92 protein-coding genes (2 of these 92 running past the window's edge) are annotated in these 115,343 nt (G+C 69.6%); 35 read left to right on the top strand and 57 right to left on the bottom strand.

The genetic code is table 11. From position 1 onward, the window contains the following. The 5 genes from ACLJPX_RS38715 to ACLJPX_RS38735 form a co-directional block, all read left to right on the top strand. Positions 1 to 44, top strand: the 3' end of a protein-coding gene (locus tag ACLJPX_RS38715; protein ID WP_410605320.1) for an ABC transporter ATP-binding protein. 685 nt of this gene lie to the left of the window's left edge; only the last 44 of its 729 coding nucleotides appear in the window; its start codon lies off the left edge, out of view; the stop codon is at positions 42 to 44. Next, positions 44 to 2,461, top strand: a complete 2,418-nt coding sequence (locus ACLJPX_RS38720) for an ABC transporter permease (protein ID WP_410605239.1) — start codon at positions 44 to 46, stop codon at positions 2,459 to 2,461. The genes ACLJPX_RS38715 and ACLJPX_RS38720 overlap by 1 nt, the downstream gene beginning before the upstream one ends. Positions 2,462 to 2,496: 35 nt before the next feature. Continuing rightward, the gene (locus tag ACLJPX_RS38725) at positions 2,497 to 3,285 is read left to right on the top strand and encodes a hypothetical protein (RefSeq protein WP_410605240.1); all 789 of its coding nucleotides are present in this window, start codon (positions 2,497 to 2,499) and stop codon (positions 3,283 to 3,285) included. Next, positions 3,282 to 4,016, top strand: coding sequence for a HEAT repeat domain-containing protein (locus ACLJPX_RS38730; protein WP_410605241.1), 735 nt, complete (start codon positions 3,282 to 3,284; stop codon positions 4,014 to 4,016). Before ACLJPX_RS38725 ends, ACLJPX_RS38730 begins: the two co-directional genes overlap by 4 nt. Before the next feature lie 267 nt (positions 4,017 to 4,283). Further along, entirely contained in the window at positions 4,284 to 5,540 is a 1,257-nt protein-coding gene (locus tag ACLJPX_RS38735; protein ID WP_410605242.1) for a DUF222 domain-containing protein, read from the top strand. 51 nt (positions 5,541 to 5,591) lie between these two features. Here ACLJPX_RS38735 and ACLJPX_RS38740 read toward each other — a convergent pair whose 3' ends face one another. From ACLJPX_RS38740 to ACLJPX_RS38750, 3 genes are all read right to left on the bottom strand, one after another. After that, complete coding sequence (locus tag ACLJPX_RS38740) at positions 5,592 to 6,725, bottom strand: protein kinase domain-containing protein (RefSeq protein ID WP_410605243.1); 1,134 nt, start codon at positions 6,723 to 6,725, stop codon at positions 5,592 to 5,594. An 87-nt stretch (positions 6,726 to 6,812) separates the two neighbouring features. Continuing rightward, positions 6,813 to 8,873 (bottom strand): YhgE/Pip family protein, encoded by a 2,061-nt coding sequence (locus tag ACLJPX_RS38745; protein WP_410605244.1) that lies wholly within the window; start codon positions 8,871 to 8,873, stop codon positions 6,813 to 6,815. After that, complete coding sequence (locus ACLJPX_RS38750) at positions 8,873 to 11,566, bottom strand: MMPL family transporter (protein WP_410605245.1); 2,694 nt, start codon at positions 11,564 to 11,566, stop codon at positions 8,873 to 8,875. Before ACLJPX_RS38750 ends, ACLJPX_RS38745 begins: the two co-directional genes overlap by 1 nt. A 116-nt stretch (positions 11,567 to 11,682) precedes the next feature. Between ACLJPX_RS38750 and ACLJPX_RS38755 the strand changes: the two genes are divergently transcribed. Further along, positions 11,683 to 12,336 (top strand): TetR/AcrR family transcriptional regulator, encoded by a 654-nt coding sequence (locus ACLJPX_RS38755; protein ID WP_101608667.1) that lies wholly within the window; start codon positions 11,683 to 11,685, stop codon positions 12,334 to 12,336. Between the two features lie 4 nt (positions 12,337 to 12,340). On the opposite strand, the gene ACLJPX_RS38760 is transcribed toward ACLJPX_RS38755, so the two are convergent. Then, complete coding sequence (locus ACLJPX_RS38760; RefSeq protein WP_410605246.1) at positions 12,341 to 12,832, bottom strand: hypothetical protein; 492 nt, start codon at positions 12,830 to 12,832, stop codon at positions 12,341 to 12,343. Positions 12,833 to 13,073: 241 nt separating this feature from the next. Between ACLJPX_RS38760 and ACLJPX_RS38765 the strand changes: the two genes are divergently transcribed. Both ACLJPX_RS38765 and ACLJPX_RS38770 read left to right on the top strand, forming a co-directional pair. Next, positions 13,074 to 13,811: a carbonic anhydrase family protein gene (locus tag ACLJPX_RS38765; RefSeq protein ID WP_410605247.1), complete on the top strand. Its 738-nt coding sequence runs from the start codon at positions 13,074 to 13,076 to the stop codon at positions 13,809 to 13,811. Positions 13,812 to 13,906: 95 nt separating this feature from the next. Then, positions 13,907 to 14,347 carry a hypothetical protein gene (locus tag ACLJPX_RS38770; protein WP_101608670.1) on the top strand — a complete coding sequence of 147 codons (441 nt, stop codon included), beginning with the start codon at positions 13,907 to 13,909 and terminating at the stop codon, positions 14,345 to 14,347. Here ACLJPX_RS38770 and ACLJPX_RS38775 read toward each other — a convergent pair. The 4 genes from ACLJPX_RS38775 to ACLJPX_RS38790 all read right to left on the bottom strand — a co-directional run bounded on the left by ACLJPX_RS38775 (position 14,319) and on the right by ACLJPX_RS38790 (position 19,545). Beyond that, complete coding sequence (locus ACLJPX_RS38775) at positions 14,319 to 17,225, bottom strand: AfsR/SARP family transcriptional regulator (RefSeq protein WP_410605248.1); 2,907 nt, start codon at positions 17,223 to 17,225, stop codon at positions 14,319 to 14,321. The genes ACLJPX_RS38770 and ACLJPX_RS38775 overlap by 29 nt on opposite strands. Before the next feature lie 2 nt (positions 17,226 to 17,227). After that, positions 17,228 to 17,890: a response regulator transcription factor gene (locus ACLJPX_RS38780; protein WP_410605249.1), complete on the bottom strand. Its 663-nt coding sequence runs from the start codon at positions 17,888 to 17,890 to the stop codon at positions 17,228 to 17,230. Further along, a complete protein-coding gene (locus tag ACLJPX_RS38785; RefSeq protein WP_410605250.1) occupies positions 17,887 to 19,053 on the bottom strand; it encodes a sensor histidine kinase in 1,167 nt (388 codons plus the stop codon). Before ACLJPX_RS38785 ends, ACLJPX_RS38780 begins: the two co-directional genes overlap by 4 nt. Before the next feature lie 120 nt (positions 19,054 to 19,173). After that, positions 19,174 to 19,545, bottom strand: a complete 372-nt coding sequence (locus ACLJPX_RS38790; RefSeq protein WP_410605251.1) for an MmcQ/YjbR family DNA-binding protein — start codon at positions 19,543 to 19,545, stop codon at positions 19,174 to 19,176. 113 nt (positions 19,546 to 19,658) lie between these two features. Between ACLJPX_RS38790 and ACLJPX_RS38795 the strand changes: the two genes are divergently transcribed. Genes ACLJPX_RS38795 through ACLJPX_RS38805 form a run of 3 tightly spaced genes read left to right on the top strand, consistent with a single transcriptional unit; the run spans position 19,659 to position 23,626 of the window. Continuing rightward, on the top strand, positions 19,659 to 20,891 hold the full coding sequence (locus ACLJPX_RS38795) for an SGNH/GDSL hydrolase family protein (RefSeq protein ID WP_410605321.1): 1,233 nt from the start codon (positions 19,659 to 19,661) through the stop codon (positions 20,889 to 20,891). A 59-nt stretch (positions 20,892 to 20,950) separates the two neighbouring features. Beyond that, positions 20,951 to 22,336, top strand: a complete 1,386-nt coding sequence (locus ACLJPX_RS38800) for an FAD-binding oxidoreductase (RefSeq protein ID WP_410605252.1) — start codon at positions 20,951 to 20,953, stop codon at positions 22,334 to 22,336. A 27-nt stretch (positions 22,337 to 22,363) separates the two neighbouring features. Then, the gene (locus tag ACLJPX_RS38805; protein WP_410605253.1) at positions 22,364 to 23,626 is read left to right on the top strand and encodes a class I SAM-dependent methyltransferase; all 1,263 of its coding nucleotides are present in this window, start codon (positions 22,364 to 22,366) and stop codon (positions 23,624 to 23,626) included. 3 nt (positions 23,627 to 23,629) lie between these two features. Here the strand turns inward: ACLJPX_RS38805 and ACLJPX_RS38810 are convergent, their stop codons facing one another. From ACLJPX_RS38810 to ACLJPX_RS38825, 4 genes are all read right to left on the bottom strand, one after another. After that, entirely contained in the window at positions 23,630 to 25,249 is a 1,620-nt protein-coding gene (locus tag ACLJPX_RS38810) for a thiamine pyrophosphate-binding protein (RefSeq protein ID WP_410605254.1), read from the bottom strand. After that, entirely contained in the window at positions 25,246 to 26,022 is a 777-nt protein-coding gene (locus ACLJPX_RS38815) for a cyclase family protein (RefSeq protein ID WP_410605255.1), read from the bottom strand. Before ACLJPX_RS38815 ends, ACLJPX_RS38810 begins: the two co-directional genes overlap by 4 nt. 98 nt (positions 26,023 to 26,120) lie before the next feature. After that, positions 26,121 to 26,993: a sigma-70 family RNA polymerase sigma factor gene (locus ACLJPX_RS38820; RefSeq protein WP_410605256.1), complete on the bottom strand. Its 873-nt coding sequence runs from the start codon at positions 26,991 to 26,993 to the stop codon at positions 26,121 to 26,123. Positions 26,994 to 27,027: 34 nt separating this feature from the next. After that, positions 27,028 to 27,942 (bottom strand): glycoside hydrolase family 16 protein, encoded by a 915-nt coding sequence (locus ACLJPX_RS38825; protein ID WP_410605257.1) that lies wholly within the window; start codon positions 27,940 to 27,942, stop codon positions 27,028 to 27,030. A 121-nt stretch (positions 27,943 to 28,063) separates the two neighbouring features. On the opposite strand from ACLJPX_RS38825, the gene ACLJPX_RS38830 reads away from it, so the two are divergent. From ACLJPX_RS38830 to ACLJPX_RS38840, 3 genes are read left to right on the top strand one after another with little or no spacing between them, the layout of a single operon-like run. Beyond that, positions 28,064 to 28,774 carry a GntR family transcriptional regulator gene (locus ACLJPX_RS38830; protein ID WP_410605258.1) on the top strand — a complete coding sequence of 237 codons (711 nt, stop codon included), beginning with the start codon at positions 28,064 to 28,066 and terminating at the stop codon, positions 28,772 to 28,774. 52 nt (positions 28,775 to 28,826) lie between these two features. Further along, positions 28,827 to 32,225 carry a TM0106 family RecB-like putative nuclease gene (locus ACLJPX_RS38835; protein ID WP_410605322.1) on the top strand — a complete coding sequence of 1,133 codons (3,399 nt, stop codon included), beginning with the start codon at positions 28,827 to 28,829 and terminating at the stop codon, positions 32,223 to 32,225. Then, positions 32,218 to 32,514 (top strand): hypothetical protein, encoded by a 297-nt coding sequence (locus ACLJPX_RS38840; protein WP_101608681.1) that lies wholly within the window; start codon positions 32,218 to 32,220, stop codon positions 32,512 to 32,514. The genes ACLJPX_RS38835 and ACLJPX_RS38840 overlap by 8 nt, the downstream gene beginning before the upstream one ends. Before the next feature lies 1 nt (position 32,515). On the opposite strand, the gene ACLJPX_RS38845 is transcribed toward ACLJPX_RS38840, so the two are convergent. Further along, positions 32,516 to 35,599: a BTAD domain-containing putative transcriptional regulator gene (locus ACLJPX_RS38845; protein ID WP_410605323.1), complete on the bottom strand. Its 3,084-nt coding sequence runs from the start codon at positions 35,597 to 35,599 to the stop codon at positions 32,516 to 32,518. A gap of 119 nt (positions 35,600 to 35,718) precedes the next feature. Here ACLJPX_RS38845 and ACLJPX_RS38850 point away from each other — a divergent pair, with 119 nt between their 5' ends. Then, on the top strand, positions 35,719 to 36,588 hold the full coding sequence (locus tag ACLJPX_RS38850) for an alpha/beta fold hydrolase (RefSeq protein WP_410605259.1): 870 nt from the start codon (positions 35,719 to 35,721) through the stop codon (positions 36,586 to 36,588). Between the two features lie 17 nt (positions 36,589 to 36,605). Here the strand turns inward: ACLJPX_RS38850 and ACLJPX_RS38855 are convergent, their stop codons facing one another. Together ACLJPX_RS38855 and ACLJPX_RS38860 are read right to left on the bottom strand one after the other, a co-directional pair. After that, a complete protein-coding gene (locus ACLJPX_RS38855) occupies positions 36,606 to 37,463 on the bottom strand; it encodes a hypothetical protein (RefSeq protein WP_410605260.1) in 858 nt (285 codons plus the stop codon). Positions 37,464 to 37,696: 233 nt separating this feature from the next. Continuing rightward, a complete protein-coding gene (locus ACLJPX_RS38860; RefSeq protein ID WP_410605261.1) occupies positions 37,697 to 38,728 on the bottom strand; it encodes a hypothetical protein in 1,032 nt (343 codons plus the stop codon). A 199-nt stretch (positions 38,729 to 38,927) separates the two neighbouring features. Between ACLJPX_RS38860 and ACLJPX_RS38865 the strand changes: the two genes are divergently transcribed. The 4 genes from ACLJPX_RS38865 (at position 38,928) to ACLJPX_RS38880 (ending at position 42,448) form a co-directional block, all read left to right on the top strand. Continuing rightward, positions 38,928 to 39,425 (top strand): hypothetical protein, encoded by a 498-nt coding sequence (locus ACLJPX_RS38865; RefSeq protein WP_410605262.1) that lies wholly within the window; start codon positions 38,928 to 38,930, stop codon positions 39,423 to 39,425. A 144-nt stretch (positions 39,426 to 39,569) separates the two neighbouring features. Continuing rightward, positions 39,570 to 40,259 (top strand): sigma-70 family RNA polymerase sigma factor, encoded by a 690-nt coding sequence (locus ACLJPX_RS38870; RefSeq protein ID WP_410605263.1) that lies wholly within the window; start codon positions 39,570 to 39,572, stop codon positions 40,257 to 40,259. A 94-nt stretch (positions 40,260 to 40,353) separates the two neighbouring features. Then, positions 40,354 to 41,124 carry a hypothetical protein gene (locus tag ACLJPX_RS38875; protein WP_410605264.1) on the top strand — a complete coding sequence of 257 codons (771 nt, stop codon included), beginning with the start codon at positions 40,354 to 40,356 and terminating at the stop codon, positions 41,122 to 41,124. 145 nt (positions 41,125 to 41,269) lie between these two features. Then, positions 41,270 to 42,448: a PucR family transcriptional regulator gene (locus ACLJPX_RS38880; RefSeq protein WP_101608689.1), complete on the top strand. Its 1,179-nt coding sequence runs from the start codon at positions 41,270 to 41,272 to the stop codon at positions 42,446 to 42,448. Here the strand turns inward: ACLJPX_RS38880 and ACLJPX_RS38885 are convergent. Next, positions 42,445 to 42,825 carry a hypothetical protein gene (locus tag ACLJPX_RS38885; RefSeq protein ID WP_410605265.1) on the bottom strand — a complete coding sequence of 127 codons (381 nt, stop codon included), beginning with the start codon at positions 42,823 to 42,825 and terminating at the stop codon, positions 42,445 to 42,447. The two genes, ACLJPX_RS38880 and ACLJPX_RS38885, sit on opposite strands and share 4 nt — an antisense overlap. Positions 42,826 to 43,061: 236 nt before the next feature. Between ACLJPX_RS38885 and ACLJPX_RS38890 the strand changes: the two genes are divergently transcribed. Beyond that, positions 43,062 to 44,096 carry a DUF3068 domain-containing protein gene (locus tag ACLJPX_RS38890; RefSeq protein WP_158255821.1) on the top strand — a complete coding sequence of 345 codons (1,035 nt, stop codon included), beginning with the start codon at positions 43,062 to 43,064 and terminating at the stop codon, positions 44,094 to 44,096. A gap of 12 nt (positions 44,097 to 44,108) precedes the next feature. Here the strand turns inward: ACLJPX_RS38890 and ACLJPX_RS38895 are convergent, their stop codons facing one another. Further along, complete coding sequence (locus ACLJPX_RS38895; RefSeq protein WP_410605324.1) at positions 44,109 to 44,804, bottom strand: class I SAM-dependent methyltransferase; 696 nt, start codon at positions 44,802 to 44,804, stop codon at positions 44,109 to 44,111. Between the two features lie 163 nt (positions 44,805 to 44,967). On the opposite strand from ACLJPX_RS38895, the gene ACLJPX_RS38900 reads away from it, so the two are divergent. Continuing rightward, complete coding sequence (locus ACLJPX_RS38900; RefSeq protein WP_101613281.1) at positions 44,968 to 46,200, top strand: glycosyltransferase family 4 protein; 1,233 nt, start codon at positions 44,968 to 44,970, stop codon at positions 46,198 to 46,200. 925 nt (positions 46,201 to 47,125) lie between these two features. Here the strand turns inward: ACLJPX_RS38900 and ACLJPX_RS38905 are convergent. Together ACLJPX_RS38905 and ACLJPX_RS38910 are read right to left on the bottom strand one after the other, a co-directional pair. After that, positions 47,126 to 47,305: a hypothetical protein gene (locus tag ACLJPX_RS38905; protein WP_101608693.1), complete on the bottom strand. Its 180-nt coding sequence runs from the start codon at positions 47,303 to 47,305 to the stop codon at positions 47,126 to 47,128. Positions 47,306 to 47,308: 3 nt separating this feature from the next. After that, positions 47,309 to 49,000 carry a hypothetical protein gene (locus ACLJPX_RS38910; protein WP_410605266.1) on the bottom strand — a complete coding sequence of 564 codons (1,692 nt, stop codon included), beginning with the start codon at positions 48,998 to 49,000 and terminating at the stop codon, positions 47,309 to 47,311. Positions 49,001 to 49,069: 69 nt separating this feature from the next. On the opposite strand from ACLJPX_RS38910, the gene ACLJPX_RS38915 reads away from it, so the two are divergent. Then, on the top strand, positions 49,070 to 50,269 hold the full coding sequence (locus ACLJPX_RS38915; RefSeq protein WP_101608695.1) for a lipopolysaccharide biosynthesis protein: 1,200 nt from the start codon (positions 49,070 to 49,072) through the stop codon (positions 50,267 to 50,269). Position 50,270: 1 nt separating this feature from the next. Here ACLJPX_RS38915 and ACLJPX_RS38920 read toward each other — a convergent pair whose 3' ends face one another. Further along, positions 50,271 to 51,179, bottom strand: a complete 909-nt coding sequence (locus ACLJPX_RS38920) for a hypothetical protein (RefSeq protein WP_410605267.1) — start codon at positions 51,177 to 51,179, stop codon at positions 50,271 to 50,273. Between the two features lie 152 nt (positions 51,180 to 51,331). Further along, positions 51,332 to 55,267 carry an alpha-(1->3)-arabinofuranosyltransferase gene (locus tag ACLJPX_RS38925; protein ID WP_410605268.1) on the bottom strand — a complete coding sequence of 1,312 codons (3,936 nt, stop codon included), beginning with the start codon at positions 55,265 to 55,267 and terminating at the stop codon, positions 51,332 to 51,334. A gap of 39 nt (positions 55,268 to 55,306) precedes the next feature. Here ACLJPX_RS38925 and ACLJPX_RS38930 point away from each other — a divergent pair, with 39 nt between their 5' ends. Beyond that, positions 55,307 to 56,011: a class I SAM-dependent methyltransferase gene (locus ACLJPX_RS38930; RefSeq protein WP_410605269.1), complete on the top strand. Its 705-nt coding sequence runs from the start codon at positions 55,307 to 55,309 to the stop codon at positions 56,009 to 56,011. Here ACLJPX_RS38930 and ACLJPX_RS38935 read toward each other — a convergent pair. The 5 genes from ACLJPX_RS38935 to ACLJPX_RS38955 form a co-directional block, all read right to left on the bottom strand. Further along, positions 56,005 to 57,750 (bottom strand): hypothetical protein, encoded by a 1,746-nt coding sequence (locus ACLJPX_RS38935; protein ID WP_410605270.1) that lies wholly within the window; start codon positions 57,748 to 57,750, stop codon positions 56,005 to 56,007. The genes ACLJPX_RS38930 and ACLJPX_RS38935 overlap by 7 nt on opposite strands. An 8-nt stretch (positions 57,751 to 57,758) precedes the next feature. After that, complete coding sequence (locus ACLJPX_RS38940) at positions 57,759 to 59,348, bottom strand: substrate-binding and VWA domain-containing protein (protein WP_410605271.1); 1,590 nt, start codon at positions 59,346 to 59,348, stop codon at positions 57,759 to 57,761. Between the two features lie 98 nt (positions 59,349 to 59,446). After that, a complete protein-coding gene (locus ACLJPX_RS38945; protein ID WP_410605272.1) occupies positions 59,447 to 61,561 on the bottom strand; it encodes an EAL domain-containing protein in 2,115 nt (704 codons plus the stop codon). Between the two features lie 105 nt (positions 61,562 to 61,666). Further along, positions 61,667 to 62,716, bottom strand: coding sequence for an alpha/beta hydrolase (locus tag ACLJPX_RS38950; protein ID WP_410605273.1), 1,050 nt, complete (start codon positions 62,714 to 62,716; stop codon positions 61,667 to 61,669). 76 nt (positions 62,717 to 62,792) lie between these two features. Continuing rightward, complete coding sequence (locus ACLJPX_RS38955; RefSeq protein ID WP_410605274.1) at positions 62,793 to 64,136, bottom strand: cytochrome P450; 1,344 nt, start codon at positions 64,134 to 64,136, stop codon at positions 62,793 to 62,795. 173 nt (positions 64,137 to 64,309) lie between these two features. Between ACLJPX_RS38955 and ACLJPX_RS38960 the strand changes: the two genes are divergently transcribed. Further along, a complete protein-coding gene (locus tag ACLJPX_RS38960; protein WP_410605275.1) occupies positions 64,310 to 65,122 on the top strand; it encodes an SAM-dependent methyltransferase in 813 nt (270 codons plus the stop codon). 131 nt (positions 65,123 to 65,253) lie between these two features. Here ACLJPX_RS38960 and ACLJPX_RS38965 read toward each other — a convergent pair whose 3' ends face one another. Beyond that, on the bottom strand, positions 65,254 to 65,742 hold the full coding sequence (locus ACLJPX_RS38965; RefSeq protein ID WP_101608705.1) for a hypothetical protein: 489 nt from the start codon (positions 65,740 to 65,742) through the stop codon (positions 65,254 to 65,256). 124 nt (positions 65,743 to 65,866) lie between these two features. Here ACLJPX_RS38965 and ACLJPX_RS38970 point away from each other — a divergent pair, with 124 nt between their 5' ends. After that, entirely contained in the window at positions 65,867 to 68,578 is a 2,712-nt protein-coding gene (locus tag ACLJPX_RS38970; RefSeq protein ID WP_410605276.1) for a BTAD domain-containing putative transcriptional regulator, read from the top strand. On the opposite strand, the gene ACLJPX_RS38975 is transcribed toward ACLJPX_RS38970, so the two are convergent. From ACLJPX_RS38975 to ACLJPX_RS39010, 8 genes are all read right to left on the bottom strand, one after another. Next, positions 68,571 to 69,368: an alpha/beta fold hydrolase gene (locus ACLJPX_RS38975; protein ID WP_410605277.1), complete on the bottom strand. Its 798-nt coding sequence runs from the start codon at positions 69,366 to 69,368 to the stop codon at positions 68,571 to 68,573. The genes ACLJPX_RS38970 and ACLJPX_RS38975 overlap by 8 nt on opposite strands. Positions 69,369 to 69,437: 69 nt before the next feature. After that, on the bottom strand, positions 69,438 to 70,586 hold the full coding sequence (locus ACLJPX_RS38980) for an epoxide hydrolase family protein (protein ID WP_410605278.1): 1,149 nt from the start codon (positions 70,584 to 70,586) through the stop codon (positions 69,438 to 69,440). Between the two features lie 57 nt (positions 70,587 to 70,643). Then, positions 70,644 to 72,995, bottom strand: coding sequence for a polysaccharide lyase 8 family protein (locus ACLJPX_RS38985; protein ID WP_410605279.1), 2,352 nt, complete (start codon positions 72,993 to 72,995; stop codon positions 70,644 to 70,646). A 109-nt stretch (positions 72,996 to 73,104) separates the two neighbouring features. Further along, a complete protein-coding gene (locus ACLJPX_RS38990; protein ID WP_410605280.1) occupies positions 73,105 to 74,562 on the bottom strand; it encodes an aldehyde dehydrogenase (NADP(+)) in 1,458 nt (485 codons plus the stop codon). Between the two features lie 15 nt (positions 74,563 to 74,577). After that, positions 74,578 to 75,723, bottom strand: a complete 1,146-nt coding sequence (locus ACLJPX_RS38995; protein ID WP_410605281.1) for a hypothetical protein — start codon at positions 75,721 to 75,723, stop codon at positions 74,578 to 74,580. A gap of 4 nt (positions 75,724 to 75,727) precedes the next feature. After that, a complete protein-coding gene (locus tag ACLJPX_RS39000) occupies positions 75,728 to 76,984 on the bottom strand; it encodes a glucarate dehydratase family protein (RefSeq protein WP_410605282.1) in 1,257 nt (418 codons plus the stop codon). Between the two features lie 2 nt (positions 76,985 to 76,986). Then, entirely contained in the window at positions 76,987 to 77,931 is a 945-nt protein-coding gene (locus ACLJPX_RS39005) for a 5-dehydro-4-deoxyglucarate dehydratase (protein ID WP_410605283.1), read from the bottom strand. A gap of 46 nt (positions 77,932 to 77,977) precedes the next feature. Continuing rightward, positions 77,978 to 79,489: a sodium:solute symporter family protein gene (locus tag ACLJPX_RS39010; protein ID WP_410605284.1), complete on the bottom strand. Its 1,512-nt coding sequence runs from the start codon at positions 79,487 to 79,489 to the stop codon at positions 77,978 to 77,980. A 166-nt stretch (positions 79,490 to 79,655) separates the two neighbouring features. Here ACLJPX_RS39010 and ACLJPX_RS39015 point away from each other — a divergent pair, with 166 nt between their 5' ends. Together ACLJPX_RS39015 and ACLJPX_RS39020 are read left to right on the top strand one after the other, a co-directional pair. Next, a complete protein-coding gene (locus ACLJPX_RS39015; protein ID WP_410605285.1) occupies positions 79,656 to 80,471 on the top strand; it encodes an IclR family transcriptional regulator in 816 nt (271 codons plus the stop codon). A 36-nt stretch (positions 80,472 to 80,507) separates the two neighbouring features. After that, on the top strand, positions 80,508 to 81,332 hold the full coding sequence (locus ACLJPX_RS39020) for an NAD-dependent epimerase/dehydratase family protein (protein ID WP_410605286.1): 825 nt from the start codon (positions 80,508 to 80,510) through the stop codon (positions 81,330 to 81,332). 4 nt (positions 81,333 to 81,336) lie between these two features. Here ACLJPX_RS39020 and ACLJPX_RS39025 read toward each other — a convergent pair whose 3' ends face one another. The 4 genes from ACLJPX_RS39025 to ACLJPX_RS39040 form a co-directional block, all read right to left on the bottom strand. Continuing rightward, positions 81,337 to 83,409, bottom strand: a complete 2,073-nt coding sequence (locus ACLJPX_RS39025) for a HelD family protein (protein ID WP_410605287.1) — start codon at positions 83,407 to 83,409, stop codon at positions 81,337 to 81,339. 84 nt (positions 83,410 to 83,493) lie between these two features. After that, the gene (locus tag ACLJPX_RS39030; RefSeq protein ID WP_410605288.1) at positions 83,494 to 84,390 is read right to left on the bottom strand and encodes a peptidylprolyl isomerase; all 897 of its coding nucleotides are present in this window, start codon (positions 84,388 to 84,390) and stop codon (positions 83,494 to 83,496) included. Positions 84,391 to 84,521: 131 nt separating this feature from the next. Then, the gene (locus tag ACLJPX_RS39035; RefSeq protein WP_410605289.1) at positions 84,522 to 85,325 is read right to left on the bottom strand and encodes a tyrosine-type recombinase/integrase; all 804 of its coding nucleotides are present in this window, start codon (positions 85,323 to 85,325) and stop codon (positions 84,522 to 84,524) included. A gap of 62 nt (positions 85,326 to 85,387) precedes the next feature. Then, entirely contained in the window at positions 85,388 to 86,329 is a 942-nt protein-coding gene (locus tag ACLJPX_RS39040; RefSeq protein ID WP_410605290.1) for a hypothetical protein, read from the bottom strand. 246 nt (positions 86,330 to 86,575) lie between these two features. Between ACLJPX_RS39040 and ACLJPX_RS39045 the strand changes: the two genes are divergently transcribed. Further along, positions 86,576 to 87,946: an IS1380 family transposase gene (locus tag ACLJPX_RS39045; protein WP_410605291.1), complete on the top strand. Its 1,371-nt coding sequence runs from the start codon at positions 86,576 to 86,578 to the stop codon at positions 87,944 to 87,946. Between the two features lie 164 nt (positions 87,947 to 88,110). On the opposite strand, the gene ACLJPX_RS39050 is transcribed toward ACLJPX_RS39045, so the two are convergent. The 6 genes from ACLJPX_RS39050 to ACLJPX_RS39075 all read right to left on the bottom strand — a co-directional run bounded on the left by ACLJPX_RS39050 (position 88,111) and on the right by ACLJPX_RS39075 (position 97,239). Continuing rightward, positions 88,111 to 89,526 (bottom strand): M1 family metallopeptidase, encoded by a 1,416-nt coding sequence (locus ACLJPX_RS39050; protein ID WP_410605292.1) that lies wholly within the window; start codon positions 89,524 to 89,526, stop codon positions 88,111 to 88,113. Between the two features lie 20 nt (positions 89,527 to 89,546). After that, positions 89,547 to 93,449 carry a Pls/PosA family non-ribosomal peptide synthetase gene (locus tag ACLJPX_RS39055; protein ID WP_410605293.1) on the bottom strand — a complete coding sequence of 1,301 codons (3,903 nt, stop codon included), beginning with the start codon at positions 93,447 to 93,449 and terminating at the stop codon, positions 89,547 to 89,549. Between the two features lie 246 nt (positions 93,450 to 93,695). Continuing rightward, positions 93,696 to 95,189: a ribosome biogenesis GTPase Der gene (gene der / locus ACLJPX_RS39060; protein ID WP_410605294.1), complete on the bottom strand. Its 1,494-nt coding sequence runs from the start codon at positions 95,187 to 95,189 to the stop codon at positions 93,696 to 93,698. A 4-nt stretch (positions 95,190 to 95,193) separates the two neighbouring features. Continuing rightward, positions 95,194 to 95,868 carry a lysophospholipid acyltransferase family protein gene (locus ACLJPX_RS39065; protein WP_410605295.1) on the bottom strand — a complete coding sequence of 225 codons (675 nt, stop codon included), beginning with the start codon at positions 95,866 to 95,868 and terminating at the stop codon, positions 95,194 to 95,196. After that, positions 95,865 to 96,569 (bottom strand): (d)CMP kinase, encoded by a 705-nt coding sequence (cmk, locus tag ACLJPX_RS39070; protein ID WP_410605325.1) that lies wholly within the window; start codon positions 96,567 to 96,569, stop codon positions 95,865 to 95,867. The genes ACLJPX_RS39065 and cmk overlap by 4 nt, the downstream gene beginning before the upstream one ends. Positions 96,570 to 96,660: 91 nt before the next feature. Further along, the gene (locus ACLJPX_RS39075) at positions 96,661 to 97,239 is read right to left on the bottom strand and encodes a TetR/AcrR family transcriptional regulator (RefSeq protein WP_101608724.1); all 579 of its coding nucleotides are present in this window, start codon (positions 97,237 to 97,239) and stop codon (positions 96,661 to 96,663) included. Positions 97,240 to 97,330: 91 nt separating this feature from the next. On the opposite strand from ACLJPX_RS39075, the gene ACLJPX_RS39080 reads away from it, so the two are divergent. From ACLJPX_RS39080 to ACLJPX_RS39090, 3 genes are read left to right on the top strand one after another with little or no spacing between them, the layout of a single operon-like run. After that, positions 97,331 to 97,723, top strand: coding sequence for a DUF4267 domain-containing protein (locus tag ACLJPX_RS39080; protein ID WP_410605296.1), 393 nt, complete (start codon positions 97,331 to 97,333; stop codon positions 97,721 to 97,723). A gap of 15 nt (positions 97,724 to 97,738) precedes the next feature. Continuing rightward, complete coding sequence (locus ACLJPX_RS39085; RefSeq protein ID WP_076167978.1) at positions 97,739 to 98,221, top strand: cation:proton antiporter regulatory subunit; 483 nt, start codon at positions 97,739 to 97,741, stop codon at positions 98,219 to 98,221. A gap of 6 nt (positions 98,222 to 98,227) precedes the next feature. Then, a complete protein-coding gene (locus ACLJPX_RS39090; protein WP_410605297.1) occupies positions 98,228 to 99,424 on the top strand; it encodes a cation:proton antiporter in 1,197 nt (398 codons plus the stop codon). Between the two features lie 73 nt (positions 99,425 to 99,497). Here the strand turns inward: ACLJPX_RS39090 and ACLJPX_RS39095 are convergent, their stop codons facing one another. From ACLJPX_RS39095 to xerD, 7 genes are all read right to left on the bottom strand, one after another. Next, positions 99,498 to 101,366, bottom strand: coding sequence for a Xaa-Pro dipeptidyl-peptidase (locus ACLJPX_RS39095; protein WP_410605326.1), 1,869 nt, complete (start codon positions 101,364 to 101,366; stop codon positions 99,498 to 99,500). A gap of 106 nt (positions 101,367 to 101,472) precedes the next feature. Then, positions 101,473 to 102,225 (bottom strand): pseudouridine synthase, encoded by a 753-nt coding sequence (locus tag ACLJPX_RS39100; RefSeq protein WP_410605298.1) that lies wholly within the window; start codon positions 102,223 to 102,225, stop codon positions 101,473 to 101,475. After that, positions 102,215 to 102,910 carry an SMC-Scp complex subunit ScpB gene (gene scpB, locus ACLJPX_RS39105; protein ID WP_410605299.1) on the bottom strand — a complete coding sequence of 232 codons (696 nt, stop codon included), beginning with the start codon at positions 102,908 to 102,910 and terminating at the stop codon, positions 102,215 to 102,217. Before scpB ends, ACLJPX_RS39100 begins: the two co-directional genes overlap by 11 nt. Continuing rightward, a complete protein-coding gene (locus ACLJPX_RS39110) occupies positions 102,907 to 103,842 on the bottom strand; it encodes a segregation and condensation protein A (RefSeq protein WP_410605300.1) in 936 nt (311 codons plus the stop codon). The genes scpB and ACLJPX_RS39110 overlap by 4 nt, the downstream gene beginning before the upstream one ends. Beyond that, positions 103,842 to 104,279: a cobyrinic acid a,c-diamide synthase gene (locus tag ACLJPX_RS39115; protein WP_101608730.1), complete on the bottom strand. Its 438-nt coding sequence runs from the start codon at positions 104,277 to 104,279 to the stop codon at positions 103,842 to 103,844. The genes ACLJPX_RS39110 and ACLJPX_RS39115 overlap by 1 nt, the downstream gene beginning before the upstream one ends. Then, complete coding sequence (locus tag ACLJPX_RS39120; RefSeq protein ID WP_101608731.1) at positions 104,276 to 105,292, bottom strand: ParA family protein; 1,017 nt, start codon at positions 105,290 to 105,292, stop codon at positions 104,276 to 104,278. The genes ACLJPX_RS39115 and ACLJPX_RS39120 overlap by 4 nt, the downstream gene beginning before the upstream one ends. A gap of 92 nt (positions 105,293 to 105,384) precedes the next feature. Next, on the bottom strand, positions 105,385 to 106,287 hold the full coding sequence (xerD, locus tag ACLJPX_RS39125) for a site-specific tyrosine recombinase XerD (protein ID WP_101608732.1): 903 nt from the start codon (positions 106,285 to 106,287) through the stop codon (positions 105,385 to 105,387). 118 nt (positions 106,288 to 106,405) lie between these two features. On the opposite strand from xerD, the gene ACLJPX_RS39130 reads away from it, so the two are divergent. Further along, the gene (locus ACLJPX_RS39130) at positions 106,406 to 106,885 is read left to right on the top strand and encodes a DUF1707 domain-containing protein (RefSeq protein WP_410605301.1); all 480 of its coding nucleotides are present in this window, start codon (positions 106,406 to 106,408) and stop codon (positions 106,883 to 106,885) included. An 86-nt stretch (positions 106,886 to 106,971) separates the two neighbouring features. Here the strand turns inward: ACLJPX_RS39130 and ACLJPX_RS39135 are convergent, their stop codons facing one another. Both ACLJPX_RS39135 and ACLJPX_RS39140 read right to left on the bottom strand, forming a co-directional pair. After that, positions 106,972 to 107,598, bottom strand: coding sequence for an NUDIX domain-containing protein (locus tag ACLJPX_RS39135; protein ID WP_410605302.1), 627 nt, complete (start codon positions 107,596 to 107,598; stop codon positions 106,972 to 106,974). Beyond that, the gene (locus ACLJPX_RS39140; protein ID WP_101608735.1) at positions 107,595 to 109,298 is read right to left on the bottom strand and encodes a CTP synthase; all 1,704 of its coding nucleotides are present in this window, start codon (positions 109,296 to 109,298) and stop codon (positions 107,595 to 107,597) included. Before ACLJPX_RS39140 ends, ACLJPX_RS39135 begins: the two co-directional genes overlap by 4 nt. 88 nt (positions 109,299 to 109,386) lie before the next feature. On the opposite strand from ACLJPX_RS39140, the gene aroA reads away from it, so the two are divergent. Then, a complete protein-coding gene (gene aroA, locus ACLJPX_RS39145; protein WP_410605303.1) occupies positions 109,387 to 110,673 on the top strand; it encodes a 3-phosphoshikimate 1-carboxyvinyltransferase in 1,287 nt (428 codons plus the stop codon). On the opposite strand, the gene ACLJPX_RS39150 is transcribed toward aroA, so the two are convergent. Next, a complete protein-coding gene (locus tag ACLJPX_RS39150; RefSeq protein WP_410605304.1) occupies positions 110,670 to 111,605 on the bottom strand; it encodes an aminoglycoside phosphotransferase family protein in 936 nt (311 codons plus the stop codon). The genes aroA and ACLJPX_RS39150 overlap by 4 nt on opposite strands. Positions 111,606 to 111,628: 23 nt before the next feature. Continuing rightward, entirely contained in the window at positions 111,629 to 112,306 is a 678-nt protein-coding gene (locus ACLJPX_RS39155) for a GntR family transcriptional regulator (RefSeq protein ID WP_410605305.1), read from the bottom strand. A 155-nt stretch (positions 112,307 to 112,461) separates the two neighbouring features. Here ACLJPX_RS39155 and ACLJPX_RS39160 point away from each other — a divergent pair, with 155 nt between their 5' ends. After that, positions 112,462 to 113,904: an NCS1 family nucleobase:cation symporter-1 gene (locus tag ACLJPX_RS39160; protein ID WP_410605306.1), complete on the top strand. Its 1,443-nt coding sequence runs from the start codon at positions 112,462 to 112,464 to the stop codon at positions 113,902 to 113,904. After that, on the top strand, positions 113,904 to 114,614 hold the full coding sequence (locus ACLJPX_RS39165) for an aspartate/glutamate racemase family protein (protein WP_410605307.1): 711 nt from the start codon (positions 113,904 to 113,906) through the stop codon (positions 114,612 to 114,614). Before ACLJPX_RS39160 ends, ACLJPX_RS39165 begins: the two co-directional genes overlap by 1 nt. A 62-nt stretch (positions 114,615 to 114,676) precedes the next feature. Here the strand turns inward: ACLJPX_RS39165 and ACLJPX_RS39170 are convergent, their stop codons facing one another. Continuing rightward, a protein-coding gene (locus tag ACLJPX_RS39170) for a copper transporter (RefSeq protein ID WP_101608739.1) crosses the window boundary here: on the bottom strand, positions 114,677 to 115,343 show its 3' portion. 281 nt of this gene lie beyond the right edge of the window; 667 of the gene's 948 nt are visible here — the last part of the coding sequence; its start codon lies beyond the right edge, outside the window — the gene reads right to left on this strand; it ends in the stop codon at positions 114,677 to 114,679.

Here is a 115,343-nt window from a genome sequence, read left to right on the forward strand (position 1 = left end):
CCGCCGACGCCGTACACGGCGCCTTCACCGGTCTGGGGGCGTGATGCTGCGAACCGTGCTCGCCGGACTCAAGGCGCGGCCGCTGCGGCTGCTGCTGTCCGCCGTCGCCGTCACCCTCGGCGTGACCTTCGTGGCCGGGTCCTTCGTGCTCACCGACGCCGTCGGCGCGGGACTGCGGGAAGCGGTCGCCTTCGAAACGCGCGGCGTGGACGCGTCCATCGACGCCACCCGCCGTGTCCCGCTCGACGATTCCGTGCTCACGAAGGTCCGTCAGGTGCCCGGGGTCGCCGCCGCGGACGGCCGCGCCACCGTCAGCGCACCGATCCTCGGCCCCGACGGACGTCCGCGAGACGCCGCCGCGACCGCGTTGGGCACCGAAGGCCTGCGCCCGTACGACCTCGCGGAAGGCCGTTTTCCGCAGAGCGCGGGAGAGATCGCGATCGAACGGCACAGCGCCGAGGGCTTCTCGCTGGGACAGCCCGTAACCGTGCTGGACGAGACCGGCGGCCGGATCGTGCTGACCCTGGTCGGCACCTTCAGCCGCCCGACCGACGCGGGTCTGGGCGGCGCGACCCTGGTGGTACCGGGGGAAACGCTGCGGCGGCTGAGCCCGTCCGCGACCTTCGGCGACATCGTCGTCCACGCGTCCCCGGGCGTCGGCCAGGCACAGCTCGCCGCGGATCTGAAGAAAGCCTTGGGCATCCCAGTGGCCACCGGGAAAGAGGCCGCTGCCCAGCTGCTTCGGGAGACCGCGCCGAACACGGCGGGCCTGGCGAAGTTCTTCACCGCCTTCGCGGTCCTCGCCATGGTGGTGGCCGCGATGGTGATCACCAACTCCTTCACCATCCTCGTCGCGCAACGATCGCGCGAACTGGCGTTGCTGCGCTGCGTCGGCGCCGGAAAACGGCAGGTCTTCGGCAGTGTGCTCGCCGAGGCGGCCGTCGTCGGCGCGGTCGCGTCCGCGGCCGGACTGTTCGGCGGACTGGGCGTCGCCGCCACGTTGCAGGCGATCGCGGGTCAGGAAACCGTGTACGTCCCGCTGACCGCCCGGACCGTGGCCGCCGCACTGACGATCGGAATCCTGGTGACCGCGCTCGCGGCGGCGATCCCAGCGTGGTCCGCGACCAGGGTCGCACCTGTCGAGGCGCTCCGGACCCCCGTCGAGTCCGCGCGCACCGGGCGCCCGCGCGCGATCGTCGCGGTGATCCTGCTCGCCGCCGGTATCGGCGCGGGCGTACTGGCCCTTCGGTCCACAGTGGAGGATGGAGCCGCCCTCGCCGTGGTGGCGATGGTCGCGCTGCTCGGCGCGACCCTGGCCGCCGAACCGCTGGTGGCGGGACCGGTCGTCCGGGCGCTCGGCACGCTCGTGCCGGGGCAGCCCGCGAAACTGGCCGCGCTCAACGCCGGCCGCAACCCCAAACGCACCGCCGCCAGTGCCGCCGCGCTCACCATCGGTCTCGCCGTCGTCGCACTCGCGACCACCGTGGCGGCAGGCGTCGAAGCGGGCCGGAGCCACGGCATCGGCGAACAACTCGCGGCCGACTTCACCGTCACTTCGGTGCTCCCGGCCCGGCCGCTACCCGCCACCCTCGCCGGCACTCTGGCGACCGTGCCCGGCGTGACCGCCACCGCCACCCGCCACTCTTTCTCGGGCGACCTCGGCGAGTACGGCACGTATCAGCTCACCGCCGTCAGCGGCGATCTCTTGCGACCGGCAGTGCTCTCCGGGCGTCTCGACCGGCTCGGTCCCGGCGAGATCGCCATCAGCAAGGACCTCGCCGAACAGTCCGGGCTAGCCGTCGGCGACACCGTGCGATCCCTGCGCGTGGTGGCGGTCTACGACAGCGTCGACGCGCCCGGCGTCGATCTGGGGTTCGCGCTGGTCGACCTCTCTGAGCAGCGGAAGATCGCCCTGAACGAGCAAACCTACGACGGGAGCGTGCTGGTCAAGGTCTCCGATCCCGATCAGGCCCGGCCGTCACTGGAGCGGGAGTTGTCCGGCATCGCTCTCGCGAAGCTGAGCAGCGTCGAGGAAATCAAGGAAGAGGCGGCCGCGCCGCTGCGGGAGACCCTGAACCTCATGTGGGCCCTGACCGCACTGGCCGTGCTGATCGCTTTCGCCGGGATCGCGAACACACTTTCGCTGTCCGTCCTGGAACGGACGCGCGAGTCGGCGCTGCTGCGCGCGCTCGGTCTCACGCGCGGCGGACTCGGTGCCGCGCTGACCGCGGAGTCGGTGTTCGTCGCGGTCCTCGGAGCGGCGTTCGGCCTGCTGGTCGGGATCGGGTCGGCCTGGCTGATCACGAAGGTGGCGTCGGACGGCGGCGAGGCGATCGTGTTCGCCCCGCCGTGGGGCCGATTGGGGGTGCTGGTGGGCGCGGCTCTCGTCGCAGCTCCTTTGGCGGCTTTGGTTCCGGCTCGGCGGGCGGGACGGGTTTCGTTGACCGGTTCCCGGGAGTGAGGCAACTCCGGCCGGGCCACGAGCGTACGTCGGGTATGGGGAGTCAACCGACCGCGATCGAGGTAGTCGACGCCAGTGCGTGGCTGAGCAAACGCGGCATCCAGGTCGGAACACCGTCCAGACCGCTCACGGTCAGGATCGCCGCGCGGCAGACGAGCGGGTCCACGACCAGGATCCTCTGGATGATGAGCGCCGGGGTTCTCGCCTTCGCGCTCATCATCACCTACAGCTACCTGCAGAACCTTCCCGGAGTGCGGGGCGTGGAAATGCCCGAAAGCCGGTACTTCTCTTTCATCGCCGCCACACTCACGCTCGGGCAATGGGCGTCGATCCTCCACCGGGAACGGCAACTGGGCGGCCTTCCGGCGCCGACCCGGCGCCCGTCCGCCGCGGGGGTCCTCGGAGGCTGGTACCTGGCCTCGTTCCTGATCACCTTCGTCGGTGGCGCGGCGCTGGCCGTGGCCATGTACCTCACCACCTCGTCGCGCACCTTCGCCTGGACGTGGCTGGTCGCCCTCGGCTGGGCGGCGCTCTGCTGCACGACGATCCTCGTCTGGGCCGTGACACGCCGGGGCCGCGGCGAAGACGCCGCGTCGATCGCCGTCGACGCGGAGCTGCGGTACCAGGACAGGCGACTCTCGGCGCCCGCGGCCTTCGCGGTCGTGAGCCTGATCGACCCGTTGTTCAGCCACCGGTCGCCGCCGGCCTTCACCTGGTGGATGGTGGGCTACGCCGCGCTCGCGGTCGCCACAGCAGCCCTCGCGTACCGACGGGACAGGCGGCGGCCCGCCCTGCCGCCCGGCGATTACGGAACCGGGGCATGACCAGCAGCGAGATCGAGCTGCTGATTCGTCAGCTCGACGCGGACAGCACCGGCGATGCAGAAGACGCGCAGGCAGCGCTGACCCACCACGGACGTGAGACCGACGTGATCACGCCGCTCCTGCGGGCCCTGCCGACACTGGACAGTTTCGGCCAGCTGTGCGCCATCGAGATCCTTCAAGAACTCGGCGACGCCCGCGCCGGGCAGCCCTTGACCGACCTGTTGACCAGCGAGCACGACACCGTCCGCGAGTGGTCCGCCCGCGCCTTGGGCCAGCTGCGCGTCGTCGACGCCATACCTGCGCTCTGGCGCGCCTATCAAGCGTGCAAGGAACGCGGCGACCGACCCGACTGGCTGGAGCCGAACAGTATTCGATCCGCCTTGACCGAGCTGGGCGCCCGCCACCCCGTCGTCCCGTCGCTGACCGCGAGCCTCCGGATCACCACGTTCTATGGGCACGAGGCATGGCCGTCGACACGACTGACCCACGTCCTCGACGACCTCGCCGCCCACGACCAGGCCACGCTCTCCTTCCAGCTCTGGCGAGTCGAACGCGACGGCCGGATGTACTGGACGCAAGCCCCGCACGACGACACCGAACTCGACTATTCCCAGCCTTGGGCCACGCTCGCTCGACAGGCCCACAGCCGAGCCAGGACTGCCGCGGTCCGAGCCGCGCTCGGCGCGGACGTCGTCGCCACGATCGAGTGGATCGGTCGGAGCGACCTCTGAAAGACGCACCGAGAGAGACGCAACTTCCGCCGGGATGGGACGACAGCGCTTCAAAGGTTTCTGGCTCAACAGGAGACATCGAGGCTGCGGTCGCCGTGGTTCTCTGGGCTGTTCCATCTCACTGTTGTCATGAAGCTTATGGGCGCCAACAAGCGCCGAGACATACCGAATATCCCTCCCATCACAGCTCGCTGACCATTTGAAATCGAGCCGTGTCACATGAATATGTGATAGCACAGGTGTTCGACTGCGGGTATCGTTGATGCCGTGGCCAGCGAAGATGCATCCCAGACGACACCCGCCGAGTGGTGGCGTGTCGATACTGCGACGCTGCATGCCCGCAAGCAGGAACTCGAAGTTCTGAAGCGGCAATTGGATGCTGAGCAGAACGCGATTCTCGCGGAAATCAATACTCGCGGGGTTCGTGGGTGCAGTGGTCATGCAGCGTTGTCGGCGATGATTTTCGAGGACTTCCACGTCACTGCCAAGGAAGCCGATGCTCGCGCTGACCGGGTGCTGGCGTTGCATGCTGGTGTGGCGGTGGGTGGTGATCGGGTGCCACCCCTCGCGCCCCTGACCGCTGATGCCGCTGCGGAGGGTGCGATCGGCGGTTCGCAGATCGACGCGATCATCCGCGCCCTGGCGCGTATCCCGTCTTTCGTCCCGGAAGAGGAGGTGCGGGGTGGGGAGAAGATCCTTGTGGATCTGGCCCGGCATGCCGGGCCTCGCACGATTGCCCAAGCCGGTCGGAGACTTCTGGACAAGCTCGATCCGGATGGAAAAGAGCCTCGCGACGAGAACCCCAAGGACACTCGACCGGAGCTGCGGTTCGTCAAACACCGCAACGGCACTCTCGGTTTGAAGGGCACGCTGGATCTGGAGACCTACGCACGGTTGAAGTCCGACCTCGACCCGATGGCCAAACCGCACAAGGCCATCGACGGGGTCCGCGACTCCCGTACCCAAGACGAACGCTACGGGGACGCCTTCACCGACTATGTGCGACTGAAGACCACCAGCCGGAACCTACCCGGCCAAGCAGGCGAGGCTACGCACATCCTCGTCACTATGTCTTACGAGGACCTGATCCGGGACATCGGTGAGGCTCACCTCGATCTGGTCGGGCCGATCAGCGCCACCGACGCAAGGATCCTCGCCTGTGACGCCCGCGTCCGGCCCGGAGTCCTCGGTACCGCAGGGGAACCCCTAGATATCGGCCGGTCGAAACGCACCGTGTCACTCGCCCAGAAGTACGCGCTCACCATCCGCGATGGTGGCTGCGCCTTCCCGGGCTGTGACATGCCCGTGCCCCGTTGCACGGCTCACCATATTGTTTTCTGGCGGCATCACGGCGAAACCAAAATCGACAACCTCGTTCTGCTGTGCACCAAGCACCACCGGTTGATCCACCACAGCGAATGGAAAGTCCAGATCGCCCAAGACGGGCTACCCGAATTCACCGCCCCGACCTACCTCGACCCCACAGGAGAACCGAGGCGCAACACCATGCATCTGCGGACATAGGCCGTTGCGCCTGACTCAGGGCACCGGGGACGAACCTCAAAATACCGCCACCTAGCGACCGGGTGGAGGTTCCTCCGTCACGACGACCAAGCCGACCTTGCCGCGTTTGATTTCGGCGATCTCGACGTGGAGCTCGTCGCCCACCTTGACCTCGTCCTCGACGTAGCGAACGCGCTTGCCATTGCCCAGCTTCGAGATGTGCACCAGGCCTTGCCTGCCCGGGGTCAGTGAGACGAACGCGCCGAAAGCGGCGGTTTTCGTCACCGTACCGCGGAAACGGTCGCCGACTTTGAAGGGCTGGGCGGCGGTCGCGAGTTTGCTCACCAAGGGCGTGACGTCCGGCTGTTCTCCGCCCCGAGGGACCTTTGCCGGTGTGGCGTCGAGCAACGCGAGTGCTTCGGAAGTCAGCGGACGTTTGGCGGGGTCTTTCTCCAGTAACCGCATGATGAGCAGGGCGAGTCCGGTTTCGCACTGCGGCAGCAGGGGCTGGTGGTACAGGACCGCGGCGGCGGAATCCTCAGGAGTGTCGCGGTGGAACGGAGAAATGCCCTCCACGGCGTGATACAGCGTCGCGCCCAGCGAAAACAGGTCACTGGGTGCCCCGCCCCGGTCACCGCGGACCCGTTCCGGGGCCAGATAGCCCGGCGAGCCGATGATCAGCCCGTTCAAGGTCCGGGTGTCATCCTGATGGACCGCGATCCCGAAATCGATCAGCAGCACCTCGCCGGACGCAGTCACCATCACGTTGGACGGCTTGACGTCGCGGTGCACGATCCCCGCGGCGTGCACCGCGCTCAAGGCGCCGAGCAGGCTTTTCGCGATATGGACCACCTCGGTCGCAATCAGTGGGCCGTCCGCGCGAAGGTCTTGCAGCGCCTTCCCGGTCACCAAGCGCATCACGGTCCAGGGAATCCCGTCCTCGATGACGGCGTCATAGACGGTGACGATGTTGGGATGATCGCGCAACTGGGCGGCGTTGCGCGCTTCTCGCTGAGCACGGGTGAGCAGGTCGGCCCACTCGTGATCCGACACCGGCCTGGACCGCCACGTTTCCTTGAGCGCCACATCGACGCGCAGGGTCTCGTCGCGAGCCTGCCAGATACGCCCGAAGCCTCCGGCCGTGATCACTTCGACGAGCCGATACCGGTCCCCGATGAGCCGACCTGGACTTGCTTCAGGTGCCACAGTTCCCCCACGGGTATCCGTACGGCTCCGAACAGTGACAGCGTACGGGCAACCGGCTTCGGCGCGCGGGGCATCAGCCCTCGCAGCTCAAGCCAGCCGCAGTTCCCGCCCAGGCAGCGACCGCCGCCGATCCGTCACCAGGATCATCGCCAGCGTCCCGATGCCCAGCCACACCACCGACTGCACGATCCCCGACGTCAGCCCGTCCGTCCCGGTCAGCAGTGAGCGCAGCGCGACCAGTGCGCCGTTGGTCGGCAGGATTCCCAGCACGGTCCCGAAGAAGCCGGGCACGGTCGAGACCAGCGAAGCGCCGACGGTCAGTACCAGGATCGCCAGCGCGGCGAAACGGCCAGGGCGTTTGAAGATCGCCACCAGTGCTTGGTTGACCACGGTGAACGTTCCGGCCGCGAGGACCAGCACCACGAGCAGCGTCACCGCCTTGCCGAAACTCAGGCCGAGGAACGCCCAGAACACCCCGGTCAGGATCAGGGCGGTCAGCACCGCCAGCGTCGCGCCCGGGACGGCCGCGGCGAGGATGATCCGCCAGCTCGGTTCGCGGGTGGTGAGCACGCTCGGCGGGACGGCCTGGATCACCTGGTACGTCGCCAGCGCGCAGCCCCACAGCGCCAGCACGAGGATCAGTGCCACCGCGCCTTCGCCGAAGGAGCCCGAGCCCGCGGAATCGGCGATGGCGGGGGTGGCGGCGACCTGTTTGAGGTGGTCGCGTTCGGTCTGGGTGTAGTCGGGGACCTTGCCTCGGCCGTCGTTGAGGCCCTTGGCCAGTTCCGAAGCGCCGGATTCGGCGCGCTGGGCGCCGTCGGCGGCGGTGCGGGCGCCGGTGGCGAGGTCGCCCGCGCCGGTGGACAGCGTGGTCGCGCCGCCTGCCAGTTGCCCGGCGCCACCGGCGAGTTGCCGTGCCCCGGAGTCGGCGGCCTTGACCCCGGCGTCGAGTTTCCGCGCGCCGTCGGCCGCCGAGCCGATGCCGCCCGCCAGTTCCTTGGACTTGTCCGCGAGTTGCTTGTTCCCGTCGGCGACCTTCTGGGAGCCCGCCGAGAGGTCCTGCACCGCTTTCTTCGCCCGTACGGCGGCGTCGCGGATCTCGGCGCGTTTGCCGTCGAGGATCCCGGCGTCGGCCGTGAGCTTTTCCGAAGCGGCCTTCAAATCCGCGCAGAACTTGGTGTCACCACTGCACTTCTGTGCCAGTTCGGCGAACTTCCGCGCCGAATCGCCCGCCGTGGGCAGGGCGTCGATGATCTGGACGACCTTGTCCGCCAAGGGCGAGATCTTGTCGGCCAGCTGCTTGTTGCCGTTCGCGACCTGCTGCGCCCCGTCGGCCAGTTCTCTGGTCAGCCGGGGCAGCTGGGCGGTGTCCTTCTCGGCCTGGGTCAGTCCTGACGAGAGTTTCCCGGAACCGGCGGCGAGCTGGCCGGTGCCGCTCGCGAGTTTGCTCGCGCCGTCCGACAACTGCCCTGCCGCGCCGCTGAGCTTGCCTGCCCCACCGGCGAGTTCCCCCGCGCCGGAGGCCAGTTTCCCCGTCCCGTCGGCCAGTCCGCGCAGCCCGACGACGAGCTGGTCGCTGCCGTCGGCCGCGGTCACCAGCTGCTGGTGGATCGAGGAGAACCCGACGTACAGATTGTCCACATAGGTCTCGACGATCTGCCGGTTGAGCGCGGTGAGCGTCGCGTTCGCGACCTCCCGGCTCGCCACCGGATCGACGAGACCGGTGCGCTGCGACGTCTCGACGCGCATGATCGCCTGCCGCGCGTCGAGCGGCTTGCCCGACGTCGACGTGGCCTGCGCGGAGAAGTTCGGCGGGATGGTCACGACCGCCGAGTACGTCCCGTCGGAGATGCCCTCCTTCGCGTCCTCGGCGTCGGTGAGCACCCAGGTGTACGCGGAATCCTCGCCGTGCACGAGGTTTCCGGCCAGCTCACGGCCGAGCGGGATCAGCTGACCGTTCACCGTCACCGGCTCGTCGGTGTTGACGACGGCGGCCTTGGCCGCGCCGTGGTTGTCGCCGGGCGACCAGAACGCCCACGCCAGCCCGAGCGCGACGATCACCGGGACGAGCACGATCCCGAGCCAGGTCTTCCAGGTCAGCGGGCCGATGGCGGTCGCACGGACGGAGCCGGTGAAGAAGCGGGACATCAGCGGACCTCGGCGGGGACGAGCGCGGGCGTCATGGCGAGGCCCGCGACGGCGGTGGTGGGCAGCAGATCCCGCACGATGGCGAGACTCTGGCAGGACACGGCGAACGTCGCGGACCTGCTCGCGAACGCCCCTCTCAGCCCGGCACGCTGGGCGGTGGCGACGACCGTGTCCAGATCGTCGAGGAAGACGAGACCGACGCCTTCCCCGAGCGCGCGGCGGACCTCGCCTGCGGGATCGTCGGTTTCCTTGCAGGCGATGAACGCGACGTTCCGGCGGACCGCGTGCGCGTGCTGCGGCAACACCCGGCCGAGGACCTTGAGATCACCGCGGACGTTGGGGACCCGGCCGGCGAGCGTGTAGAGCAGAGCGCTCTTGCCCGCCGGGCCGGAACCGTGCACGGCGAGGATCTCCCCCGGTCCGAGATGCAGTTCGATGTCGCGAAAGAGGGTGCGGCCGCGGTCGTCGTCGACGCGGAGACCGGCGGCGCTGAGCACTTCGGACGAGCCGGGCGCGGGCCAGTCGGCGAGCCGGAGTTCGTGGACGAGGCCGTCGCCCTCGGCGTCGAACACCGGGAGTTTGCGGTCCAGCCACGGCGGCAGGCCCCAGGCGCGCGGCCCCAGCAGCGCGAGGATCGCCGGGACGAGGGTCATCCGCACGAGGAAGGCGTCCACGAACACGCCGACCGCCAGGCTGAACGCGATCGGTTTGATCGTGGCACTGCCGTCGGGCACGAACGCGGCGAACACGCCCAGCATGATCACCGCCGCCGCGGTCACGACCCTCGACGCGGACACGAAACCCGTCTCGATCGCCTTGTGCGCGTCGCCGTGATGGACGTAGTCCTCCCGGATCCGGGAGACGAGGAACACCTCGTAGTCCATGGCGAGTCCGAAAAGGACACCCATCAGGATGATCGGCAGGAAGCTGATCACGCTGCCGGTGCGGGTCACGCCCAGCGCCTCGGCCAGATGCCCCTGCCCGAACACGAACGACGTGGCACCGAACGCGGCGCCGATCGAGAGCAGGTAACCGAAGGTGGCCTTGAGCGGCACCAGCACCGAACGGAACACCATCGCCAGCAGTACCAGCGAAAGCCCGACGACCAGGATGCCGAACGGCAGCAGCGCGCTGCCCAGCTGCGTGGACACGTCGATGCCGACGGCGGTGAACCCGGTGACCGCGGTCTGGACGCCGTACCGGTCCTTGAACTGCCCTTCCATCGACCGCAGCCGCTCGACGAGTTCGCCGGTCGCCTCGTCGGAGGCGCCGGTCGTGGGCACGACCTGGATGATCGCGGTGTCGCCCTTGGGGTTCGGCGTGGCGAGCGGGACGACGGCGACGCCGGGCACCCGGCGGATGTCGTCGGCGATGCCGTTCGTGATCCCGACCGGGTCGGTGGTCGACAGGATGTCCGCGGTGACGATCAGCGGTCCGTTGAACCCAGGTCCGAAGTGCTCGGCGACGACGTCGTAGGCGACGCGGGCCGGAGTGCCGTCCTCGTCGGTTCCGTTGTCCGGCAAGGCGAGCCGGAGATCCAGCGCGGGCGCCGACGCCACCGCGAGCACCCCGACGATCAGCGCGATCGTCACCCATGGCGACTTCGTGGCGAGCCGGACCCATCGCAGGCTGAACCGGGCCTTCTTCTTGCGTTTGCTCTTCTTCGGCTTCTTGGGCCGTAGCCGCTCACCGGCGAAACCCAGCAGCGCGGGGATGAGGGTGATGGCCACGATCACCGCGACGGCGACCCCGCCCGCCGCGGCGATGCCCATCGTGGTCAGGAACGGGATCCCGGCGACGAACAGGCCCAGCAGGGCGATCACCACGGTGAGGCCGGCGAAGATGACGGCGGATCCCGCGGTCGCGGTCGCCCTGGCGATGGACTCCTCGACTTCGAGTCCCTCGGCGAGCTGATCGCGGTGCCGGGAAAGCAGGAAGAGCGCGTAGTCGATGCCGACGGCCAGCCCGAGCATGACCGCGAGCATCGGTGCCGTGGACGACACGGTCGCCACCGACGTCGCCGCGTAGACCAGTGCCACCGACACCCCGACGCCGAGGATCGCCGTCAGCAACGGCATTCCCGCCGCGACGAACGAACCGAACACCATCAGCAGCACCACGAGCGCGATGACGAGGCCGATCCCCTCGGTGGGGCTGAGCTTCGGCACCTTGTCCGAGAACGCGTCGCCACCGGTGAGCACCTCGGCGCCCTGGCCGATCCGGTTCTCCAGATCTTGCGCGACCCCGGCGAGCGCGGTCCGCGTCGACGGCTGGATGTCGGCCAGCCCGACGTCGAGTTGCACGGTGACCAAGGCGGCGCGGCCGTCCTTCGACACCGCGTCGTGCACTGCCGCGTCGAAGGGATTCACCACCGTCGAGACCTGCGGCGCCTTGGTCAGCTCGGGTACCAGGGCGCCGACCGCGTCGCGAACGGCGGCGGCGTCGGCCCGCTGTCCTTCGGGGACGAGCACCACCAGTTGCGCCGAAGTCCCGCTCACCTGCGGGAAAACCCGGCCGAGATGGTCGAGCGCCTCCTGGGATTCGGAGCCGGGGATCGCGAACGTGTCGTCGGTGCCCTGGCCGAACAGCAGCGCCGCCCCGCCCGCGACACACAGCACCACCAGCCACAACGCGGTGACCAGCACGCGTCCGCGGGCGGCCAGCCTGCCGAGGCGGTAGAGGAATGACGACACGATCGGCTCCCGGCACTCGTTGGATACAGGGCGTATCGTAATACACTGTGTATCCGATTCACGATGTATCCTGTCCCACAGCCGGGTGAACCGGGCGCATACGGGAGAATGGCGAGATGACCGAGGAGCGGGGCGCCACCATGACCAGGCGCCGGGCGGACACCCGCCGACGGCTGATCGACGCGGCGTACGAGGCCTTCTCCGAACGCGGCATCCGGGACACCCCGGTCGAACTGATCTGCGAGCGCGCCGGCTTCACCCGCGGCGCCTTCTACTCGAACTTCAGCTCGAAGGAAGATCTCTTCCTGACCCTGTTCCAGGAAGAGACCGCGGTCCGGCTCGAGCGTTTCCACGACGCCACGGAAAGCGTGCTCGGCGAGACCGTCGTCCACGCGCACGACGACCTCTCCCCCGCGCTCGGGCGGATCGCCGAACTGTTCATGGTCGCGCTCAGCGCGGACAAGAACTGGTACCTGTTGTGCGCGGAATTCCGCACCCAGGGCCTGCGGCAGCCGGAGATCCGCGATCGGATCGGCGCCGCGTTCCGGTACTTCCACACCGAACTGGCCAAGGTGCTGGTCGGCGCGCTCGACCGGATCGAGCGGAAACTGACGATCTCCCCGGACGACGCGGTCCTCGTCCTGGTCGCGCTTTACGAGCAAGGGCTGCAGAACTACCTGCTGGAAGGCACCGAACTGCCCGGTGACGGGCGGTTCGTGAGCGAACTGATCCCGAAGGTGATGGCCTCCCTCATCGTCCCGGCGACCTGAGTCGTCAGCACGGCGGCGGGAGCCAGCCGGGCGCGGTGACGACCTGCTCGGGCGCCACGGTCATCTGCGAAGTCTTCGACCCGAAGCTGAACCCCACGAGCCCGCCCGCGCAGACCCGGACAGTGCCGGGCCCGCCCTGCGTCCGGGATTCCCGCCAGGCGACGGGATCCAGCCCGACCCGCCATACCTTCCAGAACGGCGCGCCGTCCCGATGACCGGTACAGGGATCGTTGGCGGGTAAGCCTTCAACGCGGCAGACGTAACGGGAGTCCCCGTACGGCCCGGTTCCGCTCCCCAGCCGCACCGCGAGCCCGGAGCGCTCGAGCGCGGTCCGCGCGTCACCGGGTGAGCCGGGCACGCAGCGCACGAGCACCCCGGCCCCCATGTCCACCGCGACGGTCACCCCCTCCGTTCCGGCACAGGCACCGGTTCGCGGAACCGGGTCCATGACGGGAAAGAGGGCCACCAGACTGAGGAGCACGGACAAGATCGACACGCCCGGATACTACGGGTGCCCTCCCGGCTGCGCACAGTGAATCTTTCGCGGAGGTCCGGCACGAATCACGCTCCCTTTCGCACGAAAGGAGGGAATATGTCGGAAATCGCCCTACTCAAGGGACTTGCGCATTATTCGGCACAGGAAAAAGATATGTGCTTCTCGCGCGCACCACTCATGAGGTGCGGCCGGCTTTTGTCCGGATGATCACAGTTCATCCGGTCCACGAAAGGTTCAAAGCGTGACACGCAGGCGCCTTGTCGCATTCGTCGTTCCCCTCGCCCTCGCCGGATTCCTGCTCACCGCGGGCGGCACCGCCCAGTCGCGGCAGCCTTCACAGAGCCCGGTCGACATCTCACCCGGCGCGATCCGGTTCGACCCCGCCTCGCCGAGACTGGACGTCTTCTACGGCCATTCGGATCTGGACCTGGAATACGTCCGAAAGGACGCATCGGATACCAACGGGTGCAGTACGAGAAATCACGAAGAAACCGAGGAGGCCTTGGTCAGACCCGGCACCGGGCACGTCACGCTCGCCGGGGTCCGGTACGAGCTCGAACAGTTCCATTTCCACACCCCGTCCGAACACCGCTTCCAGGGCAGGACGGATCCGCTGGAAATGCATTTCGTGCACCGCAGCGCCGCCGGAAAGCTGCTGGTGATCGGCGTGCCCCTGCGCGCGGGCGCCGCGTCACCGGTGGACCGTGTCCTGGCAAACCTCGCGCCGGAGTGCGGCGAAACGGTGGCACTCGCGGACTTCGACCTCGACACGCTCCTCCCCCGCAATCGCGGCACCCTCCGCTACACGGGCTCCCTCACCACGGCACCGTTCACCGAAGGCGTGCAGTGGTTCCTGATGTCCGAACGGACCGTCTCACCGGCGACGATCGCGCGATTCCAGGGCCTGTTCGGTGACGGCAACGCCCGCGCGCCCCAGCCGCTCAACGGGCGGCACCTGACCGCGGTACCGCACCTTTAAGCCCTCCAAGCGTTTCATCCGGATTTCATGGCGCCGCCTTACGGTTCCGGGCACGGATCCGCACCGGCGGACCGGAGGTCCCCGAGGAGACGTGCATGAGCCCGGCGAGCCGGACCCCGTACAACATGGTGATGCCCCGGGACGACCGGCCGAGTCCCGGGGAACGGGAAGGGGTCTTCGGACCGGGCTGGAGCTGGGCGGCGTTCTTCACGCCGTGGGCCGACGGCCGCCCGTCGCCCCGGTACCGGTGGACGCTGTTCGAGACAGCGGCCCAGGCCGTCGATGACCTGGGCCGCTGTCTCGACGACGGCAACGTCGGAAGGCGCGGCGCCCTGTGCTCGTCCGTGCTCCGGAAGCGCGGGGCGCCGCGGGAACTGGTGCTGTGCGACGCCGCGGACTGGGCTTGCGTCGTCCACGAGGTCCGTGCCGGGATCCACGTGACCGACGCCGCCGACGCCTACTTCACCCGATGGCGGACGAGTATGGCGGGACACCGCTTCACGATCATCAACGCCGGTGTACCGACTGTCTGGTGAGGTCCAGACCTTCCAGGGCGAGCGCCCGTTGCTCGGAATCACCGTCGGGTCCGATGGTGGTCAGCACCCATTCGAAATGCTCGCGGGCGGCCGCCGGGTCGCCCGCGGCGAGATGGGTGCGGCCGAGCCGGTTGCGGATCTCGGACTCCATCCCGACGATGGTCTCCTCGGTGACCGCCGCCAGCGCCTGCCGCTGCAGTTCGAACGCCTCGCCGAGATTCCCGAGTTCCAGTTCCGCCGCGCCGAGGCGCGCCAGGCTGGTCGCGATCAGCAGGCCGTCCGTCGTCTCTTCGGCCAGCTCGACCGAGCGCCTGAGATCCAGCACGGCTTCGGCGAACCTGCCGGTTTCGAGCCGGACGGTACCGCTGTGGCACAGCACCCTCGCCAGCATCCCGGGGCTGCCGATCTCCTCGCTCAGCTCACGGGCACGGCCGAGGTGGACGAGCGCTTCTTCGTGCTCCCCTCGCAGGTAGGCGAGATAGCCGAGCGCGGACAACGCCCGTTCGGCGAGCCAGCCGTCCCCCACTTCCTCGGCCATGATCATCACCCGCCGCATGCCGGGGATCGCGAGATCGTGCCGCCCCGCGATCAGATCCGCCATGGTGAGCCCGCCCAGCGCCCGGGCCTCCACCCCGCGGTCGCCGGAGGCGCGGCCCGCCCGCAGCGCGTCGTCGAACCAGCCGCGCGCCCGGTCGAGCTGTCCCTGCATGGCGTACGCGTAGCCGAGGCAGAACCGCAGCGACGAGACCAGGCGCTCGTCCTCGGCGCGTTCGGCCAGCGGCAGCGCGATCTGCAGCGCCGTCCGGGATTCGTGGTACCGCTGCTGGCGCGCGAGGTAGTCGACCAGCCCCTCGGCGATCGAGCACGCGAGGCCGTCCAGCCCGGCTTCCGCCGCTTGGGTGACCACTTCCGGCAGGTCGCCGACGGCGTCCAGCCAGGCGGAAGCGTCGCGTTGCCCGGTGAACGGCCCGCCGCCGGATTCCACCGGGAACCGCGCGACTCCCCATTCGCTCGCCCGGCGGGCGGCGCCGAGGTACAGGCCGTACACCCGTTTCCGGGCTTCTTCGACGACGTCGCCGGGAAGTTCCCCGGCGAGCCGCCGTGCATAGACGGCCACCAGGTCGTGCAGCCGGTAACGGCCGCTCGCCGGTTCCTGCAGGAGGCTCGCGTCGACGAGGCTTTCCAGCCGGCGCTCGGCTTCCGCCGGTGAGCAGTCCAGCAGGGCGGCGACCGAAAGCCGGTCGAATTCGGGGGTCGGGGTCAGGCCGAGCACGCCGAACGCGCGTTGCTCGGCGGGCCGCAGCTGGTCGTACGACAGGCGCAGCGCCACCTCGACGCTGCGGTCTTCCGCGGTCAGCTCGCCGAGCCGCCGCTCGTCGTCCGACATCCGGTCCACCAGATCCTTGAACGTCCACATCGGACGGTTCTGCAACCGGGCACCGGCGATCCGCAACGCGAGCGGCAGCCGCCCGCACAGTCCGGCGAGCGCCCGCACGGCGAACCGCTCGCCCTCGGCCCTCGGCGCCCCCACGATGCGGCCGAGCAGCCGTTCCGCGGCTTCGAGGCCCAGCGCGCCGAGGGAGACGCGGCGGTCCGCGTCCAAACCGGACAGACGACGGCGGCTGGTCACCAGCACGCGGCTGCCCGGACCGGACGGCAGCAAGGGCCGCACCTGCCCGGCGGATTCGGCGTTGTCGAGGACCAGCAGCAACCGCAGCTGCGCGGTCGCCGCCCGCCACGACGCGGCCAGTTCGTCGAGATCGTCCGGCATGACGCGGTCTTCGACACCTACGGCGCGCAGCAGCCGCCGCAGGGCGCGCTCCGGCGTCACCGGCTCGCGGCCTTCGGTGTACCCGTGCAGATCCACGAACAACGCACCGTCCGGATAGGACTCGCGGAGCCGGTGTGCCGCGCATACGGCGAGCGTGGTCTTCCCCGCGCCGGGAACGCCGTCGACGGCGTCGACCGAGACGGCCTCCGGGTCGCCGTCTTCGACGAGCAGCGCGAGTTCCCGGTCCCTGCCGACGAGTTCCCCGTTGGTGGCGGGCAGCTCGTTGCGGATCCGGCGCGGCGCCTCCCGGCGCTGGGAGATCCCGAGCAGCGCGTCGTCCCCGCGCAGCACCGCCTCCTGCACCTGCCGCAGTTCCTCGCCCGGCTCGACGCCGAGTTGCTCCACCAGCCGCTCGCGGACGTCGGTGAACACCTCCAGCGCCTCGGCCTGGCGCCCGCCGCCGTAGAGCGCGCGCATCAGCAGCGCGGCCAGCGGCTCGCTCGGCGGGTCGGCGGACACCAGCGCCGACAGTTCGCCGATCACCTCGTCGAACCGGCCGAGTTTCAGCTGTGCCCGCAGTTTCCGGCGCAGCAAAAGGAGTCTGCGTTCCTCCAGCCGTCGCCGCTCGCCCTGGACGAACGCGCCGGGCAGGCCTGTCAACGGCTCGCCGTGGAACAACCGGAGCGCGTCGGCGAAGGTGTCCACCGCGGTGATGAAGTCGCCCGTCTCCTCGGCGGCGGCCGCGACGACCGCGATCTCCTCCAGCCTCGTCACGTCCAGCCGCACCCCGCCGCTGGCGAACCGGTAGCCGCCGCGGTCGGACACGATCACCGAGTCCCGCGGCTTCTGCCCGGAGGTGTCCAGGCATTGCCTCAGCCGCCGGACGTACACCGGCAGCACGTTCGACTCCGGCGGCCGTTCCCAGAGCCCGTCGGTGAGTTCGTAATGGCTGACGGTCACGTCCGGGCGCAGCAGCAGCGCGGCCAGCACGGCCTGCTGCCGGACCGGACCGAGGTCCAGCCGTGTCTCCCCCTGCCAGGCCCGCAACGGGCCGAGCACCTCGAACCGAAGCCGCGAGTCCGGCATGTTCCCCCCTTCGTTTCGCATGGCTAGCCCGGCACCACGATCCCGTGGTCGAACGCGTAGACGATCGCCGCCGCCCGGTCCCGCAGCTGGAGCTTGGTGAAGATCCGGCCGATGTGGCTTTTCACGGTCACCTCCGAAATCACGAGTGTCGCGGCGATCTCCGCGTTGGTCAGCCCGCGGCCGATCGCCCGGAGCACGTCTTGTTCCCTCGGTGTCAGCAGTTCGGGCGAACGTCCGCCGCTGCCGTTCCCGGCGGCCTGCCGGTAGGCGGCGAGCACGCGGCCGGTGACCCCGGGGTCGAGCCACGCGTCGCCCGCGGCGACCGCGCGCACGGCCCGGATCAGGTCTTCGGCGGGGGAATCCTTGAGGACGTACCCCGCGGCACCGGCCCGCAGCGCGTCCGCCAGGAGGTTGTCGTCGTCGAAGGTGGTCAGCGCGAGCACCGGCGGATGACCACCGGAGCGCCGCAGCCTGCTGGTCGCCTCGACCCCGCCGACGTTCTTCATCCGCAGGTCCATCACGATGACGTCGACCTCGTTCGCGGCCAGCGCCGCGGGCACTTCCGAGCCGTCGCCGCATTCCCCCGCGATGACGAACCCGTCGCGGCGCCGCAGGATGCGCCGCAGCCCGGAGCGGACCAGCTCCTGGTCGTCGACCAGCAGCACCCGGATCTCGGCGGCGGTCACGGCTTGGCTCCCGGCACGGTGACCTCCACGATCCACTGCCTGCCACTGGGCCCGGCACTGAGCTGGGCGCCGAGCTGGGCCGCGCGGACGGCCATCCCCGCCAGTCCCGAACCGTCCTCGGACGTGCGCCGGACGGCGGCGGGGAGAGGGTTGCTGACGACGAGCTTCGCGCCTGACCGGCCGGCGTTCAGCCGGACCTCCGCGGTCGCGCCGGGGGCGTGCTTGACAACGTTGACGAGTGATTCCTGCACGATCCGGTAGAGGCCCAATCCTTCCGAGGCGCCTACCCGGCCGAGGTCGCCTTCCTGTGTATAGCGCACCGCCAGTCCGGCGACCCGGGTGCGTTCCACCAGCGTCGCGATGTCCTCCACCCCGGGCAGCGGGGTGGAACCCGACGGGGTGTCGGCGAGCAGCCCGACCGTGCGGCGGATGTCGGCCATCGCGGCCCGTCCCACCTGCTCGGCTTCGGTGAGCGCCTCGATCGCCTCGTCGACGTCGCGGTCCTGCTGCAGCGCGCGCCGGGCCCCGGTCAGGTGCAGCAGCGTGATGCTGAGCGAATGGCCGACGACGTCGTGCACCTCGCGTGCGATCCGCTGCCGTTCGGCCAGCAAGGCCTTGTCACGGGAAGCGTCACGTTTGACGCGTTCGGCGTCCAGCACCCTGGTGTACCAGCGGACCATGAGCCCGCCGCTGAGGCCGAGCAGGATCGAGACCATGTACACCGGCACACCGACCAGCCCGCCCCAGATCCCCGCGACGACCAGCACCGCCTCGCCCGCGCCGGTGACGAGGACGATCCCCCAGGTCGTGCGCAGGACACTGCCCGCTTCGGTGGCCGCGACCAGCAGCAGCAACGGCGCGAAATCCGGGAGGACCGGCTGGAGGAGCAGGATCGAGGCCGCGAGAATCAGCGCGGTCATCCGCACCCACGGCATGATCCAGTCGGTGATCGTCCAGATCAGCGACGGCGCGATCACGACCAGTCCGGCCAGCGCGATCGGCTGCGGCGGCAGGAGAGCGTCCCGTTGCACCAGCGCGACCGTGGTGAACACGAAGCTCACCGCGCTCGCGCACAACGCCCCCCACCAGGGCAGGCTCAGTCCGGCACGGGTGAGACTGACCTGCACCCGTGCCCGGAACCGATCCACCAAGATCTCCAGCACGGGCATCAGCCTAGGAAGTACCGGGAGGCGCGTCATCGTGCGGCGGGCGGCACCCGTCTCCGCCCACGGTAGGAGGCCGGGGTGGCACGGGCCGATGAAATCCGGATGAAACCCGGGCGCTCACTCCTGGCTGAGCGCGACCCACTTCAGCTTCTCCTGTTCCCGCTTCGGCAGGCCCGCGACCACGAGGTCGTAGGAGTCCTCGACCATCTCCCGGACGAAGTCGTCGGTCAGCGAACCGTCCAGCTCGACGGTGTTCCAGTGCTGTTTGTTCAGGTGGTAGCCGGGGATGATCGCCGGATGTTCGGCGCGCAACCGGACGGCCACGTCGGGCTCGCATTTGAGGCTGACGCGCAGTGGCTTCGCCTTGAGCGCGCTGAGCGCGAACATCTTGCCCGCGACCTTGAACACGCTCGAATGCTCGTCGAACGGGAACTCCGCGCGGGCACCGGGGAAGCCGAGACAGAGCTTCTCGAGAGCGGCAGGCGTCATACGGGAACCCTAGCCCGGCCCACCGACAGAAACCTGTCCTCTCCGGCGCATTGACCGGCTGTCGGTGATTCCCTGACGATGAAGGGAGTCGACTGGGTGGAGGCGTGACCGACATGCGACTGGACCGCGGAAGAAACCTGCTGGTGGCGGCGATCCTGCTGCTGGGCGTCGTACCGGGAGCCGCCGCGGCGGCTCCCGCCGTCCCGGTGGAAACCGGGGAAAGCACCGCCACGAACGGCTGGGTGGGCACCTGGGCGGCCGCACCGGCGGCCGGGGTGGCGGGCACCGACAACGGCTATCCGAACTTCTCGATCCGCAACATCGTGCACACCAGCGCCGGCGGGCGCGAGGTGCGCGTGCGGCTGTCCAACGCCTTCGGCCGGACGCCGGTGCTGTTCGGCCGGGTGACCGTCGCGGTCGCCGCGGGCCCGGACACGCCGCAGGCGGTCCCCGGCACGATGCGCACGCTGACCTTCGGCGGCGACGGCGAGGTCACCGTGCCGCCGGGCGCGGACATCGTCAGCGACGGCGCGGCGCTGACCGTGCCGAGGGACGGCGACCTCCTGGTGACCACGTACACCCCGACGCCGTCCGGTCCGGTCACCTACCACCCGCTGGCCATGCAGAACTCCTACTTCACCCGGAACGGCGACAAGGCCGCCGACGAGTCGGCCGCGGCGTTCCCGGAGAAGACCGCGGTCTGGCACTACGTGTCCGGAGTGGACGTCCGGGGTCCCGGTCTGCGGGGCAGCGTCGTGGCGATCGGCGACTCGATCACCGACGGCGCGAACTCGACGTGGGGCGCGAACCTGCGCTGGCCCGATCAGCTCGCCGACAAGATCAGCCGGGACACCGGCGTGCTCAACGCCGGGATCAGCGGGAACCGGCTGCTGCTCGACGGCGGCAACTACGGCGTCAACGCACTGGCCCGGCTGGACCGGGACGTGCTGGCCCAGTCCGGGGCGCGGACGGCGATCGTGTTCGAGGGCATCAACGACATCCAGCAGACGCCGCACCAGGCCGACCCGGACAAGATCATCTCGGCGCTGAAGCAGATCGCGACGAGGGCGCACGACCGCGGTCTGCGGGTGCTCGGCGCGACGATCACGCCGTGGAAGGGCTGGGGCTCGTACACGCCGCAGCTGGAGGAGACCCGGCAGGCGGTCAACCGGTTCATCCGGACCAGCAGGCTCTTCGACGGCCACATCGACTTCGACGCGGTGATCCGCGATCCGGCCGACCCGCAGCGGATGAAACCCGAGTACGACTCCGGCGATCACCTCCACCCCGGGGACAAGGGCTTCACCGCCATGGCGAACGCGGTCCCGCTGTCGCGGCTGAGGTAGCGAAATAAGAGCTGCGCCGCGCGGTTCCGTGGGGCACGATGAGCTGATGGCGATCAGGAATGGCTAGCGGCGACGGCGGAACCCGAGCGACGGCCCGCCTGGTCCGGTTCGCCGAACACGAAGCGCGCGCGGACGCGCTCCGCGCCCAGCTCGCGGGACTGCACGGCACGATCCGGCTGGCGAAGCGGACATCGAACCTGTTCCGGGCGCGGACGGCGACCAGCACCCCGGGACTGGACGTCTCCGGGTTCACGCACGTACTCGACGTCGATCCCTTGGCACGCACGGCCGACGTCGAAGGAATGGTCACCTACGAGCAACTGGTGGACGCGACCCTGCCCCACGGGCTGATGCCGCTGGTCGTGCCGCAGCTCAAGACGATCACGCTCGGCGGCGCGGTCACTGGCCTCGGCATCGAGTCCTCCTCGTTCCGCAACGGCCTGGTGCACGAGTCGGTGCTGGAGATGGAGTTGCTCACCGGCGACGGCCGGATCGTCGTCGCGCGGGCCGACAACGAGCACAGTGAACTGTTCCACGGCTTCCCGAACTCGTACGGCACGCTCGGTTACGCGCTGCGGCTGAAGATCGAGCTGGAGCCGGTCAAACCGTACGTGCGGCTCGACCACGTCCGGTACGAAGACACCGAAGAGTACTTCGCGGCGCTCGGCGAAGCCTGCCGCGGCGGGTCCGCCGACTTCGTGGACGGGACGGTCTTCGGCCCGGGCGAGCAGTACCTGACGCTGGGCACGTTCACCACCTCGGCGCCCGCGACCAGCGACTACACCTGGCTCGACATCTACTACAAGTCGATCCGCGAACGCGAGACCGACCACCTGAGCGTCCGGGACTACCTGTGGCGCTGGGACACGGACTGGTTCTGGTGTTCCCGCGCGTTCGGTGTCCAGAGCAGGCTCCCCCGGCTGCTGCTGGGCAGGAAACTGCTGCGATCGTCGGTCTACTGGAAGCTGGTGGCGCTCGACCGCCGGTTCGGGATCGCCGCGAAACTCCTCAAGCTGCGACGGCTTCCCCCGGAGGAGACCGTCGTCCAGGACATCGAGGTGCCGCTGTCGCGGGCCGCGGAGTTCCTCGACTTCTTCCGGCGTGAGATCCCGATCAGCCCGGTGTGGATCTGCCCGCTGAAGCAGCGGCCGGGCGGCGTGAACTCGCCGCTGTACGAAATGGACCCCGAAACGCTGTACGTCAACTTCGGCTTCTGGTCCGCGGTCCCGCTGGACCCCGGCGAGGAACCGGATACGCACAATCGGCTGATCGAGGCCGAAGTGACGCGACTCGGCGGGCGGAAATCGCTGTACTCCGACAGTTTCTATACCGAAGACGAGTTTTGGCGGCTGTACAACGGCGACGCCTACCGGAAACTGAAGACGGCCTACGACCCGGACGGCCGCCTCCTCGACCTGTACGCGAAATGCGTGCGGCGGCGGTGACCCGGGACGGGAAGAAGAGAGACGAACATGGCTGAGACGACGACCGTCGGGAAGATCTTCGAGCGGTTGCTCGGCCCGAGCGCCGCGGTGTCCATCACCGGCTACGACGGCAGCACGAGCGGCCCGGCGGACGCGCCGGTGTCGATCCACGTGCGGTCACCGCTGGCGCTGACGTATCTGATGTCCTCCCCGGGAGACCTCGGACTCGCGCGCGCCTACGTCGCGGGCGCGCTCGATGTGGACGGTGACCTCTACACGGCGCTGCGCGCCCTCGTGGCCCAGGTCGACCAGCTCAGCCCCGCCGACCGGGTGTGGCTGCTGCGCAAACTCGGCCCCACGCATCTGCGCCGCGTCGCCCCGCCCGCCGAGGAACTGCCGAGCAGGCTCAAGCGCGGCCTCGACGGGTTGCGGCACTCCAAGACGCGCGACAGCAACGCGATCTCGAACCACTACGACGTCTCGAACCGGTTCTACGAACTGGTGCTGGGCCCGTCGATGGCCTACACCTGCGCCGCGTATCCGTCCGCCGAATCCTCGCTGGAAGAGGCGCAGGCGCACAAATTCGACCTGGTGTGCCGGAAACTCGGCCTCCGGCCGGGGATGCGGCTGCTGGACGTCGGCTGCGGCTGGGGCGGAATGGTCGAACACGCCGTCGAGCACTACGGCGTAGAGGCGCTCGGCGTAACCCTTTCGCGCGAGCAGGCGCAGTGGGCGCAGAAGGACATCGTGACCAAGGGGCTCGCGGACCGGGCCGAGGTCCGGCACCTCGACTACCGCGACGTCACCGAAACAGGCTTCGACGCGGTGTCGTCGATCGGGCTCACCGAACACATCGGCGCGCGGAACCTCCCGTCGTACTTCCGTTTCCTCGCCGGGAAACTGAAGCCGCAGGGCCGCCTGCTGAACCACTGCATCACCAACCCGGACACCTCCGTCGCGCACAGTTCGCGCGGCTTCATCGACCGGTACGTCTTCCCCGACGGCGAACTGGAGTCCGTCGGGGAGATCGCCACCGCGATGCACGACAGCGGCCTCGAGGTGCGGCACTCGGAGAACCTGCGCGAGCACTACGCCACCACCCTCGGCGCGTGGTGCGCCAACCTCGACGCGAACTGGGACGAGGCCGTCGCCGAAGCGGGCGCCGGGCGGAGCCGGGTCTGGGCGCTGTACATGGCCGCGTGCCGCCTCGCGTTCGAGCGGCGGGAGATCGAACTGCACCAGGTTCTCGGCGTGAAGGTCGGTCCGGACGGGGACTCGGGGATGCCGTTGCGGCCGGACTGGGGCGTTTAGCCGTCAGTGGCGGAAGGCTTCGGCCAGCCACCACGAGCCGCCGTCGTCGGCGATCTTGGCGTCGATGACGAGCGGCGCGTCCCGTGGCCCGCCGAGCCAGTCCGTGACGGCGGCCAGGTCCCCGGCCGACCGCACGGTGACGCCGTCGCAGCCGAAGCCCCGGCCGATCGCCGCGATGTCGGTGTCGGGGAACCGGACCGTGGTCATGTCCGCGGCACCGAAGTGGTGGATCTCGGCGCCGTACGCGGCGTCGTTGTAGACGACGACCACGAGCGGGATCCGCAGCCGTACCGCGGTTTCCAGCTCCGAGATGGCCATGTGGAACCCGCCGTCGCCGACACCGAGCACCGGAAGCCTGTCCGGCCTCGCCAGTGCCGCGCCGATCGCCGTCCCCAGGCCGAGCCCGACGCACTGGAACGCTTGGGTGAAACAGAAACCGTTCTCGTCGGGGACGGACAGGTACGCGCTCGGGTAACCCATGAAGTTGCCGGAGTCGATCGAGACCACGCGTTCTTCCGGGAGGATCTCGTCGAGCCGGCGGCTGAGGGTGCGCGGATCGATCCTCCCGTTGCCGGATAGGTCGTCATACGGCACGTCGTTCCAGCTCGTCGCGGGGATTCGCGGTCTCTCGGCGCCGTGGCCACGCGTGCCGAGTTCCGCGTGGACGTCGGCGGCGGTGCTGGTGACGTCGCCGACCACGCCGAGGGCGATCGGCCGGTGCGCGCCGAGCGCGGCCTGGTCGACGTCGACCTGGACCAGCCGGGCGTCCGGGCCGAGGAGCGTGCCGTGCCGCGTGGTCCACCTGTTCAGCGCGCACCCCCAGCCGATCACGAGGTCCGCGCTTCCGATGAGGTCCGCCGCCGCGGGCGACGAAAAGCCGCCCGAGATCCCGAGGGAGAAGGGGTCACCTTGGAAGAGGCCGTGTGCCACGGCCGAAGTCGCCAGCAGCGCGCCGGAGACCTCCGCGAGTTCGCGGAGTGGCGCCGAACTCTCCCGTGCGCCGCGACCGGCGATGAACACCGGCCGCCGCGCCCCGGCGAGGAGGTCGGCCAGTTTCGCGACCGCCTGACGGTCCGGCCGGATCGGTGCCGGACCGGGGATTTCCGGAACCGGGATCGCTTCGGGCGCTTCGTGCGCTTCGTGCGCTTGGACGTCGAGCGGGAGGTTGAGCAGGACGGTCCGGCGTTGCTGCCAGGCCGCCCGGTACGCGCGGACGGTGTCGGCGATCGCGGTCGCCGGGCCGTGGACGCGTTCCGGCACCGCGCCGACGGCGGTCGCGAGCGCGTCCTGGTCGATCCGGAAGTTCGACAGCACCGCCGACGCCGCGGTGTCGGCGGACAGGACGATCATCGGGGTCCGGCTCTTGGCCGCCTCGGTGATCCCGGTGAGCGCGTTGGTCAGCCCGACACCCTGATGGAGACTCAGCACCGACACGCGGCCGCTCATCCGCGCGTACGCGTCGGCCATGCTCGCCGCGCCACCCTCGTGCCGCGCGGCGACGAACCGCACCCCGCCCGCCCGCAATCCGTTGGTGGCCTCGAAGTTGCCGCTGCCGACGACCCCGAACGCGGTCCCCACCCCGAGTTCCGCGAGGGTGCGGCCGACCAGCTCCGCGACCTTCATGCCCGCTCGACCAGCGCGTAGACCCGGGCGGGGCTGCCGGAGCCGCCGACGATCGGGAGCGGGCTGACGACCAGCAGGGCTCCGGTGGGCGGCAGGCTCGCCAGGTTCCGCAACTGGGTCAGGCCGTGCTTTCCCGCGCCCAGAAGGAGTTCGTGGCAGGGGAAGGCCGGTTCGAGGGCCATCGCCTGTCCCGCGTCGGTGCCGACGGTCTCCACACCGAACCCGGTGATCGGCGCCTCCTCCGCGAGCCAGCGAGCACACTCCCCCGAGATTCCCGGCGTATGCGGGCCGTTCTCGTCGTTGTTGAGGAAGGTCTCCTGGTCGTGCGACCGGGCGTCCCACCCCGTGCGGTAAAGCAGCCAGCCGCCGTCGGGCAAGGGCCCGTTCTCGCGCTCCCACTCGCGGATGTCGTCGATGGAGAGCAGGAAGTCCGGATCCTCCGCCGCGCGGGCGGAGGCGTCGAGCACCACCGCCGGGGCGACCAGCGAACGCAACGGCACCTCGGAAACGTCGTGCCCGTCTTTGCCCGACACCCAATGCACCGGGACGTCGAGATGGGTCCCGGTGTGCTCGCCGGTGTGGATGTTGTTCCAGTACCAGCGCGGCCCGCGTTCGTCGTACCGGCTGATCTCCTCCAGTCCGAACGGGATCGTGTTCGCGAACGGCGGCGGCAACTGGAGGATCGGCGTGCTCGCGCTCAACGGGGCGGTGAGGTCGACGACCTCGATCGCGCCCTTGGCGAGGGCGGTGGTCAACTGGGCCAACAACGACATGCGTGCCTCCCGGACGTGACTGCGGCGTCCGGATCACCTTAGGCCGGGAGCGAGGGTGGGGGGTCCCGCATTTGGCCGACTGAATGCGGGACTCGGGATCAGTCCACTATCGCCAGGTCCAGGCCCTGCAGCCGTTCCCGGTCCGCAATGACGTCGATCTCGGCGATCTTCCCGTCCTTGAACGTGAACGCGAGCACCACCGAAGGACGTCCTTCGTCGGCCATCACGAGACCGATGCCGCCGTTCACCAGCGCGAGCTGAGTGACGGCCGCCCGCACCGAAGCGGCCGCGGCACCACGTGCCACCACGCCGGCGCCTTGCAGGAAGATCGGCGCGCGTGAGGGGCCCGCCGCCTTGTCGGCACGGAGGACGACGTCGGGGTGGAGGAGTTCGAGGAGCGCTTCGAAGTCCCCGCCGCGGGCGGCGGCGAGGTAGGCGTCGACGACTTGGCGCCGTCGCGCGAGGTCCGGTTCCGCGGCGGCGGGACGGGCCTGGACGCGGCGCCGGGCGCGGCTCGCGAGTTGCCTCGCGGCGGCCGGGGTGCGGTCGATCAGCGGGGCGATCTCGTCGAAGGGCACCGCGAACATGTCGTGCAGGACGAACGCGAGCCGCTCGGCGGGCGCCAGCGTGTCCAGGACCACCAGCATCGCCAGCCCGATCGAGTCGGTGAGCACCGCGTCGGCGGCGGGATCGGCGGCGGAGTCGGCGGGCTCGGAGTACGCGGCGTCCAGCGGATCTTCGCGCCGGTGGTCGCGTGAGCGCAGCACGTTCAGGCACACCCGCGCCACCACCGTGGTCAGCCAGCCGCCGAGGTTCTCGATCTCCCCGGCATCGGTCCGGTCGAGCCGCAGCCACGTGTCCTGGACGGCGTCTTCGGCCTCACTGACGGAGCCCAGCATCCGGTACGCCACGGCCCGCAACCTGGTCCGATGCTCCTCGAACCGTTCCGTCAGCCGATCACGCTCGTCCACCGCACTCCTCGTTCCCGCAGAACCCCGCTCACATTTAACAACCCCCGAGATCGTCGGCGAACCGCACACCCGAAGACCGGTACGAAGCGGCGCGTTCGGCGGCCACGGCCGGCGTTAGGACCTCGTTCTTCGCGTAGTAGACCCAATCCACCTGTTCGAGGTAGGTACTCGCGCCGCCGGTGTGCTGGGTGAGGTCGATGAACCACTGGTTGAAGTTCAGCGACATGTTCTGCCTCGGGTACACGTCGAACGGCCCGCCGCGATCGTGGTCGGCCACCAGGGCGCCGTCGATGTAGTACCGCACATGGCCGCCGGACACGGTCGCGGCCACGGAGTGCCAGCCGTCGATACTGCGGCGCTGGCTGGCGCTCTTGTTCTCGGCGTACCAGGGATCCGGCGTGTAGGTGTGCCAGCTGGTCTGGAAATTGACCGGCCCCGCCTCGCCCCAGCCGCCGTTCGGCAGGTACTCCGAGAAGTCCAGTTCGCTGTAGATCGGGTCGTTGGCGTAGCGCAGCGGGCTGATCGTGAAGAACGTCTGGTTGATCCGGTCGCCGTCCGGGCCGGACGACGGCGCGTCGGAGAAGCGGATCCGTGCCGCGTAGGTCCCTTCGAAGAACCGCCGGTCGGGCTGCATGATCTCGGTCTGCGTCGTCCCCGCGGACGTGCCGTCGGTGGCGGAGGCGAGTTGCAGCACCTTGTCGCCGCCCGACGTCGGGAACGTGATGCCTTCCGGTGCCCACCGCGCGCCGGGGACACCGGGGCCACCGCCGCCGGAGCGCACTTGCCAGCCGTGCCGCGAGAGCAGACCGTCGGTGTGCGAGGCGTAGTGGAAGTCGTCGAACAGCGCCCCGCACGCGGCCGCGCCGCTCGCCGTCCCCGGCGCCAGCCCGAGCGTGGCGACCGACAACGCGGCCAAAGCGGCGAAACGGAACTTCTTCGAGTTCGACATCGCTCTCTCCTTTACCACTGGTCAGCTTCTTTCAAGGTCTCCCCGTGAAGTGGTAAAGTCAATAGGTCTAGACAACTTGTCCACCAGTCAATTCCCGGTGACCACTGGGTAGGCTGAGGTCATGCGGCGGACAGAGGTCAAGGAACGGCTTCGCAAGCTCATCGAGCGACGGCTGCCGGGCGAGGTCCTGCCGTCGGAACGCGCGCTGAGCACCGAAATCGGCGTTTCGCGCCCCACCTTGCGAGCCGCGATCGACGAACTGGCGCGAGACGGCCTCGTCGTCCGCGAACACGGCAGGGGCACGTTCACCGCGCCGCGCAAGATCTCCCAGGACCTCGTGCCCGCCACCGGCGGCGAGCAGTTCGCCCCGCCCGCCGAAGGACACTGGACCAGCCGGGTGATCGACTTCGCCGTCACCCCGGCTGGTGCCCGGCTCGGCAAACGGCTCGAGGTCTCCCCCAGCCGTCCACTGGTGGCCGTCACCCGCGTCCGGGTCGTCGAGGAGGCGCCGATGGCGATCGAACGGATCCTGGTCCCCCGGGACGTCGTGCCGGACATCACGGCCGCCGACTTCGAGTCCGGCTCGTTCTACGAACTGCTCCGCGGGCGGTACGAGGTCGTCCCGGCGACGGCCGTGCAGGTCATCGAGCCCACCGTCACCGACGCCGACGAGTCCGGCCTGCTCGGGGTCCCGCAGCACTCCCCCGCGCTGCTGTTCGAGCGCACCACCCGCGACGCCGGTCGCCGCGTGATCGAGTACACCCGCTCGATCTACCGCGGCGACCGCTACCGGATCACCTCGCACCTGAAGTTCGACCACACCTCCGGCTGACTCCGGCGTGCCGGGGCGGCCGGCCGGAGAGTCCATGTCAGACTCCCGGGCGATGTACACCCCGTCCGATCTCGCCGACCTGCTCGAATGCGAGCACCGCAGCGTCCTGAACCAGGCGCTGTCCGCCGGGCTCCCGGGAGCGCCGCGGCCGGGCTCCGGGCCGGATCAGCTGGCCGTCACGCACGGGCGCGCGCACGAGGCCGCGACGCTGGACAAACTGCGCGGCGAACGGAACGCCGTCGTCGAGATCGACGAGCGGGACCCGGTCGTCGCCGCGAAGGCCACCGAAGAGGCGCTGCGCGCGGGCGCCCCGGTGATCTACCAGGCGGTCTTCCACGACGGCGAGTTCTCCGGCCGCGCCGACTTCCTGATGCGGGACGACGAGGGCCGCTACGAGGTGTACGACACGAAGCTGGCCCGGCACGCGAAGCCCGCCGCCGTGGTCCAGCTGACCGCGTACGCCGACGCCCTGCGCCGGGCGGGCTGGCCCGCCGGACCGCGGATGCACCTGCTGCTCGGCGACCACAGCACCCGTTCGTTCCGCGTCGACGACTTCCTTCCGCTGGTGGACAGGCTCCGCGCCCGGCTGCGGAACCGGCCGCCCACCCTGCCCGTCCCGCTGTGGGCCGACGAACGGCCTGCCTGCGGCGGCTGCTCCTACGCCGCCCACTGCGCGAGCGCCCGCGAAGCCGATCGCGATCTTTCGCTGGTGGCGGGGATGCGTGGTGACCAGCGGCGCAAACTCGTCGCGGCGGGACTCGGCACCATCGACGCGCTCGCGGAGGCCGCTCCGGAAGACCGGCCGCGCGACATCTCGACGACGTCGTTCACCACCTTGCGCGCCCAGGCCGCGATCCAGGTCCGGCAGGACGCCACCGGGCAGATCGCCTACGAGATCATCGATCCGGACGCGCTGGCCACCCTGCCGCCGCCCGCGCCCGGCGACGTCTTCTTCGACATGGAAGGCGATCCCTACGCCCTGGCGGGTGAGGGGCTCGAGTACCTCTTCGGCGCGGTGACGGACGAGGACGGCACACCGTTCACGCCGTTCTGGGCGCACAACCGGTCGCAGGAGAAGCGGGCCTTCGAGGAGTTCGTCGACTTCGCCACCGCGAGGCTCGCGGAACATCCCGGTTCGCACGTCTACCACTACGCCCCGTACGAGGTCACCGCGATCAAGCGGCTCGCCGCCGTGCACGGGACCCGGGAGGACGCCGTCGACCACCTGCTGCGCAGCGGTGGACTCGTCGATCTGTACTCCGTGGTGCGCAAGGCACTCCGGGTCTCGCAGCGGTCGTATTCCATCAAGTACCTCGAACCGCTGTACATGCCGGAGGCTCGCGACGGCGACGTGAAGACGGCGGTTTCGAGCATCGAGGCCTACGAGGAATACCTGACGCTGACAGCCTCCGGTGAGACAGCGCACGCGGACGAAGTCTTGCGCGGTATCAGCGACTACAACGAATACGACTGCGTCTCCACGCTCCGGCTGTTCGAGTTCCTCCACAAGATCCGTGTGGAGGAAGGGATCGCGCTCGCCGAGCCGCCCGAAGAGTCCGATGTGGACGCTCTGCTCCGCCAGACCGAAGAGGACGTCGCCGCTCAGAAACGCGCCGAACGCGCCGCGCAGCTCGCCGCGCTGGTCGATCCGCTGCTGGACGGGCTGCCCGACGATCCGGCCGAGTTCACCGGTGAGGACCGTGCCCGCGCCTTGCTGGCCGCGTCCGTCGGCTACCACCGCCGCGAGACGAATCCGGCGTGGTGGGAGTACTTCCGTCAGCTGGCCGCCCCGCTCGGCGATCTGGAGACCGACAACGCCTGCGCCGTGCCGGTGACCATGGAGGCCGGGGAATGGGTGCCGCCTTCGGGCCGCGTCCGCAAGGCGAAGCGGTCACTGACGCTTCGTTGCGACCCGGACCGGCCGCATCCCTTCGCCCCCGGCGACGACGTCCGCCTGCGCTACGGAGCCGCCGCGCGGGACGCCAAGGTCGTTTCGGCCACCGCCGTCGAACTGACCCTCGAGGAAAGCTGCCAGCCCGACGAGACCAGCGCCGACCGGCCCGTCGCGGTGCTGCCCGGGAGCCCGGTGCGGCCCTCCCCCAAGGACGACGCGGTCGCGGACCTCGCCCGGCTGGTCGTCGACGCGCTCCCGACGCTGCCCGCTCACCCCGGTGTCGACCTGCTCCGGCGCACGACGCCCCGGCTGCGTGACGACGCGACCCTGCCGGAACCGGGTCCCGACCTGGTCAACACGGTGATCGACGCGGTCGAGAAGCTGGACGGCTCCGCGCTCGCGGTCCAGGGCCCGCCCGGCGCGGGCAAGACCTATCTCGCGGGCAGGCTGATCGCGAAGCTCGTCCGCGCGGGCAAGACGATCGCCGTCACCTCGACCAGCCACAAGGCCGTGGAGAACGTGCTGTCCGCCGCGCTGAAGAACGCGCCGGATCTGCCGTGCGCCAAACGCGCCAAGCGGACCCCGGATCCGGCCGCGCCGTGGGAGCAGCCGAAGACCAATCCCGCGCTGGTGAAATGGCGCGAGGAACATGACACCGGACATCTGGTCGGCGGCACCGCGTGGACGTTCGCGAACGCCGCGATCCGGGAAGAGCCGTTCGACCTGCTGATCATCGACGAGGCGGGCCAGTTCGCCCTCGCCGACGCGCTCGCGGTGTCGATGTGCGCCAAGAACCTCCTGCTGCTGGGCGATCCGCAGCAGTTGCCGCAGGTCGTGCAGGGCACGCATCCAGCGGGCGCCGAAGCCTCCGCGCTGGGGCATCTGATCGGCGAGGCCGACATCATCCCGGCCGAACTCGGCTATTTCCTCGACGAGACCCGCCGGATGCACCCGGCCGTCTGTTCACCGGTGTCCCGGCTGTCCTACGCGGGCCGCCTGCACTCGCATCCCTCCGCGGCCGAGCGGGCGATCGACGGCGTCGACGCGGGGCTGTACCTCGCCGAGGTCGACCACCACGGCAACACGACGCGATCGGTCGAGGAGGCCGAGGCTGTTACCGCTCTCGTCGCCGAACTCCACGGCCGCACCTGGACCGACCACGGCGAGCCCCGGCCGCTCGGCGACGAGGACATCCTGGTCGTGGCCCCATACAACCTGCAGGCCCGCGTCGTGGCCCGCGCGCTGGAGCAGGCCGGGCACCCCGGCGTGCGGGTCGGCACCGTGGACCGGTTCCAAGGGCAGGAGGCGCCGGTGGTGATCACCACCATGACCTCGTCGTCGGCGGTCGACCTGCCGCGCGGCCTGGATTTCCTGCTCTCCCGCAACCGGCTCAACGTGGCGCTCTCGCGGGCGCAGGCGCTCGCCGTCGTGGTCTGCTCGCCGCGGCTGGTCGAGGCCGACATCCGCACGGTCGAGCAGATGCGCCTGGTCTCGGGCATGCTCGGTTTGATGACGGAAGCCGTACCCTGGCGGCAAGGACGGAGCGACCATGAGTGAGAACAGTCCGGAGAAGAAGCCGGAAATCCTCGACGCCGAAATCGTCGAAGAGTCCCCGGCCCCGCCGGTCGAGGTTCCGGACCCGGACTACAGCGAGTCGGGGGTGCCCTCGTTCGACCACGTGCGTGACCGGATCGAGCAGCGGTACACGACCTCGCTGGGCTCGACCGAACTCGCGGGCTTGGGCGGCAAGGAAGACGTGGCGTCGCTGGACAAGAAGATCGCCGACCGGGACAAGGCGGCCAAGGACAAACTGGCCGAGATCCGCCGCGCCATGCGGGAGCAGTGAGCTAACCCCAGTGCGGTGAACCGGCTTTGACCGCGATTGCCCGCGCCTGCCGGTGGTGCGCGGCGGCCGCGGCGTGGCGGCCCAGGGCGGTGGCGAGGTCACCGAGGTAGCCGGCGACCGGGCGGAGGGTGAGCATCCCGCTCCCGGCTCCGGCGATCTCGTCGGCGGCGGGCAGGAGTTCGGCGTACAGGCGGTCCATCAGCGTCCGGTCGCCGGTTTCGATCGCGACGGCGGCGTGCAGGCAGGTGCGGGCCTCGTACAACAGGTCCCGGGGCGAATCCGGGATCGGGTGCACCGGGCGGCACCAGCTTTCGTAAGCGCCGTAGCTCTCTTCGGCCGCTTCTCGCGGCAAGCCTCGCTGAATCCGGTCACAGAACAGGGCGAGGGCGAGGATCCCGTTGTCCACTCCGGGCATGGCCGTTCCGGCGAGCCCGGCGGCCGCGGCGCGATAGGCGGCTTCCCCGCCGGGACCGGTCGTCGCGGTCCGCATCGCGCGATACCACCGGGTGAACACGGCGACGAGCGGGACGCCGTACTTCTCCCCGAGTTCGTCCGCTGCCGCGGCATGCCGGTCGGCCGCCGCGAAATCCGCGAGCGCGCTCTTCGCCTGGAGCAGCACGAGGTGTCCGAGCACCTCGAACGTCACCAGCCGGTGCCGTGAGGCGAGGTCGACCAGTTCCGCGCCGATCCCGGCCCGCCGGGACGCGAGCCCGGCGCGCTCGAAGGACTGCAGGAACCGGGCGTTGAGCGCGAACGCCAGCAGCGCCGGGTCGTCGAGACGCCGTGCGAGCGCCTCGGCTTCTCGCGCGGCCTCGCGAGCTCGTCGCCCGCCCGCGTTCCGCAGTTCGACGGCGAGCGTGGCCAGCAGGCGGCAACGCTCCGCCGTCCGTTCCGTAGGCAACGCGGCAAGGGTCCGTTCGACGGCGGCCGCGATCCGGGAAGCCAGTGCGGGATCGTCGCTTTCGGTCCAGATGGCGGGGATGTCGAAGGCGCCGATCACGCGCGCGGTCAGGAGCGGATCGTCGAGCTTTTCCGCCAGTTCCAGCGCTTCGGCCCGATGCCGCCGGGACTGGCCGAGGCCACCGGACACGGCCGACGCGCGGGCCTTGCCCATGATCAGCTCCAGTCGCTCCGCCGCGTCGGCGGCACCGGAGCGGTCGTACGCGGTGAGCGCGGCGTCCCAGAGTCTCGCCGCTTCCGCCTGCGCGAAACGGCTTTCGGCCCTTTCCGCGGCAGCTTTCGCGTAGTGCGCGGCGCGTCCCGCGTGTTCCTCGGACAGCACGTAATGGTGTGCCAAGGCATCGACGTCGTCCGGGCGAAGGCGCTCCAGCGCTTCGGCGATCCTGCCGTGCTCGCGGGCACAGCGGGACCGGGAAAGATCGTGGTAGAGCGTGTCCCGGACGAGAGCGTGCGAGAACCGGAACCGATGCGGCCCCGTTTCGGTCAGGAGTCCGTGCTGGACCGCGATTTCCGCCGCGTCGAGCGCGGTTTCCCCCGACAGGGCTTCGAGCAGGCGGAGATCGACGTCCGTGCCGATCACCGCGGCCCGGCGCACCACCTCACGCGCGGTGTCCGGCAACGCCTCCACCCGGTGCCGGACGACGTCGCGGACTCCCGGTGGGACAGCGTCCAGGGCGGCTGGACCTTCGGAGGACAGCAGGCGGGCGAGTTCGCGGACGAAGAAGGCGTTCCCGCCGCTGCGCCGGTGGATCACCGCGGCGGTTTCCGGATCGATTTCTTCCCCGGTCGTGACGCGGACCAGGCCGGCGACGTCGGTCTCGGGCAGGCCACCGAGGTAGATCCGCGTCGGCTCCACACGCGCTGCCCTGCCGAGGAATTCCGTCAAGGGGGCGGACGGATCGGTCCCGCGATAGGTCGCGACGATCAGCACCGGCTCGGCGAGTACCGACGTCAGCAGCGCCAGTGTCTCCTCACCCGCCCAATGCAGGTCGTCGAGGACGAGCAGGAGAGGCGCGGCGCCGGCCAGAGAGGACGCGACCGCGCGATGCCATCGCCGTCGCGCGGTCATGGGATCCCCGGTCACCGGACCCGCCGTCGGCGCGGCGCCGTACCCGGCGTCGGCGAGCGCGGTCAGGATCCGGCTCCACGCGTAGGCGGGTGGCAGGCCCTCGTCGTCGGGATTGCTCCCCCAGGCCGTGGCCCAGCCCTGCGCGGCCAGGCGAGCGGAGAACGCTTCGGCGAGCGCGGTCTTCCCGACGCCTGCGTCCCCGGAGATGAGCACCAGCCTCGACCGTGTCGCGGCTTCGTCGAGCCTCGCCAGCTCCGCGGCGCGGCCGATCAGCGGCCGTTCGGCGATCTTGGGCACGGGCGGCGCCAGCCGGGGCGCCTGCGCCAGGATGCCGGCTTCCAGGTCACGCAGGCCCGCGCCCGGGTCGAGGCCGAGTTCGTCGGCGAGCAGCGCGCGCGTGGTGCGCAGCACGGCCAGCGCGTCACTCTGCCGCCCGGATCGGTAGAGCGCCAGCGCGAGCAACCGGGAACCGTTTTCCCGCAACGGGTTTTCGCGAACCCGTGACTCCAGATCGGGGATCGCCTCGGCGGCCCTCCCGAGCGCGAGGAGGGCCTCGGCGCGGAGTTCCTCCGCCAGCAGCCGGAGTTCGGTCAGCCGGGAGACCTCGCCGCGCGCCCAGCCTTCGTCGGCGAACCCGGCATACGCGGGCCCGCGCCAAAGCGAGAGCGCGGTGTCCACTTGCGACAGTGCGTCGTCCACGCGATGGGCATCGACCAGTTCACGGACCGTGGTGACGGCGGTCTCGAAATCCCAAGCGTCGACGGAATCCGCGCGGAGAGCGTAGCCGCGGCCGACCGTGACGAGCAGCCGCGCCGGCTCGCGGGGCGCACGATCCGGTTCCAGCGCGCGGCGCAGGGCACCAACGAACGTCTGGACAGCGCCGACGGCGCCTTCGGGCGGACGCTCCCACAGGTCGTCGACCAGGCGTTCCACCGGCACGACCCGGCCGCGGGCGATCAGCAGCCTCGCCAGCACCGCCCGGTGCCGCGGGCCGTTGAGCCCGACGTCGCCCCGCTCGTCCTCGGCCACGAGCGGGCCGAGCACCCCGAACCGCATCGCCACCTCCTCGTTCACCGACGGTGATCATCGTGCCCCGGCCGCTCGGCCGTCGCTGACCGGGTGCTGATTCGGGCCCGGGACGCTCGTGGTCGACGGAAACGACCAGGAAGGCACCCATGCGCATCACCGGATTCGACTACCAGCGCGTCCCCGTGGCCGACGACGTGACACTCGACGTCGCCGTCGCCGGGACAGGCAGCCCGATCGTGCTGCTGCACGGTTTCCCCCAGACCCACCTCATGTGGCGGCACGTGGCGGCGGATCTGGCGGCGGACCACACTGTCATCTGCCCTGACCTGCGGGGATACGGCGAAAGCGACAAGCCCGCCGACACCGGCGAGACCTACTCGAAGCGCTCGATGGCGGCCGACGTCGTCGCCGTCGCGAAGGCCTTCGGCCACGACCGGTTCGCCCTCGCCGGGCACGACCGGGGCGCGCTGGTGGCCCTGCGGGCCGGGCTCGACCACCCGGACGAGGTGAGCCACCTCGCGATCCTCGACGTGCTGCCGACCCTGGACATGTGGGACGTGCTGCACGGCACCCGCGCCGCGGTCGGCTTCCACCTCTACCTGATGGCCCAGCCGCCCGGCCTGCCGGAACAGCTGATCAGCGCCGCGCCCGACGCGTTCTTCGGCCACTTCCTCGACGCGTGGACGCGGCCGGGCGACGCGATCCCGGCCGACGTCCGGGCCGCGTATCTGGAGGCGTCACGGAACGCGGTGACCTCGATCGTCGCCGACTATCGCGCGTCGGCGACGATCGACGTCGAGCACGACACCGCGGATCGCGAAGCGGGCAACCGCCTCGCCATGCCGCTCACCGTTCTCCAGCAGGACTGGGGCGCCGCGCTCGGCTACGACGCCGTCGCGCTCTGGGAGGCGTGGGCGACGGACCTGGACCACCGGACGGTCAACACGGGCCACTTCATGGCCGAGGAATCACCGTCGGAGGTGGTGAAGGCACTGCGAGAACTGCTGACGCGCTAGAACTTGGGGCGGGCGAATCAAAGCGGCCGTCGCAGGCGCCAGCCGGCATAGTCACGTGCGATCTGTGCCAGCCTGATGGTGGTAGCGGCCTTGTAGCTCCAGAGCCCTGCGACGTACACGGCGAACGCGGTGATCTCCTCCTCGGTGGCCTCGCTCCAGCGCGTGCTCGTCTTCGCCCAGGTCTCGGCGTCCATCGCCTGATGGCCGTCACCGATGAGGCGGATCACCATGAAGGCCGGATCGACCCAGGCCGCACCTTGAGCGGGCCAGCCCCAGTCGATGACACGGATGTCTCCGGTCGCCGGGACGAGGAACTGGTCGGCATGAAGGTCTGTATGCAGCAAGGAGTGTCCGGCCGTGAGCTCCGGAGCCTTCTGCTCCCATGCCGTCAGCTCGTCGATGTCCCAGTCGCCGACGATCTCTGGCCGCTCCTGGGCGAGCTTGGGCCACCAAGCGGACTTCCAGCGCTGTTCCAGGGGCTTGAGTCCGGGCGCTTTGATATCGCCGATGCGGTTGACCGTCTCGGCGACTCGCGTGAGATCCGACGAGCCCGGTTGGAGCCGGGCTCGTCGGCCGTCGACGTATTCGAAGCCGACGAGCAGCCAGTCCTCGATGTCGGCGGCGAAGTGCACGGCCGGGGCGATGCCGGATACCAGCGTGCCGAGTTCGGCCTCGTTCCGGAGCCAGCGCATCGCGGGCGACACACCCTCGACACCCTTGACGAACAAGGGGGCCGCTCCGTCGCGATGGAACACGGCGGCGAAGTTGCTGCTCTGGCCGACCTCGATCTCACCGACCCTGTCGATGTCGCCGACACGATTCCGGAGGGCTTCCCGAACGGGTTCCGGTAACTCGTCCCAGCCGTACTTCTTCACCTGTTGTCCTGTCCTTGGTACTACTTGCCGTTGGTGTCGGTGTTCTCGTTGCCGTCTTTGCCCGATGCCCGGCAACCATCGAGCGTTGCGTGTCTGGCGAGGCGTCGCTTCGGGCGGCGGGGGTGTGTGGAAATAGGGACGTTGAGTGTCCCTATTTCCACACACCCCCGCCGGATACGACCGCTCAGCCGTCACGACCCGACCGGCTACCCGGTCAGCATCACGAGGCCCGGCTAGAACTTGGGTTTCGGCATGGACTTGCTCGGTGCGACGGTCGCGATGCGCCCTTGCGTTTCCCTGGGCGCGCGGGCGTTCGGGTAACCGGCGGAATACCCCGGCACCACCCGCCCCAGCACCAGCAACTCGAAGGGAACGAACTCGACGTCGGCCGACTTGAGCAGTTCCAGCGTCGGGCTTTCGACCCGTTCCGCGGCGAGCGCCACGGCGAGGTTCTGCTCGGCCGCCGCCCACGACGACGAGCCGAGATAGAGCAGCGTCACGGGCACGATCAGGGCGGGCAGGCACCAGGGGCTCACTCGCAGGGCCAGGACGGCGACGAGGAATGCGAGCGGCAGGAAAAGACCGATGCGCAACGACCCTTCGGCGTTCTGCCGATCGTATTCGCCGTAGAGCTGGTCCTCTTTTCCGAGCAGCCTCGGCCCGACGTAGTCCAGATCCTCTTTGGCCGATTCGACGTAGGCGTCGAGCCGGACGACGGTGCCGAGGAGGTGCCAGCGGTGGAGGTAGTCGTCCATGGCCCGTCGCCGGTGGTCACCGCCGCGCACCCCGGCGACGATCTCCGGAAGTTCCTGCCCGGCCCGCCGTGCGAAATCCTGAAGTCCACTGACGTGGGACAGCACCTTGTCGCGGAAGGCCTCGTCGGCGAGGAACCGGTCCGACAGCTTGTTGACCACGGCGTCCCGCAACGCGCGCAGGATCAGCCGCCTGCCCCGGTATTTCGGCTCCAGCCAGGCGATTCCCTGGAGTTTCGACCGGCGGAACAACGGGGTCACGATCGTGTCGAGCCAGTGGGTGACGGCGAGGGACATCGTCCCGAGGAGGTACGCGGCGAAGGTGGCGGCCGCGAAGACCGCGGCCTTGCCCGACCAGGAACCCAGATCCAGCAGGTCCCGGTAGACGCCGGAAGCCTGACCGGGCGGGGGCAGGCCGGGCCGGAAGGCGAGCCAGAGCCCGAGAAGCCAGACGTAGCCCGCGGCGAGCGGCGCCCGGAGTTCCCGCAGTCCCGGGAGAAGACTCGACAGCATGCCCCTCCGCCCGTCCGACGACCGGTCCTACCAGGCGTCGTCCCCCGGTCGCTCGCCGTTACAGAACCGTCCGATCTCCCCCGGGCTGGGCCGAACGGCGCAATCCGCGCCCCCGGCCGCCCCAATCCGACATACCTTCATGTTTAGCCTCCTTCCCGCGGGGTATCGGTTGTCGGCAGGACAAACGAGGGGCCCCGACATGAAACCCAGTCCCAGACGCGCGCACACCGTCGCCCGCGATCTCCTTTCCCTCACCAGATCCGGCGAGGCAGACCGGCTCGCCGCCGCCCTGGTGTCCACCGCCTCGCCCACCCGGGAAGGACCGGCGCTCGGCGACGTCGTCGGGCGGCTTGTCGACACCTTCTCCCTGGCCGCCAAGGATCGCCGTCGTTCGCTGCGGATCCGTGAACCGTTCACCTTGCGCCTGCGGGATCCCGCGGGCCTGACGGTCCGGCCCGACAAACTGGATCCCGGCGTGGCCGCGATGGTCCGCGCCATCGCCGCCAGCGTCCGCGACGACCGGGACACCTGCGCCGCCCAGATCGGGGCGGCCTGCGAAAACGCCGACCTCGACCACCGGATCCGCGTGCTCGCGCATTGCCTGGTCTGGACATCGGACTTTCTCAGCACCGACACCACGGCCTATCCCCCGGTGCTTTCCTGCCTCAAGGGATCGCAGCCCCAACGTCCACAGTAGACATTGCGCGGTTCGGATGACTTCCCGCCGAACGTGTGGACATCCCCAGCGCGGCGCGGCAGGCTGAACAACCGCGCACGAAGTCCCAGTCCCCGATGACGGGCGCACCTTGGTGACCAGTTCCCCTGAACCAGGAGTGCAGACTTGGACGAGGTAGCGCCCTCGACGATACCCGCGGACTCCCGAGCGGCCGCCACGGCGGGGCTGCTGCCCAACCCGGAGAGCAGGCTGGTCCGGGCGGCCGTCGCGGGTGATCCGGACGCGGTCCGGGAGTTGGCCCGTTTCCTTTCCCCGCACGTGTTCCGCTACTGCGCCCGGAGGCTCGGGAGCACCGGAACGGGTGCCTGCGACGCACAGGACTGCGCGCAGGAGGTGCTGCAGGCCGTCTTGATCGCTTTGCCCCGCTACCGGTACCGCCCGGACGGGTTCCTCGCCTTCGCTTTCGGGATCGCCGGGCACAAGGTGGCCGATTTCCACCGGCGCCGCGCTCGCGAACCGGTCGCCACCGTCGCGGAGATCGGCGACGGCCTGACCCGGTGGATCCGCCGTGACCCGGACGAGATCGAACGGCTGGAGCACCGGATGCAGGCCGGCGTCCTGCTGGCCAGGTTGCCGATGCCGCACCGGCAGGTCCTCGCCCTCCGGTTCGTGTTCGGCCTTTCGGCCGAGGAGACGGCCGAACGCCTCGGCCTGCCGAGCGCCGGAGCGGTCCGCGCGGCCCAGTACCGGGCGCTGACCAGATTGCGCGCCCTGCTCACCGAGCGGAATGCCCGTTACGCGCCCGATGTCCCGGAACTCGGGGAGGTGGCCGTCCCGGAGCTCGTCCCGGTATAGAACCGTCCACTTCGGACCGTCGTTTCTTGTACGCCACTTGTACGGGGATCTTGCATCCTGTCCACCTATCTGGGGAAACCACTGGAGGACAGCAATGAAGATCCGATCGAGGATCGTCGGCGGCGCCCTGAGCGCGATCGCGATGGCCGGGGCGATCATGCTCGGCGGAGCGGGCGAGGCGCTGGCGGCGACGGGCACGGTGAACACCGACTCCGGCGTCGCCGTGACCGTCCGGTCGACCCCGAGCACGGGCGGGAGCGCGGTCGGCACGGTCGCGAGCGGCACCGCCGTCACCATCGACTGCCAGACGAACGGCTCGACGGTGACCGGGAAGTACGGCACCACCGACATCTGGGACTACGTGCCGTCCAAGGGCGGTTACATCAGCGACGCCTACGTCTACACCGGCTCGGACGGCCGGGTCGCCCCGAACTGCGCGGGCAGCACCCTCTCCTGCTCGACCGCGGGCACCGGCAACCCGAGGACCTGCGCACAAGCCGTCGCGTGGGCCAAGGCACACGTGCACACCAACAACGACCCGGACTACTACCGCTGGTGCGACCGGATCAACTCGTGGGCCTACGGCTGGACCGCGAGCGGCTCGGAGACGGCCTACGTCCACTGGACCCAGCTCCCGGGTTCGTACAAGCACCCGGGTGACACCCAGGTCCCCGCGGGCGGGCTCGCCTTCTTCAGCAACGGCGGCACCGGGCACACGATGATCTCCATCGGCGACGGCAAGTTCCTGTCGAACGACATCAACGGCCCCGGCAGCTTCACCGAGACCACGATCGCGCAGATCAAGAGCAAGTGGAACTACACCTATCTCGGCTGGTCGCAGCCCTGGTTCAAGATCAACCACTGATCACCCGGGCCACCTGGGGGCGCCGCCGGACGAAGAGGTCTTCGTCCGGCGGCGTTCCTTCTTGTCAGGCGCGCCCAGCACCGGAAACAGCCCTTTCGTCGCATCGTGATAAAAATCGGCCACTCCGTCGGGTTAGAGTTGACGGATGGGCACCGAGGCTCTCGCTACTCCCGCACCCCGGGAGCAGCGTGTGCTCATGCAGGCGATGCTCACCCGGCTGCCCGAGTTCAGCGACCGCCTCGCCCGGCTGCTCAGCGACGAGGACGAGTTCTACCACCAAGTGGACAGCACCGCGCCGGACGAGCTGCGCAAGGTCTGCCGCGCGAATCTCGAGCGGGCGCTGACGGCGCTCGTGGAGGGCCGGGGGCTCCCGCTCGACGCGGCCCGCAAGACCGGTCTGGCGCAGGCCCGGCAGGGTATCCCGCTGCCGTCCGTGCTCCGCGCGTTCCGCATCGGCGGGATCTTCGTCTACGAGCGCCTGCTGGAACTGGCCGGCCCCGGCTTCATCAACCCCGCCCGCACGGTGGAGATCAATTCCAACGTGTGGAAGACCATCGACCTCTACTCCGACGCGCTGACCACCGCGTACAGCGAGGTCGCCGCCGAACTCTCCCACGAGAAGCTCGCCCTGCTCGACGGCCTGCTGCAGGGCCGGTTCGCCACCCAGGCCGAGCTCGAGAACGCCGCGAAGGAACTCGATCTCCCGGCCGCGGGCACGTTCGTCGCCGTCGTGACCGAAGCCGTCGAACCGAAGGAGCGCCCCGGCGTCGAGGCGCTGCTGCGGGCGCGGCGCTGGAAGTCGGCGTGGCGGCCGGGTGCCGAAACCGGGCTGGTCGTGATCGACCGCGTCGAGGACGTCCGGCGGCTGCGCGACGTACTGGGCGCCCTGCCGCTGGCGGTGGGGATGAGCAGGCCGTTCAACGGCTTCCTCGAAGTGCCGGACGCGGTGCACCGGGCCCGGATCGCCCGCCGGTCACTGTCCACCGGCACCACCGGCGTCGCCGTCTTCGGCGACTCGCCGGTCACCACGCTGGTCGCGAGCGCGCCCGCGATGTCGCGGGACGTCGTGCGCTCGGTACTCACCGGGATCCTGGTGCTCCCCCAGGCCGAACGGCACGTCCTGCTCGACACGCTGGTCGCGTGGTTCGCCGGGCACGGCTCGGCGAAGGAGGCCGCGGACAGGCTGATCGTCCACCCGAACACGGTCCGTTACCGGCTGCGCCGGGTGCAGGAACTGACCAGGCGTGACCTGTCCGATCCGGTCGACGTCGGTGAGCTCTACGTCGCGCTGGAGGCGGTCCGGCTGGCGGACGACGCGCGCTAGCGCCCGTCCGGCGCCATGTCGGCGTCGATGATCCTCGCGAGGTCCAGCAGCGTGTGCCCGAGACCGGGCCGCGCGGTGAGCCGTACCGCGAGCGTGCGGCCGCGCGAGGTAGTGGCGACCGGCAGGGTCACCTCGGGATTCGCGGACCTCGTCCACTGTGGACGGCGCCCGGCCGCGGACAGCACGATGTCCGGATGCGGGGACCGCCGTCCGGGACGCCACCGTGATCTCCTGGCGTCGAGGTCGCGGATCACGTTGCCGTGCAACGAAAGCAACGCGGCGACGTCCGCGACAGCGTCGCGGAGTTCGACGTCGGTGATGGAGTCCGAGTACGCGCCGATGTCCAGCGCGCGGGGATCGTTCGGGTCTTGCGGCACAGAGTTCCTTTCCACGCACCGGAAGTCGTCCGATGGTGGTCCCGCTCACGTTGTTCCCGGGAACAAACATGTTTGGCTGCCTGCGCCGAATGGCGGCACCCGTACCGCCTTCCGGCCCTGCGGCGTACCTATGACCGTCGGTCACACCTTTGACGCTGACCGGTCCACCAGCCACTATCTGGCGACCGATTACCGATGGGTAATGTGGATTTTCCGTGGTCTCACCAGGAGGACCGTTGCGACGTGCGTTGAGCCTGATCTTCTTGGCACTAGGGGTGTTCGCCATCGCCGGCGCGGTGTTGCTGCCGACCTACGTGAAACCCGAACTCGCCAAAGTGCCACTGAACCAGGAATCGACGTCGGTCCTCGAAGGCACCGCGTCCAAGGTGCTCGCGGTGAAGACCGAGGACGGCAAGACCGTCACCGAGATCCGTGACGACGCCAAGCTGAAGGCGACCGCCCGGGTGATCGCGAACTTCGCGCCGCCGGAGATGCGGGAGGGCACGGACGTCGCGGTGTGGCTGCTGGCCGTCTCGGTCGTCGACACCAGCGACCAGACCGTGGTCAGCGCGAGCAAACGGCAGGTCTGCTTCGACCGCCGCACCGCGGAGGGCTACGTGCCACCGGGCGGCGACCAGGAGTCGAAGTGCTCCCGCAACTCCAGCTTCGTCACGAAGCTCAAGGAGAAGGCCGCGAAGGAGAACGAGAAGCCCGAGGAGATCCAGGAGTACAAGCCGCAGCCCGGCCTGAACTTCAAGTTCCCCTTCGACACCGAGCAGAAGGACTACCAGGTCTACGACGACAACACCGGCCGCGCCGTCCAGGCCCGGTTCAAGGGCGTCGAAGACATCAAGGGCGTCGAGGTCTACAAGTTCGTCCAGGAGATCCCCGACACGAAGATCTCCACGAAGAAGGTGCCCGGCTCGCTCATCGGCGCCACCGGGGACTCCGTCGAGGCGGGGCAGTTCTACCAGGGCACCGTCACCAGCTGGATCGAGCCGGTGACCGGGATCCAGGTGAAGCAGGAACAGCGGTCGCACCAGGAACTCCGGTCGGCCGCGAATCCCACGCCCACGGTGGTCTTCGACGGCAAGCTGACCTTCACCGAGGCGACCGTCGAGGCGATGGTCAAGCAGGTCGGCGAGAACAAGGGCAAGTTGGACTTCATCGGGAGCACCGGGCCGATCGTGCTCGGGATCGGCGGGGCGGCCTTCCTCGCGCTCGGGGTCTTCCTTCTGGTGAAGCGCCGCCCCGCCCCTTCGCGCCACTAGCACTGGCAACAACTAGCGCTTGCGCAGCACCATCACCAAGTTCCACGACGCGACTTCCCGGACGCCGGGAACCCGCACGATCCACTGGGCCCAGGAGGGGTGGTAACGCGGATAGACCTCCTGGAGATCGGCGAGCGGCGTGGCCTTCCCCCACCGGATGGCCGCGCCGGCCGAAAAGGCGAAAAGGCTCTCCCCGAATTTGTTCTTCGGCTCCTTCCCGTTCTTTTCGAGATAACGCCGCCGGGCGTAGAAGCCACCCAGGAAATGCCACGGCGCCGTCTCGTGACCGCCCCACGGTGAATACCACGGCGTGAACGAGGCGAAAACCGTCCCGCCGGGTTTGGTCACCCGGCACATCTCGGCGAGCATGACCTCGGGTTCGGAAACGTGTTCGAGCACGTTCGAGGAATAGCAGATGTCCACGGATCCGGTGCGCACCGGCAGTTCCGTCCCGCTGCCCCGGACCATGTTCTCACCGGCCTCTCCCCGCGCCGTCAGCTCGCCGACGTCGGGATCTATCCCGAGATACGTGGCGCCGGCGGCACGGAAGGCGTCCGAGAAATAGCCTGGTCCGCCGCCGACGTCGGCGATGGTGCGGCCGTTCAACGGAGTGTGCTGGGCCAATTGCCTGACGGAGTCCTCGGCGAGCACCGAGTAGAAACCGTCCGGATCGGTCTGCTCGGTGAGAAAAGTACGGAACAAGGTCACGGATCTGCGCAAAGTGGCGCGATGCGGCATCACCGAGAGTGTCACTGACCGATTACCGACCATCGAACCATCGCTTTCCGAGAATGATTCATCTACCGTGTACGCACCGGTAACCTAGCATTGTCGCTAACAGGTTGGGAGAACCACGATGGAACGGCCACGTGTGCTGCTCGTCAACTGGCGCGACACCGGCCATCCGGAAGGCGGCGGCTCCGAAAGGTACGTCGAGCGGATGGCCGAGGGACTCGCCAAGGCCGGATACCGGGTGGAGATCCAGTGCGCGGCCTATCCGGGCGCGAACGCCGGGGAGTGGCGCGACGGCGTCCGCTATCGCCGCCGTGGCAACAAGTTCGGCGTCTACCTCCACGCGCTGCGGGCGATCCGGAAGGCGCACGCGGACCTCGTGGTCGACGTCCAGAACGGGATGCCGTTCTTCGCCAGGCTGGTGGCGGGCTGCCCGGTCCTCGTGCTCGTGCACCACGTCCACAAGGAACAGTGGATCAGCGCGCTCGGCGAGACAGTGGGCCGGATCGGCTGGTGGATCGAGTCCCGGCTCGCGCCGTGGCTGTTCCGGCACTGCCGCTACGTCACGGTTTCCGAGATCACCAAGGGCGAACTCGCGGGCCTCGGCATCGAAGGATCCCGGGTCACCGTGGTGCCCAACGGTTTGGACGCTCCCCCGCGCGGCAAGGCCGTCCGGGAGAAGGAACCGACGCTGGTCGCGGTCAGCAGGCTGGTGCCGCACAAGCGGATCGAGCACGCGATCGACGTCGTCGCGGAACTGGCGCGGCGCTGGCCGACGCTGCGGCTCGAAGTCGTCGGACAGGGGCCGTGGGAAGAGGTCCTGCGCGAGCACGCCCGTGACCGCGGTGTCGAGGATCGCGTGCGGCTGCACGGCTGGGTGGACGAGGCCGCGAAACACGAGATCCTGGAACGGTCCTGGCTGCACCTGTGCCCGTCGGTCAAGGAGGGCTGGGGCATCGTCATCATGGAGGCCGCCGCGCACGGCGTGCCGTCGGTGGCCTACCGGGCGGCGGGCGGGGTGGCCGAATCCATCGTGGAGGGCAAGACCGGGCTGCTGGCCGACGACTTCGGCGACTTCACCGCGAAGGTGGACGGACTGCTCGCCGACCGGGCACGCCGGAACGAGATGGGCAAGGCGGGCGTCACCTGGGCCGGCCTGTTCGACTGGGAACACAGCGTGAACCGCTTCGAATCACTCGTGCGCGACGTGGCCGGGGTGGCCATCCCCCATCCCAGGGTCCTGACGCCGCAAGGCTTCGACGATCCCGTCGGCCAGCCCGGCCGTGGCGGCGTCGTCGAAGTCCTTGCGGCGTGCGCGCACGGTGACGGTGCTCGTGTCCCCGACGGTCGCCGCGCCGAACGCCACGCCTGAGCGGCCGCTGGCCGCCGGGTAGAACGCGATCGAGGTGACCGCGTCGGCCGCCGAAACGATGCCGAGGTTGGAAACCAGGTAGGTCGAGCCGAGCCTGCTCGCCAGCAGCCGGGTGCCCAGCCGGGCGATCCTGCTGCTGCGGGCGGGAAAATCGGGTTCCGGCGACTGCGCGCCCAGCAGCGCGCCCACTTCGGCCGCGACCGGCTTCTTGCCGAGCCGCAAGCGGAAGAAGGCACTGTCGTGCTCGGGTTCCGGCGCGGCGCCGCCTCGCCATGACGCTCCGACCGCGGCCACCACCCTGGCGGTTTTCTCGCCGTGCCGGGCGTTCCACGTCTCGGTCAGGTCGGCGGCCGCCGCCGCGAAAGCCGAGGACCCGAGCCGTGCGCGAGGGAGGATCCTGGCCCTGAACACGTCCCCTGGGCCACTTTCGGCCCTTTCCGGGGTAATCCTCGCCGGAGGCGCGAAAACCGCTTCAGCGACCCTCTGGACGGCCGAGGTGAGGAATGACCGATCCGCCGTCCGCGCGCCGATTCCCTTGGCGGCGGACGAGATCGGGACGTCGAGGGCGAGTCCGAGGACGGCGAGCAGGCCGAGGCCGTCGAGCGCGCCGTGATGCGCGGCGATCAGCACGACGGGTTCGTCGGTGCCGACAGCGACGCGGAGCAGCGGCGCACCGCGCTCGTACGGTGCCTCGGCGAAACGATCCCGGATCACCGGGAGTTCTTCGCCGGGAACGGCGTCGATGTCGGGAGCGGCCCCGAGCCAGGGCCGCTCCTCGACCGCGACCGCCAGCCGCATCCGCGCTTTTTCCGGCGTCAGTACCGAAGACAGCTTCGCTTCCAGGAGGATGCTCCAGGAAACGGTGGGGTCGCCGTAGAGCCCGACGACGCGCTGCGCGTGGTCGGAGGCGAGCTGGGACACCGGCTCAGCGGTTGCCGTAAATGACGTTCTCAGGGCCCGTGTTCGGGTTGAACTGCTCCTTGATCTTCGCCTGCACCTGGGGTGCGGCGTCCGGATCGGCGGAGTTCGTCAGCGCGTAACTCCCGCCCGCGGCCGTTGCGAGCCCGATGATGACGGCGGCGGCCGCGCCGATGAGGGTGCCCAAGACCTACTCCTTCCGCAGCAGGGAATTCCTGCGTCGGCTCAATGTACGCACCGGTAACTTAAGGCACAACAGTGCGGCGGCGATCGAAAGCAGCGCTACTCCGTTTGCCAGCACCACGGGGATCGGTGTTCTCGTCTCGGTCACGACGGGCACACCGGGAGTGCGGTAAAGCGTGAGCCAGTCACCGGACCACACCGGTTCCGCGCCGGTGAGCAACCGCGGGTCGACGCGCCCCGGCGTCCCGTGTTCGACCAGGATCCAGCCGATTCCCGCCGCCGCCAGGTCTTCGGGCGACTTCGCGGCGCGGACACGGTCCATTCTGGAATCCTCGCCGGAGATCTCCTCGCCGCCGACCCGCAAGGTGTCGTCGGCGAGGACGGTTTCGGGCAATGCCCTCGGCGCCGGGTCCAGCTGTGTCCGATGGTCGTTCCAAGCGAACCTGCGGAACGTGGACAGCGGCAGCGCAAAGACGTCGCCGGGCCTGTCGTCTTCCGCGAGCACCCGGTGAACCGCGTTCCAGTCCTCCGGGTACCGCACCGCTTCGAGTTTCCCCCAGCCGCCCCAAGCGAGATCAGGCATGGTGAGCAGGGGGAAGAGCGCGGCGGCCACGACGAGCGCCACGCGCGCCGCGCCGGTCCGCAGCCGGGAAGCGGCGGCCTCCACCGCGAGCGCGAATCCGAGCGCGACGGGAAGTGCCCACCAGGCCACCCATTTCTGCGCGTCCCGCAGCAGTCCCGCGCCGGGAACGTGCCCCATCGCCCAGGACAGCACGGGTTCGCCGAACGGCAGTGTCGCCAGCGCGGCGAGCACGACACCGAGAACTCCCAGCACCAGCAACGCTCTTGCCGGCGGTGTCCCCCACCTTCGCGCCAGAGGACGCAGTCCCGCCAGTGCCACGGCGACCGTGACGAGGATCAGCACCGGGGCCATCGGCGCACCCCGGCTCCCGGGGACGACGTCGCCGTTCCAGATGCCGCCGAGCCCGAGCACGCTCAGGATCGCCGGGCCCCAGCTTTCCGCGCGGGCGCTGAACGCGGCCACCCCGGCGGGGTCGGACAGCGAACCGCCTTCATGCAGGAGCGTGGGCACGAGCCACGGAAGATTGAGCACGACGGCGAGACCGATGGTGTGGCCGAGTTTTCGCGGTCCGGCCACGACGATCGCGGTGAGCGCGGCCAAGATCCCGCCCGGCGGGGTGAGCACCGCGGGGGCGCAAGCCAGCACCAGCCGCGCGAGTGCCCTCGGCTCGCTGTCGCGCAGGGAAAGCGCGGCGCGCACGATCCACGGGAGGCAGGCGTAGGTGAGCAGGAGCGGCCAGTGCCCGATGAACAACCGCTCCGCGAAATAGGCCGTCCACGCGTAGCCGGTGGCGGCGACGATCCGCGTACCGAGCCGCTCCGTCGGCACCAGCCGCGCTGCGCCGTATGCCGCTCCGAAGAGTGCGAGGAACAGCACGATCTTCTGGACGATGTCGCCGGGAACCACCGCGGTCACGAGCGCGATCACGGCGTCGGCGGGCACCGAACGCGGCAGCGCGGAACCGAGCCCGAGCGCGTCCGGGACGAGCGACTGACGCTGGGCGAACACCATGTCGTAGCTCAGGACGAAGCCGCGTCCGAGCACCGGCAGGAACACCAGCAACGCCAGCCCCGCCGACACCGCGGCCAGGACCGAACGTTCGCCACGTGCGCCCAACGGCCTTTCCTTTCCGCCTCGATCGCGGTTATGGTCCCTTGATTACTCGCCGGTAATAGGAGAACGCCTTTGAGCGTAGACGTCGAGGTCGATCAGGCCAGGACCGACAAGCGTGTCGCGGCGATCCTCGTCTCCCTCGCGCTGGCGGCCAACAACGCCGGCGCCTACGCGCTGAGCATCGTCGCCGCCCGGCTGCTCGCTCCGAGCGCTTTCGGTGAGCTGAGTTCGCTGCTGGCGGTGCTGGTGATCGGCGTCGTCCCCGCGATGGGCCTGCAGACCGTCGTCGCGCTGCGCGTCGCGCGCAAGCCTCAGGACACGGGAACACTCCTGGCACTCGGCCTCACGACGAGCGCGATCGTCGCGGCGATCGGCCTGATCCTGGCGCCGGTACTGGTCTTCGTGCTGCACCTGGATTCCGTGGTGCCCGCGCTGCTGCTCGCCGTCACCCTCGGCCCGCTGACCCTGCTCGGCCTCTTCCATGGTCTGTTGCAAGGCAGCGGCCGGTTCGCACGGCTGGCCGGGCTCATGGCGCTCGAAGGCGCGGGCAAGGTCGGCGGATCGCTGATCGGCCTCGTGATCGGCGGCGACGCCACCGGCGCGCTGGCCGGGACCGCGATCGGCTCGTACCTGGTGATCTTCTGCGGCTGGCTCCTCTGTGGACGGCAGCGACCGCGGAAAGCGGGCTGGCACGCGGGCGACGTCCTGCACGCGGCTCAGGCGATGCTGGCGCTGGTCCTGCTGGTGAACCTCGACCTGGTCCTGGCGCGCCACACCCTCCCCGCGAGCGAGGCGGGCGAATACGCGCTCGGCGCGATCGTCACGAAAATCGCCTACTGGCTCCCCCAAGCCGTCGGTGTCCTCGTGCTCCCCCGGTTCGCGAACGGCGACGACCGGCGCCGCATCCTGCCCGCCGCCCTGGCCGTCTGCGCCGCCCTCGACGCCCTCGTCCTCCTTGTCTCTCTCGTCGCCGGCCCGCGCCTGCTGTCCTTCATCGGCGGCCCCGGCTACGCCGCCAGCACCATGCCGGTCTGGCCGTTCGCCCTCGCCGGCTCGATGCTCGCGCTGGTGCAGATCCTCCTGTTCTCCCGCCTCGCCGCCGGTGACCGCCGGGTGACCGTGCTGATGTGGGCGACCGTGCTGGTGGAGACGGTGCTGGTGACGACCTGGCTGCACTCGTCGGCCACTCAGGTGGTGACCGTCGCTGCTTGCTGTGCGGGGGCTTTGGCGCTTTCCGGCGCTGTGCTGGAGTGGCGGTCGCGCCGCGCTTGACTCACCGGACGCGCACATCGGGACGTGGACGTCTTTGGGCACTCCTGAACGCCGCGTGGAGCTCGGCCAAAACCGCGTCCGGTTCGGACCGGAGCCGGGACGGCAACGTCTGAAGGACGACGATCCCGGCTGCGGCATAGCGAGCGTTCCGCGCGAGAGTGGCACGGAAGTGGTCGCCCTCGGAGTGATAGCCGCGGGAATCGACCTCCCAGGCGAACCCGACCCTGTCGCACCAGCCGTCCGGCTTCGCCACGAACCGGCCCGCCGCATCGAAGACCTTCACATTCCACTGGAACTCGGGCAGCCCTGAACGCGCCCACAGACTCCACGCGTCGGCCTCGGCGACAGAATGCGCGCCGCGCAGAATCGGCTCCAACCCCGACAACAAGGCCCGTGTTTCGGCGCGGTGCTGCTGGTCGAGTTCCTCGGCCAGCGCCAACGGTAGACAGAACCGTCGCTGCACGGCTTCGGCGGCCATCGCCACGACCACGTCCTGATCCACCGTCCGGCGCGCCGCGTCGATCACCGCGCGGGAGACCGGAGCGGTAGGGACACCGGACCTGATCAGCGGTGAGGGTAGTCGTCGCGTCCGTTCGATGTGGACGAACCCGGTACTGGCGATCGCGCGTTCGGCCGGGACGAGAACCTGGACCTCGCCGGTGAGCGGAAGGTTGCGCAGGCCATAGCGCCTGAGCGCGTGGACACCGGTGAGTACCGAACCATCACGACCATGAAGCAGGGCAGCCTCGATGCCCTGGTCACCGGACGGCTCGCCGGTTCCGAGTAGCACCACACCAGGCAGCAGCATCCGCCAGACACCGCCGCTCTCACATCGGCGCCAGATCGTCCTTCTGGGCACGCCCAGTTCTTCGAGCCGCTTGACGCCGACAACGGCCGGGCCATTCGTCAACAGTGGGTGCTGAGCCCACTTCCCTCTTCGCACCCGTCCAGCTTGAGCCGGGGCACCGACAAGAACCGGGGGCTACGAGTCGTGACAGGTCCGCTGAAGCCCGGCTGTGTGGAAATAGGGACACTCAACGTCTCTATTTCCACACGGCCCCCCTACCCATCGCGCTCCGCCTCGCGCCCCTCGAACCAAGGCAAACACATCGCCACCATCGCCGCCGCGGCCAGTAGCAGCGAAGCCTGCGTCACCGGACCGTAGGCCCACTCCTGACCGTGCCCCAGCAGCCGCCCCACCACCGCGACGAGCGTTCCCACGGCCATCCCGCCGAAAGCGAGATAGCGCGGCGCGCGGTCGGTGAACTGGCGTGCCAGCAGGACGGCGATCAGCAGGACGATCGGCAGCATCCCGCCGAGCACGGCCAGCAGGCCGATGAGCACCACCGGGACCACCCGCCCGGATCCGGCCACTGTGGACACGGGGCGCCGCCGGACCGGCCACAGGACGCCGATCAACACCGCCAGGATCGCGACGGCGCCGATCAGCAGACCGGAGCGGTATTTCCAGTCCGGGGTGAACTCGAGTTGGACGACACCGCCGGATCCGGCAGGCAGGATCCACGCCTGTTGCCAGCCGTCGACGCGCGTCTTCACCAGCGGAGTCCCGTTCAGGGAAGCAATCCAGCCCGCGTTGGCGTTCTCCGGAACGGCCAAAATGGACTCGTCGCCGCCCGCGACGGTCACCGTCCTGGACGTCGCGTCCCACGAGTCCACGGACACGGCACGGTGGACAACGGGCGGGACCGCCTGCCCGGCGGGTTTGAGCCACAGGTCCTGGACCACGAAGGACTCGGACCGGTCGGTCCGGAGTTCGTGTCCGCCCGCCGCCAGGTCGACGCCGCCCTGGGAGTCGGGGCAGGCGGAAAGCGTCAGTGGCCGGTGCGCGGCGAAATCGGCGAGTGTGCCGCGCACGGACGTGTCGTAGTCGAAGCCGTTCAGGCGGACGTTCGGGCCCGATCCGCACGGCACGGTGAATTCCGCGGCCGGAGCGGGAAGTTCGGCGCCGGTCAGGGACAGGCTCCCGATTCCCAGCGAGTTCCGGGTCCGCTGGTCGTCGTCGAGACCGGCGAAAGCGATCTTCAGCTGCGAGGTCTCCAGGGGCGGGAACGTCGCCGCGCCGGAAGCGTCGAGTTCGACGGAACGGCTCGTCGTCGGCGTCGTCAGCTCCAGCCGTGCGGGCGCTCTCGCGGTCCCGCCCGGATCGACGGCGACGCGGATTCCGGAGATCGTCTGTGCCTTGGCCCAGTCCAGGGTCAACGTCGGCCGCAGGTCGGTGACGTCGGGCAGCCACGCGGTCGCGGGGTTCCCGTCCGCGGCGGCGAAAGCGCCCGCCGACGGATCCCCGCCCAGTTGCGAGGTCGCCGACACCCGCACGCCCGGCAGGTCCACCGGGAACCGGCCGCCACCGGCGGGCAGCACGGTGCCGCCGAACTCGTACGCGCTCTGGGACGACGTCGAGAACAGCCGCCGGATCCCGTCCGGTTCTTCACCGTCGCGGCCCGCGTTGGCATCACAACGAACGTGCCCGTTGTCCGCCACGCACGCGTACCTCGGCTGCTGGCCCCGGGTGAAAGCGAAGCCCGGCGCCGTGCCCTCGGGAAGGTCGGCGGGGACCTCGAGCGCGCGTTGCGGTTCCGCGCCGGGGATCTTGAGCTCCGAGATGCCGACGTTGCCGTCCTGCCTGCCGACCACGAGCGACAGCAGCGTGATCCGCACCTTGCGCGTCACGCCCGCCGGCGCCCCGTAGGTGTGCGCCCCTTCGCCCCGGATGACCTGGTGATCGACGGAACCGTTGTCCGTGGTGACCCGGATCCTGGTCGGCGGCCAGCCGACGCGGATGTCGTCGACCATCGCGAGATCGACCGTGTTCACCAGCCTCGGCGTGTCCAGTTCGACTTCGAGCCACTGCCCGATCGGACCGGTGAAGGTCGAGGAATGCCAAGCGGTCCGCGGATCCCCGTCCAGCGCGGCGAACGGCTGGTGACTCGGATCCGAACCGCCGAAAGCGTCCGCGAACGACGCCGCGGTCGACGCGCTGACCGACCGGATCCCCCGGTACGCGGCCACGGTCTGATGCTGCTCCCCCGGGAACGGCAGGACGTCCAGCGCGGCCCGTTGCTGTCTCGGCGATTCCCCGGCGGTCAGCGTCTGGCTCAGGTTGTCCCGCACCCCGCCGACGTTGCGTTCGGCCCGGCGCAGCCCGTCGGTGACCAGCCGCCGCCCGGACGGCGAACCGCCGTCCCCGGTCAGCACCGTCGGCGTGCCGGGATCGAGCTGCCCGGAGTTCATCAGCGGCAGCAGGTTCTCCGGGCCGCCGCTCACCGTTGGAACATCTTTCACGGACGTCGCGGTGACGAGCGGCACCGGCCGTTTCACCTCGTAGATCTCCAGTGGCCCGAACTCGGCCGCTTTCCCGATCCCCGGCGATCCCGCCAGTCCGGAGCGCAACGTCGCGAAGTCGGGGGCGCCCACCTTGGCGCGGTCGATGTCCCCTCGCAACAGCAAGAACCGGTAGCCCGACCGCGCGAGCAGGGCGGCGAGCCCGGGATCCCCTCTGCCGCCGGCCAAAGCCGCGTCGATCGAGTCCATCAGCCGGGTGTTGCCCTCCGACCCGAGCGGGACCTGGTTGCGCACGGCCCACGGACTGTCCGCGATGGCCTGCGCCGGTTCGTCCACGGTGCGGCCCCAGTCGTACTCGCCGAATCCGGTCGCGGGCAGCAGCAGCGTCCGCGCGTTCGGATCGGCCTTGGCGACGTAGCCCATCGCGTCGTACCAATGGCCCGGCACCTCGTCCCAGCCCGGCCCCGGCCGCAGCGTCAGCAGCCAGACCGGCGCGGCCATCACCACGACCAGTAACGCACCGAGCGCCGGCCGCAGATTCCGCCGCAGCGATGGCGCGGCACTCGTGATGCCGTATACGAACGCCAGCATCAGCGGCAGCCGCAGCACCGGTTCGAACTTGTGCACGTTGCGCAGCGGCGCGAGCGGGCCGTCGAGCAGATGCCGCACGGGTTCGGCCAGCGGGCTGTCGAGCGTCCCGACATAGCCGACGGTCAGCAGCGTCAGGCCGGTCAGGACGCCGAGTACCAGGAACCGCCGTTCGGGCAGGCCACGCCGCGCGAGCCCGAACAGGCCGACCGCCGCCACCAGCCCGGTGGCAGCCATCAGCACGGGATTGTCGATCAGCGCCCAGCCCGACGGCCACCACGGCGTGCCCTGCACGACGTAGGCGACCCATTGGTTCGTCCCGCGCAGCACCTCGTACAGCGACATCGGCGCCGTCGTGTTCGTCGCGGATTCGATGTAGTCCAGGAACGGCAGGCTGTACTGGCCGAGCAGCACCAGCGGCAGGATCCACCACAGCGCCACGCCCGCGACGAAGACGAACCACCAGATGACGAGTTCGACGTGCGTGCTCCGCCATTTCCGGGTCAGCAGCCACAGTCCCGGCAGCACGAGCGCCATCACGACCATCGCGCCGTTGATCCCGCCCATGCACAGCACGGCGAGCGCGGACAGCCCGGCGGCACGGCGTGGCGAACCGATGCGATCGGCGAGGATCAGCGGCAGCAGCACCCACGGCAGCAGGACGGCGGGCAGCATTTCCGACGACAGCGAGCCGATTTCGGTGACCATCCGCGGCGCGAGGGCGTACCCGACTGCTCCGATCAGCCGAGTCCGTTCGTTCCCGATCTTGAGCGCGCGGGCCACCAGGAGGGCGCCCCCGAACGCGACCGAGAGCAGGAGCGCGCACCACAACCGCTGCGCGATCCACACCGGCATCCCGACGGCCTGGCACACCGCGAAGAACGGCCCCATGGGGAACAGGTAGCCGTACGCCTGGTTCTGCAGTTCCCCCGCCGTCGCCTGGGGATTCCACAGGTGCAGCGCCCGGCCGAGGAAGGCCAGCGGATCCACGGCGAGGTCGAGTTTGGTGTCGAACGTCGTCCTGCCCGGACGCTGCACAAAGGACAGCACGGTCAGCGCCAGCACGATCCACGTGCTCGGCTTCTTCACGATCGCGCCGGTTACCATCCGGTAGATACTAGGCGGAAACGTGGCTACTATGCGCCTATGACAGACGGTTTCGAAGAAGCGTGGTCGCTCGCCGAACCCGTCAAAGGCTGGATGACGCGGGATCAGGGCCTTGCCTTGTGGAACGCGGCATGCCGCCTGGACAAGGGCGACCTCATCGTCGAAATCGGCAGCCACCAAGGCCGTTCGACGATCGTCCTCGCCATGGCGGCCCGTACGGTCGGCGCCACGGTGGTCGCTGTCGACCCCTTCGTCGACGGACGGCTCTTCGGCGGATCGCCGACACGCCAACGGTTCGAGGCGAACCTGAGGACGGCGGGCGTCGAGGACGTCGTCGAACTCGTGGCCGAGTACAGCACGAAACTCCGGCCGCGCTGGGACCGCCCGATCCAGTTGCTCTACATCGACGGCAAACACGACTACTGGACCTACACCGACGACCTTCGCTGGTCGACGAACTTGATCGACGGTGGGGAAATCCTGGTCCACGACTGCTTTTCCTCGATCGGCGTCACCCTGGGCACGATCGCGAAAGTCCTCTTCGGACGGCGGTACACCTACCTCGACCGCGCGACGTCGCTGGCCCGGTTCCGGCTCACCCCGCCGTCGGCCAAGGACAGGCTGCGCGTACTCGCCCAGTTGCCGTGGTTCGCGCGCAACGTCGGGATCAAGATCCTGCTGCGGCTGCGCTTGAATCCCGTGGCGAAGATCTTCGGCCACGACAGCCCGTACGACCCTTACTGAGTGAGCGGTCTGCCGATGTCGACCTTCGCGAGGCAGACGGGTGCGCCCTTGGCCGACAACTGGAAACCGACCTTGTCGAACAGGCCCTCGATCGGCAGGTACATCGTGTGCAGGCCGGGCTGGAACCACACCGGCACGCGCGCCCCGTCACGATCGACGACACCTTCACCGCCATCCGAGGTGAAGTAGTCGATCCGCAGCAGGTAGCGGCCGAGAACGGGCGTGTCCAGCGGAACCCGGACCAGGCTTTCGCCCACGGTGTACCCGCAGCCCGCCACCGGACCGGGAAGACCGCGGGAAATCGATTCCACGCCGGTGATCGTCCTCGCGGTCCCCGAGTCGTCCAAAAGGGACATCCGGCTGGTCGGCTGATCGAACCGGACGCCCGGGATCAGGCCCGCCACCCGGGACGTGCGGGCGTTCTCGCCGAACCAGCCGTGCAGGACGTCGTTCGGCACCGCCGTGTCGTACAGAACGAGATCGGGGTTCCGTTCGATCGAAGCCCGCGCGTTGGCGAGGAAGTCCCGGGAGTGCTCGAAGCGCAATCCCGGTGCCAGCCGGGAGAAACCCACGGCGGAACTCGCGATCAAGGCGAGACTCAACACCAGGGCGAGCGGGCGTTTCGCCCGCGATGGCACGGGATCGGAAAGCCGGTCGAACGGTTTCGGCTCCAGGAAGGCGAAAGCGAGGCACAGCACGGCCACGAGCGCGAGATCCGCGACATAACGGGGGTCGCTGCCCAGTTCGGGGCCGACCTCGGTGAGCCGGGTGGCCGCCGAAAGCCCGATGTCCGCCACGAACACCAGGCCCAGCAGCAGCCACGCCTTCCGCGCCCGGAGCCCGCCCGTGCGGATCCCGGCGACCAGTACGGCGACCGCGACGAGCAGCAGCAGAATCCGCACCACGACAGGGGAAGCGGCGAACGTCGCACCGGGTCCGGGTCCTGACCACGGCCCGCCCGCCAGCCCCGGCACCAGGGTGTCGCCGAGCATCCGGCCCGTCATGTCCGCGACCGTGCCGACGGTGACCGGACCGCCGCCCTGCCCGACCTGGCTCGTGGTCAGCGTCAAGAAAACGGCCGCGTAGCCGGCGAGCACGGCGGCGAGAACGCCCCAGAGCACGACGTGACGGCGCAGGGAAACCCCGAGCAGCACGGTGATCCCGGCGACCAGCAGCGGGATGAACACCGCCTTTTCGTAGAAGGCGAGCCCGAAGACCGTCCAGGCCACGGTGGCGATCGCCCAGCGTCCGCCGTCGGCGAGATACCGCACGTGCGCGTGCAGGGCGGCCGTGGCGGCCAGCAGCACGGGCGCGATCTGGATGGCGTACGCCCACCACAACGTCGGGACGAGCAGCAGGGTCGACGTCGTGAACATCGTGAACGGGACGAGAATCCCCCAGCGGCGCCCGAAACAGCGCACCAGGACCGTCCACAACAGCACCGAAGCCGCCGCCTGCATCGCCAGGACCGGCGCCATCAGCACGGCGAAGTTCAGCGGCGCCCAGGCGGTCAGCAGATCGGCGAGCAGGAACCCGCCCGGCGCGAGATGGCCGTGGTAGTCCTGGAAGAAGTAGCCGAAGTCGAAGGGGCCTGCCTGCGCGGCGTGATAGGTGATGACGAAGTCGTCTTGCGCGAGACTGCCGCGCAGCGCGGCCCACGCGTGCAGAACGAACGGGATCACGCCGGCGACGATCGCGGCGATCGTGACCGGCGAAGGTCTCTTCCCCCGGACAACCACGTCTTTCCTCAATTCTTGCAGGTCGGCGGCTGGCACATGATCTTGCTCAGCGCCTGGTAGAAGACGTCCGAGATCTTCCGGGGATCGGGGGTGGTGAACGAATCCCCGCCGGTGGCGGTGGACACCTGCCGCAGTTCGGACGCGTCGATGTCGGGTCCGATGCCGATCCCGATGACGGGCAACGGTTTCCGCGGGTCCTGGAGCTTCCCCAGCTCTTCCAGCAACCGCGGCAGCCCGATCGTCTCGCTGTCTTCGTTACGCCCGTCGGTGAGGACGACGACCAGGTTGATCCGGCCGGGTTTCCAGTTCTGCCTGGCGTTCTGGTACGCGGCCAGGATCGAATCGTAGAGGCCGGTCGCCCCGCCGGCTTTCGGCCGCACCGCCTGAAGCTGCCCGACACCGCCCGAAGTCGTCTGTTCCGCGATCGTCCTCATCGGCAACAGGACGCGGTAGTCCTTGTCACCGTCCAATTTGGTCGAGAACAGCCACAACCCCAGTTCCGTGGTGGGTTTGAACAGCCCGAGTCCCTGCGTTGCGGCCTGCAGGGTGAGTTCCATCCGGCTCTTCCCCGCGCCCGGCACGGCGGCGGCCATCGAACCGGAGACGTCGAGCAGCACCTGGACCCGGGCGCTCAGGTTCGTCCCCGCCCAGGCCTGCAGTGCGGCGTACATCTCCGTCACGGGCGGAGCACCGGGCGGCTGGGGCGCCGGATCGGTCCGGCTGTCCTGCGCCCGCGGGACGGTGAACTGGCCGCCGGGCGCGCGGAATCCCTCGTTGGCGAAGGTCGCGCCCGCCATCGGATCGAGCAGCAGCCGCAGAAAGCGTTCCGCCGCTCCCCTCGACGCCTCCGACGCCTTGGGCAGGACGACGTACGGGTAATCGAACCCCTGCACCGGGACACCGGGGTAGGCCGCCACCAGATTCCGGGTGAGGACGGCCTGTTCGGTCACCGGGAAGGCGGCCGGGAACTGGCCGGGAGCCGGGTTCAGCTTCCGCATGACGGCGGTGAAGGCCGCGGCGGGATCGGGTGCCTTCTCGGTCAGCTTCCGCAGGCCGAGCAGGGTGGCGATGCCCAGCGGATCGCGGGCCGGGTCCGGCATCCCGACCGGGGAACCGTCGAGGATCTCCTGCCAGGCGGGGGTTCTCCCCGGCCAGCCGAACCGCCGCGCGGTTTCGTCGGGAAGTCCCAGTACCACCGGGGAATTCGCCACCGACTGACCGGATTCCGGCAGGTTCCACGCGCCGGCGTCCCTGGCCTGCGACAACATCGTGCTCGACTCGGGGATCCAGACGTCGGGGCCGCCGGAGGTGGTGGTCCCGAGCAGGTCGGCCGTCGTGGCCGACTCGCTCGCCGTCACGGTGACACTGAAGCATTCTTCCTGCGGCACGGTCGCCGCGAGCCGTGTGAGCACCGGCGCGACATCGGGCGCGGCGGTGATCGCGACCGGCGTCAGCGCGTCACAACCGTTGCCCGCCAAGCGGGCCCGCAGATAGTCCACTCCCCACCAGGCACCGAGCGCGATCACCAGCAACAGGCTCAAGACGACGACGGGCGCGGTGACACGCCGCCCACGCCTCGGGCCTACCTGCATGCGCATGCCTCCGAGGTGCGGGGTGAGGACCTGGGATGTTGCCCAATCCGCCCGCGTACGTCAACTCTCGGGTAACTTAGCGCCGCGCCACTGCGGCAGATGGCCTAACCGAAGTACCGGCCCGCCCCGATGTGGGCGCCGACGGACTGCCACCAGCCCGCGTCGCCGGTCGAGTCGATCCCGTCCGCGATCACCGTCGCGCCCGCCATGTTCGCGGTCTCGATGAGGTTCCGCAGCGAACGTCCGGCCAGCGGTTCCGTCCGCCGCTCCGCGAGCCGGGGAGCGATCCGGACCGTCCGCACGGGCACGTCCACGAGACAGACGACGTCACCGGCCGCGCCGAAGTCCTGCAGTTCGGGGTCCACCCCGATCTCGGCGAGGAGATGCAGGTTGTCCACGGTCTCCCCGAGTTCGGCGAGCACAGCACCGGCGGGGAAGCCCAGCCGCAGCCGTGACGGCCCGAGTCCGGTCGCGGCGAGCACGCTCCGCACCGATCCGACGAGATCCGGATCCGCGGCCTGGTGCGGGGTCAGTCCCACGACCATCGGGAGCCTGTCGTCCGACTCCTCGCACGCGGTGCGGATGAGCCATTCGCCGAGCGGCACGATGAGGCCGGTCTCGTCGGCGAAGCGGACGCACGTGTCGTGACCGATCCGGCCGTGGCGGGGATGGTTCCACGCGAGTCTCGCCTCGATACCCGCGGGCCTGTTGTCCGCCAGCCAGGTCAGCGGCCGGAAACCGACCTCGAGCTCGCCGGTCTCCCAGGCACCCGCCATGGAGACGGCCAGGCTGAACTCGTGCCGCTCCCGGGTGTCGAGGGCGGAGTCGGACAGCGCCCACTGCCGGTAGCCGTTGGACTGCGCCCGGCGCAGTGTCATGTCGGAGACGCGCAGCAGTTCGGTCGGCGCGATGTCCCTCGGCGGCCGGTGCACGACCCCGACGCACGCCGAGACCGCGACCCCGCTCCCGCCTTCGAGGTAGACCGGTTCGGAGAGTTCCTGGTTGATCATGCCGATGACGGTGGCGACGTCCGGGCTGGCGGCGGTGTTCTGGATGAGGATGCCGAACTCGTCACCGCCGAGCCTGGCGACGAGCGCGTTCTCGCCGCCCACGACGGTCCGCAGCTTCGCGGCGACGTTCTTCAGCAGGTCGTCGCTCTGTTTCTGGCCGAGCCCGCCCGCGATCAGGGAGAACCCGTCGAGGTCGAGGTGGTAGACCGTGACGCCGAAGGCCGGATCGGCGTGCCGCAGCGCCTTCTCCAGCCGGGTGCCGAAGAACTGCCGGTTCGGCAGGCCGGTCAGCGGATCGTGCAGGGCTTGACGGCTCAGCTGACGCTGGAGCAGGGAGACGTCGGTGTCGCCGTCGACCAGCGTGATCAACTGCTGGGCCTCGCCCGCCGGGTCGCGGATGACAGCGCCGGTGAAGCCGGCCCAGGTCGGCTCTTCGTCTTCGGTCACGAGTCTTCGTGACAGTTCGAGCCGCTGGCTCTCGCCTTCGAGCAGCTTCCGGTAACCCTCTCGCAGGCCGCCGGCGTCTTCCGGGTGGACCAGGTCGTAGAGGTTGAGCCCGATCAGATCCGCGACGGGCCGGTTCAGCATCTCGGCGAACTTCGGGTTCACCCGCTGGACGCGGCCGTCCACCCTGGTGACGGCCACGCCGGTCGCCGAACCGGTGAACAACTGCTCGAAGCGCGCCTGCGCGAGCGCCAGTTCACGCCGGGTCTCGCGTTCGAGCGTGACCAGCGTGCGGCTCAGATCCTCTTGCTGGGTCTGGATGCTCTCGCGCAAAGCCTCGCCGTAGCCGGACGCGAGCGCGCCGAGCACCTGCAACACCCGTTCGGGGAGCGACTTCACGCTCCGCAACTCCGGTTCGTGCAAGAGCCCCTTGCCGAGTACCTCCATCGTGCGACGCAGGCTGTCCGGCCCGACGCATCTGAGCGCGACGAGCCGCGCGCCGGCTTCGGTGGCCTGCGCGGGCTCGGCGTCGTCACTCAGCACCGCCGCGTACACGTCGTCCAGCAGCGCGGTGAAATGCTCTTCGATCTGGGCGTGGGTATACGGAAGATACGCCGTGCTCGTGACCAGGTACGCCCACTTGCGCACAAGGGTCGCCCGGGTCGGCGCGGCGTTCTTCCGCTTCGGCGAAGCGGAAGACGAGCTTCTTTTCGAGGCGTCCGGCGATACGGAGAACTCGTCGCCGTCCGGAAGTGGGGCAGTCACGTCCGCCGGTCCTGGGGTCGTTTTCGTATTCCGCGGTGGAGAAACATCCTCCACGATTCTCTGGCCATACTCACGGTTTACCGGTCACCCAATCGGGTGGTAACCCTACGGTACTGCAACACCGACCTTGTCCCTAAGCCATCCGCGCGTGGCGTCCCGGTACTCGGACGCGTTGCGATGCAACGCCAACGAATGTCCGGCACCGGGCAGAACATACGTGGAAAGTTCGGCCTCGGGCCGGTAATACGGCGCTTCCGCCGGTCGCAGCGTCGCGCCGCTCGAACAGTTCCGGAGCGCGAACAGGCCACAGAACAGGATGTCCTTCTGCCCGACCGCCTGCAGAACCGGTACGCGGATCGCCTTTGTCGCGGGCAGCACGATGCCGAACACGGCGACGGTTCCCATTCCCGGGACCGAAACCTGGTCCTTGGTCGCTTCATCGGCCGCGATGACACCCGGGTCGGTATTTTCCGTCGCGTAGAACAGCCCGGCGCGCGCTCCCGGTTTCGTCGTGAAATAGAGCGGATCGCTGCCGAGCGAACCGAGCCGGTCGTCCGCGAACGCGGGCTGCAGCCCGAAAAGCACGCCGAGCGTCAACGCGGGCACCGACGGCAGATGTGTCATCCCGGTGAGGATCACGCCGTCCACGTCCTGATACGTCGACGCCTCGGCCGCGACGATGCCCGAACCGACCGAATGCCCGACGATCACGACCTTCTCGAACGGCGTGCCGCCGACCCGGCCCGCGCGCAGGTGGCCGATCACCTCGTGCATCGATCGCGCCAGCACCGGCAGCAGGAGCGGAAGGCTGAGCGGTTTGCTGCTCCCGCCCGAACCGAGCTGATCCGCGGCGAAGGTCGCGTAACCGTGCTTGGCCATGTCGCGCTGGTACGAGTAGCGATCCGGGTCGTAGGGCAGGTCCCAGTAGGCGCTGTTGTAGGTGCCGCCGTGCACCAGGAGCTGGACCGCGTCGGGCACCGGGCCGTCGGGCAGGCAGAACCGGCCGTGCACCGTGGCGGGCTCGCCGAGCGGGCCGGTGACCGGCAGGTCCAGGTCGGAACAACGGATCTCGACGGCCGCGGCCGGGGCGGCGACCAGGAAACCACCGAGGAGCACGCAGCAGGCAGCCACCGCCGTGGCCAGTTTGAGCGGCATTCTCACAGAATCCTCTCCGGAATCGGAACGCTCGGAAGGAGCACGAACCCTACACCTGGTAGTCGGACGCTCACCGTCAGCCCGAGGTTCGCGGCAGCACGGTCATCGGTAATCGGTTCGGCTGCATCGTCGCTTTGATCTTGGGGAAGACCTTCACCCCTGGTACCGGCACCAGCCGCCACCGCGCGCCGATCGTCGCCGCGACCAACGCGATCTCGGTGGGAGCGAACTGGTGGCCGGGACACAGCCGGGGCCCGGCGCCGAACGGGATGAACGCGCCCTTCGGCAGCGAGGCCGCTCGATCCGGCTCCCAGCGGTCCGGGTCGAAACTGCCGGGCTCGGGGAACCAGCGCGGATCGCGGTGCAGCGTGTGCTGGCTGACCGCGACTTCGGTACCGGCCGGAAGGCGCACGCCACCGAGTTCGACGTCTTCCCGCGCGCGCCGCATCAGGATCACCGGCGGGGTCCGGCGCACGACCTCGTTGATGATCCGCTGCGTGTAGACCAGGCGCGGCAGGTGGTCGAACCGCGCGGGTCCGCCCGCGAGCACCTCGTCCACCTCGGCGTGGAAGCGGCGCTCGACGTCCGGCCGCGCGCCGATCTCGTGGAAGAACCACGCCAGCGCGACGGCGGTGGTCTCGGCGCCGGTGGTGAGGATCGTGATGACCTCGTCCTCCACCTGACGGTCGGTCATCTTCTCGCCGGTCTCGTCGTCCTTGGCCAGCAACAACATCGAGAGCAGGTCACCCTGATCCCCGCCCTGCTCGCGGGCTTTGAGGACGGCGTCGCCGATGACCCGTCTCAGGCGCGCGGCCGCGGCGTCGAACTCGCGGTTCGCCGGGATCGGCAGCCGCTCCACGAACTTCGGCGAAAAGGCCCTGACCATGACGTACTTCAACATGATCGGGATCGACCGCTGGATTTCGGCGAGCGCGTCGTCGCCGAGTTCGGTGGAGAACAGCGTGCGCCCGGAGATGGTCAGCGCGAGATCCTGCATCCGCTGGTCGAATTCCACCACCTCGCCCGGTTTCCACGAGTCGGCAAGCTCTACAGCGATTTTCGTCATCGTCGTCTCGGCGTAGAGCGCGATGCGGCTTCGCTGGAAGGCGGGCAGCATCATCCGCCGTTGCCGCTGGTTGAAGGCACCGTTGGAAGTCGCGAGCCCGTCACCGAAAAGCGGCCGCATTTTGTCGAACACGATGCCTTTGTCGAACTTCGCCGCGTCGACGGCGAGCAGCCGCCAGGCCAGTTCCGGTGTGGTGACCAGGTAGACCGGCATCGGGCCGAAGTCGAGGCGGACGACGTCGCCGTGCGATCGCAGTGACGACAGCAGTTTCAGCGGGTCGCGGAGCATCGGCACGGTGTGCCCCAGCAGCGGCCACCGGCCTGGTGCGACAGCGACGTCCGGAGGTGGTGCCATCGTGCTCGTCTCCCCGGTGCTCGGACGCTGAACCCGGCAACCCTAGGACCGCCGGGTCACGAACGGGGTTCCGCGGCCGCACATCCACACGATCGGACGATGGCAGCCCGGCCCCGGCGGCCCGCTAGACTCCTGTGCCCCAACGGATTCCCAACGGAACGGCGGCGACGACGGTGACTTCCAACCTGAGCTGGGTCCCTCCCGAGGTCGACACGACCGTGCCGAATCCCGCCCGGGTCTACGACTACTGGCTCAACGGCGACCACAACTTCCAGGCCGACCGGGTGCTGGGCGAACAGATCCTGCAGATCATGCCGGGGATCCGCGACGCGGCCCGGCTCAACCGCGCCTTCCTGCGCCGCGCCGCGCTGCACATGGTGGACGCGGGCGTGCGGCAGTTCCTCGACATCGGCTCCGGGATCCCGACCGTCGGGAACCTCCACGAGATCGTCCAGCAGATCGACCCGTCCTGCCGGGTGGTCTACGTCGACCGGGAATCGGTCGCCGTGGCGCACGCCAAACTGCTGCTGCGCGGCAACGACCGGTGCGCGGCGATCCAGGCCGACCTGCGCGACGCCAACGACATCCTCGACGCGCCCGAAACGCGGGAACTGCTGGACCTCGACCAGCCGATCGGCCTGTTCATGTTGCTGCTCCTGCATTTCGTGCCGGACTCCTGGGACCCGAACGCGATCCTGGCCCGCTACCGGGACCGCCTCGCCCCCGGCAGCTTCCTCGCCATCTCGCACGTCGCCGCCGACGCGGACTCGAGCGGCCTCGACGAGGCCATCGAGGCGTACAAGAGCACCCAGAACGACCCCATTCCCCGGACCCACGACCAGGTGGAGGCGTTCTTCGCCGGTTTCGACCTCATCGAGCCCGGCGTCGTCGGCTGCGCGATGTGGAACCCCCAAGGCGCCGGCGACATGTCCGACGACCCGGAGATCAACTCGCTCCCGTACGCCGGCGTGGGCCGGAAACCCTGACTCTCTCCCCTCACCCGCTCCCGCTCCCGCTCCGCTCCCTACTCGCGCGCGCTATGAAAGGCCCGCTACTTGCAAATTTTGCAAGTAACGGGCCTTTCATAGCACTCCCCCCACGCCCCCCGCTCCCCCGATCAGGGCAGTACGTCGGTCACGGTGTCCTTGATGACCTGCCACTTGCCGTGCTCGCGGACCAGCGTCAGGCTGATCGTGTAGTGCCGGTCGATGTTCTGCGACGGCACCTTGTAGTACGCGTCGAGGATCGCGAAGCCCATCGTGCAGTTCTCGACGACGGTGTGGGTCACCGTCCACGGCATGCTGTACTCGTACGGCAGCTTGAACTGCACGTCGACCACGGGCTGCACGTTGGCGTCGTAGCCGATGAACAGCTGCCCCTTGCGCCCGACGGTGACCATGTTCTGGTGGATGATCGCCCGGTAACGGGCCTCGTCGCGTTTGTTGTAGCTGTCCATGTCCTCCCAGACGGCGCGGTCGAACGAGCGCTGGCAGGACCGCCGCTCGCTCTCCGCCTGCTGCTCGCCCGCGGTCGCCGCGGCGGGCACGCCGATTCCCGCCGCCGCCACGACCAGCCCGGCCAACGCCGCGTAATACCGCTTGCGCATAGGGTTCTCCTCATCACGTCCGGTACTTCGTCCACCGGAAGGTTCGCCGGGTGGCGCATCACAGCTGCATCACTTCCGCACCGGCGCGGGCACGGGGCCGGTTAACCTCGCGGGAGGGGGTGCGATGGAGTTCCGGATCCTGGGGCCGGTGCAGTGCCGGATCGGCGCACGGCCGCTGAAACTGGCGGGTTCGCGGCAGGAGCGGATCCTGGCCGCGCTGCTGCTCGGTGCCGATCGCGTCGTCTCGGTTTCACGGCTGGTGGACGTCGTCTGGGACGAGGATCCTCCCGCGACGGCCGTCCGCCAGATCCGCAACCTCACCACCGCGCTGAAGCGTGCTCTCGTCGCCGAGGGTGCCACCGAAGACATCCTGACCGCCGAAGGGCCCGGCTTCGTCCTGCGCCCGCGTACCTTCGACCTGCGCTCGTTCGAGGAGCACGTCTCACGCGGCGAGTTCCGGGAGGCGCTCGGATGCTGGCACGGTCCCGCTCTGTCCGGTGTGGACAGTACGGCACTACGCGGTGAAGCCGACGAACTCGACGAACGGCGTCTGTCCGTTGTGGAGCGTTGCCTCGACGAGGACATCTCCGCCGGGGAAGACTCCGTCGCGGAATTGACGGCGCTGGTCGCCGAGCACCCTCTCCGGGAGCCGTTCGCCGGGCTGCTCATGCGCGCGCTGCACCAGCAGGGCAGGCAGGCCGACGCGCTGAACGTCTACCGGCAGACGCAGTCACGGCTGGTGGACGAACTCGGGATCGATCCCGGCCCGAAGTTGCGCGAACTCTACGAGCGGATCCTCCGCGACGAGCCGGAGTACGGCAAGGTCCGCTGCTTCCTTCCTTACGACGTCCCGGATTTCACCGGCCGGGAGGAAGAGATCCGTCGTCTCCTCGACGCCGTCCGGCTCGGCCGCCCGGTCGCCGTCGACGGGATGGCCGGGGCCGGGAAGACCTCGTTCGCCGTCCACGCCGCGCATCGGCTCGCCGCCGATTTCCCCGACGGGCAACTGTTCGTGGACCTGCACGGCCACTCCCCCACCCGCGAACCACTCGCACCCGAGGCCGCGCTCGAAGCCCTCCTCGGACAGCTGGACGTCCCGGCGAGCCGTCTCCCCGGCGGCGTGGACCGGCGCGCCGAACTGTGGCGGACCAGGACGGCGGGCCGGTCGCTGCTCGTGGTGCTCGACAACGCCGCGACCGCCGAGCAGGTGCGGCCGCTCCTTCCCGGTTCGGCGACGGTCGCCCTCGTGGTCACCGGCAGGCGGCGGCTGGCCGCCGTCGACGGTGCCGCGTCGATCAGTCTCGAAGTCCTGCCGGACGAACAGGCGGGCGCCCTGTTCGCGGCGGCGTCGGGGAGACCGGACTCGGGCGTCGCCGCGTTGTGCGGCAACCTGCCGCTGGCGATCAGGATCGCGGCCGCCCGGTTGCAGAACCGTCCACAGTGGACCGTGGAAACCCTCGCCGAACGGCTGGGCTCCGAACACGACAGGCTGGCCGAACTGAAGGTCGCCGGACGCGACGTGGCCGCGGCGTTCGCACTGTCCTATCAGGAACTCGACGACGCGCAACAGCGGATGTTCCGGCTGCTGGGGCGGAATCCCGGCGCCGACATCGGTGTGCCCGCCGCGGCCGCGCTGGCCGGTACCGGCGAGCGCGAAGCCGAACGCCTGCTGGAAGAGCTGCTCGACGCCCACCTGCTCAGGCAACCGTCGCTGGGCCGGTACTCGTTCCACGACCTGATCGCCGAACACGCCCGCAACGCCGCGCGCGACGAGGAATCCGTTCCGGCGCTGGGCAGGCTGCTCGATCACTACCGCGAAGGCGGCGGACCCGCCTGGTACGCGACGGAACGGGCCAACCTGGTCGCGGTGACCGCCCACGCCCTCGGCACCGGTCACGACGACCACGCCTGGCGGATCGCCGAGAGCACCGCGGTACAGCTCCGGGAGAGCGGGCACCTCGACGAACTGCTCGCCGTGGCGCGAACCGGTATCGCCGCCGCCCGCCGGATCGGCGACCCTCGGGCGATCCAGCTGAGCCTGGCGAGCCTCACCCTGGCCTTGTGGGAGAACGGCCTGCTCACCGAGGGGATGGCCTGCGCCCTGGAGCGGCTGGATGTCGTCCGCGCGTCCGGCGACCGTGAGACCGAGGCGATCGCCCTGTCCAAAGCGGGCGCCCTGCACAGCATGCTCGGCAACTACCCCGAGGCGATGCGGTTCTATCGCGACGGCCTCGCCGTCGTGGACGAAACCGTCGACCTCGAAGCCGCCGCCACGCTCTGGACCAACCTCAGCAACGCGCAGGAGATCCTCGGCCACCTGGACGACGCGCTGGCCTCCTCCCGGCGATCGGTGGCGTTGCGCGAGGATCCCCGCGGCATGATCCTGAGTTCGGCCCAGCTGGGCCTGGTCCTCGCCCGGCTCGGCCGGTTCGAGGAGGCTTTCGAGGTCACCGGGCGTTCGATCACCGCCTCGCAGGACCTCGGCTACCTGTTCGGCGAGGCGTGGAGCCGGATCGACCACGCCGACGCCCTGCTGCTCGCCCACCGGCCCCGTGAAGCGCGCGAGCAGGCCGGACGCGCGTGCGCCATCCTCGCCCGGCTCAACCATCCGCTGCTGCTGACCATGGCGGCCAACAGCCTGGGCACCGCCTGCCTCGCGCTCGGAGAGGTGACGGTGGCCCTCGGGCGGCACCGCCTCGCACTCGAAACCGCGAGACGGATCGGCTATCGCCTCCAAGAGGCCCGCGCGCTGACCGGACTCGGGCAAACCCGTGCCGCACGGGAGCTTTACGCCGCGATGGGCCTGTCCCCCGAGCCGGTGAAGGCCGTCACCTGAGGAAGTCGGTGAGCAGCCCGCGCAGAGCGTCCGGCTGGTGGAGGACGCCGTGGTCCTGACCCTCGACGGTGGCGTGCCTCGCTCCGGGGACCGCGTCCGCGACGGCGCGGGCGCCGGCCCGCATCCAGGCGTCGCTCTCCCCGCCGCCCATCACCAGCGTCGGCACGGAGATCTTGGCCAGCCTGTCGGCGGGAAGGACGTTGCCGGGGCCGCACAGCGCCAGGTCGTAAGGCAGCGTGTGGGCGAGGCCGGTGAACCAGGCCCAGAACGGGTCGTCCCGCATCCCCTTGACCACCTCGGCCGGGGTGCCCGTCCCCTCGACCAGGAAGAGTTCGGCAGCGCCGTCGCGGTCGCCGTCGGCGATCAGGGCCCGGACGCGGTCGAAGAGGTCGGCCGCGGGCCTCGGACGGCTGTCGTCGACGACGTACGGCGGCTCGTAGGCGGCGAGGCCGGTCATGGCGACGCCTCGGGCGGCGGCCTCCAGCCCCAGCACGGCTCCCGACGAGTGCCCGAAAACCGCCGCCGAGCCGCCCACCCGGTCGATCACCGCGGCGAGATCCTCGACCTCGCGCTCTACCGAGTAGACGGCGCCCGCTCCGCTGTCGCCCCGCCCTCGCCGGTCGTAGGCGATCACGGTGAAGTCCGGGGCCAGCGTCGCGGCCAGGCCGGCGACCGTCGTCCGGTCGTTGAACGCGCCGCCGGCCAGGACGACCGGCGTGCCCTCACCGGTGCGCTCGAAGGCGATCAGGGTGCCGTCGGCCGAGGTCACGGTCTCGAACGAGGTGGTCATCAGGTCCTCCACGGGGTCGCTTGACTGTAGCTTCGTCCCGGGGTCGGAGCCGATGACCACCGCTCGACATCACTTCCGGAGACTTCCGAAGAACCCCCGGAGCTCGGCCACCACGTCGTCCGGGACGGCCATCGCGACCATGTGGCTGGGACTCTCGTGATCCGCCCAGCGCACGAGGTCGTTCTTGCGGGAGGCGATCTTGCGCAGTGCGGACGGCCCGCCGTGCGACACGCCGGTCGGTACCACGGTCTGGTCGATCGGCATCGCGGCTGCGCCCTCGTAGTACGGCCACAGCGAAGTGCCGCCGGTCGCGGTCAGCCAGTACAGCGTCGCGTTGGTGAGCAGCAGATCGCGGTCGATCGGCTCGGCGGGCGCCGCGCCTTCGGGCCAGCCGTCGAACTCCTTGAACCGTTCGACCAGGTAGGCCAGTTGGGCGACCGGCGAGTCGAGGAACCCGAAGCTCAAGGTCTGCGGCCTGTTCGTCAGGTACGGCGCATAACCGCTGCCGCCCGCGAAACGCTCCATCAGCCCCGCCAGCTCGGCCTGGTCCTGTTCCGTGAGCCCTTCGAAATCGGCCGGATCGCCCATCGGCACACCTAGTCCGGACGTGATGTGCGAGCCGATGACGTGCTCGGGCGCGTGCACCGCCAGGCAGGGCGTCACCAGCGCGCCGGCGTCGTTCCCGTGTGCGCCATAGCGTTCGTAGCCGAGACGGCTCATCAGCTCCGCCCAGGTCCGCGCCACCCGCGCGATGTCCCACGGCCTCTCGTCCGCCGGTTCCGGGAACGGCGAGAAACCGAAGCCGGGCAGGGACGGCGCGACGACGTGGAACGCCCGCGAGGGGTCGAGGCCGTGAGCTCGCGGGTCGGTCAGCGGGCCGACGACCTCCAGGAACTCGGCGATCGAATTCGGCCAGCTGTGCGTCATGATCAGCGGGATCGCGTCCGGTTCCGGGGAGCGGACGTGGAGGAAGTGCACCCGCTGGCCGTCGATCTCGATGACGTACTGCGGGAAGTCGTTGAGCCGCTTCTCCCACGCGCGCCAGTCGTAGCCGTCTCGCCAGTACTCGGCCAGCTCCTTGAGGTAGGAGACCGGCACTCCCCGGCTCCACTCGGCACCGGGCAGCGCCGACGGCCAGCGGGTGCGGGCCAGCCGGTCGGTCAGGTCGTCCAGCTCGGACTGCGGGATGTCGATGCGGAACTGCTCGATGTCGGTCATGAAGTGACCGTAGGAGCCATTTAGGCCAGTTATTGACCTAAATGGCCCTCGCGCCTACTAGATACGGACGACCTGAGTGGCACCGAAAGTGCCCTTCACCGGCACCTCGACGGTCTTGCGCCGCACCGTCACCTTGATGACGTCCTGCCGCTGCGTCGGATCCGCAACGGCCAACTGCCAGCCCTTGTTCCCCCGTCCCAGCGCCACCGCCGCCGGACCGGACACCGACACCTCGTCGACCGAACCCGCCGCGAAGAAGTTCGCCAGCAGCGTCGCGTCCCACAGCCGGACGGCCTGCACAGTCTCGGTGTTGGACCGCACACGCCACGCCCAGGCCGTCGCGATCGTCTCCAGCACCGACGCGGTGGGCAGGACGGCGTAGGCGTAGCTCGCGCCCGAAGGCTTGGCGCCGTGCTCGATCACGAGCTTCTGATAACGCCGGGTGTAGGGCACGGTGGTGCCCTTGGTGTTGGCGCCCTTGTCGACGTCGCGCCAGGTCCCCGTCCGGTCCTCACGCAGCGCCGTGACCTCCGCGTCGTCGAGCAGGATGTACCCGCCGACCTTCTCCAGGTGAAGCCATCGCTTGCGCCGCAACGATTCCGAGCCGCCGACCAACCGGCCGTCGGCCAGCAGGACACCCGAGCCGTTCTCGCCGAGGTTGCGGTTCTCGATCGTGGTGCGGACCCGCTCACCGGAAGTGTCGGTGATCCCGGCGCCGAGGCAGACCACTCCCGAAGGTGTGAAGAACCAGGATTTCTTCGCGGTCAGCGTGCCGTCCTGCGAGACGAAGTCAAGCGCGTGCGCGCCGTGCCGCGCGTCCCAGCGGACGCCGCCGCTGTAGTCCTTGCTCGTCAGCGGCACCTGTTCCAGCGTCGGCGGCAGGCCGGTCTTGGTCGTCGTGCCGGGCAGCAGCAGCGGGTCGACGGTCGGCCAGTAGGCGTCGGTGAAGTGTCCCTTGGCCTTGGGCAGGAAGAGATACAGCGAACCGTCGCCGGTGTACCAGCCGTGCAGGTTCATCGAGTTGACCGACTCGTACCGCGAGATCCGCGTCGAAGCGACGCCGAGCGAGGCCGACCAGCCTTCGGTGACGTGCACCATCCGGTCCTGCTGGCCGAACACGCGGTGCGTCGCGACCGTCCGCGTCGGCCGGATCTCGGTCGCCAGCAACTCCTGCGCGAATTCGATGCCGGGGATGCCGACGAGATCCGGACCGGGCGCGAACCGCTCGGGGTCGGGGATCTTCAGGTACGGCGCGAAAGTGTCCTCGGTGATCCATTTCGCGGCGAGCCCGCCGAGTTCTTCCTTGCGCTTCCCGCTCGCCGACCGCGCCAGCAGCACGACCGCGCCGGTGAGCTGATGTCCGATGTCGTGCGCGGATTCCCCTTGCCGGGACAGGAACCGGCCGCGGACCGACTCCATCAGCGCGCCCGCGTAGACGAACGGCGCGAACGTGTCGGAGACCAGCGCGTACGCCGCCTCGCGCACGTCGGCGGCCAGTGCGAACTCCGTGCCCTTGGTGACGTGGATGGCGGACGCGACGGCGGTGAGCAGCACGATCCCGTAGTGCCCGGGATACGGCACCGAATCGTGCTGGATGAAGGAGCCGTCGGTGTGGAAGCCGTCGCCTGCCGCGCGGCTGAGTTTGGCGATGACGCTCGCCACTCCCCCGCCTTCGGCGTCGGTGAACGCCCCGACACCGCGCTTGATCCGTTCGGTGTCGCCCAGCATCGCGCCGGAGACGATGGAGATCGTCGACTTGTCCGCGCGGTTGGCGCCGGTCTCGACGACGCCCGGGTTGTTCGTGCGGAGGTTCGGGTTGCCGGAGAACTTCAGCACCGGCTTCAGGTACTTGGCGAGCTCGTCCTGGGTCAGCTCGTCGGCGACCGTCGCGAGGATGTGCAGCAGGTAGAGCGGGATGCCGATCTCGTAGGTGTACCAGTTGCCGATCTCGGCGGTCTTCTCGCTGTACTGATCGCTGGTGTACAACAGTTCCAGCGCCGCCTTGAGCCTGCCGAGCACGGCCGGGTCGCCCGCCAGCGCGCCGCCGGGAGTGCCCCAGTTGACCGCGATCGCGCGAAGCCGCGCGTACATCGACGTCGTGAACTCGCTGCCAGGGCCGAGCGGTAGGTCCTTCCACAGTGGACCCCCGCCGGGTGTCATACTGTCGTAGTAGGACTTCGCGACCCTGTCCAGGTTCGCCAGCGCGGCGGCGCGTTCCGCCGACGGCCGGTTGATCCCGGTCTGCAGTTCGCGGTAGCCGGTCACGATGGACGACGTGCCCACCTGAACCGAAGACGCGGCCTGGGCCGACGAAGGGCTTGCGAGAGCGGTCGTGAGCGCGACCGAGGCGGCCGCTGCCGCACCTGAACGCAGGGCGGTTCTCCTGTCGACGTAACCGAATCCGGGCATGACGAGGCCTCCCAAGGGGTCGAAAGACAGCAACTAGGGGCGGCGGCGGATGCTGGGCCTCGTGAGTGGTAAGGGCGGTTCTAACCGTCCTTACCACTCACGAGGATCTCTAGCGTTTCCCGTCGGTCCTGCGGGGCAGGTCCCACGGGTTGTTCTCCTGCAACGGTTCCGGCAGCAGCGCGTCGGGGAAGCCCTGCCAGGCGATCGGCCGCAGGAACCGCTCGATCGCGGCGGTGCCGACCGAGGTGCTGGTCGGCGCGGTGGTCGCCGGGTAGGGACCACCGTGTTCCTGTGCCCAGGTGACCGTGACGCCGGTCGGCCAGTCGTTCCACAGCAGGCGTCCTGCGACACGGGTCAGCGACGGGAGCACCGGGCGAATCCAGTCCACATCGGACTCTTCGCCCTGGATGGTCGCGGTGAGCCCGGGTTCCATCACACCGAGCAGGCTGATCAGCTCGTCCTGATCGGCGTAGGTGACGATCAGCGACGCGGGCCCGAAGCATTCCTCGCGGACCGTTTCGGCGTCGGCCAGGAAGTCCTTGGCCGTGGTGGCGAGCAGGGTCGCGCCGTGCGAGATCCCTTCCGCGCCACCGGACTCGGACAGCACCTCGACCCCCGCGACCTCGGTCAGCTTCGCGAGTCCGTCGGCGAAGCCGGCCGCGATGCGCTCGTTGAGCATCGGCTGCGCGGGGATCGTCGCGACGGCCTCGCGCAGCGTGTCTTCGAGCCCGTGCCCCTCCGGGAGGAACAGCAGTCCCGGCTTGGTGCAGAACTGCCCGGCACCGAGGGTGAACGACCCCGCGTACGCCTTGGCGATCGCCTCGCCGCGCGTGTCGATCGCGGTCTGGGTCACGACGACGGGGTTGACGCTGCCGAGTTCGCCGTAGAACGGGATCGGCGACGGCCTCGAGGTCGCGATGTCGAACAGCGCGCGCCCGCCCGGCACCGAACCGGTGAAGGACGCCGCCTGGATCCGCGGGTCCTTCAGCGCCGCCACGCCGTTCTGCTGGCCGTAGACGACCGCGAAGATCCCTTCCGGCGCACCGGCCTCGACCAGTGCCTCCCGCAGGACCTCGCCGGTGCGGGCCGACAGCTCCGGATGCCCGGAGTGCGCCTTGAGCACGACCGGGCACCCGGCGGCCAGCGCCGACGCGGTGTCACCGCCCGCGACGCTGAACGCGAACGGGAAGTTGCTGGCGGCGAACACCAGCACCGGGCCGATCGGGGTGAGCAGCCGCCGGATGTCCGGCCTCGGCCCCATCGGCCACGCGGCGTCCGCGTGGTCGACCGTGGCGCCGAGGAACGAGCCGTCGGCCAGCACCTCACCGAACAGGCGCAGCTGGAACGTCGTGCGCTTCAGCTCGCCCTGCAGTCGCGGGGAGGCCGGGAGGTGTGTCTCCTGGTTCGCCAGCGCGATCAGCTCGTCGGCGGACGCGTCGAGGGCGTCCGCCGCCGCGTTCAGCCAGCCTGCCCGCTGGGCCGGGGTCGCGGCCGCCGCCGTGCCTGCCGCATCGGCGGCGGCCGCGAGGATCTGTTCGAGCGTGGCGGAATCCGTTGCCTGGCTCATGATTTCTTGCTTCTCCTAGAGTTCTTGCGCGGCGCTGACGGCGGCGATGAGATCCGCCCAGCGCCCCGGGCCGGCGAGGCCGAGGTGGTACAGGTGCAGTTCGGTGGCGCCTGCCTTGCCGAGTTCGGTGGTGTAGGCCTCGATGTCGGGCACCGGGCTCGCCGCCACCGCGGTGATGTAGCTGCCGACGGCGACCTTGCGCGGCAGTTTCGCCCGCGCCGTCGCGACGGACTCCCGGCTGGCGTGCCCGGGTACCCAGTTCTGCAGGACCACCGCGTCGACGTCTTCGGGGACCGACGGTGTCAGCCCCGGCAGCGCTCCGGTGACCCACGGGTCCATCGCGCCGTGCAGCACGATCCTGGGGCCGGACGGGATCTTCGCGAGCACTTCACGCCGGAGGGCGTCCGTCGCCTTCTGCCGTGTGTCGAGCAGGACCTGCCGCAGGGTGGGCAGGATCTTGTCCTCGGTGGCACGGAGGTCACCGGAGTCGATCAGCCGCCGGACCTCGGCACGCAGCTTGCCCAGCGCCTTCGCCGGATCCTTGCCCGCCTCGGCCCAGGATTCGAGACACGCGTCGCAGCAGCAGACCGACAGCAACCGCGCCACGGCCGGCGACCAGACCCCGTCGGTCTTCTCGTGCTGATGCTGGTGGATGGCGCCGAGCGGACCGCACGCCTCCAGGATGACCGAGGCGAAGTCGAGCCCCGCGAGGCTCTCGGCGACCACGTTCGCCGCGTACTCGCGGACCTCCTGCTGCCCGGGGCATAGCGCCCACGGATACCGCTCGCCGAAGCAGTTGCGCACGGTGAAATCGGGGAATTCCGTGCCCAGCTGCGAGTTGTGCGTCAGCACGAGCCACGCCGCGGCCGGGATCCCCGCCTCGTTCAGCAGCCGGACGGCGTCGCCCGCGCTGTCGCGGCTCTCCACCCAGTCCGGTTCGGCGGGCTTCAGCTCACCCCAGGCCTCGTCGCGCACCGGCCGGTACAGCGCCGCGTGGCGCGCGACGACCGAGGTGCGCTCCGGCGACCAGGGCGTCGCCGCGCGGGCGCTGTGGTACGACACCGCGACGGCGACCTCGTCGACGCCGAGTTCCCGTACGCGCTCGACGAACCCGGGATCGTCGACGACGTCCCAGGGGTAGGCGTATCCGGTGACCTTCACCCCGTCACCACCGCGCCGTGTTCGGTTCGAAGTCTCCGACGAACTTCCGCATATAGGTCACGTCATCCCGTTTGGTCTGTCCACTTCGGACATAGTCTTCATGGGCCCGCGCCAGCGCGTCGGGGTCGAGTTCGACCCCGAGCCCCGGCTTGTCGGGCACCGCGACCGCACCGTCGGCGAACTCCAGCGCACCCGGGGCGATGACGTCGGCCGTCTTCCACGGCCAGTGGGTGTCGCAGGCGTAGGTCAGGTGCGGCGTCGCCGCGGCCACGTGCACCATAGCGGCCAGACTGATCCCGAGATGACTGTTCGAATGCATGGAAAGCCCCACGCCGAAGCATTCCGCCGTGATCGAGAGGGCCTGCGTGTCCCGCAGGCCGCCCCAGTAGTGATGATCCGAAAGTATTACGCCGACCGCTCGCTGCCGGAAGGCGGGCTCGATGTCCGCGAAGCGCACGACGCACATGTTCGTGGCCAGCGGCATGCTCGCCCGCTCGGCGACCCGCGCCATGCCCTCGATGCCCGGTGTCGGGTCTTCGAGGTACTCCAGGACACCGTCGAGTTCTTCGGCGACCCGGATCCCGGTCTCAGGAGTCCAAGCCGCGTTCGGGTCGATGCGGAGCGGGTGGTCCGGGAACGCCTCGTCGAGCGCGCGGATGCCGTCCATCTCCTGGTCCGGGTCGAAGGCGCCGCCCTTGAGCTTGATGGAGCGGAAGCCGTACTCCTCGACCATGCGGCGCGCCTCGCCGACGAGCGCCTCCGGCGTGGTCACCTCGCCCCACGAATCCTCGTCGGCACCGATGTGGGCACCGAACTTGTAGAACAGGTAGGCGGAGAAGTCGACCTTGTCGCGCGCCTTGCCGCCGAGCAGGTCCACCACCGGCCTGCCGAGGTAGTGGCCCTGCGCGTCGAGCGCGGCGACCTCGAACAGCGAGTACACGCTGGCGACCGTCTTGCTGACGGAGAATCCGCCGGTGAGCCCGTGAGCGTCGGCGAAGACGACCTCGCCGAGGGTGGTGGCGACCTTCCGGCGGAGGCCGGGCAGGTCGAACACGTCCTGTCCCTTGAGTTCCGGCAGCACCTTCCGGACCTGTTCGAGGAACGCGAGGTCACCGTAGGACTCGCCGAGGCCGACCACGCCGTCTTCGCAGATCAGCTGGACGACACCGCGCAGCGCGAAGGGCTCGTGCACGCCCATCGCGTTGAGCAGCGGCGGGTCGGCGAAGGCGACCGGGGTCAGGACGACGTCGAGAACCTTCATCTTCAGGCACCGGTCCCGACGGACTCGAGGACGGCGAAGCCGTCGTCGACGATCTTCTCCAGCCGCGCGATCTGGTCCGCGGTGGGCTCGACCAGCGGCGGCCGGACCGAGCCGACCTTGTCACCGCGCGACCGCGCGGCGGCCTTGACCAGCGACACGGCGAAGCCCTGTCCCTCGTCCCGCAGCGCGACCAGCGGGAGGTAGAACCCGGCGAGCAACGCCTCCATGACGGCGTCGTCGTTCTCCGCGAGCGCGCGGTGGAAGCGGGCCGCGATCTCGGGGGCGAAGCAGTGCACGGCCGAGGAGTACCGCGCCACGCCGATCGCCGCATAGGCGCGCGCGGAGACCTCGGCGGTGGGAAGACCGTTGAAGAACAGGAACTCCCGGGCGCGGTCGGTATCGACCGAGCGGATCGTGGTGATGATCCGGCTCATCAGCTCGACATCGCCGAAGCCGTCCTTGAGGCCGACCACCGACGGGATGTCGAGCAGTTCCACGGCGGAACCCGGGGTGAACACACCGGTGGAACGGTGGTAGACGATCACCGGGATCGAGGAATCGCCGACGGCGTACCGCACGTGGTCGACCAGCCCGGAAGGCGGACCGGTCACCAGGTACGGCGGCAGGAGGAGGACGCCGTCCGCGCCGCCCGCCTCCGCCGCCGCGATCCCGGCACGGGCCGACGCCGCACCGCCGCCCGCCCCGACCCACACGGGTATGCGCCCGGAAACGACCTCACGAGCCTTACGCAGGATCGCTGCGTGCTCGTCCGGGGACAGCGAGCTGAATTCGCCCGTACCGCAGGCGACGAACAGCGCGCCGGCTCCGGCGGCCACATGGCTCTCGACGTTTTCCGCGAACGCGTCGAGGTTGAGTTCCAGGCCCTCGGTGAAGGGGGTCAGGGGGAACGCCAGTAGGCCGTCGAGCTCGATCTTGGTCTGTGCCATGGATTTCTCTTTCGTTCTTATCGGTTGATCCCGGGTTCGGGCCCGGTCAGGCGGGCACGGTGGTGCCGTCCTGCGACTTGCTGGGTGTGAGGTCGTCGTCACGGTCGATCGCGTCGATGATCTCGTCGGTGGTGGCCTTGCGCTCGGGCATGAGGTAGCCGAGCCCGATGAACAGCGCCAGCGAGACCAGGATCGGGGTGGACACGGTGACCGCGAGGGTGGCGTTGTAGCCGTAGTAAGCGATCGCGTAGGCGATGAGACCGCCCGCCCACGAGATCAGGGCCGCGCGGGAGCCGGAGCGGCGGAACGCGGGGAGCATGCCCAGCAGCAGCGGTACCGAGATCGGGCCCATCAGCGCCGCGACCCAGAGCACCACGATACCCAGCACACCACCGAGTTTCTCGGCCTGTGTGGCCACCGCCATGGTGAGCACGACGAAGACCACCGTCGAAATCCGCGCCGCGAGCAGCCCCTGGGAGTCGGTGAAACCGCGGGCCTTCTTCCACAGCACCGGCATCATGTCGCGGGTGATGACCGCGGAGATCGCGTTGGCGTCGGAGGAGACCATCGCCATGGTGTGCGAGAAGATCCCGGCCAGCACCAGCCCGACCAGACCCGGCGGGAGGAACGTCGTGGTCATGATCGCGTAGGCGTTGTTGGGGTTCGAGATGTTCGGGATCAGCAACGGGGCGGCGAACATCGGGAACATCATCACCAGCGGCCACACCAGGTACAGGATCGAGGAGAGCCGCGCGCCGCGACGGGCTTCGTAGGTGTTCGGCGCGGCCATGTAGCGCTGCGCCAGGTTCCACATACCGCCGTTGTACTCCAGCGTCTTCACCAGCACGTAGACGAGCAACACCACGGTGGTGAACTTCGACGTGGTCGGGTTCAGGTGGGCGGGCGGGAGGTCGCCCCACACGGTCCACAGCCCGGAGACGCCGCCGAGCTTGTCCAGCACGACCCACAGCATCACGATCGCCGCGATTGCCTGGATGACGAACTGGCCGAAGTCGGTGAGCGCGTCGGCCCAGAGCCCGCCGACGGTGCAGTAGATCAGCGTGATCGAGCCCGTGATGATGATGCCCCAGGTGTAGGGCACGCCCGCGAAGACGTTGAGGATCGTCGCGACCGCGAACCACTTGGCCGCGATGTCGAAGATCTTCAGGAGGCTGCCGCTCCAGGCCAGGGCCTGCTGGGTGGGCACGTTGAAGCGCTTCGCCAGGTACTCGAGCGGCGAGGCGACCCCGAGCTTCGAGCGCAGGCGGTTCCACCGCGAGGCGAACAGCCAGCTGCCGATGCCGACGCCGATACCGATACTGGCCATGCCCCAGAAGTAGACGGTGATGCCGTCCGTGTAGGCGACGCCCGCGTACGCGACGAAGAGAACCGCGCTGTAGCCGGACATGTGGTGGGAGATACCGGCCAGCCACCACGGCATCTTCCCGCCGGCGGTGAAGAAGTCACTGACCGTGTTGACCCGGCTGTGCGACCACAGGCCGATCACCACCATCAGCACGAAATACGCGGACACCATGATCCAGTCCAGCAAATGCACCGCTGACTCCTTTCCGCGTCCATGTCGTGCACTCCAGCCGTCGGCGGTCGACTGTTCACATTCATGAACGGAGTCTGTTATAGTGATTATGTTCATCCATAAGAACGCTGTTCGGGACGCTAATATGGCCGGAGTCACAAGTCAACGGCCGGATGGAGGAGCGCGGATGCCACAGCAGGAAGCCGCTGTCACGGTGTCGAACGGCGCGGCCGCCGCGCCGGAACCCGCCGGGGTCAAATCCGCGCGCCGGGCGATCGACCTGATCGAGACCTTCGCCGCGAACGACGTCTGGCTTTCCCTGTCGGATCTCCACGCGCGCACCGGTTTTCCCAGGTCCAGCCTCCACGGACTGCTCCGCACCCTGCTCGAAGCCGGCTGGCTGGAAGTGGACACCAACACCGCCCGCTACCGCCTCGGCGTCCGCGCGCTGATCTGCGGCACGGCCTACCTCGACCGCGACCCGGTCGTCCCGTACGCGACCGAGGCACTGGAGCGGATCCGGGAGAAGACCGGGTTCACCGCGCATTTCGCGCGCCGCGAGGGCACCGACGTCGTCTACCTGGAGACGCGCGAGTCACGGCACTCGACGCACCTCGTGTCGCGCGTCGGCCGCACCCTGCCCACCCACGCCACCGCGCTGGGGAAGGCCCTGCTCGCCGAACTGACGCACGACGAGATCAGCGAACTCCTGACCGGGGAGCTTTCCGCGCTGACGCCGAACACGATCACCTCGGCCGAAGCCCTGCACGCCGAATGCGCGAAGACCCGCGAACGCGGCTATGCGGCGGAAATCGAGGAAGGCAGCCTCGGCGTCCGGTGCGTCGCGGCCGTGATCCCGTACCGCATCCCCGGTACGGACGCGATCAGCTGCTCCATGCCGGTCACCGAAGTCACCGACGCCGACGCCCAGCGCGTCGGCGAGCTCCTCGCCGAAATCACCGCGGAACTCGGCCAGCAACTGCGCCGCGCCGGCATCCGCTGATCTTTCCCGTCCTTCCTTTACTGACAAGGGGTTCCCATGGCAGACCAGCGCGTCCTGATCACCGGCTCGGCGGGCATCGTCGGCACCCTGATGCGGCCGCGGCTGCGCCGCTCCGGCCGGGTGCTGCGGCTGCTCGACCTCGCCGCGCAGCCCGAAGCCGCAGGCGGCGAGGACGTCGAGCTGATCACCGCGTCGGTGACCGACCCGGAGGCGATGGCGAAGGCGTGCGCCGGCGTCGACGCGGTGATCCACCTGGGCGGGCACAGCCGCGAGAACTCGTGGGAAGCCACGCTCGACGTCAACATCAACGGCACCCACACCGTCCTCGAAGCCGCGCGGGCGGCCGGCGTACCGCGCGTGATCCTGGCCTCCAGCAACCACTCCGTCGGCTTCCGCCGCAACGACGAAACGGGCGAAAACGGTCTCCCCGCCGACTCCACCCCCCGGCCGGACACCTACTACGGCGTCAGCAAGGCGGCCATCGAATCGCTCGGCAGCCTGTACCACTCACGGTTCGGCATGGACGTCATCGTCATCCGCATCGGCTCGTGCTTCGAAGACCCGCTCGTCCTCGGCCCGCGCGGCCTGACGACCTGGCTCTCCCCCGACGACGGCGCCCGCCTGTTCGAGGCCTGCCTGAGCTATCCCTCCCCCGGCTACCGGCTGATCTGGGGCGTCTCCGACAACACGCGCCGGATCTACTCGCTGGCCGAAGCCGAGGAGTTGGGTTACAAGTCGCTCGACAACGCCGAGACCTACGCCGACCAGCTGGCGGACAGGCCGGCGCCGACCGGCGCGGCGGCGGAGTACGTCGGCGGGCCGTTCTGCACCGCTCCGCTGGGCGCCTACAACCCGCTCTGAGCGATCACGACCAGCCGGAGCGCTGTTCCCGCAGCGCGGACAGTTCGGCCGGTGGCGGACCGGGGTGCACCACGCCCAGCCGGCGGGTGGCCCTGGTCATCGCGACGTAGAGGTCGTTGTGGCCGTGCGGCGCGGCGCCGAGGATTCCGGCCGGGTCGGCGATCAGGACCGAGTCGAACTCCAAGCCCTTGGCCTGGTCGGGGGTGAGCAGGACGACCTTGCCGGTCAAGTCGGGTGAGGTGGGGAGGGACAACGCGGCGGCCAGGGGCGCGGTGAGGGCGCCCGGGGCGATGATCCCGAGCTGGCCCTCGGTGTGCGCCGTGGCGAAGTCGGCGACGGTCGCGACCAGGCCGTCGCGGGAAGTGCCTGCCCGCCATGGTGTTTCACCGGCCGAGCGGACCGACCGGGGCGGTGGCGTACCGGGATGGTGCGTGGCGAGCAGCTCCGCGGTGGCGGCCATGATCTCCGCCGGGGTGCGGTAGTTGACCGTGAGCCTGGCGAGCCGCCACCGATCCCGCACGTGTGGCCGCAGCACGCGATCCCACGACGAGGTGCCCGCCGGGCTCCCGGTCTGGGCGAGGTCCCCGACGATGGTCATCGATCCGGTGGGGCACCGGCGCATCAGCATCCGCCAGTCCATTTCGGACAGTTCCTGCGCCTCGTCGACGACCACGTGCCCGAACGTCGCGGGGGCGGCGCGGTGGCCGATCAAGGCGGCGGCTTCGTCCAGCAACGGGACATCCGCGGCGCTCCAGCCCCCGGCCCGGTCGCCGAGGAGGTCCGACACCACGCGCTCCGGGGTCAGCGACGGCCACAGCTCGTCGAGTACGGCCCGGACGCCGGTGTCGGCGAGCATCGAGTCACGCAGACCGGTCCGGTCGGTCTCGTCCAGCAGGGTCCGCGGCCCGTCGTCGTGGTCGATCACGACCCCCGCGGCGGCGAGCGCACGCAGGTCCGCCTCGCCGAGCCGGCCGTCCGGGCTGCCACCGTCGATCGCCTCACCCGTTTCGGTGAGCACGACGGCCTCCATTCCTTCGATCAGGCGCCGCGTGAGCACCTCCACGATCTCCCGTTCGAAGACCAGCCTGGCCTGGTTGTGCGGAAGCCCGGCCCGCGCGGCTCTCCGCACGGCGCGCCGGCAGTCGTGCGGATCGAGCCGCAGCACCTGCTGCTCGAACTCGACGTCGACCGGGTGCTCCGGGGTCCGGACCCGCGACCGCACCGCCGCCGCCAGCCGTCCGGCCATGGCCGCCTCGCCCTTGAACGCGACGATCCCGGGCGGATCCACCCGGCTGACCTCGACGTCCGGCCTCAGGTCGGCGATGGTCGCGGTCACCACGCTGTTCTCGCCGAGACCCGGCAGCACCTGGCCGATGTAGTCGAGGAAGATCCGGCTGGGCCCCACCACCAGGACACCGCGGGTGCGCAGCTGCGGGCGGGTGTAGAGCAGGTACGCGACCCGATGCAACGCGACGGCCGTCTTCCCCGTGCCGGGACCGCCCTGGACCACCAGCACCCCACCGGACTCGTGCCGGATGATCCGATCCTGTTCGGCTTGCAGGGTGGTGACGATGTCGTGCATCCGCCCGGTCCGCTCCACGGTCACGGCCGCCAGCAACGCCGCCTCACCGACCAGGCCGTCGTCGCCGGCACCATCCGGGTCCAGCAACTCGTCGTCCAGCGCGACGACGGTCCGGCCTCGCGTGGTGATGCGCCGCCGTCGCCGCACCCCGCCGGGAGCGGTCGCCGTCGCGGTGTAGAACGCCCGGGCCACCGGGACCCGCCAGTCCACCAGCAGCGGTTCCTCGTCCCCGTCCCGGAACAGGCCCAGCCTGCCGATGTAGACGCGCCGGCCGTCGTGCGTGTCCAGCCGCCCGAAGCAAAACCCTTGTTCCACCGCGTCCAGCCGGGCCGCCTCCGCCTGCCAGACACTCACCGCTTCCTGGTTTCCCCCAGGCCGCCGTGCCGCCGCCAGCCTCCCTGCCGCCTCCTCGCGCAGGACGTCCAGGCGGGCGTACAGGGCCGCCACGTAGTCCTGTTCCCTGTCGATCTCACGGTCGGCGCCACTGCCTGCCACGCGTCCCCTCCCAGTCCGGCGATCAGTGCCATCGAGCGTGCACGGCGACGACCGGGAGAAACAGTCTTGTTCTTTTCCGCCGCCTCAGCCGACCGCGACCGACTGGAACGTCACCGGGATCTTCGGCGGTCCCGTCCCGTCACCGGGACCCTTCGCCTCGTCGACGCCACCGCGCGCGACCTTGTCCAGCACCTGCAGTCCCGCGTCCGAGATGCTCCCGAACACCGTGTACTCCGGCGGCAGCTCGGCTTCACCGAACACCATGAAGAACTGACTGCCGCCCGAGTTCGGTTCCTGTGTCTTCGCCATGGCGAGGATCCCGCGGCCGTACTTGAGTGCGGGGAAGACCTCGTCCGGGATCGTGTATCCCGGCCCGCCCATGCCGTTGCCCGCCGGGTCTCCGCACTGGAGCATCTGAAGCCCCGAAGTGCCGAGCCGGTGGCACGAGGTGCCGTCGTAGTAGCTCTGCTGCGCCAGCGAAAGGAAGTTCGCCACGGTGCACGGCGCGAGCCCGCGGTCCAGCGTCAGCCCGATGTCGCCCGCGGTCGTCTTGACCGTGACCGCGGTCGTGCCGGACGCCGGTGTCGGGCCCGCCGCGGGCGGAGTGGCCTTCTTCGGCACTTCACCGCTGGAGCTCGCCGGATACGCGCAGTCCGTCGGATCCGCCAGCGGCGCCGTACGTTTCGGCAGGTCGATCCGGCCTGCCGGGATCTGCACCGGGCTCTGCGCCGTCGTGTCCTGGGCGCTCGACGTCGGCGCCGAGGACGACGACGCGACCGCGCTCTTGCCCTTCGAGTCCGACAGGAAGAACCCCGGCGCCACGAAACCGGTGATCGCGACGAGGGCGACCACCACGACCAGTCCCAGCACACCGAGCCCGATCCAGAGCGCCGTCTTGTTCGACGGAGGCGGCTGGGGTGGCTGTTGCGGTGCGCCGTACCAGCCCGGCTGCTGGTACGGCTGCTGCGGCGGCTGGGACATCAGTGCTCCTGTCATCCGGCGGGGGAAGTGCAGGAACACTCTCACGGATCAGCGCCGGGGCGTCACGGCATTCCCCGCGGCGCGCCGTCCCACTTTGACCAGAGCGCTCACCCGTGAATACATCCGACTTATCAGGCGTCGAGGTAGGCGTGAGTGGCGTCAGGCGACACGTGCCCGAGCATCGCGGCGGCGTCGTCGAGATCGACCCCGGCCCGGCGAAGGTTGACGGCGAAGGTCTTGCGCAGCGTTCGCGCCGACAATCCCGGCAAGCCGATCAGAACCCCGAAGACGACCACGAGGCGATTGACGGTGGCAGGCGGCACAGGACGACCGCACTTGCTGAGAAAGAACGTCGTCCCCTCGTCTTCACGCTCTCGAAGGTAGGCGTCGAGCAATGGACGGAGCTCGGGCGGAATCGGGACCGTGCGCTGCCGGGGCCCACGGACGATGACGGCGTCGGCCGACACGTCCCGCAAACCCAGCGCGGAAAGCTCGATGGCGCGAAGACCCGTGTAGTACAGAAGATGCAGGATCGCCGCGTCCCTGAGCGGCAGCAGGTGCACCGCCGCCGACAGCAGCTCGCGCAGTTCGTCGTCGCTCAACGGCGACAAGGTTTCCGCCTCGAAGGCCCTTCGCTCGTCCGTCATGGCGAGCTTCCCCCGGACGAGCACGCCGAGCGTGGCCCCGGCCGACTTCTGCCACCGCTGCGGCCGGGTGTTGAGCAACCTCGCCTCGGCGATCGCGGCACTCTCGATGTCCGCCGAGCCCCGCGCGCCGTTGAGCACCTGCTGCTCACGATGCCGGTTCGCCCGGTTCACCCGCCGCTTGTGACGCGGGATGTTCTTACGTGAGGACTTGTCGTTCTCGCCGTAGCGGTTGCGGCGATCCTTGGCGTAGCTCAGCCGCTTCTTCTCCTGCGGACTCTTCCTTCCCATCGCCCCTCCCTCGGCGTCGACAAGGGGACGGTAGCGAGGCGTCCTGGTCGCGGACCACCGATTTACCGGCGGATCAGCCTGATTTCGGCAGCGCTGTGCGCGGCCACGAGTTCAGCGGCGACCGTCTCGGGCTCGGTTCGCAACCTGCCCGGAAGGGTCTGCAGCACCATGATTCCTTCGGCGGTGTACCGGCTGTTCCTCTCGAGCGTGCCGGCGTACTGCGCTCGCGCGAAGTGGAAGTCGTACGAATCGATCTCCCAGGCGAGGCGGACTTTCCCGAAATAGCCGTCGGGAGTCCCGATGTAGCGGCCATCGGCATCCCTCAGTTCCTGATTCCACAACGGTTCCGGAAGACCGGTGCGACGCCAGACGGCCATCGCGTCGATCTCCGCGACCGACCTCGCACCCCTCAGGACGTCACGCAGTACTTCGCGGGGCAACGCGCTACCGCGATCGCTGCCGTCCTCGAGTTCCCTGATGAGGACCTCGGGATCCAGCCTGCCGCGCTGCACTGCTTCGGTCAGCAACGCCCGGATGGGATCCCGCGTGGTGAAACGACGACATTCGTCGAGGGCCGCCCGGACGAGCGGAGCCATGGCGACTCCGCCGATGATCGTGGGCCGGGGCATTCTCGTGGTCCGCTCCACGAGCACGTACCCGGCACTGCTGACTTTGCAGGAGGCGGGTATCAGCAGATGAATCCGGTCGGCCGTGGTCTTCGGCCCCCGCAACCCCTGACGGCGGCAGGCTTCAAGTCCGGTGACAATCGCCTCCGGCCCGCCGTAGAGCAGGGCGCCTTCGACTACTTGGCCGCGAGTCGGCCGTCCTGAGCAGAGCAGAATCACTCCCGGCAGCAACCGCTGCCAGGGCTGCCCCGGCCGGCAGCGCCGATAACAGGTCCTCTTCGAGACACCGAACTCCACCAGCCGCGCGACAGTGATCACTCCATCGCGGCTCAGCTTGTACAGGGCCTCATGATCGCGAGCCCACGCTCCAGTTCGCACCCCAAGATCATCGGCGGCGGCACTACCTCCCACCAGCGCCGATTTGCTTACTGTGGACAACTCGCCACATCAGCCCCACTGTGGACAACTCAGACCTGCCCCCAATGTGGCATTGGGGACGTTGAGCCTGGATCCACCGGTGTTGATGGGTGTTTGGGGTGTGTCCGGGGACGCAAATGCCCTCTGGCTTGGGATGATTGTTCTTGCGACGGAACAAAAACCACCTAGCGAGAGGGCATCTGCTGGATGCGATCTTCTCATACTCCCTCGGCGGTGTCGGTGAGGTTCGATGATGTGGGTCTCGTGTCGTGCGCGGGGCTGGTGCCGGTGCTGCGGCTGGCGGAGGACATCGGCCTCGGTGGCCTGATCGATCAGTGGGTTGACCTGGGGATTCCGGTTGGTGCGCACTCGGGTGCGAAAGCACTCTCGGTCGTGGCTGGGATGGTGGCCGGGGCGGATTCGATCGAGGACCTGGACGTGGTCCGGCATGGCGGGATGCGCCGGTTGTTCACCGGTCTGCGGGCGCCCTCGACCTGCGGGTCGTGGCTGCGGGGTTTCACCCACGGCCATGTCCGTCAGCTCGCGTCGGTGGCCTCGGAGGCGGTGGTCCGGCTGGCGGGGCGGGTTCCGTCGCTGCTGGCCGGTGTCGAGGGGCTCGCGTTCATCGATATCGACGCGAAGATCAAGGAAACCTACGGCCACGGCAAACAAGGCAGCGGCATCGCCTACAACGGGGTCCGCGGCCTGAATCACCTGGTCGCCACGTTGTCGTCCCCGGTCTGCGCGCCGGCGATCCTGACCGCTCGGCTGCGGGGCGGGAACTGTGATTCCCGGCGCGGGGCGGCATCGATGATCACCGAGGCGATCGGTCTGGCGCGCCGGGCCGGAGCGAGGGGAATGATCGTGGTCCGCGCGGATTCGGCGTTCTTCACCGGCCCGATCATCGCCGCGATCCGCCGGACAGGAGCGTATTTTTCGGTCACCGCCCAGAAAAACGCGGCAGTGAAGAACGTGATCAACGCCATCGACGATGACGCCTGGACCGAGATCGCTTACCGGCATCCGATTCCCGATCCGGAGACCGGTGAGGTGATCACACACGCCGAGATCGCCGAGACCACCCTGACCGCGTTCGTCCACGCCGCCGAGAATCCCGGCCGTCAGGTCACCGCACGGCTGCTGGTCCGCCGCACCCCGAGGTTCACGCGGAACGACCAGGGCGAGTTGTTCCGCGTCTTCCACTATCACGCGGTGTTCACCGACACCCGGTTCGACCTGCCCGTCGCCGACAAACATCACCGCGAGCACGCGATCATCGAGCAGGTCTTCGCCGACCTCAACGACGCCGCCCTCGCGCATTTCCCCTCCGGCCGGTTCCCCGCCAACCATGCCTGGCTCGTCCTCGCGGTCCTCACCCACAACCTGCTGCGCGCCACAGGCTGCCTGACCAGCGCCTTTCACGCCAAAGCCCGCACCGGAACGCTGCGCAAACAGCTGATCACCATCCCCGCCCGCATCACCCGCACCGCCCGCCGCATCACCCTGCGACTACCAGCGAACTGGCCCTGGCAAACCGCCTACCAGGCACTCTTCACCGCAACACACCGAACAACCTGACCCCCACCCCGACAACCAGACCACAGTGGACACACCGGATGCGACGACCGGTGATCCACCACGACCACCAACCGAACACATGATCAACAACCACCATCAAGATCATCCGACAAGCACGCCGGTGGATCCAGGTTGAGTGTCCCCAATGCCACATTGGGGGCACCTCAAGGCAGCGGGGGCAGCGGGGGCAGCGAGGGGTCGGTGAGCCAGGCGTCGAAGAAAGCGGCGAGCGACCGACCAGCAAAGCGTTCAACCAGCGCGACGAAGGCATCGCTGGTCACCAGACCGTGCCGGTTCTCCACCGCCCAGGCCCTCACCAGCGGGAAGAACACCGCGTCGCCGACCGTACAACGCAAGGCGTGCAACAGAAGGCCGCCGCGTTTGTAGACCCGCTCGTCGAACATCCGCGACACCCCGGGATCGGCCAGCCGCAGATCCGCAGGCTTCGCCTTCATCCGTGCGTGCCACGTCTTCGCCCAGGTGTGCGCGCTCTGCCCGCCGGATTCCTCGGACCAGAGCCATTCCGCGTACGTCGCGAAGCCTTCGTTCAGCCAGATGTGCCGCCAGTCGGCGACGGTCAGGCTGTTGCCGAACCACTGGTGCGCCAGTTCGTGCACGACGAGCCGTTCGTGGGTGCGCCGCCCGTCGACGTGGTTGGCGCCGAAGATCGACATGCCCTGCGCTTCGATCGGGTCGTCGAGGTCGTCGTCGGTGACCACGATGACGTACTCACCGAACGGATAGGGACCGAACAACCGCTGCAGCGAGTCCATGATCTTGCCCTGCCGCCCGAAATCGCGCTCGAAAGGCCGGCGCAGGCGTGGCGGGACGGCGGCCCGTTGCGGGACCGAGGCGAGCACGGAGTCACCGTCGAAGCTGATCCGGTACGCCGACACCGAAGGCAGCGAAAGCCACCCGGCCTGGGGACCGGAGACCAGTTCGACGTCGTCGTACCGTCCTATTTGGACGCTCATCAGGTACGTCGGCGTCGGCTCCGGCCGCTCGAAGACCCACTTCGTGGTGCTCGCGCGCTCGTGTCGCGACACCAGGTTCCCGGTGACGGCCACGAGGTACGGCGACGACGTCGTCAGCGCGACGCGGTAGGTCGCCTTGTCCGCGGGATGGTCGTTGCAGGGGAACCACGACGGCGCCCCGACCGGCTGGCTCGCCACCAGCGAACCGTCGGTCAGTTCGTCCCAGCCGATGTCGCCCCACAGCCCGGGCAGCGGCCGCGGATTGCCGACGTAGAAGACCTCCGCCAGGAACTCGGAACCGGCGGCCAGCGACTTCGCGGGCTTCACGTGCAGCTTGTGCCCGCGCCGCGTGTACTTGGCCGGTTTCCCGTTGACCAGCACCCGGTTGATGCGGAACTCGCCGAAGTCGAGTGTGAAGCGCGAAAGCGCCTGCGTCGCCTCCGCGGTGATGGCCGCGGAGGCCGACAGCCGGTTGGGACCGATCTTGTAGTCGAGCTCCAGATCGTAGTGCCGTACCCGGTAACCGCCGTTACCGTGATGGGGCAGATAGGAGTCGCCGGAGGTGTCCGCGCCGGGCGAGGGCTGCGCGGAGGCCTTCGAAATCACCCGCGAAAGACCCCGCTTCCCTACTTCGTCCAGGTCGAGATGGGATTCCCGAGCCAGCGCGAGTCGGCGGGAACCGCGTCGCCCCGGGTCACCAGTGACCCCGGTCCGACGGTCGTCCGCGCGCCGATGCTCGCGCCAGGCAGCACGATACCGTGCGGCCCGAGCGTCGCTCCCTCGTCCAGGGTCACCGGCGACATCGTCATGATCCGGTCGTGGAAAAGGTGCGTCTGGACGACGCAGCCGCGGTTGATCGTCGCGCCGTCACCCAGGCTCACCAGGTCCGACTCGGGCAGCCAGTACGTCTCCAGCCACACGCCCTTGCCGATCTTGACGCCCATGGTGCGCAGCCAGGCCGGCAGCAGCGGCGTGCCGCCGAGCGACCCGATCAGCCACGGCACGGCGAGCGCCTCGACGAAGGTGTCGGCGAGTTCGTTGCGCCAGACGAACGAGCTCCACAACGGATGGTCGATCGCGCGGAACCGGCCGACCAGCAGCCACTTCATCGCGGTGGCGGTCAGCGCGGCGACGGCACCGGCGGCGAGCAACAGCGGCCCGCCGAGCAGCACCGCGACCAGGAACCCGAAGGACGACGCGAGCGCGAAGATCCCGGCGGCGACCAGCACGGTCAGCGCGACGCCGCACATCACCGGCACGATGCGGCACAGTTCGACGAGCGCACGGGCCGCCTTGAGCCGCAGCGGCGGCGTGTAGGTGCGGCTCGTGTCGGACTCGCCGACCGACCGGCGGACCGGCAGCGGCGGCATCCCGAGGTACGAGGAGCCCTTCTTCGCCTTCAGCGGGGCCGAAGACAGCACGCCGACCAGGCCGCGCTTGGGCACCGAACGGCCGGGCGCGGCCATCCCCGAGTTGCCGAGGAACGCCTGCTTGCCGATCCGGGCGGGCGCGACGTGCAGCCACCCGTGGCCGAGTTCGTAGGTGGCGACCATCGTGTCGTCCGCGAGGAAGGCACCGCTGTCGACCTGGGTCATCTTCGGCAGCGCGAGAACGGTGGACGCCTCGACGTTGCGGCCGACCTTCGCCCCGAGCATCCGGAGCCACACCGGGGTGAACAGGCTGGCGTACAAGGGGAACAGCCCTTCACGCGCCATGCCCATCAGCCGTTCGGTCGCCCAGACCTGCCACGCGACGCGGCCGTGGACCGGGTGGTAGCCCTCGACCATGCCGATGCTCAGCGACCGGACGCCGACGAGCACGAGCAGGGCGTAGCTCACGAAGTACGCGATGGTGGCGAGCGGCGTGAGCAGCAACGCCTGGCCGAGCGCGGCGCCCAGCGAGGGCGCCCCGGCGATCGCGTAGCCCAGCACCGCGACGGCGGGCAAGGCGGCGACGGCGGGCAGCAGTCCCAGCGCGACCGAGGTCACGCCGTAGACCGTGGCCCAGAACCGCGAACGCGGCGGGCGGCTCTCCGGCCATTTCAGCGCGTCCTTGGCGGCGGGGGCGGCGGGGGCACCGGCCCAGCGCTGCCCGGCGGGCACGTTCCCGCGGACGGTCGACCCGGCCGCGATCTCCGCGCCCTTGCCGATCCGCGCACCCGGGAACAGCGTGCTGCGCGCGCCGATCCGCGCGTCGGCGCCGATCCGGATCTTGCCGATGTGCACGAGATCGCCGTCCACCCAGTGCCCGGTCAGGTCGACCTCGGGCTCGATGGCGGCGCCGCGGCCGAGTTTCAGCATGCCGGTGACCGGCGGCGGCGAGTGCAGGTCGACGTCCTTGGCGATCCGCGCGCCGAGAGCCTTGGCGTACGTCGTCATCCAGGAAGCGCCCGCGACACTGTCCGCACCACTGAACTCGGCGAGCTTCTCCGCCGCCCACAGTCGCAAGTGGACATTCCCGCCACGCGGGTAGCTGCCGGGACGGACGCCGCGCAGCAGCAGCCGCGCACCGGTCGCCGAGATCGCGATCCGGCCCGCCGGGCTGAACAGCGCGACCCACGCGACGGCGATCCACGCCCAGCTCAGCGTCGGCGCCCAGGCGAAACCGGCCAGCGACAGCACGTTCGACAGCGTCGCCGCGATCGTCGTCCAGCGCAGGCCGACCAGGCCCATCAGCGGGACCATCAGCAACGACTGGATGATCCCGGCCTTGCGCGGGGTCGGCGCGATGTCGCGGCGTTCGGTCTTCTGGCCGCTCAGCGCGTCCAGCATCGACGCGAGCGCGCCGAGCTTCGGGTTGGCGTAGATGTCGTTCACCGACACCTGCGGGTGCCGGGTGCGGATCCGCGCGATCAGCTGCGCGGCCGTCAGGCTGCCACCGCCGTGGCTGAAGAAGTCGGCCTTCGGGTTGTCGACCGAGACACCCAGGATCTCCGCCCAGCCTTCGGCGAGCCAGCTCTCCGTCGGCGACAGGCCGGATTTGGCGGCGTCCACAGTGGACAGCGGCCAGGGCAGCGCGTTGCGGTCGACCTTGCCGGAGGTGCGGGTCGGCAGGTCGTCGATCAGTGCCAGCAGCGGGACGAGCGCCGCGGGCAACTGGTCGCGCAGCCGGGTCGCGGCCTCGTCGTGGTCGAACTTCGTCCCCTCGGCGGGCACGACGTAGCCGACGAGCACCTGGTTTCCGGCCTTGGTGCGGCGGATCGCGGCGGCGGCGCCCTGCACGCCGGGCAGCGACTGGAGCGCGGCGTCGACCTCGCCCAGTTCGATCCGGCGGCCGCCGAGCTTGACCTGCTCGTCGAGACGCCCGAGGAACAGCAGGCCTTCGGCTTCGGCGCGGACCATGTCACCGCTGCGGTACGCGCGGCGCCAGCCCAGCGACGGCAGCGGCGCGAACTTCTCGGCGTCCTTCTCCGGATCCAGATAGCGGGCCAGGCCGACACCGCCGATGACCAGCTCGCCGGTCTCCCCCATCGCGACCGGTTCGCCCGCCTCGTTGACGACGGCGAGCTGCCAGCCCGCCAGCGGCAGGCCGATCCGGACCGGGCCCTCGCCGGTCATCTGCGCGGCGCAGGCGACGACGGTGGCCTCGGTCGGGCCGTAGGTGTTCCAGACTTCGCGGCCTTCGACGGCGACACGCTCGGCCAGTTCGGGCGGGCAGGCTTCGCCGCCGAAGATCAGCAGGCGGACGTCTTCGAGCGCGTCGGCGGGCCACAGCGCGGCCAGCGTCGGGACGGTCGAGACGACCGTGATGCCCTGCGCGACCAGCCACGGCCCGAGGTCGACACCGGTCCGCACCAGCGAACGCGGCGCCGGGACCAGGCAGGCGCCGTGACGCCAGGCGAGCCACATCTCTTCGCAGGACGCGTCGAACGCGACGGACAGGCCGGCGAGCACGCGGTCACCGGGGCCGATCGGCTCCTCGGTGAGGAACAGCCGGGCTTCGGCGTCGACGAACGCGGCGGCCGAGGCGTGCGAGACGGCGACGCCCTTCGGCTTGCCGGTCGAACCGGAGGTGAAGATGATCCACGCGTCGTCGGTCGGCGCGGGAGAGCCCTCGATGCCGCTGGGCGAGCCCACGACGGTGATCGCGCCGCCATCGGAGACGACGGCGGCGACGTCGGCCTCGCCGAAGACCAGCTCGGCGCGCTCGTCCGGGTCGTCCGCGTCGACCGGCACGTAGGCGGCGCCGACGGACAGGATGGCGAGGATCGCGACGTAGAGCTCCGCGGTGCCGGAGGAGATCCGGACGCCGACCCGGTCGCCGACGCCGACCCCGTTGGCGGTCAGCTTGCGGCCGTAGGCGTCGATCTCCTCGACGAGCTTGCGGTAGGACAGCGTGGTCTCGCCGTCCTCGATCGCGCCCGCGTTGGGGTGGCGGGCGGCGGTCTCGGCGACGATGTCGATCAGGGTGCGCTCGCCGGCGCCGAGGCCGGACCAGAACAGGGCCCGGTCGGCGACCGGAGCGGGTGACGGGGCGACGGTGACGTCGGCGACACAGGCGATCGGCCGGGAATCGGCGGTGAGTGTCATCGGGGCATCACCACGGGCAAGACTGAACCATGGGCGCGCAAGCCCATCACACACCTTTCGCGAAGTGCGTCATTCGGGCTCGCTCTCCGAATGAGGCGCCCGCTAGCAGACCAATGACTTTACCGCAGGTCAACGGCATATCTCGGGAGGGTCTCGGCAGAGTGTCGAAACTCACCGATGGACACGCCGAAACCCGAGGTCATCGGCGTGTCCACCCAGTGAACTATTCACCTACATCGTGAGAAATCAGCGTGCTTTTGGTTTACCCGACGGTTTGCCCGTCGATTTACCGGCCGCTTTTCCGCCTGCCTTGGGCCTTTGCTTCTTTTCCCGCACCCGGACATTCACCCGGACGGGGCTGCCTTCGAAGCCGAAACGCTCACGGAACTTGCGTTCGATGAACCGCCGGTAGCCCGCCTCGAGGAATCCGGTGGTGAACAGGACCAGCGTCGGCGGCCGGATGCCAGCCTGGGTCGCGAACAGCACCTTCGGCTGCTTGCCGCCGCGCACCGGCGGCGGGGTCGCGGCGATGAGGTCGGCCAGCCAGCCGTTCAGCTGACCGGTAGGCACCCGCTGGTCCCACGACTTCAGCGCGGTCCGCAGCGCGGGCGCGAGCTTGCGCACGGACCGGCCGGTGAGCGCGGAGATGTTGACCTTGTCCGCCCACGGCACCCGCACCAGGCCGCGGTCCAGCTCACGGACCATGGCGTGACGGCGGTCCTCGTCGACGAGGTCCCACTTGTTGAAGGCGAGCACGCAGGCGCGGCCCGCCTCGACGACCATGGTCAGCACCCGCAGGTCCTGCTCCGAAAGCGGTTCGGCGGCGTCCAGCAGCACGATCGCGACCTCGGCCGCGTCGATCGCGGTCTTGGTCCGCAGCGACGCGTAGTACTCCGCGCCATTGGCCGAGTTGACGCGCTTGCGCAGCCCCGCGGTGTCGACGAACCGCCAGATGTCGCCGTCCAGCTCGACCAGCGAGTCGACCGGGTCGACGGTGGTACCGGCCACCGAGTCCACCACGGACCGCTCTTCGCCGGAGATCTTGTTCAGCAGGCTGGACTTGCCCACGTTCGGCTTGCCGACCAGCGCGACCCGGCGCGGGCCCGCGGTCGCGCGGTCGCCATCGCGCGGCATGGTCGGCAGTGCCTTGACGATCGAGTCGAGCAGGTCGCCCGAACTACGGCCGTGCAACGCGCTGACCGGATGCGGTTCGCCGAGGCCGAGTGACCACAGCGACGCGGTGTCGGCGAGCAGGCGGTCGTCGTCGACCTTGTTGGCGACGAGCAGCACCGGCTTCTTCGAGCGGCGCAGCACCTTCGAGGCGGCCTCGTCGGTCGCGGTCGCGCCGACGCTGGCGTCGATCACCAGCAGCACCGCGTCGGCGGTGGCCATCGCGATCTCGGCTTGCGCGGCGACGGAGGCCTGCAGCCCGGTCGCGTCCGGCTCCCAGCCGCCCGTGTCGACCAGGGTGAACCGGCGGCCCGCCCAGAAGGCGTCGTAGGCGACGCGGTCGCGGGTCACGCCGGGGACGTCCTGCACGACCGCCTCGCGGCGGCCGAGAATACGGTTGACCAGGGTGGACTTGCCCACGTTCGGCCTGCCGACGACGGCGAGGACCGGCTGCGCGAGTTGCGCCTCCTCCTCGGCCTCGCCCGCGGCGATCTGGGCGTCCAGCGCGGTGAATTCGGACTCGTCGGACCAGGAGCCGTCGATCTCGCCGACTCCGTCAAGCTCACTCATTCAGTTACTTCACATTCTGTCGCGTGTCTTGGAGCCCGTGCTCCAAGCGCCATTCGTCCAGTGCCTTCACGAGGTCCGCGAGCGCGATGCGAAGCCGCTCGGTTCCCTCCTCCAGCCCTGTCCTTCCCTTCCCGATTTCGGGAGTGAAAGGTTCGCCGACCATGATGTCGACGCGTGGCCGCCAGCGCCTCTTGGCACCGGCGGGCTTGTACGTCCCCCGAGTGGCGACCGGAACCACGGTCGCCTTCCCGGCGCGGACCAGGAAGGCCGCGCCGCGCTCGAAGTTTTCGGCGTCACCGAGGCCGCGGGTGCCTTCGGGGAAGATCCCGACCGCACCGCCGTCCTCGAGCACCTTGACCGCCATCATCAGCGGTTTGCGGTCCACCGCACCCCGTTTCACCGGGATCTGGCCCAGTTTCGGGAAGAACCAGCCGACGAAACCCTTGAACAGTTCCGCCTTGACCAGGAACGCGGTGCGCCGCGAGAACATTCCGAACAGCAGCGCCGGTTCCGTCATCGAGCTGTGGTTGGCCATGAACACCACCGGCCCGGACGCCGGCACCCGTTCGGCACCGTGCACCCGGACCCGGAACGCGGGCCGGACGAGGAACTTCGAGATCCCCCGGCCGAAGGTGTGAAACGGATCGCTCGCGCCCTCGGGCAGTCCTTTCGCGCTCACCTGGCGGCCTCGGCGGGGCAGCCTTCGAGAAGACCGCGGTGCAGAGCCAGTTCCGCGAGCGCGACGATGACCTGGTCGATGTTGAGCGCCGAGGTGTCGACCTCGACGGCGTCGTCGGCCGCGCGCAGGGGTGAAGCCGCGCGCGTGGAGTCCAGGCGGTCACGCCGTTCCACCGCGGCCTTCGCGACGTCCACGGTGGACTCGCGGCCGGCGGCGGAGTCCTGCGCGCTGCGGCGCGCGGCGCGGACCTCGGCCGAGGCGGTGAGGAAGATCTTGAGCGGGGCGTCCGGCGAGACGACGGTGCCGATGTCGCGGCCTTCGACCACGATGCCGCCGACGCGGCCGAGCACCTCGGAGATGATCTCGCGCTGCCGGTCGACCAGCAGTTCGCGGACCGCGGGGACGGCCGAAACCGGCGAAACCGCGGTGGTGACGTCCGCGCCGCGGATCTCGGCGGCGACGTCCTCGCCCGCGAGGGTCACGGTCGCTTCGTCAGGGCTGGTCCCGATGCCGAGTTCGGCCTTCCGGGCGACGTCGAAGACGGCGTCCGCGTCGGCCGTGTCGGCCCCGGCGCGCAGGACTGCGAGGGTGACCATGCGGTACATCGCGCCCGTGTCGAGGTAGCCGGCGCCGAGCTTCGTCGCGAGCTTCCGCGAAACCGTGGATTTCCCGGTCCCGGACGGGCCGTCCATCGCGACCACACCACGCAGGGCTCCCGCCACCGAAACTCTCCTCAGCTCGTCTTCGCTCACCTGATCGACGACCATTCTGCCTGGTGGCGACCGACCAGCCTCAGCCGCCCACGGCGAACCGGTCGACGAGCATGCCGATCCGCTCCGCACGCGCGTCCGCGGGCAGCCGCCGGCTGCGTTCGAGGGTGACCAGGCCGTGCATGGCGGCCCAGAAGGTCTCGGTGTAGAGGGCGGGATCGTGCTCACCCGCTGCCGGACCCGCGCATTCGAGCAGGGCGCCGAACGCGTCCTTCAGCGGGGCGGGGCTGTCCGGACTGGCGAAGGTCAGTTCGCTGGCGAGGGTGAAGATCGCGTCGTAGAGGGCGGGTTCGCGGTCGGCGAAGTCGAAGTAATTCTCGGCCAGCCGCAGCAAGGCGCCCCGCGAGTCCTCCGCCGTCCCGACTCCCCGCCGCAGGTGGGCGGCCATTTCGGTGCATCCCTCGAGTGCCGCGGCCGCCATGATCGCGCCCTTGCCGGAGAAATGGCTGTAGAGCACCGGCTGGCTGTACTCGATCTTCGCGGCCAGCCGCCGGGTGGTGACCGCGTCCCAGCCCTCCTCTTCGGCGATCTCGCGGGCGGTGGTGACGATCAGCTGTTCGCGTTGTGAGCGGTCTCGCTCACGTCGGGGGTTCGTGACCATACGAATATCCTAGCACCGCTAGACAAGCTAGCGGTGCTAGCGCTAGCGTCTGCGGTGTTCCTAGCGCTGCTAGCTTTTGGAGTCGGAGACCATGACCCGCATCAAGATCGCTTACGCCCTGTCCATCGCCCTCGTGCTCTTCGTCCTCTACTTCGGGAGCGGTTACGTGTTCTTCCCGGAGACCCAGACGGGCGGCTTCGGCCTCCCGGCCATGCCGGCGGCGGGTGATCCGATCCTCGCGGTCAAAGGCGTCCGCGACATCGGGACGGCACTCGTGGTGCTCGCCCTGATCCTGTTCCGGAACGTCCGCGCGCTGGGCTGGGCGCTCCTCGCGCTGGCGTTCATCCCGTTCGGCGACATGCTGATCGTGTTGACCCACAACGGGTCCGTCGGCGCCGCGCTCGGCATCCACGGCGCGACGTCCGCCCTGATGGTCGTGATCTCGGCGCTGTTCCTGATCCGGCCGAAGCGAAACGGACAGTGAGTTACTGTTGACGTCGTGAACGTCGAAGTGACCCCGCTCCCCGGAATAGGCGTCCGCAAGGACTTCGCCACTCGCAACGGCCGCCGCGTGGGCGTCGTGACCCATCGCGACGGGCATGTCGAGCTGATCGTGTCCAAAACGGACGATCCGGACGCCTGTCTCGCCTCACTTCCGCTGAGCACCGACGAGGCGGGCGCGCTGGCGAACCTGCTCGGCGCGCCCCAGCTCGTCGCCCAGCTCACCGAGGAGCACCGGGATCTGCCGGGCATCAACACCAAGCAGCTTCCGATCAAGTCCTCGTCGCCGTTCGACGGCCGGACGCTGGGCGACACCGCCATGCGGACGCGGACGAGCGTCTCGGTCGTCGCGGTGATGCGGGCCGGGCAGGTCCACCCCTCCCCTAACCCGGACTTCAACCTCACCGCCGGCGACGTGCTCGTCGCGGTCGGGACGTCCGAAGGACTCGAAGCCGCCGTCAAGATCTTGAAGTACGGCTGATCGCGGATGGATCACACCGCACTGTCCTTGATCGAACTCGGGGCGGTCTTCTTCGGGCTGGGCGTGTTGGGGCGCCTCGCCGGGAAGATCGGGATGTCCCCGATCCCGCTGTACCTGATCGGTGGCCTGTGTTTCGGGCAGGGCGGGCTGATCCCGCTCGGCGACATCGGTGACTTCACCCACCTCGCCAGCGAGATCGGCGTCGTCCTCCTGCTTCTGCTGCTGGGCCTGGAGTACTCGGCGGCCGAACTGTTCACCGGGCTGAAACGCTCGTGGATGGCGGGGCTCGTCGACATCGTGCTGAACGCCGCGCCCGGCGCGATCGTCGCGCTGATCCTCGGCTGGGGGCCGATCGGCGCGATCGTGCTGGCGGGCGTCACCTACATCTCGTCGTCCGGGATCATCGCGAAGGTGCTCGGCGACCTCGGGCGGCTCGGTAACCGGGAAACGCCGGTGGTGCTCTCGATCCTGGTGTTCGAAGACCTGGTGATGGCGCTCTACCTGCCGATCCTCACCGCGGTGCTCGGCGGGGTGAGCTTCCTCGGCGGGATGAAGGCGGTCGGGATCTCGCTGATGGTGATCACGGTCGTCCTGGTGATCGCGCTGAAGTTCGGCCGCTACGTCTCCGCCGCGGTGGACAGCCCGGACCGCGAGGTGTTCCTGCTCAAGGTCCTCGGCGCGGCACTGCTGGTCGCGGGTATCGCCTCGGCGATGCAGGTGTCGGCCGCGGTCGGCGCGTTCCTGCTCGGGATCGCGATCTCCGGTTCCACGGCGGAGAACGCGACGCACATGCTGGAACCGCTGCGGGATCTCTTCGCGGCCGTGTTCTTCGTCGTGTTCGGGCTCAACACGAACCCCGCCTCGATCCCGCCGGTCCTCGGCTGGGCGGTCGTGCTGGCGGTGTCGACGACACTCACGAAGGTGGCCACCGGCTGGTGGGCCGCGCGCAAGCAGGGCATCGGGAAGATGGGCCGGGCTCGCGCGGGAGCGGCGTTGGTCGCCCGAGGCGAGTTCTCGATCGTCATCGCCGGGCTGGCGGTGGCCGCGGGCGCGGTGACCGGCGAACTCGCGGCCCTCGCGACGGCGTACGTACTCCTGATGGCGGTGCTCGGCCCGACGGCCGCGCGGATCGTCGAGCCGGTGGCGCGCGCTCTGCAGCGCCGTCCCTTCGGTTCCAAAAGCCCCGCCTCCCAAACCGGCTGACCGCTCTCGCGCGCGCTATGAAAGGCCCGTTACTTGCAAATTTTGCAAGTAACGGGCCTTTCATAGCATTGGCCTACCCGCGCTCAAGCCCCGAAACAGCCGCCGGGGCGATCTGCACCGGAGCCACCGGAAGCGCCGCCGGGACGGCCGACGGACCCGCGCCCGAGACGGGCAGCGCGAGCGACGTCCTACCCAGGTCCACCGTGATCTTCGGGTACTGCGACGGCCCGCCGATGAACGAACCGTCCGTCCCGCCGATGATCAGCGCGAGCTGATGTCCCTGCGGGACGACGTGATCCGTACTCGCCAGCCGGAACGTCATCGTGTACGGCTGCCCCGGCGTCAGCGGCGATTCCTGGGTCAGCGAACGGTAGTTGGCCAGGTCGGCCCACCCGCGGCTGATGATGTTCAGCCCCACCGAAACCGAGTCGGCACTCGTGTTCAGGTAGCAGGCGTCGTTACCGGAAGCACTCGATCCCCAGCACGACTGGGTCATCTCGTTCTTGATGCCTTCCTTGGGCCCGGTGTAGTTCCGGATGGTCGCCGGGCCGTAGTCCACCAAGATCGCCGAAAGCCGCGCCGTGGACGTCGACGGCGTCGCGGTCACCGTCACCTTCGCGGTCCCGGAGACCTGGAGGTCCTTCGCGAGCGCGCCGGTGCTGAACAGCACACGTCCGTTCGAGGTTTCCGTCGGCCGTGCGGCCCAGCTGTTCGAGGACTGGCCGGAGGAGTCGGTGAACGACGCCGTGCCCGTCCCCGCGGTCGTTCCGAGCGTGCCGACGCCGGGAGTGCTCCCTGACGCGGGACGCAGGGTGACGGCGCTGCCCGCGGGCCACGCCGCCTGGTCCACCCACACGTCCGGAGCGCGTTCCACACTCGCGCCCGGCGTCTTCTCGATGCCGTTGTCGACGCCGAGCAGGTAGTGGTCGAACCACTTGTGCAGGGTGTCGACCCACGCCGACCGCCGGTAGTCGAACGGATCGACGTGACCGGCCTGCGTCAGCCACACCTTGCGCTCGACGTTCAGCGCTTCCCACCACTGCCCGAAGTTGATCGTCTTGACGTTGAGGTCGCCCAGCCCGTGCGAAGCGAGCACGCTGGCCTTCACCTTCGAGGCGCTCTGCACGTGGTCCCGGTCGAGCCAGAACGCGTTGTAGTCGCCGTTCGAGGTCGCGCCCTCGGTGAGCTTCCGGTTCGCCGCGCTGCAGTTCTGGCCGCCGTTGCGCTGGGAGACCGTCTGAGCCAGCCCGGCCGGGCTGCCCTGGCGCAGGCTCGCGCCGTCGGAGCGGTAGTAGTCGTACCAGGAACTGATCGCGCCGATCGGCACGATGGTCTTGAGCCCGTCGACACCGGTCGCGGCGACGCCGTTGGCGATCGTGCCGTCGTAGGACTTCCCGATCATGCCGACCGCGCCCGTCGACCACGAAGCGAGCGTCTTGGCCGAGCCGGTCGCCGTCGTGTAGCCGTTGGCCCGGCCGTTCAGCCAGTCGACGACCTTGCGCGCCGAGTTGACGTCCGAGGGCCCGCCGACGTCGGTACAGCCGCGGGACTTGTTGGTACCGGCCAGATCCACCAGGACCACGGCGTACCCGCGGGGGACGAAGAAGTTGTCGTAGTAGAGCGGGAACCCGACCGGCCTGCCCGCCGAGTCGTAGGTCTTGAGTTCGCTCTCGTTGCCCCGGCCACAGCACGAGTAATACGGGCTCGCGTCCATGATGACCGGGACCTTCTTGCCCTGCGCCGCCGGTTCCTTCGGCCGGATGATGTCGGCGGCGACCCGGTCGGAGCGGCCGTCGCCGTCCCCGTCGAGCCCGATGTCCACCCAAGCCGTCTCGCGGACGGCCTGGGCGAAGTCGTAGACCGGTTCGCTGCCCCGCGGTTTCGCCACGGCCGGTGGCGCCGCGACCACGGCCGCGGCGACCGCCAGAATCCCTGCCAGCACAACTGATTTCACGGTCGAGCCCTTCCCCGTCGGCTGAAAGCCCGTCAGGAAGAGCTAAACGCGATGCTCATCGGTGCAGTAGAGCGGAAAGTCTTACAGTCAGCGCTTACAGATCGACAGCGCGGTAGAGCGAGCCGACCTCACCGCGGTTGAGCCGCCGGATCGAGCCCGACCGCTGCGCGCCGAGCTGGACGTCGCCGAGCGCGGTCCGGACCAGTTTGCGCACCGGATGCCCGGTGGCCGCCATCAGCCGCCGCACGATGTGCTTGCGGCCTTCGTGGATGACGAGCTCGATCTGGGTACGACCGGCCAGCATGTCCTTGACCCGGAACTGGTCGACCTTGACGATGCCGTCCGGCAGCTCGAAGCCCGCCCGCAGCTCCTTGCCGAGCCCGCGCGGGACGATGCCCTCGACCTCGGCGAAGTAGGTCTTCAGCACCTGGAAGGACGGGTGCATCAGCCGGTGGCCGAGGTCGCCGTCGTTGGTGAGCAGCAGGAGGCCTTCGGTGTTCTCGTCGAGCCTGCCGACGTGCACGATGCCGGGCATCTCCTCGTACCGGCCGCGCAGGTAGTCGCCGACGCACGGGCGGCCGCGGTCGTCGCTCATCGTGCTGTGCACGCCCTTGGGCTTGTTCAGCACGAGATAGACGAGGTCGTCACGGACCTGGACGCGGGTGCCGTCGACGTGGATCACGCAGTTGTCCGGATCGACCCGGCGGCCGAGTTCGGTGACCACCTTGCCGTCCACGCTCACGCGACCGCGCACGATCAGGTCCTCGGCCGCGCGCCGCGAGGCGACGCCGGCCTGCGAAAGGACCTTCTGCAGCCGAATGCCGTCGGGATGGGCGTCAGATGTCATCGATGGTGTCCACTTCGGGTAGCAAGGGAGCGATCGGGGGAAGATCGGCCAGGGACGACAGTCCCAGTCGCTCCAGGAACAGCTCGGTCGTCACGTACAGCGTGCCAGTGGTTTCGGGGTCGGTCCCCATCTCCTCGATCAGGCCGCGTGCCAGCAGCGTCCTGATCACCCCGTCCACGTTCACACCTCGGACGGCGGCGACCCTGGCCCTGGTCACCGGCTGCCGATAGGCGATCACGGCGAGGCTCTCCAGCGCGGCTCGCGTCAGCTTGGAACGCTGGCCGTCGAGCAGAAGCTTCTCCACGAACGGGGCATAGACGTCCCTAGTGTAGAACCGCCACCCTTCGCCGACTCGGCGCAGGTCGATTCCGCTGGATCGGTCGGTGAACTTCTGGGACATCGTGCGCAGCGCGACGGTCACCCGCGACTCGGGCTGGCCGACCGTCTCGGCGAGCGATTCCTCGTTGATCGGCGAGTCCACGACCAGCAACAACGCTTCGAGGGCGGCCTCGAGCACCTCGTCGGAGGTGACGTCGGGGTAGTCGCCGTCACCTGCCGCCACGAGTCCTTCGTCGGCGGGCGGCTCCGGCTCGGCGACGGCTTCCGGCTCGGCAGTGTCCGGCTCGGCGACAGTCTCGTGCTCGGCCGGGGTCTCTTCGGTCTTCTCGGTCTCTTCGGGGCTCACCCGTACTCCTCGTCCTCGACGACGGCCAGATCCTGCTCGGCCGCCACCGACGCCTCCTCCACGGACCCGCCGGTCCAGCGCACGTGCAGTTCGGCGAGCGCCTCCAGCTGCTCGAACTGGACCGTCGCCTCGCGGTACAGCTCCAGCAGCGCGAGGAACCGCGCCACGATCTCGACGGTGTGCTCGCAGTCCTCGACGAGCTCGCTGAAGGTCGCTTCGCCCCGTTCCGCGAGCTTGAGCCGCAGCAGCGCGGCGTGCTCGCGGACCGAGACCCGGCCCATGTGGATGTGGGCGATCGACACCGTCGGCGGCGGCTTCGGCCGGAAGACCGCGACGGCGATCTCGGCGAACTTCGCCGGGTCGACGCCGAGCATCACCTCGGGCAGCAGCCCCATGAACCGGTCTTCGAGCGCGACCGACCGCGGGTAGCGCCGCAGCGCGCCGGCCTCCAGCTCACCGAACAGCGCCGCGACCTGCTTGTACGCCCGGTACTGCAGCACGCGCGCGAACAGCAGGTCCCGTGCTTCGAGCAGGGCGAGGTCGTCTTCGCTCTCGACCTCGGCGGCGGGCAGCAGCCGCGCCGCCTTGAGGTCGAGCAGGGTCGCCGCGATGACCAGGAACTCGGTCGTCTCGTCGAGGTTCCATTCCGTGCCGAGCGCGCGGGTGTAGGCGATGAAATCGTCCGTGACCCGGTGCAGCGCGACTTCGGTGACGTCGAGCTGGTGCTGCGAGATCAGCTGGAGCAGCAGGTCGAAGGGACCCTGGAAGTTCGCCAGGTTCACCTTGAACTTGGACGTGCTCAGCTCTTCGCTGGCCAGTCCTTCGGGGACCATCCCGCCGTGCACGGTCTCGTGCACGGCGGGGGTCTCGTCTGCCTCTGTCCGCTCGACCGGCTCTGGGCCGCTGGGAGCAGCCTCGGCCGGGTCGTCCATCAGCTCTCGGTCTCTTTCCCGTCCTCGCTGCCCGCCCGCAATCGCTGGACGAGCACCGATTCCTCACCGGCCGCGTCGAAATCGGCCAGCAGGACGGCCACCGCCTCGCGGACCAGCCTGCCGCGATCGAGCACGAGACCGTGCTTCGCCCGGAGGTTCAGCCTGGCCTGCTCCATCGCCAGCAGTTCGTCGCCGGAGACGTAGACGGTGATCTTCGCGTCGTGTTTGGTCCGTCCGGAGCCGCTGCGCGCGGCCCTGGCCAGCTGTTCCTTGTGCGCTTGTCCCGCCCCGTTCGAGGAGCCGTTCTCCGCGTCGTGCCTGTCGCCGTTCCCCGTGGCGGGGGCGGGCGGCTCAGGCGCGGGCGGGAGATCGAGGGCAGGACTGGAGGTGATCCTGAACAGTTCGGACGCTCCGGGCAGGGAAGCTCGCCTGCTCACCGAGCGATCACCTCGCGGGCCAGTGCGCGGTAAGCCGCCGCACCGGCTGATTTGGGAGCCCAGGTCGTGATCGGCTCGCCCGCGACCGTGGTCTCGGGGAACCGCACGGTGCGGTTGATCACCGTGTCGAACACGGTGTCGCCGAATGCCTCCACCACTCTCGCCATGACCTCCTTCGAGTGCAGGGTTCTCGGGTCGTACATGGTGGCGAGAATCCCGGTGATGTCCAGTTTGGGGTTGAGGCGTTCCTGCACCTTCTCGATGGTGTCGATCAGGAGCGCTACGCCTCGCAGACTGAAGAACTCGCACTCCAGAGGGATGATCACACCGTCCGCGGCGGTCAGTGCGTTCACCGTCAACAGGCCAAGCGAGGGCTGGCAGTCGACAAGAACATAGTCGTAGTCGTTCATGACCGGACGAAGGACCCGTAACAAAGTGTGTTCGCGCCCTACCTCTGCGACCAACTGGACCTCGGCCGCGGACAGGTCGATGTTGCTCGGCAGCAGGTCGACGCCGTCGACGCGGGTCTTCCGGATGACGTCGGTGATGCTGACCGACCGCTCCATGATGACGTTGTAGACCGTTTGGTCCAGTTCGTGCGGCTGGATGCCGAGGCCGACCGAAAGCGCGCCCTGGGGGTCGAAGTCCACCAGCAGCACCCGGCGGCCGCATTCGGCGAGGGCAGCGCCGAGGTTGATGGTCGACGTGGTCTTGCCGACGCCGCCCTTCTGGTTGCACATGGCCATCACCAGTGCGGGGCCGTGCCGCTCGAGCGGCTTCGGTTCGGGAATCTCGCGGTACGGGCGGCCGGTCGGGCCGATTCCTTCCCTCTCGCGTTCTTGTTGCTTGGTTTCCTTGGCGCGCTTGGCCTTGCGGCCGCGAGAAGAGATCGTGTCCTCCGACGGTTCGTCGCCGTCGTGTTCGGCGGGGGTTGCGATGGTCACCTGGTGGAGGCTCGCCGCGGCCGAACCGGCGGACACGGACGGCTTCGCCGGCTCGTTCGGTGTCGACATGGCGCGAAATCTCCTCCTCGGCAGGGTCTTCGGCAGCCTATGCGCGATTCGCGAGTCGTGACAAAGAGGCTCGCCGGGATCGACAGGGTCGATTAGCCGAGCGCGCGGGGATGTGCTGTCGCGTAGACCTCGCGGAGCGTGGTGACCGTGACCAGCGTGTACACCTGAGTGGTGGTCACCGAAGCGTGGCCCAGCAGTTCTTGCACGACACGGACGTCCGCGCCGCCTTCGAGCAGATGCGTGGCGAAGGAATGGCGCAGCGTGTGCGGGGAGACGCCCGCCGTGATGCCCGCGGATTCCGCCGTGTCCTTGAGAACCTGCCACGCGCTCTGCCGGGAAAGCCGGGAACCGCGGGCGTTCAGGAACATCGCCGGTGTCCCCCGGCCGTGCAGGGCGAGCACCGGCCGCGCGCGGACGAGGTAGGCGTGCACCGCTTCGAGGGCGGGACGGCCGATCGGCACGATGCGCTGTTTGCCGCCCTTCCCGTCGAGCAGCACGGTCCGCTCCGCGTCGTCGATGTCGTCGATGTCGAGCCCGACGGCTTCGGAGATCCGCGCGCCGGTGGAGTAGAGCAACTCCAGCAGCGCCCGGTCCCGCAACGGCCGTTCGCCCTCGGGCGGTGGGGTTTCCAGCAGTTTCAGCACGTCGTCCACCGGCAGCGCCTTGGGCAGCCGTTTGGCCGCCGCGGGCGGGCGGACCTCGCGCGCCGGATCGTTTTCGGTGAGGCCGTCGGCGTGCGCGAACTTGTGCAGCCCCCGCACCGCGACGAGCGCGCGTGCCGCCGAGGACGCGGCCAGCGGCCGGTGCTCCTCGTCGCCTTCGCGCAGTGCCGCGCCGAACGAGGTGACATGCGCCGGGGTGACGTCGGTGAAGCGTTCGACCTCGGCGCCGCCGAGGTACGCGGTGTACCGGCGCAGGTCGCGGGAGTAGCTGTCGAGAGTGTTCCTCGCGGTTCCGCGCTCGACCACCAGATGGTCGAGGTAAGCGGCGACCACCTGGGCGACTCCGGCACCGCCAGCCCGTGACACACCGACACTCTAGGACCACCGGGGCGCTCGCGGGGGTTCGCCGCGCGCGGTAGGTCGCGGGTGTGAAACGGGATACCTTGGAGAGATGTCCCAGCACCCGGGCCCGGAGGAGATGCGCGTCGGCACCGCCGAGCGCGAGGAGGCGGCGCGGCTGCTCGCCGACCACTACAGCCAAGGGAGGATCACGCCGGACGAATACGAAGGCCGGGTCCTCGCCGCCTACGAAGCCGCGACGGTCGGCGAACTCCGTCCGCTGTTCCAAGACCTGCCCGCGCCGCATCCGGCCTGTTTCACACCCCGGTTCACCCAGCCGGTCCACGCCTACCGGCAGCCGGCCGCGATGGTGCCGTACTCGCCGAAGTCGAAGGTCACCGCCGGGGTGCTGCAGATCGTGCTGCCGTTCGGGACCGGGCGGTTCTACACCGGGCATGTCGGGATCGCGTTCGCCCAGCTGGCGGTCGCGGTGTTCACCTGCGGTATCGGGGTGGTCTGGCCGATCGTGGACGGGATCGTCCTGCTGGCGAACGGCGGCACCGATCCGCAGGGCCGCCGCCTCCACGACTGAGCGCCGGTCTCCCTCCCGGATGCTATGAAAGGCCCGTTACTTGCAAAATTTGCAAGTAACGGGCCTTTCATAGCGCGCGAAGGGACCTAGAGACCGCGCGAAGCGAACTTCGTCGGCCGGTCCTCCCAAGGCGCGTCCGCCGGACGTGAGGATGCCGCACCCGTGAGCACCGCGTGCGCGGCCAGCACGCCACCGACGGTCGCCCCGTTCACCAGCTCACCGGCCAGCGCCATCCGGACCGCCTCGGCGAGCGGGAACTTCCGCATGACGAGGTCGGCCTCCTCCTCGCCGAGGATCTCCCTGTCCACTTCGGACAGTTCCCGGGCGAGATAGACGCGCACGACCTCGTCGGTGAAGCCGGGCGAAGCCGCGACGTCGACAAGGGTCTCCCAGCGCTCGGCGCTGAGCCCGACCTCCTCGACCAGCTCGCGTTTCGCCGCGCCGACAGGGTCCTCCCCCGCCTTGTCGATCAGGCCGGCGGGCAATTCCCACAGCCGCCGCCCGACCGGGTGGCGGTACTGGTGGATCAGCGTGACGGCGCCGTCGGCGTCGAGCGCGACGACGGCGACCGCGCCGAGGTGTTCGACGACCTCGCGGCGGGCGGTGCCGCCGCCGGGCATGACGACCTCGTCGACCCGCAGCCCCACGACACGTCCGATGTGGACGTCCTGTGTGGACGCGACGGTGAACTCGTGCTTGCCGGGCTCGGTCACCGGGCTCCCGTCTGAGCGGCCTCGGGCAGCTCGACCGGGAGCCGCTCGGCGACCTTGCGGTCCACGACGGCCTTCACGAACGCGCTGAACAGCGGGTGCGGCCGGGTCGGGCGGCTCTTGAGCTCGGGGTGCGCCTGGGTGCCGACGAAGAACGGGTGCTTGTCGGCGGGCAGCTCCACGAACTCGACCAGGTGGTCGTCGGGCGACGTGCCCGAGAACACCAGGCCGGCCTCGGAAAGGCGCTTGCGGTAGGCGTTGTTGACCTCGTAGCGGTGACGGTGCCGCTCCGAGACCTCGGTGCTGCCGTACGCCTTCGCGACCTGCGAGCCAGGCTTGAGCTTGGCGATGTAGGCGCCGAGCCGCATCGTGCCGCCCATGTCGCGTTCGCCCGCGACGACGTCGCGCTGGTCGGCCATCGTGGAGATGACCGGGTTCGCGCTCGCGTCGTCGAACTCGGCCGAGTTCGCGTCCTTGATCCCGGCCAGGTTCCTGGCCGCGTCGATCACCATGCACTGCAGGCCGAGGCACAGGCCCAGCAACGGCAGCCCGTGGGTGCGGGCGTAGGCGATGGCGCCGACCTTGCCCTCGATGCCCCGCACGCCGAACCCGCCGGGCACCAGCACACCGTCCACATCGGACAGCGCGGCGGCGGCACCGGCCGGGGTCTCGCAGGAGTCCGAGGGAACCCACGAGATCTGCACCTTGGCGCGGTGGGCGAAACCGCCCGCGCGCAGCGCCTCGGTCACCGACAGGTACGCGTCCGGCAGGTCGATGTACTTGCCGACGAGCGCGACCCGCACCGTTTCCGACGGGTTGTGGACGCGGTCGAGCAGGTCGCCCCACACGGTCCAGTCGACGTCGCGGAACGGCAGCCCGAGACGGCGCACCACGTAGGCGTCGAGCGCCTCACGGTGCAGCACCTTCGGGATGTCGTAGATCGACGGCGCGTCGGGGCAGGCGATGACGGCCTCGGTGTCGACGTCGCACATCAGGCCGATCTTGCGCTTGAGGTCCTCCGGCAGCTCACGGTCGGCGCGGCAGACGAGCGCGTCGGGCTGGATGCCGATGTTGCGCAGCGCGGCGACCGAGTGCTGGGTCGGCTTGGTCTTCAACTCACCCGACGGGGCGAGGTAAGGCACCAGCGAGACGTGGAGGAAGAAGCACTGGTCGCGGCCGACGTCGTGGCGGACCTGACGGCAGGCCTCCAGGAACGGCAGCGACTCGATGTCGCCGACGGTGCCGCCGACCTCGGTGATCACGACGTCCGGGCTGTTCCCGTCCTCGTCTGCGCCGGCCGCGGCGGTGATCCTCGACTTGATCTCGTCGGTGATGTGCGGGATGACCTGCACGGTGTCGCCGAGGTACTCACCACGGCGCTCCTTGGCGATGACCTCGGAGTAGACCTGCCCGGTGGTGACGTTGGCCTTGCCGTCGAGAGCCCGGTCGAGAAAACGCTCGTAGTGCCCGATGTCCAGATCGGTTTCGGCGCCGTCGTCGGTGACGAACACCTCACCGTGCTGGAACGGGTTCATCGTGCCTGGATCGACGTTGAGGTACGGATCCAGCTTCTGCATCGTGACCCGGAGCCCACGTGCGGTAAGGAGCTGACCCAGGCTGGAAGCCGTGAGTCCCTTACCCAGAGAGGAGGCAACGCCTCCGGTGACAAAGACATACTTGGTAGCCCGCGACTGAAGTCCCACGGGCTTCCACCTTATCGCACGCCCGCCGAAGCGCTCACCGGCCACGCCGCAAGCGTCCGATGGAGTGGAAAACCGCTACCCTCGCGGCGTGACAGACGCGCACGACACCTGGACCGCACCGGTCGCGGAAGGCCCGCTCGACGCGGACGTCCGTGTGCCCGGCTCGAAGTCGATCACCAACCGGGCCTACGTCCTCGCCGCGCTCGCCAGCGCGCCGACGCGGGTGCGGACCCCGCTCGACTCCCGGGACGCGCGGCTGATGCTCGGCGCCATCTACGCCCTCGGCGCCCATTCGCAGGAAGGCATCTCCGGCTACCTCGTGCACCCGCTCGGCCCCGGGCGCGTGCATCCCCATGACACCGTCCGGGTGGAACTGGGCAACGCGGGCACGGTCGCCCGGTTCACCCCCGCGCTCGCCGCGCTGGGCACCGGCCCGGCGCTGTTCGACGGGGACGAGGCGCTCCGCCGCCGTCCCATCGGCCCGCTGCTGAAGGCGCTGCGCGGCCTCGGCGCCCGCATCGACGACGACCGGCGCGACGCGGTGCCGTTCACCGTCCACGGCGAAGGCGGCCTGCGGGGCGGCAAGGTCGATCTGGACGCGTCGGCGTCGAGCCAGTTCCTGTCCGCGCTGCTGCTCGCGGGGCCGTCGTTCCAGCAGGGCGTCACCGTGCGCCTGGTCGGCGGCGCGGTGCCCAGCGAGCCGCATATCGCGATGACCGTCGAGATGCTCCGCCGGTTCGGGGCAACTGTGGACCGCGAGGGCGCCGAGTTCCACGTCGCTCCGACAAGGCTTTCCTGCCCCGAGTACGTCGTCGAGCCGGATCTCTCGACGGCGGCGCCGTTCGTCGCCGCGGCCGTCGCGACCGGTGGCACGGTGCGGATCGCGGGCTGGCCGCAGCAGACGACCCAGCCCGGAGACTGGCTCCGCAGCCTCCTGCCCGTCCTCGGCGCGACCGCCGAACTCGACGCGGGCGGCCTGACGGTCACCGGCAGCGGCACGATCCCCGGCGCCGAGCTGGATCTGCACGACGTCGGCGAGCTGACACCGGTGATCGCCGCGCTGCTGTGCTTCGCCGAGGGACCGTCGGTCATCTCCGGGGTGGCGCATCTGCGCGGCCACGAGACCGATCGGCTGACCGCGCTCGCCACCGAGCTGTCGTCGTTCGGCGCCGACGTCCGCGAGACCGAGGACGGGCTGCGGATCACGCCCGCGCCGCTGCACGGCGGGAAGTTCCACACCTACGACGACCATCGCCTGGTGATGGCGGCCGCGGTACTGGGGCTGAAGGTCGAAGGCGTCGAGGTGGAGAACCCGGGGACGGTCGGGAAGACCTACCCCGGATTCGCCGAAGCCTGGACGTCGATGCTCGGCTAAGCGAGGCCGCCCGCGAACGGCGTCTCCCGCCATTGGTCGATCATCGGCTTGAGACCGTCGACGAGCATCGGCAGGTCGGGCGCCATCGCCAGACAGGCGACCGCCTGCAGCAGGCCGACAGCCTCCATCGTCCGCAGCACGGCTTCGTCCACTTCGCGCAGGCCCAGTTCCGCGGCGGCGGCGTTGTAGGCATCGATGGCCTCAGGGCCATTGAAGGCGAGGTCGCGTTCGATCGGGCCTCGGTTGACCAGTTCGAAGTCGGAGTAGAGCTCGCCTTCGGTCGTGACGATCAGGTTGTAGCCCGGCGCGTCGCCGTGGATCGGCTGGACGGTGCCCCCGGGGAAGGCCCCGGCAAACGCCTCCTCCGATTCCAGCAGTGGCCGGAAGTGCTCCCATTCGCGGCGGGCGCGGTCGAGGTCGGCCGGGTCGAGCAGGTCCGTCCGGCCCTCGAGCGGGGCGAGAGCGTCCGGGATGAACGGGTCGAGCCCGTTCAGGAACGCCAGCTCGCCGGGGTATTCGCGGAGCGCGGCGTGCAGCTTCGCCACGAGTCCCGCCGAGTATTCGGCCCTGAGGTTCGCGTCCTCGACGAACTCGATGAGCTCCCAAAAAGTCATCGAGAAGCCGTCCCGCCGCACGGGTTCCGCGGGCACCAGCGGGCTCGGCTTGACGACCGGCAGCCCCTTCTCGCCGAGCCAGGCGGCCACCGCGAGCTCACGCCGCTGGTCGGCCAGCTGCGTGTCCGGGGTGGTGGTGCGCGGCAGCACTGTCGGCACGCGCACGACCACGGGCGAAGGCGCCAGCTTCACGATGACGGAGAAGACGTCGTACAGGACCTCGGGTTCGATGACGGCCAGTCCAAGGTCGCGGCCCGCGGCGACCGCGGCGGCCACCGCCCGCGCGGTGCGGGCGGCCCGTTGTTCGTCGGTGATCATCCGGCGAGTCTGACATGTCCGGTTCAGCCCGCGGAGCGTTCTCCGCCGTCCTCGGGGAACAACGTCCGCAACGTGACCGCGCGATTCACGCGGACGTGCTCCACGGCATGATCTCGCGCCCTGGCCGCGTCGCCGGAAGCGATCGCGTCGTAGAGGCGGCGGTGCTCGTCGAGCAGTTCGCCCCAGTGCTCGTTCTGGCTGGTGAGCCAGCGCAGCCTGCCTTCGAGCGGCCGCAGGATCTCGTGCAGCAGGCCGTTGCCCGCCAACGCGACGATCTCGTCGTGGAAGCGGGTGTTGAGCGAGGTGATCCGAGCCGGGTCGCCGCTTTCGGTGGCACGCGCCGCGTCGGTGAGCAGGCGTTCGAGCGCGCGCAGTTCCGGCTTGCCCGCCCGCTCGGCGGCCAGCCCCGCGGCGAGACCTTCGAGCGCCTCACGGACGTCGAACAGCTCCTCGACGTCGGCCTTGGCCAGCCGTCGCACGACGATCCGCCGGGGTGACTGCACGGCGAGGAAGCCTTCGGCCTCCAGGCTGCGGATGGCCTCGCGCACCGGGACCCGCGAGACGCCGAGGTCCTCGGCGAGTTCGCGTTCGACGAGCCGGTCCCCCGGTTTCAACCGCCCGGTGAGGATCCGTTCGCGCAGCTCGTCCCGGACCCGTTGCCGGGTCGCGGCCAGCGGCTGCCGCGGTCCTTCCTCGGCCACCCGATCTCCCCTCAACACAGCCGTAACAGCTCGTAACCCGAGTTTATCGGCAGAAACCTTGACGACGGGCCACCTCGGGGTGATATTTGGGATACCAAATTTTGGTATCCCAAATCGACCAGCGCCAGCCGTCTCACGTCGATCCGGAGGCCCGCATGACCGCAGTCCCAGCCACCCGGTCCGCAACGTCCACCGCGGCCGAGCCCGATCCCCGGCTCTGGAACGAAGATCTGGCCCCGGCGAAGGAACGCCGCTGGAAGGTCTACGACATCTTCGCCCTGTGGATGTCGGACGTGCACAACCTCGGCAACTACACGTTCGCGGCGGGGCTGTTCGTGCTCGGGCTCTCGGCGTGGCAGGTGTTCACCGCGCTGCTGACCGGTTTCGTGCTCATCTACTTCGGCATGAACATGATGGGCCGCATCGGGCAGAAGACCGGCGTCCCCTTCCCCGTCGTCGCCCGCATCAGTTTCGGCACCTTCGGCGCGAACCTGCCGGCGCTGATCCGCGCGGTCATCGCGATCTTCTGGTACGGCATCCAGACCTACCTCGCCTCGGTGGCCATCACGCTGCTCGTGCTCGCGATCGATCCGGGGCTGAAACCGTTGACGGAGGTGGGTTTCCTCGGTCTGCACGCGCTCGGCTGGATCTGCTTCCTCGCGCTGTGGCTCGCGCAGGCGCTGGTGCTCACCCGCGGCATGGAGGCCGTGCGCAAGTTCCAGGACTGGTGCGGTCCCGGCATCTGGGTGGTGATGATCGCGCTCGCGGTGTGGATCCTCGCCGCCGCGGACTGGAACATCTCGCTGACGAGCAACCCGAAGGCACTGTCCACAGGGGAGCAAGTGCGGCAGTGGTTCGGCGCGGTGGGGCTCATTCTCTCCATCTACGGCACGCTGATGCTCAACTTCTGCGACTTCTCGCGGTTCGCCCCGGACCAGAAAACGGTGCGTCGCGGTAATTTCTGGGGCCTGCCGATCAACTCGACGGCGTTCGCGCTGCTGTCGGTGCTGGTGACCGCGGGCAGCCTACAGGTGTTCGGCGAGGCCATCACCGATCCCGCGGAACTGCTGGCCCGCATCGACAACACGCCGGTGCTGATCATCGGCGCGCTGACCTTCGCGATCGCCACCATGGGCGTGAACATCGTCGCGAACTTCGTCTCCCCCGCCTACGACCTGGCCAACATCTGGCCGAAGCGGATCACCTTCACCATCGGCGGGATGATCAGCGCGGTCGCGGCGCTGTGCGTGCTGCCGTGGAAGCTGTACTCGTCCCCCGCGGTGGTCAACTACTTCCTCGGTGGCCTCGGCGCCTTCCTCGGCCCGCTGTTCGGGATCATGATCGTGGACTACTACCTGGTCAAACGCGGCCGGATCGACGTCGGCAAGCTGTTCACGGCCGGACCCGGTTCGCCGTACCACTACAAACGCGGCTTCAACCCGCTGGCGATGATCACTTTCCTGCCCACGGCGGCACTTTCCGCGGTCATCGCGCTCGTGCCGTTCTTCGCCCCCGCGGCGCCGTACTCCTGGTTCATCGGCACCGCTTCCGCGGCCACGCTGTACTTCGCCGTGTCGCGGAAACAGCGGGTCGCGTGATGCGGATCCTGGTCACCAACTGCAACACCACCGAAGCGATGACCAAGGAGATCGAGGCGGGTGCGCGGGCCGCGGCCAGTCCGGGCACCGAGATCCTGGCCAGAACGCCGTTGTGGGGCCCCGAATCCGCGGAGGGGTGGCTGGACAGCTTTCTGAGCGCGGCGGCCGTCCTCGACCTCCTGAACGGGCTGGACGAGCCGTTCGACGCGCTCGTGATGGCCGGTTTCGGCGAGCACGGGCGGGAAGGCGCGCGAGAACTGCTCGACGTCCCCGTCGTCGACATCACCGAGGCGGCCGCGCATCTGGCCTGTCTGCTGGGAAGACGCTACGGCGTGGTGACCACTTTGGACCGGACGTGCGGGCTCATCGAAGACAGCCTGCACGCCTCGGGGGTCGCCCAGAACTGTGTCGGCGTCCTCGGTGCCGGGCTCGGCGTCCTCGACCTGACCGACGAACGCAGGACGGAATCGGCCCTGCTGACCGCCGGGCGCCGCGCGCGGGACGCGGGCGCGGAAGTGCTCGTCCTCGGCTGCGCCGGGATGACCGGCCTGGATCGCCGTATTTCGGCGATGCTGGACATCCCGGTGATCGACGGCGTCGCGGCGGCCGTCCGCCTGGCCGAATCCCTGGTGGCGCTGAACCTCAAGACCAGCCGGGCGGGCTCCTATGCCCGCCCCCTCCCCAAAACCCGTCTCTGGCCCCGCAATTAGTCCTCTAGTTGCGGTAGTTGGTGGCACGAACTACCGCAACTAGAGGACGAAACGCGTGGGGGTCAGTTGCCCGCGGCGGCGATTCCGGGGGCGGGAGCCTGGGCGTTGCCCGCGATCCCGTAGCGTCCGGCGCCGCCTTCGAGCTGCTCGCGCAACGCCATGATCGTGGTGACCCGGCCCGCCGCGGTCTCCGCGTTGTCCACAGTGGACAGGATCGAGGTCGACGAGGTGTCCGCGCGGACGACGCCGATCGCGCCGGTGCCGTCGGCGGATCCCGCGTCGCCCGCCAGTACCGTGCCCGCGCCGGACCGGTCGAGCTGCGCGGCGAAGCGCGCGACGGTCGAAGCGCGGTCACCGGCGCCGTCGCCGGTGTACTTGGAGCCGGTGAGCACGATCGCGAGCTGCGCGGGTTTGACGTCCTGGCCCGCCTTGAGGAAACCGCCGTCGGTGAGGCCGCCGAGCGCGGCGGCGAGTTCCACCGGCGTCGACTGCGGCTGCGCGTTGTCCTTGTTCAGCAACGCCACCGAGCCGAGCAGCGCGCCGGCGAGGGTGCCGGGGTCGCCCGCGGTCGGGAACTGGACACCGGCGGGCTGCAGGCGCGTCACGACGTCACGCAGCTGATCGGACCGCATCGGGTCCGAGAACGCCTCGGTCAGCTGGATCTCGCCGGTGACGGCGGCACCCGCCTGCCCGACGAGCTGCTTGAGCGCGTCGCGGTCCGCGGGCTTC

It is taken from the genome of Amycolatopsis sp. lyj-90, from assembly GCF_046549035.1.
Classification (GTDB): Bacteria; Actinomycetota; Actinomycetes; order Mycobacteriales; family Pseudonocardiaceae; genus Amycolatopsis.

Coding starts and splice junctions, on each gene's coding strand:
- ACLJPX_RS38990 (WP_410605280.1), bottom strand. CDS start 74,562: ATGAGCCAGGCAACGGATTCCGCCACGCTCGAACAGATCCTCGCGGCC.
- ACLJPX_RS39055 (WP_410605293.1), bottom strand. CDS start 93,449: ATGACACTCACCGCCGATTCCCGGCCGATCGCCTGTGTCGCCGACGTC.
- ACLJPX_RS38875 (WP_410605264.1), top strand. CDS start 40,354: ATGAAGATCCGATCGAGGATCGTCGGCGGCGCCCTGAGCGCGATCGCG.
- ACLJPX_RS38955 (WP_410605274.1), bottom strand. CDS start 64,136: ATGGCACCACCTCCGGACGTCGCTGTCGCACCAGGCCGGTGGCCGCTG.
- ACLJPX_RS38880 (WP_101608689.1), top strand. CDS start 41,270: ATGGGCACCGAGGCTCTCGCTACTCCCGCACCCCGGGAGCAGCGTGTG.
- ACLJPX_RS38985 (WP_410605279.1), bottom strand. CDS start 72,995: ATGCCCGGATTCGGTTACGTCGACAGGAGAACCGCCCTGCGTTCAGGT.
- ACLJPX_RS39100 (WP_410605298.1), bottom strand. CDS start 102,225: ATGACATCTGACGCCCATCCCGACGGCATTCGGCTGCAGAAGGTCCTT.
- ACLJPX_RS38925 (WP_410605268.1), bottom strand. CDS start 55,267: ATGGTAACCGGCGCGATCGTGAAGAAGCCGAGCACGTGGATCGTGCTG.
- ACLJPX_RS39035 (WP_410605289.1), bottom strand. CDS start 85,325: ATGGGAAGGAAGAGTCCGCAGGAGAAGAAGCGGCTGAGCTACGCCAAG.
- ACLJPX_RS38840 (WP_101608681.1), top strand. CDS start 32,218: ATGAGTGAGAACAGTCCGGAGAAGAAGCCGGAAATCCTCGACGCCGAA.
- ACLJPX_RS39030 (WP_410605288.1), bottom strand. CDS start 84,390: ATGTCCCAGCCGCCGCAGCAGCCGTACCAGCAGCCGGGCTGGTACGGC.
- ACLJPX_RS38970 (WP_410605276.1), top strand. CDS start 65,867: ATGGAGTTCCGGATCCTGGGGCCGGTGCAGTGCCGGATCGGCGCACGG.
- ACLJPX_RS38950 (WP_410605273.1), bottom strand. CDS start 62,716: ATGCCGCTCAAACTGGCCACGGCGGTGGCTGCCTGCTGCGTGCTCCTC.
- ACLJPX_RS38815 (WP_410605255.1), bottom strand. CDS start 26,022: ATGTCGTTGTTGGCCCAGTTGACCACCGCCCTCGCCAAGGGCGCGATC.
- ACLJPX_RS38835 (WP_410605322.1), top strand. CDS start 28,827: ATGTACACCCCGTCCGATCTCGCCGACCTGCTCGAATGCGAGCACCGC.
- ACLJPX_RS38865 (WP_410605262.1), top strand. CDS start 38,928: ATGAAACCCAGTCCCAGACGCGCGCACACCGTCGCCCGCGATCTCCTT.
- ACLJPX_RS39165 (WP_410605307.1), top strand. CDS start 113,904: ATGCGGATCCTGGTCACCAACTGCAACACCACCGAAGCGATGACCAAG.
- ACLJPX_RS38825 (WP_410605257.1), bottom strand. CDS start 27,942: ATGTCGAACTCGAAGAAGTTCCGTTTCGCCGCTTTGGCCGCGTTGTCG.
- ACLJPX_RS39080 (WP_410605296.1), top strand. CDS start 97,331: ATGACCCGCATCAAGATCGCTTACGCCCTGTCCATCGCCCTCGTGCTC.
- ACLJPX_RS38800 (WP_410605252.1), top strand. CDS start 20,951: ATGGCTAGCGGCGACGGCGGAACCCGAGCGACGGCCCGCCTGGTCCGG.
- ACLJPX_RS38975 (WP_410605277.1), bottom strand. CDS start 69,368: ATGACCACCTCGTTCGAGACCGTGACCTCGGCCGACGGCACCCTGATC.
- ACLJPX_RS39090 (WP_410605297.1), top strand. CDS start 98,228: ATGGATCACACCGCACTGTCCTTGATCGAACTCGGGGCGGTCTTCTTC.
- ACLJPX_RS38730 (WP_410605241.1), top strand. CDS start 3,282: ATGACCAGCAGCGAGATCGAGCTGCTGATTCGTCAGCTCGACGCGGAC.
- ACLJPX_RS39150 (WP_410605304.1), bottom strand. CDS start 111,605: ATGATCACCGACGAACAACGGGCCGCCCGCACCGCGCGGGCGGTGGCC.
- ACLJPX_RS39120 (WP_101608731.1), bottom strand. CDS start 105,292: ATGTCGACACCGAACGAGCCGGCGAAGCCGTCCGTGTCCGCCGGTTCG.
- ACLJPX_RS38745 (WP_410605244.1), bottom strand. CDS start 8,873: ATGTCCCGCTTCTTCACCGGCTCCGTCCGTGCGACCGCCATCGGCCCG.
- ACLJPX_RS38940 (WP_410605271.1), bottom strand. CDS start 59,348: ATGCGCATGCAGGTAGGCCCGAGGCGTGGGCGGCGTGTCACCGCGCCC.
- ACLJPX_RS38965 (WP_101608705.1), bottom strand. CDS start 65,742: ATGCGCAAGCGGTATTACGCGGCGTTGGCCGGGCTGGTCGTGGCGGCG.
- ACLJPX_RS38845 (WP_410605323.1), bottom strand. CDS start 35,599: ATGCGGTTCGGGGTGCTCGGCCCGCTCGTGGCCGAGGACGAGCGGGGC.
- ACLJPX_RS39045 (WP_410605291.1), top strand. CDS start 86,576: ATGCGATCTTCTCATACTCCCTCGGCGGTGTCGGTGAGGTTCGATGAT.
- ACLJPX_RS38860 (WP_410605261.1), bottom strand. CDS start 38,728: ATGCTGTCGAGTCTTCTCCCGGGACTGCGGGAACTCCGGGCGCCGCTC.
- der (WP_410605294.1), bottom strand. CDS start 95,189: ATGAGTGAGCTTGACGGAGTCGGCGAGATCGACGGCTCCTGGTCCGAC.
- ACLJPX_RS38720 (WP_410605239.1), top strand. CDS start 44: ATGCTGCGAACCGTGCTCGCCGGACTCAAGGCGCGGCCGCTGCGGCTG.
- ACLJPX_RS39005 (WP_410605283.1), bottom strand. CDS start 77,931: ATGGCACAGACCAAGATCGAGCTCGACGGCCTACTGGCGTTCCCCCTG.
- ACLJPX_RS39110 (WP_410605300.1), bottom strand. CDS start 103,842: ATGGACGACCCGGCCGAGGCTGCTCCCAGCGGCCCAGAGCCGGTCGAG.
- ACLJPX_RS39160 (WP_410605306.1), top strand. CDS start 112,462: ATGACCGCAGTCCCAGCCACCCGGTCCGCAACGTCCACCGCGGCCGAG.
- ACLJPX_RS38725 (WP_410605240.1), top strand. CDS start 2,497: ATGGGGAGTCAACCGACCGCGATCGAGGTAGTCGACGCCAGTGCGTGG.
- ACLJPX_RS38790 (WP_410605251.1), bottom strand. CDS start 19,545: ATGACGCCTGCCGCTCTCGAGAAGCTCTGTCTCGGCTTCCCCGGTGCC.
- ACLJPX_RS39020 (WP_410605286.1), top strand. CDS start 80,508: ATGGCAGACCAGCGCGTCCTGATCACCGGCTCGGCGGGCATCGTCGGC.
- ACLJPX_RS38770 (WP_101608670.1), top strand. CDS start 13,907: ATGAGCCCGGCGAGCCGGACCCCGTACAACATGGTGATGCCCCGGGAC.
- ACLJPX_RS38755 (WP_101608667.1), top strand. CDS start 11,683: ATGACCGAGGAGCGGGGCGCCACCATGACCAGGCGCCGGGCGGACACC.
- ACLJPX_RS38795 (WP_410605321.1), top strand. CDS start 19,659: ATGCGACTGGACCGCGGAAGAAACCTGCTGGTGGCGGCGATCCTGCTG.
- ACLJPX_RS38980 (WP_410605278.1), bottom strand. CDS start 70,586: ATGACCGACATCGAGCAGTTCCGCATCGACATCCCGCAGTCCGAGCTG.
- ACLJPX_RS39015 (WP_410605285.1), top strand. CDS start 79,656: ATGCCACAGCAGGAAGCCGCTGTCACGGTGTCGAACGGCGCGGCCGCC.
- ACLJPX_RS38850 (WP_410605259.1), top strand. CDS start 35,719: ATGCGCATCACCGGATTCGACTACCAGCGCGTCCCCGTGGCCGACGAC.
- ACLJPX_RS39075 (WP_101608724.1), bottom strand. CDS start 97,239: ATGGTCACGAACCCCCGACGTGAGCGAGACCGCTCACAACGCGAACAG.
- ACLJPX_RS39130 (WP_410605301.1), top strand. CDS start 106,406: ATGTCCCAGCACCCGGGCCCGGAGGAGATGCGCGTCGGCACCGCCGAG.
- ACLJPX_RS38810 (WP_410605254.1), bottom strand. CDS start 25,249: ATGAAGGTCGCGGAGCTGGTCGGCCGCACCCTCGCGGAACTCGGGGTG.
- ACLJPX_RS38805 (WP_410605253.1), top strand. CDS start 22,364: ATGGCTGAGACGACGACCGTCGGGAAGATCTTCGAGCGGTTGCTCGGC.
- ACLJPX_RS39000 (WP_410605282.1), bottom strand. CDS start 76,984: ATGAAGGTTCTCGACGTCGTCCTGACCCCGGTCGCCTTCGCCGACCCG.
- ACLJPX_RS38830 (WP_410605258.1), top strand. CDS start 28,064: ATGCGGCGGACAGAGGTCAAGGAACGGCTTCGCAAGCTCATCGAGCGA.
- ACLJPX_RS38930 (WP_410605269.1), top strand. CDS start 55,307: ATGACAGACGGTTTCGAAGAAGCGTGGTCGCTCGCCGAACCCGTCAAA.
- ACLJPX_RS38775 (WP_410605248.1), bottom strand. CDS start 17,225: ATGCGAAACGAAGGGGGGAACATGCCGGACTCGCGGCTTCGGTTCGAG.